Here is a 115,343-nt window from a genome sequence, read left to right on the forward strand (position 1 = left end):
TCCTTGTGGGAGCTGGCTTGCCAGCGATGGCCACACCTCGGTGTTTCAGAGACACCGCGGTGATGCCATCGCTGGCAAGCCAGCTCCCACAGGCCCGCTTTCTCTTCCAGAAGGACATGCACCATGCGTATCGTCGTTGCTTTGGGTGGTAACGCCCTGCTCCGCCGGGGTGAACCCATGACCGCGGACAACCAGCGCGCCAACATCCGGATCGCCGCTGAGCAGATCGCAAAGATCCACCCTGGCAACCAACTGATCATCGCCCACGGCAATGGTCCACAAGTGGGCCTGCTGTCACTGCAAGCGGCGGCCTACACCTCGGTGTCCCCTTACCCGTTGGACGTGCTTGGCGCCGAAACAGACGGCATGATCGGCTACATCATCGAGCAGGAACTGGGCAACCTGCTGGACTTCGAAGTGCCGTTTGCCACGCTGCTGACTCAGGTCGAAGTCGACGCCAACGACCCGGCGTTCCAGCACCCGAGCAAACCCATCGGCCCGGTCTACACCAAGGCCGAAGCGGAAAAACTCGCCGCCGATAAAGGCTGGGCCATTGCCCCGGACGGCGACAAATACCGCCGTGTGGTCGCCAGTCCGATACCGAAACGTATCTTCGAAATCCGCCCGATAAAATGGTTGCTGGAAAAAGGCAGCATCGTGATTTGTGCCGGCGGTGGCGGCATTCCGACGGTGTACGGCACCGATGGCAAACTCCAGGGTGTGGAAGCGGTGATCGACAAGGACCTGTGCTCGGCGCTGCTGGCCGAACAGCTGAACAGTGATCTGTTGGTGATCGCCACCGACGTCAACGCCGCTTTCATCGACTTCGGCAAACCCACCCAGAAAACTATCGCCCATGCTCATCCTGATGAACTGGAAAAACTCGCCTTCGCGGCCGGCTCCATGGGGCCAAAGGTGCAGGCAGCCTGCCAGTTCGCTCGCAACACCGGCAAAGTGGCAGCCATCGGGTCACTGGCCGACATTGAAGATATCGTCAACGGCGCAGCAGGCACTCAAATCAGTACAACCGAGGAAGGTATCCGCTTCCGTTGACATTGCTTTTGGGTACTGAAGGGCACCCGCTGATGAGGCTGCTCTCGTCAGCGTAATGACCTTCAAGGCTGATCAATTTGAGTTAGTTCGACGCTGTCGCGATACTCCGGCACCGAAACCGACCACCCCAATTCCAGGCTGATACGTCGACGCAGTACATCCGAAGCATTGGGCTCCCCGTGCACTACGTAGGTGTGTTTCGGCGACCGCTTGAATCCGCGCAGCCATTGCATGATTTCATCGGCGTCGGCGTGCGCGGACAGGGTTTCCATCGGTACCACCTCAGCCCTGATCGGCACATCCTTGCCGTGAATGCGCACCGAAGGAGCGCCCGCGACAATCTGTGCGCCCCGGGTGCCGCCGGCTTGAAAACCCGGAACGAGCAGCGTGTTGATCGGGTTAGGGGCCAGCGCTTTGAGGTGGTGGATCACACGCCCCCCCGTGGCCATGCCGCTGGCAGCGATAATTACCGCCGGGGTGCGCTGCTGATCCAGCTTGATCGAATCCGCAGTGGTGCGCACGAACTGTGCGACGTGACACATGCCTTCGCATTCTTCGGGGGACAAACGGTGCTCGCTGCGAAAACGCTGGTACAAACTCGTGACGTCGGTGGCCATCGGGCTGTTGAGATAGATAGGCACATCGGGAATCGCGTGTCGTTGTTTCAGCCGATATAGGTGGTACATCAATAGTTGGGCGCGCCCTACTGCGAACGACGGAACCAAGGTGATGCCATGACGCAGCGTGGTGCGGGTGATGACTTCGGCCAATTGCGCCTCCGGTGACTCGACCGGATGTTTGCGATCACCATAGGTCGATTCCACCAGCAGGTAATCTGCCTGCTCGACGGTTTCTGGAGCGAACATCAATGGATCATCTGGCCGCCCCAGATCCCCTGAACAGACAAGCGTGATGCCATCGGCGATCACCTCCACCGTAGCCGCGCCCAATATATGCCCCGCGCAACGAAGCTGGATGGTCATGCCCGCGACAATTTGGACCCTGTGATGCAACTCCACTGGTCGTAACAGTTTCAGTGCCCGCTCGGCATCTTGCTCGGTATAAAGAGGCAACGCCGGTTTGTGCCGGGAGAAACCATGCCGATTGGCGAACTCGGCGGCCTCTTCCTGTAAGCGACCGCTGTCCAATAGAAGGATCCTCACCAGCTCACAGGTGGCGGGTGTGGCATAAACCGGACCGCGATAGCCGCTACGCACCAATACGGGCAGGTAGCCGCTGTGATCCAAGTGGGCATGGGTAAGGACGATGGCGCTGAGGTTGCCAACCGGGAGCTGGAACGGGTCCCAGTTATGCAACCGCAGTTGTTTATAGCCCTGGAACAGACCGCAATCGATCAGTACGTGTTGGTCGCGATGTTCCAGCAGGTATTTGCTGCCGGTGACCGTGCCTGCTGCACCGAGAAATGTCATACGCATGACCGTCTCCTTGAACATTCATGGGAGCGCTATTGATCGCTCCTTTTGGCGCAAGAGCAGTTGATTTTTATCAACAGCGGGCGCGACCGGGTCATCGTTTCAGTCAAACCAAGGCAGTGAATTGACGATCGTCAAGCTGCACGGGGCCCTGTTGAGTACGCTCTCGGCAGTACTGCCGATTAACCTGTCGATCCCGTGGTGATAGACCGTGCCCAGCACCACCATGTCGAATGCATTCTGTTGGGCGAAAAGTCCGATCACCTTGTGGGGAATGCCGGTCCGTAGATGTTGGCATTTGTTGTCGATGCCATAGCGTTCAACAAGCACCTCAAAGGCCTCCTTCTGGGCATCGTTGACGGCGTCTCTCAAACTGTCATCCAGACTCAGTGTCGGCACACTCCTCGTAGCGTCGTCCATCACCGACCAATTATTGACATTCAACACGTGCAAGGCAGCGCCACAGGAGACCGCCAACGTTGAGGCCAGGTCGAGAATCCGGTCATTGAGCCCTTGGGTCAGCTCCTCAAGATGGGACAGATCGATGGTCGCAAGAATTTTCAACGGTTTGGGATTCTTAGCTTCAGTAACCAGATGCAAGGGGGCCGGACAGTCGCGCAGCAACAGCCAGTCCAGGGGCCGATGGAACGCGCGATCGAGTGCCGGTACATGCTGGGTGTCCTTGATCACCAGATCCGCATGGAAGTCATTGACGTACTCAAGCATATGCGCCGCGGTGGATTTGGCCCAGACCACCTCGGTGGTTACCTGCAACCCGGTGCATCGCTGAAACCGGGCTTGCTGCTCCAGCCAGTGTCGATGCACCTGCAAGTAGCCCTCCCGTGCCTGCGCCATCGCATCGTGATCAAACAGCCCGGCCACCGCCAGCGCTTGCACATAGTCGAACGCGACGATGTGCAACACGGCTCCGGTGGAACAGGCCAGTGCGTGCGCTCGGTCAAACGCCGGCGTGCGGGTCATTTCGCTGGGGGCAATCAATAGAATACGTTTAAGTTTCAGCATCATAGACCTCGTCCCTGGAACGCGTTACCTGCCTGACTGCAAACCGGCTTCCTGTCCGGGACTCCTGGCCGTTGCCTGCGCCTGTTCCGCCTTCATGTCGGCTTATTCATGACTTTTCCCTTTGGTTTATCTCAACCGGAAAAGCTACAGATCGTTGACCCAAGTATCTGACGTCATCGCCTGCACACTCTGATTTTTGTCAACTAATGGCCCGCTGGCGATTAGTGAGGAACTCACTGAAGCCATGTTGATTTAGCTCAATGTCTTGGCGCCACTCAGGCGTAAAAAAAGAACCGGGCGCTGTGTCCCGTCAATGGCGGATTACTGGCGCTACGCTACTGCACCGCCGGAGGTTCGCCATGCTGGCAGGCACGTTGATCAATACGCTGGTGGTCATCCTCGTCGTGGTGATCCACTACGAATGCCTGTTGCGCCTGAACGATTGGCTTCCGCGGCTCAAGCTTTGGAGTCGTTTCAGGATTGTCGTCGGGGTATTCGGCGCGCTGGTAGCTCATGCGCTCGAAGTCTGGTGCTTCGCACTGGTCTATTACCTAATGGTGCGTTCCGGCGAATGGGGCGGCCTGACGGGCAACTTCGATGGTTCGATGCTGGACTGTGTCTATTTTTCCTTCACTACCTATACGACGATCGGTTTCGGCGATATTTCACCCGTCGGTAAACTCAAGTACCTGACCGGCCTGCAGGCGTTGACCGGTCTGGTACTCATTTCCTGGACGGCCTCGTTTCTATTTCTCGAAATGCAGAAATACTGGAAGAGCAAATAACAAGCGCAGGTATACGCTTTGCCAGACCCTTCTGTCGGTCTGGCATAAACGGCCTGTGTCTCTTCAGGCTCAGACCGCCAGGACGCTGCAAGGCACTTGATACAAAATATGCTCGGTCGTACTGCCCAACAGCTTGTCCAGCCCATGGGATTGGACTCTACCCATCACGATCACATCCACTTGATGCTCGTTAGCGAACTCGCTCAGCGCCGTGACGGGGTGTCCTGGAATGAAGTGTCGACGATCAGAGGGCACCCCATACCGACCGGCCAACGTGAGGAAAGATTTTTCCAGGTCTCTGCGCAGCGCTTTGGTGAGGTCAGCCAGCGTCAGACCGCCCATGTCCGCCAGAAAGGCGGCGGAAATATTGCAGGCGTACAGCAAATGCAACTCGGCATCACACTGCATGGCGAGGCCGCTGGCTTGCTGGATGATCCGGTCATTGAGTTCGTCGTCGGGAGACTCGACGTCCGACACTTCGACCGCCGCCACAACCTTGCGCGGCGGCACGAAGCCGCTCCCGCCCACCAGGTAAACCGGTATCGAACAGTGACGCAGCAAATGCCAATCCAGAGGCGTGAAAAAGGCACGCTTGAGCGCTGATTCATGCTGAACTTCCTTGATCAACAGGTCGGGCTGCATTTCCGAGACGTGATCCAGGATGTCTTGCTTCATGTCATCGGCCCAGGCCACCTCGGTGGTCACATCGATCCCCCTGCCCCGCAGATTTTTTGCCTGGTCCTTTAGCCAGTCGTGATGGTCTTGCAGGTAAAGCTCCCGAGCCTTTTCCCGGTCGCCTTCTTCGAGCAGCGACAACATTTTCAACGAAGGAATCAAGGCGACAATATGCAAACTCGCGCTGCTCGCCTTGGCCAGCGCTGCAGCATGATTGATTGCCTGGGAATGGCGCGCGGCCGGGTTGATGATCACTAACAACCGTTGATACTGGCTCATGATCTGCCTCCAGTCAGGTGGGTATTCGATGTCGCGCGGCCCTGTCGGACCTCAGCGACCCGCCACTGGCGTCCATTGCCAGTTCAGTACCTCGGGCATGTCTTGCCCGTGTTCAATGAGGTAAAGCTTGTGTTTCTCCATGATCGACCAATAGCGCGACCGCGCGGTTTGTAACTGATCGTGCAGCCGGGGCACGCGCTCGATGACGTCCAGCGCCAATTGATAGCGATCCAGGTTGTTGATCACCGCCATGTCGAACGGTGTGGTGGTCGCGCCCTCCTCCTTGAAGCCACGAACGTGGAAATTCTCGTGATTGTTGCGTTTGTACAACAGTCGGTGGATCAGCGCAGGGTAGCCATGGAAGGCGAAGATCACTGGCTTGTCGACAGTAAACAATTCATCGAACGCACTGTCCGACAAGCCGTGGGGATGCTGGAACGACGGCTGCAGCACCATCAAGTCCACGACATTGACCACCCTCACCCGCAGATCCGGCACGTACTCGCGCAACAGGGTCACGGCGGCCAGGGTCTCCAGGGTCGGGACGTCACCGGCGCAGGCCATGACCACGTCCGGGTCTTGATCATCCCGGCACGCCCAGTCCCATCGGCCAATGCCGGTCTGGCAATGACTGATGGCGGCATCGATATCCAGCCACTGCCATTCCGGTTGCTTGCCGGCGACGATGACATTGATGTAGTTGCGGCTTCTCAGGCAGTGGTCAGCCACCGACAACAGGCAATTGGCATCGGGCGGCAGGTAAATTCGCGCCACGTCCGACTTTTTATTCGCCACCAGATCGATGAACCCCGGGTCCTGATGAGAGAAACCGTTATGGTCCTGACGCCAGACGTGGGACGTCAGCAAAAAATTGAGCGAAGCAACGGGTTTGCGCCACGGCACCTCGGCGGCGGTTTTCAGCCATTTCGCATGCTGATTGACCATCGAATCGACGATATGGATGAACGCCTCGTAACAGGACAACAAGCCATGGCGGCCCGTCAGCAGATAGCCTTCGAGCCAACCCTCGCATACCTGTTCGCTGAGGATTTCCATCACCCGGCCGTCGGCGGCCAGGTTGAGATCATCGGGCTCCAGCGGTTCCATCCATGCCTTGGCACTGACCTCGTAGACCGCATCCAGTCGGTTCGAAGCGGTTTCATCCGGGCCGAACAGACGAAAGTTGCTCGCGCCCAGACTGTTTTTCATCACGTCGCGCAGAAACGAGCCCATGACTCGTGTGGCCTCCGCGCGCAAGCTGCCAGGCACTTCGAACTTCACGGCATAGTCGCTAAAGCGCGGCAAATCCAGAGGTCGCAACTGCAGTCCACCGTTGGCATGGGGATTGGCGCTCATGCGCCGGTGCCCGGTGGGTGCCAGTGCAGCGATCTCCGGCAGCAAGGTGCCATTGGCATCAAACAGTTCACCGGGACGATAACTTTCGAGCCATTCCTCCAGTTGCCGCAGGTGAATCGGCTGCTGGAAATCGGCCAGCGGCACTTGATGCGCGCGCCAGGTGCCTTCAACGCGATGGTCATCGACGAATTTCGGCCCGGTCCAGCCTTTGGGCGTGCGCAATATCAGCATTGGCCAAAGCGGTCGCTCTGGTGGTCCGGATGGCCCAGGCCGACGCGCCGCAAGCTGGATTTCACGAATTTTCAGCACCATCGTGTCCAGCGTTTGAGCCATCGCCTGATGCACCTGCACCGGGTCATCACCTTCGACGAAATACGGGTCGTAACCATAGCCATACATCAGGGCTGACAGTTCCTCCTCACTGATTCTGGACAGCACCGTGGGGTTGGCGATTTTGTAGCCGTTGAGGTGCAGGATCGGCAACACAGCCCCGTCACGTGCCGGGTTGAGGAACTTGTTGGAGTGCCAACTGGCGGCCAGCGTCCCCGTTTCGGCCTCACCGTCACCGATCACGCAGGCGACGATCAGGTCAGGATTGTCAAACGCGGCGCCATAGGCATGGGCCAGGCTATAGCCCAGTTCGCCGCCTTCATGGATCGACCCCGGAATCTGCGCCGAGACATGGCTGGAGATTCCGTAAGGCCATGAAAACTGCCGAAACAGGCGAACCAGACCGTTAGTGTTGCGTTCCACCGAGGGATAAAACTCGGTATACGTCCCTTCCAGATAAGTCTGCGCGACAACCGCTGGCCCACCATGACCGGGGCCGGCAACGAAGAGCATGTTCAGGTCGTACTGATTGATCAACCGATTGAGGTGGGTGTAGATCAGGTTCAGCCCCGGTGTCGTGCCCCAGTGCCCCAACAAGCGCGGCTTGATGTGCGCCAGGGTCAGCGGTTGCGCCAGCAGCGGGTTGTCCTTGAGGTAGATCTGCCCGACGGCCAGATAATTGGAGGCCCGCCAATAGGCATCCAGTCCCTCCAGTTGCTTGTCACTCAGAAAATCGTTCATGTACTTCTCCGCCAACGGCTCGACCTGCCGATAGTCATTGGTGGATTCTGGGAGTCTGAAACGTCCAGGACTTGATTTACATCAAGTCTCGCCGTCGGTGATCACGTTGAATGGCGTGGGACTCTCTGAACATCGGCCCGTAAGACGCGAGTTTTCCCCGTTCGTCGATTACCCCGGTGAACGCCCGAATGAGCTGCGCGCCCAAAGACTCACCATCTATGCTTAGCACACCCCCTGATGGCGTCCCCCCATGCCTGAAACACGTCCCCTTCAAGTTCAATACCTCAAGGCCGCCTGTTCCAATTGCAGCGTGTTGGAGTTGTGCCTGCCGATTGGCTTGAGCGGCGCGGAAGTCGAGCGACTGGATACGCTGATCGTGCAACGCTTCAAGGTCAAAAAGGGTGCCGCGTTGTACCGCACGGGCGACCCGTTGCGTTCGCTTTACGCAGTCCGTATCGGCTCATTCAAGACCAGCATGTTGTCAGTCGATGGTCGTGAACAGGTCACGGGTTTTCACATACCCGGCGAGATGCTCGGTCTGGACGCCATCAGCGCCGATGAGCACGCCTGCAACGCGTTTGCCCTCGAGGACAGCGAAGTTTGCCCCATCCACTTCGCGCAACTGGAGAAACTCGCCCAAAACCTGCCGTCGCTGCAGCACAACCTTAACAGGCTCCTGAGCCGTGAAATCGTGCGTGATCACAGCATGTTGATGCTCATGGGCAATATGAACTCGGATGAGCGACTGGCGGCTTTTCTGCTGAACCTGTCGCAACGTTTCAGTATCCGCGGCTATTCATCCAGAGACTTCGTGCTGAAAATGCGTCGCGAAGAAATCGGCTCCTACCTGGGGCTGCGACTGGAAACCATCTGCCGGGGCATTGCGCACCTGCGGGATCAGGGACTGGTAGAAATATCGGGCCGAGACGTCAAAATCCAGAACATGGAAGGGCTCAAGCAGCTGGTCGCGGGCTGTCATCGCTCCCCACGCTGACATCCGCACGTCTGGAGGATTGTCATGCGTGCCATGTTGCACTGGGCGATGCTAATCAGGCTTTCGCGTGCTCAGGGCCGGGCAGTTCAAGGGAGCGATCGTGCTCACCCCCTGATGTTCGACTTGACGGCCAGAATGCTGCCCGGCACCGAGTACAACGCTCGCTCGGTATTACTGCCGATCAACCGGTCAATCCCCACTCGGTGCACCGTGCCCATCACCACCACATCGGCCAGGTATTGCTCGACAAATTCGCTAATCACCGGCACTGGCAGACCCATGACGAAATGCCGCCGCTCCGGCGGTACGCCGTAACGATCGGCCAGGGTGACAAACGCCAGGTGCAGGGATTCACGCAGTTCCTCAACGTAGTCCACGCTCCAGCCACCGCCGACCAGCGACGCATCGCTATTGAAGGCCGGCGACAAGTCATAGGCGTAAAGCAGGTGCAGCGGCGCGTCGCATTGCAAGGCCAGTGCGTTGGCGTTCTGAATGATGGTGTCGTTCAGGCCGCCGATTTGTGTCGACGGATCAAACGGGTCCACCGCGGCGACGACCCGATGCGGCAAACCGTAACGGGCGTGATTGACCAAGTGCACGGGGATCGGGCATTCGCGCAGCAAGTGACAATCAAGCGGCGTGATGAACACCCGCTTGAGCACGGGCTCCAAGGTGACATCCTTGATCAGCAAGTCAGGCTTGAGATCTTCGACCGCGTTCAATATATCCAGTAGCGGATGGGTCGTGAACACGACTTTGACGGTCACCTCCAGTCCCAGGCCGCTGAGCCGCTCGACCTCTTCGACCTCCCAGCGGCGATAGCGGCGCAGATAGCGCTGATACCCTGCGTCGTCGATTTTCTCTTCCCACACATGCACGATCGGTGCGGGCTCGACAAAGGCTCGCACATCCAGCACAGCCCTACTCGCCTTGGCCAACGCGACGGCACGCAGCAGAGCGGGAGACTGATGCAGGGTTTGGTCGGCGATCAGCAACAAACGTTGATATACACCCATCACACACCTCGACTCGACACCGGTCGTTAAACGCCGGAGGTTTCACCATGCGCTAGTTGCCCCCTCCCCCAGGTTGATTTACATCAAACACGCGTAAATGAAGGCTCACGTTACGTCTCTCTGATCCAGATCAGATTCTGGCGGTGCCGGCGGCGTAGAAAGGAATGAACCGCGGGGCCCATCACCACGCGCCAACTTTTCAAACCCATGGAGGATCACCCCATGCTCACCGTCAAAGACCACAATGATCGTGCCGCTGCCGCCTACGCCGCGATCACCGGACAACACTGGATCGAAGCGCTCAAGGATGGTCGTCACGTGCTGATACGGCCGCTGGCGGAAAAAGACCGCGAGCGTGAATACGCCTTTATCAAACGGCTGTCTCCCGAGTCCCGGCACATGCGTTTTCTTGCGCAGATCAACGAACCTGGCGCCGCCATGCTTAACCAGTTGATGGACACCGATAACAAACAGCGCACAGCCTACATCGCGCTGGTCCACGAAAACGGCCAATTGATTGAGATCGGCGTCAGCCGCTACGCCGCCACGGGCGAGCATGAATGTGAATGCGCCGTGACAGTCGCCGATGAATGGAAACACCTGGGGCTGGGTACGTTACTGATGGAGCATCTGATCAAGGCCGCCCGCAGAAACGGTTTTCGGCAGATGTATTCGGTGGATGCCTCCAGCAATGCGCCGATGCGCGACCTGGCCAAGGCACTGGGTTTCGAGACGCACAACGATCCCGATGACAGCCGTCAGGTCATCCATCGCCTTTACCTGTAAACAATCGCCCCGCGATGTGCCGGCCAACGGTGCATTGCGGGGCTGTCCACGTCTCAGGATTGCAACATCTCGCTTGGTTTGATCGCCAGTACACTGCAAGGCGCCCGGTGCAAGAGTTGTTCGGCCGTGGTCCCCAGCAGCTTGTTCAACCCCTTGTGCTGCACCGTTCCCATTACGATGACATCGGTGCGGTGGTCAGCGGCAAATTCACAAATACTGGACACCGGTGCGCCCTCGATAAAGTGCCGACATTCCGATGGCACGCCGTGACGCTCTGCCAGGGCCGCAAACGCCCCGTGCTGAGCCACGCCCAACGCTTCATAAATTCCGACGGCCAGCGGCAGCGCACCAAATCCCATGTCCTGCGCATACACGGTCGTCCAGTCAAAGACATACAGCAGCTCAAGCCGGGCGTCACATTGTTCAGCCAGCTTGGTCGCAGCGTCGATAATCTGGTCGTTGAACACGTGGTCCTGCTCTTCGCTGCGCAGCACATCGACGATGGCCAGCACGTTGCGGGGTCGTGGATTGAGGGCATTGGTCACCAGATGCACCGGCACCGGACAATCGCGCAGCAACTGCCAGTCCAGCGGCGTGAAAAACACCCGTCTCAACGCCGACTCTTCCTGGGCATCCTTGATGATCAGCACCAGTGGCATTTCGTTGACGAAGTGCAGGATCTCCTCGTAAGGATGCTGTACCCACACCACCTCACTGGTGACCTCGACGCCGTGTTGACTCAACAACGCGGCTTGCTCCGCGAGCCATTGTCGATGGGTTTGTAAATAACCGTCCCGTGCCAGGCTCATCTGCTCATGGGCGAACAGGCCAGCCACCGCGAGAGCCTGCAAATAGTCGAACGCCACGATGTGCAACGGTAATTGCATAACGAGTGCCAACGCGGCGGCACGGTCGAACGCCGGCGTGCGGGTCATGGCTGAGGGGGCTATTAACAGTAAACGCGGAGTCTGCGACATGGGACACCTCGGCACGCGGCCATCTGGATGGAGTGAGTAGAACTCCAGATTGAGCGTTACCGCCAGAGGCGACTTGATCTTTATCAGCAACGACGCTCGGTTTAACGTTACTGAAGACAGATAAAGTTGATCTTGATCAACCGATCGCCTCCCCGGCCAGCGGCAAGATGAGCCTGAGGCTTCACTACCCAGAAGCACCGTTGCGATTGCGCACAGGCGTCGCTGGATTACCCACGGGAGATTTGTCATGTCTGAGCAATCACGTTTGATGCTGGTCGTCTCGCCCCTGATGGAAAACAGCCCCGCGTTCGACCGGGCCGCAGCGTTGGCCAAGGCTTCGGGTGCGGCATTGCATATTGTGGCATTCGATTACCTGGAAGGTCTGGCGACAGCCGGGATGGTCAACGAACAAGCGCTGGAGCAGATGCGACTCGGGTATGTCGAGCGCCATCGCCAATGGCTGGAAGAGCAGGCCCGTCCCTTACGCAAAATCGGCGTGCACGTCACCACCGAAGTGGTCTGGGTGGAAAGACCCTTGCAGGAAATCCTCATTCATCTTAAAGAACAGCCGATGACCGCACTGATCAAGGCACTCGAATACGAGTCACTGCTGTCGCGCCTGATGTTCACGCCGCTCGATATCCATCTACTGCGCGAATGCCCTGTGCCTTTGCATTTTGTCAGTCACGTGCAGCACGCCCTGCCACGCAAGATTGTCGCCGCAGTTGATCCTTTCCATCGCGATGGCCAATACGAAGGTTTCAACGACAGGATTCTGCGCGAGGCCTCAAAACTGGCGAGCACCTGTAATGCGACGCTCGATGTGATCTATGCCCATGACCTGTCATCCATCAGCACCGACGAATTCGGCTTCGAAAACGCTTCTGCATTCTTTTCCTCGGGTACTGCCAAGACGCTGTTCGATGCACAGGGCGATGCCTTCCGCGAGCTGGCGGAGCGCAACGGGATTCCACCGGAGCGCCAGCACATGATCATGGGCAACCCGACCAAGGTTCTCTCCAGTTACGCGGATGCCTATGGCATCGACGTCATCGTCATGGGCCGGGTCGGCCATCGGGGCATAGGTCGATTGGTCGGCAGTACAGTGGAACATCTGCTGTACAAAATGCCCTGCAGCGTGTGGGTGGTTTCTCCAGAAGAACTGGCTGACTGAAAGACACCCACGAATCAGAGAGAGGGAGAATGGGGTGTCAGCGCACCGCTGAACAATGCCGCCAACCTAATGCCTGCGAGCAGTGGGATTGGGCGGCGGCATCAACAGGATCACCTGATCGCGGCACCGGTACTGGCGGTTTCCATCAGTGACCGGCGCTTTGACCTCCATCGACGTGCAGGATTTCCCCAGTGACGAAGTTGGCGCTGTCCAGGTACAGCACCGCCCCGACAATGTCTTGCACCTCGCCCATGTGGCCGACCGGATGCAGGCTGCCCAGAGCGGCGTGGCTTTCCTCACCATGCATCGGGGTCTTGATGATGCCCGGCGATACAGCGTTAACGCGGATGCCGCGCTTGGCGTACTCGATCGCCAGGGATTTGGTCGCGGCGTTCATGCCGCCTTTGGTCAGCGACGCCAGCACCGATGGCACGCCATCGATGGCGTGATCGACCAGCGTTGTGGTGATACTGACCACATGTCCACCCTCACCTTGTTTCTCCATCTGGGCAATCGCCTGCTGCGACATGTGGAAGAAGCTGCCCATGTTGGTGGCCACGGTGTTTACGTAATCTTCGCGGGTATAGGCCGTGAACGGCTTGGCCAGGAAGATCCCGGCGTTGTTCACCAGAGTGTCAATACGGCCGAAACGCGCTACGCCTTCGCGGATGATTTTCTCGGCAGTCGCCGGATCGGCAATGTCACCTGCGACGGTCAGGATGTCCGGATCGGATGACGGTTTGATAGAGCGCGAAGTCGCAACCACTTGATAGCCGAGTTTACGAAAACCTTCGACGATCCCTGCGCCAAGACCCTGGGATGCGCCAGTAACCACGACGACTTTTTTTGAATGGCTCATGATAATTCCTCGATAGATTATGAAAGTAGTTTCAATGGAACAGTCGGGCCATCAGGCTGCCGCGGACTCGCGCGCCATTTGCCTGAGGACCTGTTCGTATTCCGCGACTGACTGCGATCCGGACACTAGATAACCACCGTTCATCACCATGGCCGGGACCGAGTTGATGCCGCGTTGAAGGTAAAAACCTTCCAGCTCTCTGATTTCCGTGGCGAACTCGCCGGTGTCCAGTATCTGCCGGGCGCGAGCGGCGCAAAGTCCCGCTTCACCGGCCAGGCGCACCAGGGTTTCAGGGTCGCTGGGGTTCTGGCCGTCGGTGAAATACGCCTTTAGCAGGATGTTCTTCAGCGCGATCTGTCGACCGTCCTGCGCCGCCCAGAACAACAGCCTGTGAGCATCGAAGGTGTTGTAGAAATGGCTGCGTTTTGCCAGGTCAAACTCAAAACCGATGGCCTTGCCGCGGGCGATCACGCTGTCATTACGCGAGGCAACTTCCCCGGCGCTGCGACCATATTTGCGCATCATGTGACTGACTGCGTGTTCACCCTCGGCCGGCATATCCGGATTGAGTTCGAAGGGTTTAAACGTCAGCTCGACGACAACTTCGCCGGCAAGATTGGCGATGGCCTGTTGCAAGGCCGTGGCGCCAAGCGCACACCAGGGGCACACGACATCCGACACAAAATCAACTCTGACGGGCTTCATTACGTGGGCTCCGCCAGCGACTTGCGGTACTCGGTGGTGGTTATTCCAGCGTAGCCCCAGTTATCGGTATCCACTTCCTCGATCACGATATGCGTCAGGTGCGGATCCTTGTTGAGCACGGTCTCCATGGTTTTGGTGATCTCGGCGATGACCTGAGCTTTCTGTTCTTTGGTAACGCCGTCGCGGGTAATACGAACACTGATGAAAGGCATGGGAGTGTCTCCAGTTCGCTCCCCATCGGCATGATGAGGCGGCAAGTGGAATGAACTGTAGAAGGTTGCCTGGAATGGATAAATGCGAGGCTGGGTACATCATTTGTGACGCGATGTAATGAATCGAGCGTAGCCAACCTTTGCAGGGCCATGGCTCAACGTTATGCTTTCGCGCACCTCGCCGATTACTCAGTGTGATTAATATGAAGCGCCATTTTGATGACCTGCAGCTTGGAAGCATCGAGCTATTCTGCCTCGCCTCGGAAACGGGCAGTTTTACGGCAGCAGCGCAGGTAGCCGGTGTTACGCCTGCGGCAGTAAGCCGCTCGATTTTACGTCTTGAAGAGCGCTTGGGATCACGCCTGTTCGTGAGAACCACGCGCAGCATCCGGATGACTGAACCGGGACGGGTGTTCTACGAACAGTGCCGACAAGCCCTGACTCAACTGGTGGAAGCGCAACAAGAAGTCATGGGCGCTCAATCGAAGCCTTCAGGACAGCTGCGCATCAGTCTTCCTACCACGTACGGGCACCACCGGATCTTGCCGCTTCTGCCGAAATTTCGAGCGCTTTATCCAGACGTCACCGTTGATATCCACTTGGGTAACCGAAATATCGACTTTGTGGCGGAGGGCTATGATCTGGCGATTCGGGTCCGGGCTCAACCGGACTCTAACCTGATTGCCCGCTTGCTCGAAGACGCAAAACTGGTGGTGGTCGCGACACCTGAATACCTGGCCAAGGCAGGCACGCCAACGACGCTGGATGACCTTGTCGCTCACGAGTGCATTCAATTTGAACTGCCCAGCAGCGGTCGACGCATCTCATGGCTGTTCAACGTCGAGGGCAAACAACGTGAGGTCTTCGCGGAGGGCGGATATTGCTGTTCGGATGATGTGCTGGGCGGCGTTACCCTGGCCAAACACAGTGCCGGTCTCTTCCAGACTTACCAATTCATTGTCGAGCGAGAACTGGCCGATGGGACCCTCGTCGAGGTGCTCCAACCCTACAATGGCCGCTCCAGGCCCTACACCCTTCTCTACCCCCATGGCCGCTACGTTCCTCAGCGGGTAAGAGCATTCGTCGACTTTCTGTTGCAGTATCGGACCGACTGGGCGGCATAAGACCCAATCCGGCGGTGCGGTTGGCTATCCATTGATTAAACCTACTAGTTGGTAGACTATTAGATTTGTATCCGGCAGAACTGCCACCACCCCCAAGAGAGAGACCCATGGACCTGCGCAAACTACCCACTTCCCTGCCGCCAGTTCCTTCTGTCTTACCGAACGCTTCAGGCACCCCCAACAATCCGCGAGCAAAGCCTGCGGGGCCAGACTTTCAGTCCCGATTAAACAGTCAATCCAGACCCCATCTCTTGCCGCCCGATCCGGTAAGCACGCAGGCACTATCAGAATCGATCGCCAATCTCTCACGCCGCCCGGACGTGGAAGTGATGCTTCAATCACTGGCATGGCGCAAGAACGCCAGGAGTGCCTCCTGTGGGAATGATCTCATCGCGGACGTTCCTTGCTGGGGCGGTCTCAATGCTGCAGCAATTGCCGTGGCGCTGTCTGGAAGCACCCTCATCTGGGTACCGTTCGAGCCCATTCGAGCGCCACTGCAATCGCCGCACTTTCGTGTTTTGCGCCGGCGCAAGGCTGTTGCAGCCGAAGGTCTCCCGGCTGGACGTCCGCTCTCCTCTACGGAATTGCCCAATCAATAAGCCTTTTGCACAGACAGGCGTTTAATTAGATTTGCGAAAGGCCACCGTCGACCATCAGTTCCACGCCGTTGACGTAACAGGCGTCAGCCGATGCAAGGAACAGTGCGCACGACGCTATGTGTTCCGGTTGGGCCATGTAGCCCAGCGGCACGATTTGCTCTACGTGTTTTTTAAGTGCTTCGATCTGGCTCTCATCCATCTTCAGTCCGTTGTCCATCAACGGTGTTCTGGTAAAGCCGGGGCTGAGCACGTTCGCGCGAATTTTTCGGCCTTTGAGTTCATTGGCCCACGTGCGTGCAAATGAACGCACAGCAGCTTTTGAAGCGTTGTAAAGACTCAAACCTTCCATCCCGTTACTGGAACAAATGGAGGCGGTCAGAACGATTGACGAGCCTTCCTTCATCAACGGCAACAGCGTCTGAACAGTGAAAAACACACCCTTAACGTTGATATCGAACAGGTTGTAGTAAGCGGCCTCCGTCGTTTCGCCCACCGGGTTTTTTTCGCATATACCGGCATTGGCGAAGACTGCGTCGAGTTGACCGTCCTGTTCTTCGACCAGGGATTTGAGCGTATCGAGATCGGCCTGCCGAGCGACGTCAGACACCACCGCCACGGCTTTATCGCCCAATACGGTAACCGCAGCGTCCAGCGTTGCCGCCGAGCGTCCGGTGATATAAACGCGTTTAGCGCCCGCGGCTAACAGTGCTTGGGCAATCGCAAAGCCGATGCCGGTCGAGCCACCGGTGACGACCGCTACTTGATTGATAAATTTGCCAGACATGTTTTGACTCCTGAGTAACGCAGATAGGGTGAGTTGAAAATTTGGCTACTGCTCGGCGCTGGAGTCAGTCAAGGTTCGGGCTGACCGAAACGCCGAAAGGAGCAGTTGCTTTTGGTAAACGAGGCATCGAGGCATACACAGACAGCAGCGCTGAAACGACCAGGCAGGCAGCGATGCCCAGCAGACTTGCAATGAATCCGGTGGCTAGCGAGGAAGGGGTTTGCGCAGGAGTCGCCAGTGCGTAAAAAACGCCACCGAGTACTGCCACCCCCAGCGCGGCGCTGATCTGCAAGGCCGAATTGACTACGCCGGAGATCATTCCTGATCCGCCGGGTGGTGCACGATCTATCACGGTTCGAATAAGTGTTGGCAGCGCCCAACCCTGGCCAAACCCGAGTAACCCCACTGCGAGGATCACGAGCGCCAATTGAGGGCTCTCCCCTGCCGGCGCGATAGCGACCGCTACGCTCAGGATCAGACATCCCATTACCTCAAGCATCATTCCAATGGCGGGAACAAAACGGCCGAACAAGCGGATAGCAAAGGGAGTTGTCAAAGGGCCAATCAGAAAGCCCACGCCAAACGGGACGAACATCATCCCCGAGGTCAATGGCGTTGCCCCCAGCGCGTCCTGTAGGTAAATCGAAAACGTTAGAAAGAATGCCGATATCACGTAGAAAAACAGTACGCCCGTCAGCCCGGCGATCAGGCCGGGTGCTCGACTGAGTTGCGGACTGACCAGTGGTGTGCCGCCTCGACGCTCCAGCGCGATCTCGTGGCGCCAAAAGGCCGCAGCGACTGCCGGCGATCCAAGCAGCAACAGACAAAGCCACCATGGCCACCCTGCTTCCCGGCCTTCAACCAACGGTACAACCAGCAGCCCGACCGTCAGCGCACATAGCAGTACTCCAATGCGATCCAGTGGCGCCGGAGTCTGGCTCCGGGTATCGGGAAGCAGCCGTATTCCGCCAATGAAAACAGCGATGACGATGGGCAGGTTTATCAAGAAAACTGCACGCCATTGCAGGCCCCAGACATTCATCGATATCAGCAGGCCTCCAAGTGCCTGAGCGACAACCGCCGCGAAGCCAATCGTCGCGCCATACACCGCTAACGCACGCGAACGTTCATGCTCCGGAAACAGAGCATGAATGGACGCCAGGCCCTGAGGTGCCATTGCCGCCGCGCTCAAACCTTGCAACACACGTCCGCAGATCAATATCGTCGGCGAGTTGGCAAGGCCACAGATCAAGGAGGCAACGCCGAAGCCGGCCATACCCGCAACGAACACTCGGCGGCGGCCCAGCAGATCACCCAGGCGACCTCCCGTGATCAGAAAAACGGCATAGCTGGCGGCATAGCCCGAGATCACCCATTGAACTTGTGCGGGGGTAATAGCCAGGCCACTGCGGATTGAGGGCAATGCAACATTGACGATGAAAAAGTCCAGCGGCGGAAGAAACGCACCGATCAGAAGAACAGCGAACGCAAACCATCGGCGCGAGTCGGCTGCCGGGGCGCAATCCAGTTTGGATGTCATTGGGCAACTCCAGAGAAACACAGCTAGCTGGCGCAGGCAGACTTCATATTCATTCATGTCCGCTGCCTGGCAGATAAAACGGCAAGCCCCAGGGGTTGTTGCCGTGGTTGAGGGTCTATTGTCCGAGTCGACGAGCGTCAGCGGCACTGCCAGAGATGCACATTCCTCGTGCATTTTTGTAAGGCTGCCACCGATATTCATGTGAAACCCCTCTCGCTTGCCGCATGACGTGGATGGATTAATTGTGCGGTGGGCCGGGGTTGCCACGGGACTGCCATTGCTGCATCTTCGCCGTACATTTTCGTTAGAGGTGGACGATGGACTGGAACGACTTGCGCGTCTTCCTGGCGATAGTCCGCACCGGCTCGCTGGGCGCCGCCGCGAAGCAACTTGGCGTGAGTCACCCCACCGTGGGGCGGCGACTGCACGTTCTTGAGCAGCACAGCGGGCAGGTTTTTTTCCGCCGCACCGGGCAAGGCCTGGTACTGACGGACAGCGGTGAAAAAATTCTGGGGCTGGCCGAGGAAATGGAGCGAAGCGCGCTTTCAATTGAGCGGCACCTCGCCGGCGACAGCAGTCAACCTGAGGGGCTGTTGCGGATTTCATCGGCTGACTGGTTCGCCTGTTATGTGCTGGCACCCGTACTCAGCGAACTGTCTCGACGATACCCATTGATTGTTCCGGAAGTCATCGCCGGGCATCGCCTGTTCGACCTGACGCGTCGTGATGCGGATATCGCCTTTCGCATTGTGCCGTTCACCGAACCGGACATCGTTCAACGTCGACTCACGACACTCAACTACGGACTCTACGTTGCTGCGCACTTGCCCTTCTCACCCGCGCAAGATGGAGGAGGCCTCGGGTTGATCCTCATGAACACAGCACAAGCTCACTACCCTGACGTGCTGTGGCTACAGCAGATGTTTCCGCGCGCGAAAACCGTGTTCACCAGCAGCAGCCGTACCGTGCAAGCACAGATGTGCGGTCGCGGATTGGGCGTGGCGGTTTTGCCCCGTGTATTAGGCGATCAATTGACCGCCCTCAAATTGATAGACGTCGGCAGTGAGCCACCAGGGCGCGATATCTGGATGGGGTATCACCACGACATGCGACAGATGGACAGGCTCCGCGCCCTCGCAAATCTCGCAGGCGAAATGATCGGGACCTAATGGCCACGGCGCTCAGTGCGAGGAAACGTAGAGGGACGCCGTCGTCGGCGCAGGCAGCGCGTAGGTCGCCTTCATCCAGGCGATTTCCGCATGGGGCGTGCGGCCAAAGAATCGTTTGAATTCGCGGCTGAATTGCGAGGGGCTTTCATAGCCGACGCTGAATGCCGCCGATGAGGCTGACACGTTGTTGCGTAACATCAACAGGCGGGCTTGATGCAGGCGGGTGGATTTCAGGTATTGCATCGGTGATGAGTCGGTGACGGTCCGAAAATGCAGATGGAAGTTAGGCACACTCATCCCCGCCTCCTGCGCCAGGGTTTCCACGTCCAGCCGCTCCTCGTAGCAGCTGTGGATCTTGCGAATGGCGCGCGTCACCTTTGCGAAGTGTCCCTGTGCGCCGAGCGCTGCACGCATTGATCCGCCCTGCTCGCCGGCGATGATGCGGTAATAGATTTCTCGCACCAGCGACGGACCGAGTATCCGCGCGTCGACCGGATGGCTCATGGCTTCGATAAAGCGCAGTGTCGACTGGCTGAGCCTTTCGTCCATTGGCGAGGCGTACATGCCTCTGGGCTCGGCATGGGTCGGGCCGATCGTTTCGTCGATCTCCAGGATCAGTTCGCCGGCGAGCTTGAAATCCAGTCGAATGTAGACAGCCAGCATCGGCTCTTCCTCGCTGGCGTCAGTCTCCATCGTGAACGGCACCGGCACTGAAACCACCAGGTAATGCCGAGCGTCGTAAACGTAGACATCTTCTCCCAGGTAACCGCGCTTGCGCCCTTGACACAGGATGACGATACCCGGCTCATACAGTACCGGCGTTCGGGTCAGTGGACGGTTGGAACGCAAAAAACGGATGTCATCCAGCGGGCTCAGGTTATAGCCCTCCAGCGGTGCCAGCTGTTTCATCAGCTCGATCATGCGCCGAGCACGCGCGGTACTGTGGTCCATAGGCAGCCCTTTTTCGACGTTCAACTGTCTGTTGATCGGGTCAGTGATTCCCATTGATCGATCTCTTTTAAAGACTGTGTGAGCTTGTCGCGAACGAGCGCGAGCGCATCGCTACCGAGCAGTAGATGAGCCGGCGGCTTGTCGCTCTGGATCAACTGCAACAGTGCCTGCGCGGCCTTTTGTGGATCTCCGAGCTGCTTGCCGCTCTTCTCTTCACGCGCCTGGCGAATCGGGTCGAAGCTGGCATCGTAGTCCGCAATGCTGCGAGGCGTGCGCTGCATCGAGCGGCCCGCCCAATCGGTGCGAAAGGAGCCTGGCGCCACTGCCGTAACGAAGATATTGAACGGGCTGAGTTCCTTGCTCAGGGTGTCGGAGAGTCCTTCCAGCGCGAACTTGCTGGCGCAATAGTAGGAAATGCCCGGCAACGTAATGGTGCCGCCCATGGACGTGATGTTGATGATGTGGCCGCGGCGACGCTCGCGCAAGTACGGTACGAAGGCCTTTGTGATCGCGACAGCACCGAATACGTTGACGTCGAACTGCCGGCGCATGTCTTCCAGTGGCGACTCTTCGAAAATCCCTTCGTGACCGTAGCCCGCGTTATTCACCACAACATCCACGGGGCCGTAGCGCGTGTGGATTTCAGCAACGACGCTGTCGATTCGCGCAAAGTCGGTGACGTCGAGAATCACTGCATGGGCCTCGGGCGATAAAGCCTCGAAGGCCTCCACCGCACCCTGATTGCGGACCGTACCGATTACCCGGTGCCCGACAGCGAGCGCCGCGCTGGCCAGGGCCTTGCCGAAGCCACTGCTGATCCCGGTGATAAACAAGGTTTTGTGAGCACTCATCAGACATTCCTCTCGGTTCAATGAGGCTCATGGTAGTGACGCTACTGCGACAGACCTATGCCGGAAAATCCGTGAGTCTTGCCTGTTCCTATCAAGACCGAAATGCTCGGCGAATTTAAGTCCGAACCAGTACCCGATTCTGCACATACACACGCCGGCACTGCGCAGTAAATCCCACGACGAACAGGCAGAAAAGGACCAGCAAGGTGATCTTCACCACGCTTGCGGTAGGACCTGCGGCCAGAGGCTGGGAAACTGGCAGCCGAGTGAGCGTTTCGTTGACCGCGGGCACCAGCGACAGGAAGAAACTGAACGACAGGCCAAAATCAGACAGATACGGACGTAGCCTCCCCAACAAGGTGAATTGCTGCACCAGCACACCCCCGAAAGCGGCAAGCAGAACCACGATGCCAAACGCATGTCCTGCGTTTAACCCCCCGGTGCTGGACACGCCAAAAGACGTGATCACCGCTAACACAAGTCCCGCCAGATAAATTTTCCCGGAGCGTGTCGTTTTATCGATCCTGCTGTAGCGAGCAAAGCTGTGGATCCCCGCGATGACGGGAACCAGGCTGATCACCGTGTGGATGATGCCTACAAACGACATGGGATGCGTCATGAATACCTCTCAGGAAAATAAGATCGGCGCCACAGGTGCGGCGATGACGGGTCAGGCACCGATGAGTGTCGATGCCGTGCTGAACTGATCGATACCGACAACTCGATGTGTAGAGAGGGTTGCAAGCATGGCCCGCGCAAGCGCCGATTTGGTTTTGTTGCCGGGACCGAACAAATCCAAATCTACTAGTAGGTAGGCTCGACTGTCAAGCTTGCCCGGTCCTGAGCGTTCGCATCTGAGTCATCTCACCACCGGCGCATGCTCGGCCATCAATTCCATGACCCAGTCGATAAATACCCGCACCTTGGCGCTGACGTGGCGATTCGGCGGGAATGCCAGGTACATCGGCATGGGCGCCATGTGCCAGTCCTCGAACAGCGGCAACAGCTCGCCGCTGGTCAGGTGCGGTTTGGCCATGTACTCCGGTAACCACAGCATGCCCAGACCCGCCAGGCCGGCGGCGAGGTACGCGTTGCCGTCGTCGACCGTGAGTTGCGGGCGGCCCTGAGCCTCGATGCGTTCCTCTCCCCGCTGCATCGCGTAGGGCAAGGATTTGCCGGTACGAAACCAGAGGAAGCCAACAGTACTGTGCCTGCCTTCCTCCAGCTCACGGGGGTGCTCCGGCGTACCAAAGCGCTGCAGATAGCCGGGTGCGGCATAGATGCCGAGTTTCAGATCGCCGACATGCCTCGCCATCAGGGACTGATCAGTGATCTCGCCGCCGCGCACTACGCAGTCGACGTTTTCACCAATGATGTCGACCATGCGATCGCTCACGCCCAAGGTCAGCTGGATTTCCGGATAGCGTGCAAAGAACCCCGGCAAGGCGGGTATCAGCAGCATTCGCGCCAGCGGACTGGGAACATCCACCCGCAGCCGCCCACGCGGGGTCATCGACGCGCTGGACAGGCTGGTCTCGGCGTCGTCCATATCGACCAGTAGCCGGATGACGCGCTCGTAGTAGGCCGCGCCATCGGCGGTGACGTTGACCTTGCGTGTGGTGCGGTTGAGCAGGCGCACCCGCAGCCGCGCTTCCAGTTGCTGAACGAGCTGCGTCACGGTGGTCTTGCTCATGTGCAGGGTGGCTGCCGCCTTGGTGAAGCTGCCGGTTTCCACCACTCGGGCGAAGGCCTGCATTGCATCGAACCGGTCCATTTCATGCCTCGCTCGGGTCTGGATAGTTTGGATTCTACAAACAGTCATGACCAGCGTTGCCTGTTTATTCCGGTGGGCCATCTTTCTACAGTGGCTCCATCATAAACAGCGGGCCGCGATGGCCCCGAAGGAAGTCTGCAATGACCAGCAAACGTGACGTCGTTTTCCCGCCTGACCGGCATGCACTGTATGAGCTCCATCGCTACTCGCCGGCCATTCGCGCCAATGGTTTTCTGTTCGTATCCGGTCAGGTCGGCAGCCGCAAGGACGGCTCGGCCGAACCGGACCTCGCAGCACAGGTTCGCCTGGCCTTCGAAAACCTCAACGCGATCCTGGCCGAGGCCGGCGGGAGTTTCGAGGATGTGGTCGACACGACCATCTTCATGGTCGACCCCGGCTCGGCATTCGAAACGATCTGGGCAGTAGCGGCCGATTACTGGGGTGAAGCGCCCTACCCGACGGTGACCGCTATCGGCGTGACCTGGTTGTCCGGCTTCGACTTCGAGATCAAGGTGATCGCCAAGCTCCCTCAATAGACAAAGCAGTGTCGTGGCAGGCGTCAGATAACCGGAGAAAGCCCCCCGTCGACGCGTAAATTGACGCCGGTGATGTACCCGGCCACCGGACTTGCCAGAAACGCGACCGCCGCCGCGATCTCGTCGAGACGACCGACTCTGCCGAGCGGGACCTGTGCAAACATCGGCAGGACCGCGCGCTCGATTTCTGCCCACGGCGCGTCTTCACTCGCCAGACCACGCTCCTCGGCGACCTCACGAAACCGGGCTTCTAGGGTGGCACTGTGTATCGTGCCGGGCGAGACGGCGTTGACCGTTATGCCCTCGGCGGCCACCGCTTTTGCCATGGAAGCGGTCATTGCGTTCATAGCGGCTTTGGCCGCTGAATAGTCAGGCGCCGTGGGTGGCGGCATCGTTGCAGCCAGACTGGAAATGTTGATGACTCGCCCCCATCGCGCTTCCTGCATCCTGGGCAGGAGGCGCGTGGTAACCCGCAAGGCTGCGAGCACATTTCGATCGAAGGCAGCCGCCCAGGTCTCAGGCTGTGTAAGACTCCAACTGTCTTTCGTCCCCCCTGAGCCGCCGGCATTATTGACCAGAATATCGATAGGCCCCGCAAGCGCTTCAGCGGTGTCGACAAGTTGCCTGACCTGGTCATCGTCGGTCAGATCACCCACCACCGCAAAGGCACTGCCGCCCAGCCTGATAATGTCTTTGGCGACCCGTTCTGCCTGAGCTCTATCGCGCCCGTGAACAATGACCACTGCATCCTCAAGGGCCAGTTTTCTGGCGATCGCTTCGCCAATGCCCTTGCTACTGCCGGTGATCAGTGCCTTCTTACCGCTTAATTGCAAATCCATGCACACAACCCCTATTCACGTAGTGTCGATTTCGCAAGGTAAATAGAGATGATGGATGAAACCAGTACGCACTTTTATGTGCCTATCAGTCAGGAACAACGCGAGGTGTGCCTGGGGCCTGAGGGTTCGGCCTGGCACGTGGCCCGGGTGATCAAAATGATTCAGAGTCGATGGAAACTGCCGATTCTGTTCAGGCTCTACGCCGACCCATCGATTCGCACACTGCAACTGAAGCGAGATCTGCCAGGCGTCTCGCAGAAGATGCTGACGGCTCATTTGCGCGAACTGGCACGAGATGGCTTGATTGAACGAGTGGACTTCGGGGAAAAGCCACTGCGAGTCGAGTATCAATTGGCAGAAATGGGGCGCCAGCTTCTTCCTGTTCTTATTGCGGCGCGCAGATTTTCAGAAAGCCATTTTCCCGAGGCTGACGATTTGCCAACGGACCTTTGAACAGGTCCGGAAAGAATGTCTGTGGTGCACCGCCACCCGCGTCCATCTCGACGTGGCTTCTTTGCGTGCTGCGCAATGATTAAGTTGAAAGCTATTGCTTGATCAACAACCTATCAATGAGCGGGAGCGTAATCACGCCAAACATCTCGGGATCGCCATATGCACGAGCCGAGAGCATCGCCCCATGAACAGTCGCCATAAACGCCTCAGCTTCGGAGCGAGCATCGCCGGATAGGATGAAACAGCCTTGCTGTGATCCTCGCTCAAGGACGGAAGTCAGCCAGGCGGAGAGCGCTTGAAAGTGAGTCCGCACTTCAATCACGACCTCTTGCGGTAAGACCGGAATCTGGGTCGCCAGTAATGCGCACACGCAGTAGGCCTTTGTTGCGTCGCCTATACAGGATTGCCAATAACCCATATAGGCGCGAAGTTGATCTTCGGGGGCTGGACAGTGGCGTTCTATTTCGCCCATGCCTGCTTCTGCTTCCTCTCGGTACTGCAGGACAAGCGTGCGGACAAGGTCGACCTTGGTCGGAAAGTGGTGGTGAATACTGGCTTTGCGAATACCCACGAACTCGGCGATATCCGCATAGCTGAAACCGTTGTACCCGCCCGCGATAATGAGCGTGCGGGCACAGTTGAGAATTTCGTAATAGGTGTTTGAGTGATTAGTCATGGCCCGGACGCTACCTTCTAGTAGGCTGAGCGTCAAGCATGTGAAACTCGCTCAATGGGCGGCAATCTGCGCACCGCCTCCTTGGGCAATCCTTCACAAAGCCGTCCCATTGCGACACCCAGCTTCATCCAGGTCGTGAAATACCGTGGTGGCGCAGTTTGCGATAGAGCGTATTGCGGCTGATCCCCAGGCGCGCGGCAACACGGGCGATATGCCAGTGTTCCGCCTCAATCAGGGTCAGCAGGGTCTGACGCTCGGAAACGCCCAGTGGATTTTCGGCCGCCGCAACTGCCTCTGTTGGCAACAACTCCGCCACATCGTCCAGCGTGATACGCCCCTCCACTGCCAGCGCGACCAGGGTGCGCAGACACGTACGCAGCTGCCGGACGTTTCCCGGCCAAGGCAGCGTCAGCAGGCGTTCTCTGACACCCGCATCCAGCCGAACCCGGGCACCCGCCGCCTCTTCGCGCAGCAGCAGGTCGAGCAAACTGCCTTTGTCCGAACGATCCCGCAGCGCTGGAAGCTCCACGGCAAATCCGGCAACCCGATAGAACAGATCCTCGCGAAAACGCTTATCCGCGACACACGCCTGCAGATCCTGGTGGCTGGCACTGATGAGGCGTACGTCGAGGGGTTTTGCCGTCGCACCTCCCAGCGGCACGACCTGGCGTTCCTCCAGCACGCGCAGCAAGCGGGTCTGTAATGCCAGCGGCATATCGGCGATCTCATCCAGGAACAGAATGCCGCCATGGGCCTGCTCCAGCTTCCCGATCATCCCGTCCTTGCGGGCGCCAGTGAAGCTCCCGCCGCGATAACCGAACAGCTCGCTTTCGATCAGCGATTCGGGAATGGCCGCGCAATTGATCGCCACAAAAGGCTGGTTCGCGCGAGTGCTGGCGCGATGCAGTGCCGCTGCAAAGGCTTCTTTGCCGGTGCCGGTCTCCCCTTTCAGGAACACCGGAACGTCACGCTCCAGAACCCTGAGCGCACGCGCAAAACCGCGTTGCAAGCGCGGGTCTTCCAGGCAGACGCGCACGTCGTCGATTTTGGGGATAGCAGGAATAACTGAAGGCGCTTGGCGCAAGGGTTCACGCAACTGTCCATAAAATAAGCGCCCGTCCACCAGGCGCACAGGCCAGCAGACACTCGGCTGTGCGCTGGCCTGACTCAGCACCTGTTCGATAGGCGTTTCCAGAAGCGTTGTCAGCGATTGCCCGAGCAAGTGATCGCGGCTGAGTCCCAACAGGTCCAGCGCCGCCTGATTGACTGAACAGATACGGGCACTCTCGTCGAAACTGAGCAGGCCTTCACCCAACAGCCCAACGAAGCCGGCCTCAGGGTGGAAACGCAGCAAGTAGCGCTGAGGATCATGCCCCAGGAAAAAACAACTCTCGATCAACTTGGCGGACAGGTTGGTCAGCGCCATGGCCTGGAAGTGTTTCTGAAGACTGTGCTCCTCTCGCACCGAAGAGAGGTTCAGCACCGCGAGCAACTCGCCGCTCGCATCGAATATCGGGCTGGCTGAACAGGTCAAGCCGACGTGCTTGCCACGAAAATGTTCGTCACGCCGGATGGTGACGTGCTGCCTCTCGACCAGGCAGGTGCCAACACCATTGGTGCCTTCGTAATCCTCGCTCCAGACGGAGCCCAGCCACAATCCGGAACGCTGCACCTCGGTGCGCTCGGACTCGTTGAACACACTGTCGATCGCCACGCCGCGAGCATCGGTGAGCAGCACCACATGGCCGTCACGCCCGAGCTGCTGGTGCAAACTGCTCATCTGCCAATGCGCCTCGGCAATGATGTGTTCCAGCGGCGCACGGTGATCCTGCAAACGGGGTTGTTCGACCACGTTAGGCGCGCGGCGGCTGGCGGGATCGAGCTGGTACTGATCCAGGCAACGGCGCCAGGATCGTGTGATCGCCAGGTCAGCAGCAGCGCTGTGGCTGGCAATACTGCCCTGCACGGCTTGGAGCACTTGTTGTGCATGGGCGTTGATCAAGGCCGGCTTCATTGTTCTTGTTCTCCGCTACGGTGAGGACACGGGGGCTGATCGAAGCTTATATGAAAAGCCCGCCACGAGTGCTCATTGCGCCGAGTGACACTCTGTCATCCCCCGTTCCCGAATCCGTGACAGTGTTTCGAGCCAATCCCTCGATCAAACGTCGGCAGCCGCTCTGCAATGGGGCTTTCGCGAAGATGGCCCGGGACTTGCCATGGTGTCAGTCGTTACAAAAACAACAAGAACGGGAGAGCTCATGAACATTGCTATCGAATCACCTGTGCAAACGCCAACTGAACAGCTCGCGGCGTGGGTCGAAAAGCTCGGCCAGCGCCTCGCCCAACGTGATGTGGACGGCGCACTCGAACTGTTTGCCGACGAGTGTTACTGGCGCGACCTGCTGCTGTTCAGCTGGAACCTGGTGACCCTGGAAGGCAAGCCTGCGCTGCGCGACATGCTTGAAACACGCCTCGACCAGACTCGCCCTCAAGGGTGGAAAGTGGAAGGTGAGGCGACGCTGAAAGACGGCGTGCTCGAAGGCTGGATCAGCCTGGAGACCGACGCGGCGCGAGGCAAAGGTTATGTGCGTCTGAAAGAAGGCCTGTGCTGGACGCTGCTGACCACCATGCGCGAGCTCAAAGGCTTTGAAGAAACCAGCGGCCGCCGTCGTCCGATGGGGGCCAATCATGGTCACGCCCATGCCGACAAGCGCAACTGGCTGGAGCGCCGACGGGATGAAGAAGCGTCGCTGGGCATCACCACCCAACCCTATTGCCTGATCGTCGGCGGTGGCCAAGGCGGGCTGGGCCTCGCTGCGCGGCTCAAGCGAATGGGCGTGCCCACCCTGATCGTCGATAAGGCTGAGCGTCCCGGCGATCAGTGGCGCGGTCGCTACAAGTCGCTGTGCCTGCACGACCCGGTCTGGTATGACCACATGCCTTACCTGCCCTTCCCCGATCACTGGCCCGTCTTCACACCGAAAGACCAGATCGGCGACTGGCTGGAGATGTACACCAAAGTCATGGAGCTCAATTTTTGGCCGCGTACGGAATGCGTAAGCGCCAGCTTTGATAACCACAGCGGCACCTGGAAAGTTGAAGTGCTGCGCGATGGCGAGCCCGTCACCTTGCAGCCGACCCAGTTGATCCTCGCCACCGGCATGTCCGGCGTGCCCAACATCCCTGCGTATCCGGGTGCCGAGGTTTTCGAGGGTCAGCAACATCACTCCAGTCGCCATCCTGGTGGAGACGCCTGGCGTGGCAAGCGCGCGGTGGTCATCGGTGCGAACAATTCGGCTCACGACATCTGTGCCGACCTGGTGGAGAACGGCGCCGAGGTGACCATGGTGCAACGTTCGAGCACCCACATCGTGCGCTCCGACAGTCTGATGGACCTCGTCTTCGGCGGGCTCTACTCAGAAGATGCCTTGGAGACGGGGTTGACCACGGACAAGGCCGATATGCTGTTCGCATCGATCCCGTACAAGGTCATGCCGAGCTTTCATCAGCCGGTCTTTGACGCCATCAAGGAGCGCGACAAGGTGTTCTACGAGCGTCTGGCCAAGGCCGGGTTCATGCTCGACTTCGGTGACGACGATTCGGGGCTTTTCATGAAGTACGTACGCCGCGGATCGGGTTATTACATCGACGTCGGCGCTTCAGAACTGATCGCTAACGGCACAATCAAGCTCAAGAGCGCGCGAGGCCTGGGTGTCGAACGCATCGAAAAAGACGCCGTCCTGCTCAACGATGGCAGCCGACTGCCGGCTGATCTGATCGTTTACGCAACGGGCTATGGTTCCATGAATGGTTGGGCGGCGAAGCTGATTTCCCAGGAAGTCGCTGACAAGGTTGGTCGCTGCTGGGGCCTGGGTTCCGGGACCACGAATGATCCTGGTCCGTACGAGGGCGAATTGCGCAACATGTGGAAGCCGACACAGCAGGCAAACCTCTGGTTCCACGGTGGCAACCTGCATCAGTCACGGCATTACTCGCTGTACCTGGCGCTGCAGCTGAAAGCGCGCTTCGAAGGCATCGACACCGCCGTCTACGGGCTGGCGGAGAGTCACCACAAGGGCTGAGCCCAATGGCGCCCAGCCGTGTGGTTGGGCGCCCCAAGACCTTCTCCACCGGGCCCTAACCGTTAAAGATCGTGCCCATACCGCTAAGCGAAGCTTCACTGTGTTCGGGGCCATTTGGCGCCAGTCGCAGGGTGTTACGCCCCAACCCCTTAGCCTCGTACAACGCCTCATCCGCCCGGGCAATCAGGCTGGCTGTCGTATCGTCTTCGTCTGGAATGACACAGCACACACCGATACTGATGCGCAGCGGGATGCTTGAATCACCATACTGCGCCGGTGCCTCCGCCAGAGAAGCGCGCAGCTCATCGAGAACGGTCATGGCGCCTTCAGGGCTGGTGTCAGGCAGCAAAAGCAGAAACTCTTCGCCACCATAGCGCCCCATGCTGTCGGAATGACGCAGGCGCTGACTGAGATGGTTAACGCAGTGGCAAATCACTTCATCACCGGCCAGGTGACCGTGCACATCATTAATCTGTTTGAAGTGATCGATATCGATCATGGCCACGGCCAGGTAAGCATTGTCGCGGCGTGAGCGTTCCAGCTCTGTGGAGAATTGCTCAAGGATGGCACGACGATTGAGAATGCCTGTCAACACATCCCGCAGTGCCAGATGCTTAAGCAAGGACTCACTGCGTTCTTTGGACAGCAGCACCAGCCCGAGAGAAATCATCATCGCGGTAAAAGTGCCGATGCTGACCGAGATGGTCTGCTTGAGGTTGCTGACGTCATAGCGCATCTCGGCAGCACCTCCGCCGAACACCGCCACCACCCGCATGCCCAAGCCAATCAGGCTGATACTCGCCCCGATGATCAACAGCACACGTGCACGTCCCTGGGCCGGGATGTAGCGGCGAGTCCAGTAGATGATCAATGCACACTGCACCATCAACACAATCGTGGCAGCAAGCATTCGCGGTTCCAGGGTATCGATCAGACTGACCATCAACACCAGCATCAAGGCCGCCGGAGCGAATACCCGCCACCAGGAGACTGGCAACTCGACAATCCGGAACACGCTGGCCCCATAAAACGCCAGCGCCACCGCCAGCAGTGTGTTGGCAGCGCCATAGGTAAACCATAACGGCGCATGACCGTAGAAGGTGTAGCCCACATAGGCCAAGGCATGCGCCAATAAACCGAAGCCAATGGTGAGCAAACCATCACGCTGGTTGAACTGTCCGACCAGAATCAGACAAAACGCCATGATCGTCGCCACTAATGCGACACAGGCAAACAGCGTGGGGGTATGGGCGATCATGACGTCTCACAGGGCGCAGGTGGAAGTAGCGCTGATCGCAAGTCTAGCTGAGCTGGCCGAAAGCCAGTATTGATAAATCGGCATGCACTCTAAAAAACAACCTTCCCCGCCTCTCGCATGAAAGAGACAGCGACCCGCACAATCAAGGCACGAGCAACGCTTCATGGACCTCGATTGAAGGAATGAACCCGTCAATACGCTGGCTAGCCAGCCAGCTTCTGGTTTTACTCACGTCGAAAATCTGTCCCTGCTCCATCAGCGTCAAGATGAGCTCATCCGAAACCCGGTAGCGCCCGCAGTCCGGACAGTCTCTTTCCTCCCATGGGCCTGCGCATTGAATGCGCTGAGCGACACCTACACAGATAAGACAATTCATCGTCATCACCTTTTTTATTAGGGTATCCGACACTTCGTGTGTCGCTTGCAACAGCCCACGAACGGACACCTGTCGGTTGCTCTGATGAAGCTCGTGTTTGATCGACTAAAAACAACGGATGAAGTTCGTTGCGCTGACGCTTTCAGTACAAACAGGTCGTATCCATGCGGCATCGGCATGATTGTGCGGTGAACTCGATGCCTACGTCCCAGGGTGATAGTCCTCCCCCGCCACCGCTCGCAAATAAGCTTGATCGGCCTCCCGTCGCAAGTCCCGCCACTCCTGCCAGCTAATCATGCGCTGCCTATCCATTTCGTCCGCCAAACGAAGTAATTCTTCATGGTAGGCGTCAGGACATTCCATGCGAAGGGCGCAGTTTTCCAGCGCGCGATGCCACGAACCCAGGGTGCGAAATTTTTGCTCCTGATGCGGTGTGAGCATGTTTTTAAACGAGTTCATGGCGTCGGGATTCCGCGGATATTTCTAGATGGAGACCAGGACCCCGGATTAGGTTCACAGGGGATGACCAGAGGTGCAAATCCTGCACAAAGAAGACGTTTGCTGATGACAAAAAAACAGGAAAGGCCAAAAAACTCAGGCGCCTGCGATTACCCCGAAAACGTTTTGAATTTTTTTTGACGTACTCACTCTTTTGTCCATGAGCATAAGGAGGACCTCATGAACACTGATCTTTTCGTCATTGAATACAAGCTCCACGGCGAGCCGAAGTCCTTCATCATCCGGACGAAGACGATGCGCAATGTGGACGCCTGGCATTGGGCGAGTTGTGATGCAGGGTTAGCGCCCATACCCAAACCGGGACGACCGCCGCTGAAGGTCGTGTCTAAACCCATGGCTGAAAAATATGGGGTGACTGACGTCAGGTGGCGCGCATCCGCGACGCTGGACTGGACGGAGGTTTCAACGTCATGAGTGCGTACATTGCAAACGACATTGGCGGCCTGGACGGCAGCACTGGGGCAGTTCATTAGACTGCGCGTTACGTTGAGGCGAATCGACGGGATGCGTTCGCCTCAACCCAATGCCGTGTCCAGAAACATCATGACCCCGAACCCCAACATCAGGCCCAGCGTCGCATAGGTTTCGTGCCCGTTACGGTGCGTCTCGGGAATCACTTCATGGGAGACCACAAAGATCATTGCCCCCGCGGCGAGCCCTAACGCAACGGGATAACCCAGCGCAAAACCTGAAGAAATGCCAAGGCCGACGACTGCACCAAGCGGCTCCATCAATCCTGACCCGATAGCGATTAACGCGGCGCGCAGTGCGGAGATGCCGGTCACTCGCAACGCCAACGCAACAGCAAGGCCTTCCGGAATGTCCTGAATGGCAATCGCCGTGGTCAACGGCAAGCCCACCTTCATATCCCCATTGGCGAAACTGACCCCGATGGCCATGCCCTCGGGCAGGTTATGCAGCGTGATGGCCAGGACGAAAAGCCATACGCGATTGAAGCGCTGAGCGTCCGGGCCTTTGCGTCCGCTCTCCAGATGCTCGTGGGGGACAAACCGCTCCAGTCCAATCATCAGTGCGACACCCAACCCCAATCCGGCCACTACGACACACGCGGCTAACAGCTTGTTATCGCAAATAGCCCGGGCCGCTTCGATACCTGGAAGGATGAGTGAGAAGGAGCTCGCAGCCAGCATCATGCCGGCCGCAAAGCCCAGCATGGTGTCTTGAGTCCGTGCGGTGATATCACGCAGGACCACCGCTACCACGGCACCGAGTGCCGTTGCGCCAAAACCGGACAAGCCCCCCAGAACGGCGTAGTGCAGGTTGACCCGATTTGCCCCGGTAAAGGCGCTGTATCCGCTGATCAGCAATAGCACGCTGACGCCGACCAGCGTTGACCAGAAAACGATACCCATCCACCCGCCGCTTTTTTCCAGGTCAAACCCGGAGTTCCACGATGCTTTGTCAGGCGTTGATGGTTCAGACATGTGGCCTCCTACTTGCCATTGAAACGCTTGCGAGAACTGCTCGATGTCGCCGTCAGGATTTGCTTCGACAGGCGCTTTGCTTCCCTCTCAAACGACATTGCCGTGCTGCTGAACAGCATGGCAAAACCCTCTGCCGAATCCGAAGAAACGCCCTTGGAATGCCCATTCATTTTCATTCACCTCGTTGTTTGAAAAACGCAAACACCGCACGCCATAGTGGCGTGCGGTGCACCTCATCACGCGTCTTCACGCCCTTGGGCACCTGCACCCAGATCGGCCCCGGTGATGGGATTGCTTTCAGGATCAGACATCGTTCGAGCTTTCATCGCCATCAGCAGTTCTTCATCTTCTGCGCTCAACTCGACACTGGCAGTGCCATCCCCACCGTCGACTGCGGGGGCTGGCTCTTCCACATAATCCCAGTCGTCACCTTCGTTCCATGGCCCACGCATGCTTTCAGCGCCTTGGGACATGTTGAAATAGACGTTGGTGAATTCAGGCATGCCTGGCAGCTTGCCTTGGGGGAAGTTGGGCTGAATGGAGTGCAGGGCTTTTTCGAAGGACAGTTGGTGCGCGATTTCTCTGGTCATCAGAAACCCGAGCGCCTCTTTTACGCCTGGATCATCGGTGACGTTCATCAGCCGCTCGTACACAATCTTGGCCCGTGCTTCGGCGGCAATATTGGAGCGCATATCGGCGGTAGGTTCACCAATGGTGTCAACGTAGGCGGCAGACCATGGCACGCCGGCGGAGTTGGTGAGCGGCGCACCGGCGCCGTACAAAAGGCTGGTGATGTGCGAGTCGTTACCCGCACCGTTGATTGCACGGTACAGTTCGCCTTCTTCTTCAACGCCTTCGGCTAATCGACCCTTGGCGCCCTTGTTGAGCATCACGATGATCGACCCGACGATCTCAAGATGACTGAGCTCTTCGGTCGCGATGTCCATCAGCAGATCCTTTCTGCCTGGATCATCCTCAGCCAACGCTTGGGTGAAGTACCTCGACGCAGCCGCCAGTTCACCCTGGGCCCCGCCAAATTGCTCAAGTAAAAGATTGGCCAACCCCGGGTTGGGTTGGGCCACGCGCACGGTGTATTGAAGTCGTTTGTTATGTAGGAACATGACGAATCTCCTCAGGCCTGAAAGGCGTCGATACTCATTCGGTGATTCACCGAATGCGGCGCCCACAGTCATCTGAAGCTGCTGCCCTTTCTAAAATTTTATAAAGATCGGTAACTCGCGACAGACGGCGTTTGCTACTGCCGCTCGGACTGATTGATCCCCAGTCGTCGGCTAATCAACCCCTGACTGAAAACTTTTACGGGCTCGTTTATCTCAACCGCTGTCTCGCCAAAATCCTTACGGGAAACCGGCCAGCTGAGCGGCATTTTTTACGATAGGCAGACGCTTTCGCGCTGCGTGGAAATCGTCCGATGGCAGCGCAATCGTCGAGAAGCCCTACCTGCCCCTTGCGGCATCGCTGGACGACAATCTGACTTTTTTGACCTCCGTTAAATTCCTCAGTTCGAACGTTACACACTCGGGTAATGAACTGCCAAACTCGAACTAAGAAGTCGCGCATGATGATTGAACGTCGTATCGCTATCTATTTAGTACATTTTTAAATTGCAAACTATGCAGAGCGCTAGTTAAGAACTACTTGCATTGTAGAACAATTATTTTTCCGAGATTTTTTGAACCTTTTAAACAGCGTTTTGCCTGATCGTGCACAAGGGGCAACAGCACCTTTTAATCCAGAACTTAAACCAATACGAACAGACAAGATGAAAAAATTAGTGACTGCTGCACTGCTACTTTCCTGTGTGACATTGGGCGTACAGGCCGCTGAATTGTCAGGTGCCATTGGCGCTACCAGTCAAGGCGGCATGACGGCCAGAGCGGGCCTGGGTTTCGATTGGGATAAATCCTGGATGCAAAGTTCTACTGGCAAGTTAACCGGTTACTGGGACTTGGGTTACACCTACTGGGAATCGGGAGAGGAAGCTGGCGGCCGTCATTCCTTGTCTTTCGCGCCGGTGTTTGTATACGAGTTCGGCCAGGGCAATATCAAGCCGTTTATTGAAGCCGGTATAGGTGTCGCCCTGTTCTCCGGAACGAGTGCGGGTGATCAGCAGTTTGGATCTTCCTTCAACTTTGAAGATCGGCTCGGCGCAGGTTTGAAGATTGGCGATACACAGCGCGTCGGTGTAAGAGCCATTCACTATTCCAATGCCGGCATTAAACAACCAAACGATGGTATTGAATCCTACTCGTTGTTTTACAGCCATTCGATTTAAGTGACTCGTGGCGAGGGGACTCATCCCCGTCCGGCTGCGCAGCAGTCGTTGAACCATCACACGCGGTGTACCTGATACACCTCAGTTGCAGGTTTTACGACTGCTTCGCAGCCGAACGGGGATGAATCCCCTCGCCACAGTGTTTGCTCACTCAATGCGTAAGCGCATAACGACGTCAATGCTCAAGACGAATTGCAACCCATGGATCGATAAGCCCGAAGGTCGCGATCCAGGAAGATGCCGCGTCGAGTACGCAGCACAAGCCCTGAAAATATCCTGAACTGTTACGCACCCCGAGCTTCTATGGATAGACCGCGTTGGTCATTCATCCAACCTAATTCTTCTTCGGAGTGCTTGATCATGTCTGATCAAACAGCGAGCGACAGTGCATCAAGCCAGGAACGTCCCGCCAGCCGCGTCAGCGAGGGCCTGCCCTATCCGCTCGGCGCGACGTGGGACGGGTCAGGTGTCAACTTTGCCATTTTTTCCGCCAATGCCACGAAGGTCGAACTGTGCCTGTTCGACGCGGACGGCCAGGAAGAAATCGAGCGCATCGTGCTGCCTGAATTCACCAACGAAATCTGGCATGGGTACCTGCCTGACGCCCGCCCAGGGACGCTGTATGGCTATAGAGTGCATGGCCCCTACGAGCCGGCCAACGGTCATCGTTTCAACCACAACAAACTGTTGATCGACCCGTACGCTAAGCAGATCTCCGGTGAGCTGAAATGGGACGATGCCTTGTTCGGCTATACCGTCGGCCATGAGGACGGCGATTTGTCATTTGATGAACGTGACAGCGCACCGTTCATGCCCCGCTGCAGAGTCATCGACCCTGCGTTCACCTGGGGCAATACGGCAAAGCCGAACGTGCCATGGGAAAACACGGTTTTTTATGAAACCCATGTCCGCGGCTTCACCATGCGCCACCCCTCGGTGCCGGAATCTGAACGCGGCACCTTTGCGGCCTTCCATCAAAATGATGTCGTTGAATACATCCGTTCTTTGGGTGTGACATCGGTGGAATTGATGCCCGTGCACTATTTCCTCGATGACAATCATCTGCTGGAAAAAGGCCTGCGCAACTTCTGGGGCTACAACACGCTGGGCTTCTTTGCTCCCCATGCTCGCTACATGGCAGGCCAGTCCATCGGCGAATTCAAAGTCATGGTGTCGCGTTTCCACAAGGCCGGGTTGGAGGTGATTCTGGATGTGGTCTACAACCACACCGCCGAGGGCAACGAGATGGGCCCGACCCTGTCACTCAAGGGCATCGACAATGCCAGCTACTACCGATTGATGCCCGACGACGCCCGCTATTACATCAATGACACCGGTACCGGCAACACGCTCAACATGAGCCACCCTTGCGTCTTGCAGATGGTCACCGACTCCTTGCGGTATTGGAGCTCGGAGATGGGCGTGGACGGGTTTCGATTCGACCTGGCCACTATTCTGGCTCGGGAACCAGACGGGTTCAGCGAAGGTGGCGGGTTCCTTGATGCCTGTCGCCAGGACCCGGTGCTCGCCAAGGTGAAGCTGATCGCCGAACCCTGGGACTGTGGTCCCGGGGGTTACCAGGTCGGCAATTTCCCGCCGGGCTGGATGGAGTGGAACGACAAGTTCAGGGACATTTCCCGTGCGTTCTGGAAAGGCGACGACGAAATGCTCGGTGACTTTGCCAAGATATTTTTGGGCTCGGGTGATCAGTTCAATCGACGCGGCCGCAAGCCCGCCTCCTCCGTAAATTTCATTACGGCCCACGATGGCTTCACGCTGAATGACCTGGTTTCGTACAACGAGAAACACAACGAGGCCAATGGCGAAGACAACCGTGACGGGCACTCCGATAACAGGTCGTGGAACTGTGGTGTCGAGGGCCCGACTGAAGACCCTGCGATCATCGAGCTGCGTTATCGGCAGATGCGCAATCTCCTGGCCACGCTGTTCCTTTCCCAAGGCACCCCCATGCTCCTGGCCGGCGACGAATTTGCCCGCACCCAAGGTGGCAGCAACAACGCCTATTGCCAGGACAGTGAGATCGGCTGGGTCGATTGGAACGTGAGTGAGAAAAGCAGCGAGCTCCAGGAGTTTGTCAGGTACTTGATCGATCTGCGCAATCGCTATCCCCTGCTGCGTCGCAATCGCTTTTTCACCGGAGAGTATGACGAAGGCCTGGGTGTGAAAGACGTGAGCTGGATTCAGCCGAACGGTGAAGAAATGGGCATGGAGCAGTGGCAGGACGGCAACAACCGCTGCATGGGCATCCTGCTGGACGGTCGCACTCAAACCAGCGGCATTCGCCGTGAAGGCGTCGATCATTCGCTGCTGATCATCGTAAACGCGCACCACGATGTGGTGAGTTTCAAGCTCCCGGAAGTCCCCCAAGGCAAACAATGGGTGCTTGAGCTTGATACCAACCAAGCAGATCTCGACCCCGGCGAATTGTTTTCTTTTGGCGATGAGTATCAGGTGACCGGGCGTTCAGTGCTGATGTTCGAACTGAAAAAACCGGCGACGAAAAGAAGGAAGTAGGCACTCGGTTAAGGACACAATCCCCTGTAGCCGCTGGGACCTGCGGTGAGGGGATGAATCCTCTGTAGCCGCTGGCAACCTTGTGGCAAGGGGACTATCCCCTATAGCCGCTGGCTACCTTATGGTAAGGGGATTATCCCCTATAGCAGCTGGCTACCTTGTGGCGAGGGGATTTATCCCCGTTGGGTCGCGCAGCGGCCCCAAAATCTTTACGACTGCTACGCAGCCGAACGGGGATAAATCCCCTCGCCACAGGCGCCAGCGGCTACATGGGCTGCAAAGCCCGAAGGACGCCATGAATCTCGGAAACCACCTGCGCCGTTGCTTCTTCGATCGTTCCTTCATTGCGACATAACACCCAACCCTGATCCGCAACCGCTCGCTCGAACGCCTGGGTACAAGCGACCTGCTCTTCCAGTTTGTGAATCACCGTACTGCCCAATCCACGGGTTCGTGCCGCGGCCCTCGCCCATGAAATTTCGGGGTCAGTGACCACGCCGACATGCAGGTCGGGCACTTGCACGTGTCGATCAAGGTTCAACTGCAGAATGTCTGTAAATGGGACGTAAGGGGACTATCCCCTATAGCCGCTGGCTACCTTGTGGCGAGGGGATTTATCCCCGTTGGGTCGCGCAGCGGCCCCAAGGTCTTTACGACTGCTACGCAGCCGAACGGGGATAAATCCCCTCGCCACAGGCGCCAGCGGCTACATGGGCTGCAAAGTCCGAAGGACGTCATGAATCTCGGAAACCACCTGCGCCGTTGCCTCTTCGATCGTCCCTTCATTACGACATAACACCCAACCCTGATCCGCAACCGCTCGCTCGAACGCCTGGGTACAAGCGACCTGCTCTTGCAGGTTATGGATCACCGTACTGCCCAATCCACGGGTTCGTGCCGCGGCCCTCGCCCATGAAATTTCGGGGTCAGTGACCACGCCGACATGCAGGTCAGGTACTTGCACGTTTCGATCAAGGTTCAACTGCAGAATGTCTGCAAATGGGACGAGCCGGCGAAACGCGGCGTCAGACGGGTACCAGCGATCGATCAGGATGATGCTGTCAGCTGGCTGTTCAGGCAGCACGTGGCGGGAAATCCAGGCACGGCTTTCAGCGAAGCGCTCACAAACCGCCCACTCCAGATCCCGACCGGGATGTCTGACGAGCCTGTTAACGAGGGCCATGGTCTCACCCCGGTAGGGATCGCTCTTTTTCTCGCACAGCCGAATCACCTTTTTGTTGTCTGCCCTCAATGCTTTCGTCACGGCTTCCAGCAGTGTGGTTTTGCCGGTGCCCTTGGGCCCATCGAGGGAAACAAACAGCGATCGATTCATGCGTCAAATAACGGTTGAAGGCGGGTTTTTCCAACGTTTGAATCGTGCGATTGCATCTTGCTTCCTTAACGACATCAACTAACTTAGGTGTACGGAGAAAACCGAAGCCCAACGGAGAGCGCTATTTTCCGCTGCACTGCGCTTGAGCAAAGTTTTAAAGTGGCGGGGACAGTACATTAGCCGACCCCATCTGAACACTCAGCGAAGCCAGGTACTCGCCAAATCCCCCGCGACATTTGAAATCCTTGCGTGCACTGGTCACCACCGGGTTGGTCGCTGTCCACACAATATTCGCGCTGATTTTTTCAAGATCCGCCACCAGATTAACGTCTTCATGGGCCGCCAGATGCTGGAAACCTCCGGCCTCGCGATACGCGGTGGCGCTCAGGCCCAGATTGGCACCGTGGATGTGCCGGTGGTTCTCGACGAACTGATAGCACTCCATGTAATGCGAGCGAACGGTCTCCCCATGCTCGGCCCAACTGTCCACTTCCACCGTGCCGCACACGGCGTCAGCCATGAAGTCGAGTTGCCGGGCAATCCAGTCGGGTGGCACCACGGTGTCGGCATCGGTAAACGCCAGCCATTGCGCGCCAGCGCGGAGCAGCTCTTCGGCCCCGGTCGCTCGGGCTTTGCCGACGTTCTGAAAAGAGACATTGACCGCGCTGACGTCCATCCCGCAGATCAGGCTGGCCGTGTCGTCCGAGCAGTCGTCCAGAACGACCACCACCCTGACCTCCCGCCCCAAAAGTCCCGGATGCCTGGCGGCAGTCAGGATGGACGACAGGCAGGCGGTGATGTGTCTTTCTTCGTTATGGGCAGGTATCACAACGCCGATCATAGACGTTCCCTCTTTCCGGCAAAGTGTGTGGTCTCCAGTTATCGACACTGTGCTTTATCAGAAGGTTTAAAGAATGTGAGGCGGTCAGCCACTCCAGACCAACGCGCCTGTCTACGGTTAAATCGTGCCTGCGTCCTCCGGACGATCCTGCACCCACTGCCAGAACAACTGATACCCCACCGCCAGCACCACCGGCCCGATGAACAGCCCGATAATCCCGCTGGTGACCATGCCGCCCAACGCGCCAATCAGTATCACCGGCATCGGTACATCAACGCCGCGCCCCAACAGCAAGGGTTTGAGCACGTTATCGACGAGGCCTGCAACGAACACGTAAATGGAGAAGGTAATGGTCCCGGTGGTGGCACCTTCAGTGGCAATGACGAAAGCAATCACAGGGATCGTGATCAAGCTCACTGGTAATTGCATGATACCGAGCAGCAACACGGCCAATGCGAGCAGGCCGGCACCGGGGACACCTTTGAACACGAAGCCGAGGCCGACCAGCAGCATCTGGATAAAGGCGATGCCGACCACCCCGAGTGCGACCGCGCGAATGGTTGCGGTGCACAGTTCGGCGATTTTCGGGCCCTTGACCGGACCGCTCAGGCGCGAAGCGATCTGCACCGCACTGCGGCTGCCGCTTTCACCGTAGGCCATGAAGATGCCCGCGATGATCAACGCAACGATGAACATCAGAAAACCCATGCCGACACCGGCGAGCTTGCTCAGCAGGCCCAGGGAGACGTGCTTGATTTGCGGAATGTATTTGGCGGTCAGGTCGGGAAGATTGGTCGACGCCTGCAACCACAGGTCAGAGAGCGGCTTGCCGACTAACGGCCAGTCGGCCACTGATGGCGCGGGTGGCGGCACATGGAAACCGCCCTCCTTGACGATCACCATGGCGTGCTCGACCGAGTCGGCAATCGAAGTCCCCATCAGGTAAATCGGCACCAACAAAATCAGAATGGCGATCAGAACGATCAGCGTCGCCACAAATCCGGGCTTTTTCCCTCGTCGTCCCATCAGCCAGGTCTGCAGCGGATAAAGCGTGATCGCCAGGATCAACGACCACAGCATCAGGTCGCGGAACGGGCTGAAGATCTCGAAGCAGAACAGCACCAGAACCGTGATCAGCCCTGCACGAATCAGCACATCAAGCAGGGTGCGGGAGAACGCCTTTTCGTTTACCGGTGAGGGCACCATAGAAGCAAACCTCCATGCTGGTCGGGACAACGCTCGGTGAAGCGATTAGCCCAGCATAGACGTTGGTTTGAAAAAGCGAGGTGTCAGCGCAATTTCAGCGGATCAATCAGCTCGGCGGCGATGGCCATGCCCACCAGGTCCGGCAAGGTCGTGGCCTGCATGCGTTTCATCACCCGTGAGCGATAGAGATCGACGGTTTTGGCGCTCACGCCCAGTTGCTCGGCAATTTCACGAGTGGTGTAACCCTGCACCAGCGGCAACAGCACATCGCGCTCCCGGGGGGTCAACGTCAACAAGCGGGCTTGCAGGGCGTCATGACCGGGACTGCCCGAGCGCTTGGCTGCGCAGTTGCTGAGCGCCTGTTGCACACTGTCCAGCAGCAACTGTTCGTTGTAGGGTTTTTCGATGAAGTCATGGGCGCCGGCCTTGAAAGCGCGGACCACGATCGGCACGTCGGCATGCCCGCTGACAAAGATGATCGGCAGGTCCAGCGCGCGCAGGCGCATTTCCTCCTGCACGTTCAGGCCGCCCATGCCGGGCATGCGCACATCGAGCAATACGCAGGCATCAAGACTGGCATCGCAGGCATCGAGAAACTCGACGCCACTGGTAAACGCCAGTGCCTTGAGACCGACGGACTCCAGGAGCCAGACCGTTGAATCGAGCATGCCCTGGTCATCGTCGACCACATACACCACGTGCTCCGTCGCACCTGCCATTGCATTATTCCTGTTGTTGTTTTGTTGGGCCGGCAAGCGGCAAACGGCACATCATCAGCAAGCCGCCAGGTTGGCGCTGCGCCTGGAGCGCGCCCCCGAAGCCTTCGATGATGCTGCGGCTCATGGACAGTCCCAGACCGAGGCCATCAGGCTTGCTGGTATAGAACGGGGTAAAAATCTGCTCCAGTTCGGACTCGCTGACACCCGGTCCCTGGTCTTGCACACTGATTTCCACGGTGGCGCTGCTGCCCTGCCCCGCAGCCAGCACGATCGATGACGGCTGGCCGGGATGCTGCTCGCGATTGGCATCAATGGCGTTGCGCACGACGTTGAGCAGGACCTGTTCCAGCAACACCCGGTCGGCATAAATCGGCGGCAGATTATCCGGCAGTCGATCCTCGATTGTCACTTGGCAATTGCTCGCCTCCCAGGCACACAAACGCACGGCTTCACGGGCGACGTCGGCAATGTCCAGCGCCTGCATGCGCCGCTGTCCCTTACGCAGAAACCCGCGCAATCGCCGGATGACTTCGGACGCATGGGTGGCGTGATGGGTGATGCGCTCAAGGCCCTGGGCCACGCGTTCGCCCGCCTGGGGATTGGAGTCCAGGGATTGCAAATACCGCTGGCTGGCATTGGCATAGTTCACCACGGCGGCCAGCGGCTGGTTGATCTCGTGGGCAATGCCCGAGGCCAGTTCACCCAGCGTGACCAGCCGCGCGGTATGCGCCAGTTCGTCCTGGTGGCGACGCTGCTGGGTTTCTCGCAACTCGCGTTCGGTCATGTCCCGCGCCACCAGGGAGTAGTAGCGCTCACCACCGGCGGATCGATGGGCCAGCAACACCAGCGACACCGGCACCGAGCTACCGCCACCCCGCGGTTGCAAACGCGCATCCGTGCTCCACACGCCATGACGCTCGGCACCACTCCAGCCATCGCGTTGCAGGCGTATCAGGTCTGCGCTGGCAAACACCTCGGCCACTGTCGGCATCGGTTGTTGCTCGTCGATCCCGAGGATGCGCCGCGCCGCCGGATTGAGGTAGGTGATGTGCCCTTCAGGGTCGATGAACAGTACCGGGTCGGTATTGGCCTCAACCACTTCGGCCAGCCGACGTTTGTTCTCTTCGGCCTGGACCCGGCCCGTGATGTCCCGCGAGACGCTGACCACCTCCACCACGGCGCCGGTGTAGGTTTCGCGAATGGCCCGGCTCGCGGTTTCAAACCAAAGGTAATGCCCGTCACGATGACGAATGCGGTACGTCATCGTGTGGTAACCGTCCTGCTCCAGTGCATCCCGCGCGCGCTGCATGAGGCTGGCCAGGTCCTGACCATGGAACAGGCCCTGGGCCATTTTCCCCCGCAGTTCTTCGGGCCAATAGCCAAGCAACGTCCAGGAAGCAGGCGAGGCATCCAGAAAGCAGCCGTCCGGCGTGTGCCGGGAAATCAGGTCGGTGGTGTTTTCGATAATCAGCCGGTAAAGCCGCCGCGCAGTAGCCGCTTCACGTTCGGCCAGCACTTGGGTCGTGGCGTCGCGACAGCGGGCAAGCACCCGGTTGTCCTGGGGATCGGGGATAAAAGTCCAGATCAGAATCTGCGCCTCGAATTGGGCTTCGACACCTTCAATGGCGCGCTGCTGGTCCAGGCACGCGCGGACCAGTACCCGGTGATTGACCGGTAAAAAACCCAGCACATCGGTCAACGGTTTTTCAGCCAGCAACGCCATCAGCGCGGCATTGAATTCCAACGGACGGCCCTGTGCATCGAGAAGCAACCCCGGTTGCGGATCGTGCCCCAACAGCGGCGAACCACGCAGCATGCCGTTGACGCTGCTGAGCAGGGTCGTCAACAAATCGCGGACCCAGCCGAGCCAGTCAAAACTCACCCCTTCACACACCTCTACCAACAACAGACCCGCGTGCCCCGGCTGCAACGCCAGGTCGAATACTTGGCCATGGCTGATCGCGGCTCGACGCAAACGCCCGGCCAGCCAGCAGTCGAGTTGACGCACCTGCGCCAAGTCCAGGCGCCCCGCGTCTACCAACGCTTCAAATAACAGTTGGTCGCTGGCCAGCGCCGGATCACCCTGCCCCGGAGGAAAATGCTGGGCGGCACCTTCGTGGCTGTAGATACCCGCCTGGGGTTGCCAGCTGAGGTAGACCGCCCGCCGGACTTCGGGACAATCCTGCAATGCCCGGCACAGGGCGTCGGCGCGGGCGGCCATGGGCACGCCCTCGCGCTGCAGTCGCAGCCAGCTGTGCAATCGAACGGGAGTCAGGCTCATCACGGGTCCGCTTCATCAGGGAGTGCAAGGATATACCGGCCTCGGAGGCACGATGGCACTCATTTAGAGCGATATAGTAGATGTACTATACGCTATAGGTTGTACTTCCATATCCATGGCTGAATGTTATATAAAGCACACCGGACATAAAAGAGGCTGTCGGCGGCGACGCTGCCAAGCCATCTATAGAGCTAACAATCAGCCACCGAGTACCCGCACATGTCGATCTATGAACAAGGGCTCAGCCCTGCGGCTGTCAATCACATTGCCTTGTCTCCGCTCAGCTTCATCGAGCGTACCGCCAGCGTTTACCCGCACTACCCTGCCGTGATCCACGGTTCAATTCGCCGGACCTGGGCGCAGACCTACACCCGTTGCCGACGCCTCGCCTCGGCGCTGGCCGGTCGCGGCATCGGTAAAGACGACACGGTCGCGGTGATGCTGCCGAACATTCCAGAGATGCTCGAAGTGCATTTCGGCGTGCCCATGATCGGAGCCGTGCTCAACCCGCTCAACGTCCGCCTGGATGCCGAAGCCATTGCGTTCATGCTGCAGCATGGCGAGGCCAAGGTGCTGATCACCGACCGCGAGTTTCACAGCGTGATTCACGCCGCGATCGGCATGCTCGACCACCCGCCACTGGTGATCGACGTCAACGACCCCGAGTACGGTGAAGGCGAAGCGGTCAGCGAACTGGATTATGAGGCGTTGCTGGCCGAAGGCGACCCGGCGTTTGACTGGAAATGGCCGGCGAACGAATGGCAAGCCATCTCCCTGAATTACACCTCGGGCACCACCGGCAATCCAAAAGGCGTGGTTTACCACCATCGCGGCGCCTACCTGAATGCCCTGGGCAATCAGATGACCTGGGCTATGGGCAATCACCCGGTGTACCTCTGGACCCTGCCGATGTTCCATTGCAACGGCTGGTGCTACCCATGGACCATCACCGCGCTGGCCGGTGTTCATGTGTTCCTGCGCCGGGTCGATCCACAAAAAATCCTCACGCTGATTCGCGAACATCAGGTCACTCACCTGTGTGGTGCGCCTATCGTGCTCAACGCACTGGTGAACATGCCGGAATCGGCCAAGGCGGCCATCGACCACCCGGTCAACGCCATGGTCGCGGGCGCTGCGCCGCCAGCCAAAGTGATCGGTGCCGTGGAAGAAATGGGCATCAAGGTCACCCACGTCTATGGCCTGACCGAAACCTACGGCCCGGTGACGTTGTGCGCCTGGCACGAAGAATGGGACGAGCTGCCGCTGGAAGAACGGGCGCAGATCAAATCCCGCCAGGGCGTGCGCTACCCGACGCTTGAAGGGGTGATGGTCGGCGATTCGAAAACGCTTGAACCGACACCGCGGGATGGCCAGACCATCGGCGAGGTCTTCATGCGCGGCAATACCGTGATGAAGGGCTACCTGAAAAACCCGACCGCCACGGCCGAGGCGTTCGAAGGTGGCTGGTTTCACACCGGCGACCTGGCGGTCTGTCATCCCGATGGTTATGTCGAGATCAAGGACCGGCTTAAGGACATCATCATTTCCGGTGGCGAAAACATTTCCACCATCGAACTCGAAGGCGTGCTGTATCGCCATCCGGGTGTCATGGAAGCGGCCGTCGTGGCGCGACCGGACGAAAAATGGGGCGAAACGCCTTGCGCGTTCATCACGCTGAAGGCCGATCACCAGAACGTTCGCGAGGCCGACATCATCAGTTTCTGTCGCGAACACCTGGCCGGCTTCAAAGTCCCGCGCACGGTGGTTTTCACCCTGCTGCCGAAGACGTCGACCGGCAAAGTCCAGAAGTACGTACTGCGCGACAGAGCTAAAGCGCTCTAACCCGAACGAAGCAAAACCCGCCAGGCGGCAGGCTGTTTTCCTGCCGCTTCGGGTTCGTGCGGGCCGAATTCGGCCCTGCGCCTCGCACCGATAACAACAACAAGGTGGAGCTACCCATGATCGACATCCATTCAACCGATACCCAACGCTGCGAACGTATTCGGTCCAACCCGAAATTCCTTCAACTGGTCAGCAGTCGCTCGCGCCTGGCCTGGTCGCTGAGTGCTGCGGTCCTGGGCACCTATTACGCCTTCATGCTGGTGGTGGCGTTCGCCCCGCAATGGCTGCACGCACCGCTCGGCGAGCATCGGATGTTGACCCTGGGCATGCCGGTCGGCGCCGCGATCATCGTGTTTTCCTGGTTGCTGACGGGCTGGTACGTGTACCGCGCCAACACCCGTTTCGATGCCTTGGGCGCCGCCATTCTTGAGGAGAGCAAATAATGAACCTGCTCCGTAAACTCCTGCTCACCCTCAGCGGCCTGTTGCCGGCGACCCTGGTGATGGCTGCTCCGCTGACCGGCGCAGCGGAAAAACAACCGCTTAACCTGCATGCGATCGGCATGTTCTTTGTGTTCGTCCTCGGCACACTGGCGATTACCTGGTGGGCCGCCCGCCAAACCAAATCCACGTCCGACTTCTATACCGCTGGCGGTGGCATCACCGGTTTTCAGAACGGGCTGGCGATTGCCGGCGACTACATGTCTGCCGCTACGCTGCTGGGGCTGTCCAGCCTGGTGTTCGCCAAAGGTTATGACGGCTTCATCTACACCATCGGCTTTTTCGTCGGCTGGCCGATCATCACTTTCCTGATGGCTGAGCGGCTGCGCAATTTGGGGCGCTACACCTTCGCCGACATCGTGTCCTACCGTCTCGATCAGAACAAAGTGCGGATCTTCGCCGCCTTCGGTTCGCTGACCGTGGTGTGCTGCTACCTGATCGTGCAGATGGTTGGCGCGGGTCAATTGATCAAGCTGTTGTTCGGTCTCGAATACCCGGTGGCCGTGGTGATCGTCGGCGCCTTGATGCTGGTGTACGTGATCTTCGGCGGCATGATTGCCACCACCTGGGTGCAGATCATCAAGGCCGTGTTGCTGCTGGCCGGTGGCACCACCCTGGCGGTCATGGCCATGTCGCAGTTCGGTTTCAGCTATGAAACCCTGGCCGACAAAGCCGTTCAGGCCCATGCCAGCGGCTGGAACATCATGGGGCCGGGCTCCATGCTCGCCGACCCGATCAACACCGCATCGATGTCGCTGGGCCTGGTCTTCGGGATTGCCGGCCTGCCGCACATCCTGATGCGCTTCTTCACCGTGCCTAACGCCAAGGAAGCGCGTAAATCGGTGTTCTACGCCACCGGTTTCATCGGCTTCTTTTTCCTCGTGGTCTGCACCCTGGGCTTTGCCGCGATGGTGATCATCGGCACCGATCCGCAGTACTACGTCAATGGCGAAGTGGGCGGTACGCTATTGGGTGGCGGCAACATGGTTGCCATGCACCTGGCCAAAGCGGTCGGCGGCAATCTGTTCTTCGGTTTCCTCTCGGCAGTCGCGTTCGCCACCATCCTCGCGGTGGTCTCCGGGCTGGCCCTGGCCGGCGCCTCGGCGATTTCCCACGACCTCTACGCCACCGTGTTCAAGAAAGGCAAAGCCACCGAGAAACAGGAAATGCGCGTGACCCGCATGGCCACCGTAGGCCTGGGCATCATCGCAATCCTGCTGGGCATTCTGTTCGAGAAGATGAACGTCGCGTTCCTCGTGGGCCTGACCTTCGGCATCGCGGCGTCGACCAACTTCCCGGTGTTGATCATGGCCATGTACTGGAAAGGCCTGACCACCAAAGGCGCAATCATCGGCGGTTTTGCCGGACTGATCTGCGCGCTGGTGCTGGTGATCCTGTCGCCGGCCGTTTGGGTCACCGTGCTCGGTCATGCCCACGCGATCTTCCCTTACGACCACCCAGCCCTGTTCTCCATGCCCTTGGCGTTCCTGGTGATCGTGGTGGTTTCGCGCCTCGACAGCAGTGTTCGCGCCGACAAGGAGCGTGGTGCCTACGCCGATCAGTTCGTTCGCGCCCAGACCGGCCTCGGTGCCGCCAGCGCTTCCAGCCATTAATCGATCCGGCACGACCCGCTTGCGGCGTCGTGCCCTTCGCACAAACCGTCCTGACGAGGTTCACGCTATGCCCGAATTCAACGCCCCGCTGCGCGACATGCGCTTTGTGCTGCATGAAGTGTTTGACGCCCCGGCCCTGTGGGCGCGCCTGCCAGCCCTGGCCGACACGGTCGATGCTGCCACGGCTGACGCGATACTCGAAGAGGCCGCCAAGGTCACCTCACACCTCATCGCGCCGTTGAATCGCAGCGGCGACGAAGAAGGCACCCAGTGGCTCGACGGCAACGTCAGCACGCCGATTGGCTTCAAACAGGCTTACGCCACCTACATCGAAGGCGGCTGGGTGGGCCTGTCGGGCAACACCGATTTCGGCGGCATGGGCATGCCGAAGATGCTGGCCGTGCAGTTTGAAGAAATGCTCTACGGCGCCAACTCCAGTTTCGCGCTGTATTCGGCCCTCAGCTCCGGCGCCTGCCTGGCGCTGGACGCACACGCCAGCGACACCCTGAAAAATCTTTACCTGCCACCCATGTATGAAGGCCGCTGGGCCGGTTCCATGTGTTTGACCGAAGCCCACGCCGGCACCGACCTGGGGCTCATCCGCACCCGCGCCGAGCCCCAGGCCGACGGCAGCTTCCTCATCACTGGCAGCAAGATTTTCATCACCGGCGGCGATCAGGACCTGACTGAAAACATTGTTCATCTGGTACTGGCCAAACTGCCGGATGCGCCAGCGGGACCGAAAGGCATCTCGCTGTTTGTGGTGCCCAAAGTGCGGGTCAATGCAGACGGCTCCCTGGGTGAAGCCAACGCTGTCAGCTGCGGCTCGATCGAACACAAGATGGGCATCAAGGCCTCGGCCACCTGCGTGATCAATTTCGACGGTGCCAGCGGCTGGCTGGTCGGGGAAGCCAACAAGGGCCTGGCGGCGATGTTCACGATGATGAACTACGAACGCCTGTCCATCGGTATTCAAGGCATCGGTTGCGCGCAAGCGTCTTACCAGAGCGCTGTGGCGTATGCCCGTGAACGGGTGCAGAGCCGCGCACCGACCGGTGCCATGGCTCCGGAAAAACTGGCCGACCCGATCATCGTCCACCCCGATGTACGACGCATGTTGCTCGGTATGAAAGCGATGACCGAAGGTGGCCGCGCCTTTGCCAGTTATGTCGGGCAACAACTGGACCTGGCGAAGTTTTCCGATGACGCCCTCGAGCGCGACAACGCGCAGAACCTGGTCGCGCTGCTGACACCTGTTGCCAAGGCCTTTTTCACCGATACGGGGCTGGAAAGCTGCATCAACGGCCAGCAAGTCTTCGGCGGCCATGGCTATATCCGTGAATGGGGTCAGGAGCAACTGGTGCGTGACGTGCGCATCGCGCAAATCTACGAAGGCACCAACGGCATTCAGGCCCTGGACCTGCTGGGGCGCAAAGTGGTGGGCAACCAGGGCGTCGCGCTGCGCCAGTTCACTGCCGAGATCCGCCGTTTCGCCGACTTGCCGGACGCCCCTTATGCGTCGCAATTGCTCGACGCGGTGCAACGCCTGGAAAACCTCAGTGACTGGGTGCAAGACCGATCCGCAACCAACCGCAACGAAATCGGCGCCGCATCGGTTGAGTACCTGCACCTGTTCGGTTACGTCGCCTACGCCTGGCTATGGGCGCGCATGGCGCATGTCGCGGGGAAAAACCGCAGCACCGACGAAGTTTTTTACGGTGCGAAGATCGCCACCGCCGACTTCTACATCCATCGCCTGCTGCCACGCATCTTGAGCCTGGAGCAATCCATTCGCGCGGGCAGCGCCTCCCTGTACGGCCTGAGCGCTGAACAGTTCTAACGATTGAACCGCACGCGGCGCCTTGCTCCTCTCATTTTGGGCGTTCGCGTTTTTTATCGAGAAGCCCTCGCCCGTCCGGCGAGGGCTGCAGTACCCGTTATTTCATAATAAAAACAAAGGGGCTTCACCATGGACCGTCACACCCGCAAGATCGCGAGCCGACTGCTTCTGGCCGGCGGCGTCATCAGCCTCTCGGCGACCGCCTCTGCTGAATTCATCAAAGACAGCAAAGCCAGCGTTGAACTGCGCAACTTCTACTTCAATCGTGATTTTCGCCAGGACAACGCTGCGCAATCCAAACAAGAGGAATGGGCTCAGGGCTTTCTGATGCGCTTCGAATCGGGCTTTACCGAAGGCACCATTGGCGTCGGCTTCGATGCCATCGGCCTGCTGGGCGTCAAGCTCGATTCCAGCCCTGATCGTGCCGGTTCCGGCTTGCTCAAGCGTCACAGCGACACCCGCAAAGGGGCTCAGGATGAATACGGCGAAGTGGGCCTGACCGCGAAAGCTAGAGCGGCCAAAAGCGTGCTGAAACTCGGCACCCTGTTGCCCAAGTTACCGACGGTCCTGGCCAACGATTCACGGTTGTTGCCACAAACCTTCGAGGGCGGTCAGTTGACGTCGCTGGACATCGAAGGCCTCACCGCGGACGCCGGTCGCCTGACCCAGGTCAATCAGCGCGACTCCTCGAACTATGAGGACATGGGCATCACCCGAACCGGTGCCAAGGGCATCATCAGCCGTCACCTGGCCAGCGACAGCTTCGATTTCGCCAGCCTCAACTACAAATGGACACCCAACCTCGCCACTGGCTACGCCTACGGTCATCTGGATAATTTCTACAGCCAGCACATGGTCAACCTGACTCACGTTTTGCCGATCACCACCGGGCAATCGTTCAAGAGCGATCTGCGCTTCGCCCGCTCCACGGATGAGGGCGGCAGCAACGTCGACAACAAGGCCCTGGGCGCCATGTTCACCTACAGCCTCGGCGGCAATGCCTTCGGCCTGGGTTATCAGGGCATGAGCGGCGACACCGGTTTTGCTTACATCAATGGCACCGACGCGTTTTTGGTGAACTTCGTGCAGATCGGCGACTTCGCCAGCAAGGACGAACAATCGTGGCAGGCTCGCTACGACTACAACTTCGCGGCCATGGGCGTACCGGGCCTGACGTTCATGACCCGCTACCTGAGCGGCTCGAACATCGACCTGGGCAACAACCGTCCTGAAGGCAAGGAATGGGAACGTGATACGGACATTGGTTATGTCGTGCAGAGCGGACCGTTGAAAAATGTCGGGGTGAAATGGCGTAACGCGACAGTGCGTTCGACCCACTTTGGCAGTGATCTGGATGAGAACCGGTTCATCGTCAGCTATACCTTGCCGATCTGGTGACACCTTCGATGTTTCAAAGGGGGAATTCGCCTTGTGCGGTTCCCTTGTTAATGCGTTCAAGCAGTACGCAGACATTTGTGGTGAGGGGATTTATCCCCGCCGAGGTGTTTCAGGCACATCGCGTACTATGGTTTTGGGGCTGCTTCGCAGCCCAACGGGGATAAATCCCCTCGCCACAGGATTTTGCTCCCACAGGATTCTGTTCCTACAGGGTTCTGCTGCTACAGGGTTCTGCTCCCCCAGGGGGCTGTTATGTCTGGTCAGGCCTCCCTCCCGACTCCATCCCGCGGCAATGGCGATAGTAGGATAAGATGCCCTGCAAACCAGGCTCGCCACGGGACGCCCCGCATGACAGATAACAGTCGGAACACTCCCCGCCTGATCAAGAAATACCCCAATCGCCGGCTGTACGACACCCACACCAGCAGTCACCTGACGCTGGCGGACATACGTCAATTGGTCGTCGATAAAGTTGCGTTTCAGGTGGTCGATGCCAAGAGCGGCGAGGACCTGACGCGCAGCATCTTGCTGCAGGTAATTCTGGAAGCTGAAAGTGGCGGAGAACCTATCTTCACCAGCGAAATGCTGATGGGGATCATCCAGTTCTACGGTCCTTATCAGGGCGTTCTCGGCAGCTACCTGGACAAGAGCATCCAGACCGTCATCGACATTCAGTCCCAGACCGGCGCGCAATCGTCCGAGGCCTGGAGCACGTTCATGCACCAGCAAGCGCCTGTGATGCAGGACTTGATGCGCCAGTATGTCGACCAATCCAAGGCGTTGTACCTCAATACCCAGAACATGTTTGGCATGTTTGGCGGCAAGCCAGGCGCCGATAACGGGACGAAAAAAAATGGCGACGGGGAATAACCCGTCGCCATCGGTGCCGCTGGCCTGATTTGACTTACTTGTTACCGCTGGAGGCCTTGGCGCTTGGCTCCGGCGCCGCTTTTTCGGCCGCACCAGTCGCTGCGTCGAAACCGCTCTGAGCCACATCGGACGCCTGTTTCACGGCTTTTTGTGCGCTTTCAAAGACGGTACCGGCATTGGCCAGGCCCGATTTGAATGCGGCCACGACGGGCTCGGAGCCGGCCGGTGCATTCTTGCTGATCGTTTCAACAAACTCGTGAACCTGCTGGGTACCGGCTTCGACCTGACTTGACGCCAGTGTCGCGATGTCCGACTGCGTGCCCACGATCAGCGCTTGAACCTGACGATTGAACTCGGCCAGACGTTCGGTCTGCTTGCTCGGCTGGGTGAAAGAAGCCTGAAGCTCGGCGAAACCTTGTGGGTCACGCACGGCCAGTAACTTGCGAACACCCTCAAAGTGCTCCTCGGTGGAATCGCGCAGTGCCTTGAACTGCAACTGGCTGAGCTGTTCGACGCTGGCGAAGACTTTGCCGCTGATTTGCTGCAAAAGATCGAGGTTGGCTTTCTGAGCGGTTTGCAGTTTTTCCGAATTGAAAAAAGACATGCTTGAATCTCCTGGTACTGGAAGGCCTGAAGGGGCCTGAGGACGCGATAGCGATCCGGCCAGTCATCGCGCTGGATTTTATATTGCAGCGCACAAAAGAATTTGGCAATGAGTATTTTGTGCAGCGCACAATAAAACGTGTCCGCTGGACAGGTATTAGCGCTAGACTCCTGAAAATCGAGCGTTTCGCCCCTACCGGCTTATCTACAGCGTCAGGGCGGAATGCTTTCCATGCAGGTCGTCAGGAGATCACGATGGGTCAGGAAGAAAATATTGCGGTGCACGATGAAGCGCATTGCACAGCGTCCGGTGTGTTCGAACACCTCAACCATCTGCAACGTCTCAACACCCGCAACGTCCTTGACGCCGTGCACAAGCGCCAGGCCGAAACCTTCGCGCCCTCGCGTCTACAGCAACTCAGGCAACCCACGGCGGCCGACTGGCAGGAATACCTGACCGACCTCGGCGAGCGCAGCGTGTTGTTCATGGACACCTTGCGCCAACGGGGTGACAACACACTCGCTCACGAGCGCGCCGGGTATCCCCTGCTGCTTAAATTCGATCATGAAACCCTGGTCAACGGCGAAGACTTGCCACGCCCGGTCAATTACTCGCTGTTAAGGATTCTTGAGGGATCCGGGCAAGTGATCGACAGTAAAAAACAGCCGGTCATCATCATCGATCCACGGGGCGGCCATGGCTCGGGCATCGGCGGGTTCAAACAGGATTCGGTTATCGGTGAAAGTCTGCGGGCCGGGCACCCCACCTACTTCATCTCGTTCAGTCACGCACCAAGTCCAGGACAAACCCTCGCCGACATTGTCCAGGCGCAGGCGCATTTCATCGAAGTCGTCAGCGCCCGGCATCCCGACAGCGCGAAACCGGTTGTGATCGGCAACTGCCAGGCAGGCTGGGCGTTGATGGGGCTGGCCGCGTCCAGGCCGGAGTTGCCCGGGCTGATCATCGTCAATGGCGCCCCCCTGTCCTACTGGGCCGGAACCAACGGCCGCAACCCGATGCGTTACACCGGCGGTTTGCTGGGTGGCGGCTGGATGGCCCGGTTGGGCAGCGACCTGGGCAATGACCGATTCGACGGCACCTGGCTGGTGAGCAATTTCGAAAGCCTGGACCCGGCCAATAGCTGGTGGGGCAAGTACTACCACTTGTTCAGCGAAGTCGACAGCGAGGCCCCGCGCTTTCTGGACTTTGAACGCTGGTGGGGCAGCCCGACGCTGCTCAATGGCGAAGAAATCGAAATGATCGTCGACGACCTGTTCATCGGCAATCAGTTGTCCGGCGGCCTCGGACGCAAGAGCAATGGCCTGGACCTCAAACGTATCGAAGTACCGGTGGTGGTGTTTTGCTCCTACGGCGACAACATCACCCCGCCGCAACAGGCACTGGACTGGATCAGCGACGTTTACCCCAGCGACCTGGCGCTGCAAACCAGCGGACGCACCATCGTTTATCTGCGCCACGCGAGCATCGGACACCTGGGCATCTTTGTGTCCGGCGAAGTCGCCCGACGCGAACACCGTGAACTGCTGGGCGCGGTCGCCACGATCAATGCGTTGCCGGCCGGGTTGTATGAAATGCTCATCGAGGACCAACCTGAAGACCCGGAAACGCCCTATGCCGTGCGTTTCGAGCCTCGCCGAATCGCCGATATTCATGGCGAAGAGCAACCCGCTCGTGATGACGATGGCGAGTTCGCGCTGGTCGAACGTGCATCGGCCGTCAATAACAGTCTTTACGACGGTTTTGTCCGTCCATGGTTACGCCAGTGGATCAACGAACCGACTGCTGAAATCATCCGCAGATCGCACCCTTTCCATCAGCAACAACTGCTATGGAGCAGTTTGAACCCGGCTCAGTGGTGGCTGAACGCAGGCGCCGCCCGGGTCAGCCATGATCGCCACCCCGTCAGCCAGGACAACCCGTTGCTGGCGTGGCAAGGATTGTTCTCCAGCCAGGTCCAGGATGCCTTGAACGGTTATCGAGACCTGCGCGACGCCACCCAGGAGCTGTGTTTCTACGGAGTGTATGGCGTGTTGAATAGCTTCAGCGGCCCTGCGCCCAAGCAAAACCTGCAAGCGCCTGCCGAGCAGCACGACGCGCTTGTGATTGAACGCCTGCAAAATGTGCTGCCGCCGTGTGGCCCGTTAGATGCGTTGGTCCCGGTGGTGTTGCCGGAGAAAAGCCCGATTCAACCGATAGTCGAGCCTGATGTCCCTGTCCCGCCGGACGTCGCCCCGGTAGTGCCGGAGCCGATCCAACAAGAACTCCCCGTCGCGGGTGCGGCCGTAGTTACTACTGCAGTCAGCCCGGCACGCAAACCGAACAGGGGTGGAAAAGGGCCGAAAAAACCCCACACGAAATAACCCGGCAACCATGACCGCGTCAGACCGGCGCGGTCTCTTCGATTTCAAACGATTCATCGGAGCGGTACTGGCCAGGCGTCATGCCAAACCAGCGGCTGCAGGCTTTATTGAAGCTGCTGTGGTCGTGAAATCCCAAGAGATACGCCACATGCTTCATGTTGAAACGAGAGTGGCGCAGGTAGAAATCGGCCAGTTCACGACGCACCGCATTCTGGACATCCTTGAATTGGGTGCCGTCCTTTTCCAGGGCACGTTGCAGCGTCCGCTTGCTGATGCTCAGCGCCGCAGCGATGGACTCCATGTCGCAAAGCCCCCGGCCCTGACTCAAACGTTCGGTGATCAGCGCACGAATCCTGCCAACGATGGAGAAGCCAAACAGCAGATCCAGTTGCGCCTCGGCAAAGCTGTCATGCAATACCGCCAGCGCTTCGTTCGCCATGCTCAAGGGACGCAACAGTTCCTGGCCATCAAACAGGATGCTGTCGTAGGCCGAACCAAAATGCAGATCACAGCCAAACAGGCGCCGATGTTCAGAGGTGTCTGGCGGTTGCGGATAACTGAATTCCACACTCAGGGGTTGCGGTAACTTGCCGTCCCCCAGCCAGCGGCAGAAGCCCAGCAAGGACGCCAGGCCCGCGTCGGCGTATTGGCGAGGCTTGATCGAGCCGGACTGTTGATGGTCAAGGGAGGCCAATCGGAAGTGGGCTTGCTCGGGCACAAAAAAAAGGCTGAATCCGGTACCGATCAACGGGCTGAATCGCACCAGTCGTTCCAGTGCGCGCTTGAGATTGAGGCTGGACATCATGGTGTAGCCGACGATCTGAAAACTCCCCGGATGGAAATGCCCGTAGGCTTTCAAGCCGATGTCCGGATCAGCGCTGGCTTGGGCACCCAGTTGCCACAAACGATATATCACCCTGCGCTCGCACCACGCTCCCGGGGTATTCGCGATCGCCATGTCCAGTCCGGCTTCCTGGCACAGGCTGGCAGCATCCAGCCCCTGCGCCGAGAGCGTAGTGACCAGCACATTGGCATAGCCTGAGCTCATTCTGTACATGGCGTCCTCGTTGACCTGGGACCCGGACACCCTGTCCGGAGCCATGACTGATTTGGGTGAATTGAATAGTAAGTGCGTACCTGATCCGGGGCGTTGATCTGAGTATAGGTACTCACCGGTTGGCCGTACCTTCCATCCCCCATGCACCACAAAACCTGTAGCAGCTGCCGAGCCCGCGAGGCTGCGTTGGGTCCTGCGAGGACTTCGTCCTCGAACGCAGCCTCGCAGGCTCGGCAGCTGCTACAGGTGATCGCTGTGATTTCGGAGGTTTCAGGCAGACTTGGCACCGTTGGACACCAGACAGTCACCTCCCAACACTTCCGCACCGCCTGGCAATCAGAAACACTCCCTCATCTTGCAGCGCAAAACAAAAAAAAGAACGGAGTGTATGAAGTCGCTTGGTCGTATTGCGCAGATCACCGCCTGTATGGGTGGGATTTGAGCAGCGTCCGGGCCGACTTTCCGGCCAGGACGGCGTTGATAAGCAGTCAAAGAACCGCGTTTGTTTTCACAACCTATACGGCGCCGAAGCCCGGCGTTGCGGTTTTTTCTGCCCGGATTACACCTCAGGGCAAGGAGTGACATGGACAACAACACGCATACGTTTAATAGCTACTGGTCGGGCCAGGTGCCGTTCATTGCCTCCTTTGCAGTGCAACAATTGCGCCTATGGGTCAGCACCAATCCGTGGTTTACCGGCCAGGACTACAACGCCTGGTTCGAACTGCCACGCGGCACCCTGGATGCCCTTCAATCCGAATACCAGCAGCAATGGGGCGAACTCGGCCAGCAGTTGCTGAGCGGTCAGCCGTTCAGTTTTGAAGATCGACGTTTCGCCAGCGGAAACTGGAGCCAGCCGCTGTTTGGCTCACTGGCAGCCTTCTACCTGCTGAACGCCGGCTTTCTCCTGAAACTGCTCGACAGGTTGCCGATTGAAGAAAAGAAGCCACGCAAACGCCTGCTCTATCTGGTGGAGCAAGCCATCGCCGCTGGCGCCCCGAGCAACTTCCTGGCGAGTAATCCCGATGCGCTGCAACGTGTCGTCGATACCCAAGGCAGCAGTCTGCTGACGGGTTTGTTGCACCTGGCCAGTGACCTGCAGGAAGGCAAGATGCGCCAGTGCGACAGCGACGCTTTTGAAGTGGGCGTCGACCTGGCGAACACCCCCGGCGAAGTGGTGTTCGAGAACGCGCTGTTCCAGCTGATCCAGTACTACCCGCAGAGCGACACCCAGTACCAGCGACCGGTATTCATCGTCCCGCCGTCGATCAACAAGTACTACATTCTTGACCTGCGCCCGGACAACTCGATGGTTCGCCATCTGTTGCAACAGGGCCATCCGGTGTTCCTGATGTCGTGGCGCAACTTCGATCAGGCACACGCCGCTACTACCTGGGATGACCTGATCGAAACCGGCATCATTACCGGGCTGAACGTCACCCGCGAGATCAGTGGCGAGGGTCGCCCGAACTGCATTGGTTTTTGTATCGGCGGGACCCTTTTGAGTACGGCGCTGGCCGTCCTGGCGGCGCGTGGCGACCGGGAAATTGCCAGCGTCAGCCTGCTGACCACCTTCCTCGATTACCTCGACACCGGTCCGATCGACATCTTCGTCGACGAGCAACTGGTGGCGTACCGCGAGCGGACCATCGGTGGCATCGACGGCCCCATCGGTCTGTTCAAGGGCGAGGACATGGGCAACACCTTCTCGCTGCTGCGCCCTAATGATTTGTGGTGGAACTACAACGTCGACAAGTACCTCAAGGGCCAGAAACCCAACGCCCTCGACCTGCTGTTCTGGAACAACGACAGCACCAATCTGCCCGGCCCGATGTACTGCTGGTACCTGCGCCATACGTACCTGCAAAACGACCTGAAATCCGGCGAGCTGGATTGCTGCGGGGTCAAACTGGACCTGCACGCCATTGAAGCGCCCGCCTACATACTCGCCACCCACGACGACCACATCGTCCCGTGGCGCAGTGCATACGCCAGCACCGCGCTGCTGGGCGGCACCACGCGTTTCGTGCTGGGCGCGTCGGGGCACATCGCCGGAGTCATCAACCCACCGGCCCGCGAAAAACGCCATTACTGGACCAATGACCGGGTCACCGAGGATCCGGAGCTTTGGTTCAAGGATGCCCGGCAACTGAGCGGCAGCTGGTGGAATGACTGGTTTGTCTGGCTGGCTGAACACGCCGGCGAACGCCAGCCATCAACCACGCCAATCGGAAGTGCACACTACCCGGCACTGGAACCGGCACCCGGGCGATACGTGAAGCAATAACCTTCACTTCCCGAGGGAGCGGCGGCGAACACAAAATCCGCATCCAACACACACCCCTTGTAGGAGTGAGCCTGCTCGCGATAGCGGAGTATCAATCGACATCATCGTTGCCTGACACACCGTCATCGCGAGCAGGCTCACTCCCACAGTTTGATCCGGGTACATCAGGGAGTTATGGGTTGCCTGCGCGAGCAAGCTTGGCTCCCACAGGTTAAGCAAGTACCGGAATGAACACCGCCCTTCAAAACTGGATTGGCAATCAAGCCCCCTGTCCCAAGCCGCTCGCTCCTGATAGCTCAGGCGATTATCATGGCCATCATCCTCAATCCAGCCTTCGATGAGACTGTGCATGACCTTCGATTTTGATCAGGTGTTCGATCGCCACAACACTGGCAGTACCAAATGGAGCCGCTACCCGGCAGACGTGCTGCCGATGTGGGTGGCGGACATGGATTTCGCTGCGCCACCGGTCATTGTTCAGGCGCTGCAAAAACGTCTTGAGCACCCACTGCTCGGTTATAGCGTGTCCCAGGATGATCTGCGCGAGGCCATCGTTGCCGACTTATGGAACAAATATGCCTGGCGTGTTGATCCGCAGGCGCTGATCTTTCTGCCGGGGGTCGAGTCGGGGTTCAACATGGCGCTGAATGCGTTGATCGAGCCGCAGCAGAATGTCGTGGTTCAGGTGCCGAACTACCCACCGTTGCGCCATGCACCTGGTCATTGGGGGCTGAACAAGGTGGAGCTGGAGTTCGTCGCCCAGGCAGACGGCACGTATTCCACTCCCCTCGAAACGTTGCGCCAGTCGCTGCAAGGTGGCGGCGCCTTGCTCTTGAGCAATCCGCACAATCCACTGGGCAAGGCATTCCCTCGCGAAGAGCTGCTAGCGGTGGCGCAAGTTTGCCTGGCGCAGGACGCGTGGATCATCTCCGACGAGATCCATGCCGAGCTGTGCTTCGACGGTCGCGTGCACATTCCGACGGCCTCCCTGAGCCCGGAAATCGCCCGCCGCACCATCACGCTGATGTCCGCCAGCAAGGCCTACAACATTGCCGGGCTGAAGACCTCGTTCATGATCATTGAAGACCCGGCATTGCGCGCGCGGGTCAACCATGCCCGTTGCGGCATGGTCGACAGCGTCAACCCGCTGGGCATGGAAGCGACACGTGTGGCCTACAGCGAAGCCGCGCCGTGGCTGGCGGAGCTCAAGACGTACCTGCAAGCCAACCGCGATTACCTGGTCGACGCCGTTCGCACCCGGTTGCCCGGCATTACCATGAATGTGCCGCAAAGCACGTATCTGGCGTGGCTCGACTGTTCGGCCCTGGGCCTGGACAATCCGCAGCAGTTTTTCCTGGAGCAGGCAAAAGTCGGTTTGAGCGCAGGCCTGGACTTCGGTGATCAACACCAACAGTTCGTACGCCTCAACTTCGGCTGCCCGCGTTCATTGCTTGAAGAAGGAATTGCGCGGATGGAGCGCAGTCTGCGCCACCTGAAGGCCTGACAGCTGCCGCATTACCCGGCGAAAACACCCACCCCTGTAGCAGCTGGCGAAGCCTGCGTCCGACTGCGCAGCAGTCGTAAACCTGGCAATCGCAGTCTTCCTGACTCACCGCGTTTGCTGATTTTACGACTGCTTCGCAGCCGGACGCAGGCTTCGCCAGCTGCTACAGGGGGCTGGGTCGCCAAGCAAACCACAGGGTTATTGGGTACTATGTCGCCCCTCTTTTGCAGCCCCGTTCTGCGCCCTGCCGAATAAGCCGATTCCATGCCCTTTGAACTCAGCGTTGACCTCACTACTTTGGCCATTCTGGCCTTCGTTGCCTTTATAGCCGGATTCATCGACGCCATTGCCGGTGGCGGTGGTCTGTTGACGACGCCCGCGTTGCTGACCGCCGGCCTGCCCCCGCATCTGGTGTTGGGCACCAACAAACTCAGTTCGACCTTCGGTTCAGCCACCGCCAGTTTCACTTTCTACCGGCGCAAGCTGTTTCATCCGAGGCAGTGGGTGCACGCCATTGTCGGCACCCTGATCGGCGGGCTGGCGGGCGCGGTGGTTGCGCACTACCTCCCGGCAGAATGGCTGAACAAAATGCTCCCGGTGATCGTTTTCGCCTGCGGCCTGTACCTGTTGTTCGGCGGCACGCCGAAGGCTCCCCAGGACAGCGACGCACCGATAAAGAAGAAGTGGCAGTCGACTCAGGGCTTCACCCTCGGTTTCTACGACGGCATTGCCGGCCCTGGCACGGGCGCGTTCTGGACTGTCAGCAGTATGCTCATGTACCCCATCGACCTGGTGAAGGCCAGCGGCGTGGCGCGCAGCATGAACTTCGTCAGCAACATTGCGGCGCTGTCGGTGTTCGTGTTTTCCGGGCAGGTGGACTGGATCATCGGCCTGAGCATGGGCCTGTCAGTGATGGTTGGCGCGTTCTTCGGGGCTCGCACCGCCATCAGCGGCGGCGCGAAGTTCATTCGCCCGGTGTTCATCACTGTGGTGCTGGGCTTGACCGTGCGGTTAGCCTGGCAACACTGGTTCAGCGTGGCCTAAGCGCCGCGCCACGTAGACGTCGATCAGGTAACGGGCAATCGAGCGTGACGCCGGCAACGGCGGCAAGTCGTGAACGTTGAACCACTGGGCGTCTTCGATCTCGTCTTCCTGACACACGATTTCGCCACCGGCGTACTCGGCGTGAAACCCCAGCATCATCGAATGGGGAAACGGCCAGCACTGGCTGCCCAGGTACTGGATGTTCCTGACCTCGATCTGCACCTCTTCGCGCACCTCGCGAATCAGGCACTCCTCGGCTGATTCGCCCGGCTCGGCAAACCCCGCCAGCGTGCTGTACACCCCGGTGACGAAACGCGGGGAGCGCGCCAGGAGGACTTCATCGCCTCGGGTGATCAGCACGATCATGCTCGGCGAAATCCGCGGGTAGCTGCGCAGATTGCAGGGCGCGCAAAACATCGCTCGCTCACGGGGAACTTGCACCATCGCCTGACCGCAGTTGCCGCAGAAGCGATGCTCACGCGCCCAGGTGCCAATTTGCGCGGCATACCCCAGCACCTTGTACAGCGTGTGGTCGCCCTCAAGCATGAACGCCCGCAAGCCTTTCCAGTTGCAGCCCGGCACTTCGCTGTGGCTATGCAGCTCCAGCAGGTAAACCGGCTCGCCATCCAGATGACCGATGCCATGCTCGGCCAGAATCGACAGGTCCTGGCGCTTGAGCCACTCCCGTGGAAACAGCGCGCCGTTGTCATCGAACAGAAAGCCTTCAGGGCTGCGCGCAACGCACCAGCCGCCGGGTTGATCGGTATCCAGTACTGCAGTGGTCCAGCGTGAAGTCATGTTTTATCAATCCAGAAATTCGGGTTTCTGTTTGCTCATATGGGCGGCCATGGCCACGCGCAAGTCAGTGGATTGCAGCATGGCGGCGTTCCAGGTGGCGACGTATTCGAGGCCGTCGTCGATGCGATGATCGCGCATGTAACTGATCATCTCCTTGGTGCCGGTGATGGCGATCGGCGACTTGCTGGCGATCTCGCGGGCAATGCCCATCACGCCGTCCAGCAGGCTGTCCTTGTCGCTGTAGACGCGGTTGACCAGGCCCATGCCGCGTGCTTCCTCGGCACCAAACGAGCGACCAGTGTAAGCCAGTTCACGCAGCATGCCGTCACCGATGATGCGCGGCAAGCGTTGCAGGGTGCCGACGTCGGCGGCCATGCCGATGTCGATTTCCTTGATCGAAAACTGTGCATCTTCGGCGGCGTAACGCATGTCGCACGCTGAAATCAGGTCGATGGCACCGCCCAGGCAATAGCCCTGAATCGCCGCGAGCACCGGTTTGCGGCAATTGTCGACCGCATTGAAGGACGCTTGCAGGGCGAGGATCTTGCGCCGTAACAGGCGCGCATTGCGCCCAACGTCCTTGCCCAGTTCATTGGCCACGCCGGCCAGCATCATCAGGTCGATACCGGAGGAGAAATGTTTGCCGTTGCCGCTGATCACCACCGCGCGCACTTCATCGGTGTCATCGATCCAGTGAAAGATCTCGATGATCTCGGTCCAGAACGCCGCATTCATCGAGTTGATCTTTTCTGGCCGATTGATCTGCACATGGGCGACTTTATCAACCAGTTCGACGGTGAACGCAGTGTACTGAGACATGGCAGTGATCCTTTACCGGGTAAAAAATTGAGGCCGGAACTATACCAAGGCCGCCTGCCGGGCAGTAAGGCAGTGGTTCGGCCAAATGCGGGACTCGGGTGATCGCACCACAACAGTGCAAACAAACTGTCACACATCGCCCATTATTGTGACTCGCCAGTCACTTTATGAGGCGATACGAAAAATAAAACTGCCCTTCGTCGGTGCAATCTCCCTGCGAAGGGCTACGTTCGTTACCCTCTAAATACGATTGTCGAACAATTTACCCAGCTGGGCTGGCCCGCTCTAGGTTCTGGCCTAGACTCAGTTTCGCCGGTCGAAACCGGTCGGTGACGGTTGGGGAAAATAGAAGAAACTTTTGTGACACGCGGCAGGTCAGCTTAAAGACGGGGGCGTTGCGACTGGTTCGATCCTTGCACTACCTCCTCCAGCCATTCTGCTTTAACGCATTGGCAGCGTTTGCTCACCGATGCGTAGCGCGTTTGCGCCCGGCCACAGGGACAGGCCACCGAACACCGTTGGTGCCAGACCTAGAATTAGATCAACAACACGGGAGATTCATATGATCAGTGCGGCTTTAGATATTCAGGGAGAACGTGCTCATCAGCAGGTCGGCGATACGAGCGCCGTGAGTGCACCCGCTGCGCAATCGGTCATTGTGCCCAGCGCCCGACCGCTGACACCGGTCACCAGCCAGAATCCGAACAAGAAACGCGTGCTGTTCGTCACCTCGGAAATCGCCGACCTGGTGAAGACCGGTGGTTTGGGTGACGTGTCTGCCGCCCTGCCCCGCGCCATGGCGCATTTGCATGATGTGCGAGTGTTGATCCCTGGCTATCCGCAGGTGCTGAACAGTGAAAACCCGATTCACATCATTGGCGAACTGGGCGGCCACGCTGCCCTGCCGCCCTGCAAGATCGGGCGCATGGACATGCCCGACGGTCTGGTCATCTACGTCTTGATTTGCCCCGAGCTCTACGAGCGCGAGGGTTCGCCTTACGGCGCCAACAACGGTCGCGACTGGCCGGACAACCACATTCGTTTCGCCCGCCTGGGTCTGGCCGCTGCCGATATCGCCGCCAACCTCGCGCAAATCCACTGGTGCCCGGACCTGGTCCACGCCCATGACTGGCCTGCCGGCCTGGCGCCTGCCTATATGCACTGGCGCGGACAGCGGACCCCGACGCTGTTCACCATTCACAACCTCGCCTATCAGGGCGTGACCAGTCTGGGCTCCTGCCCTGAGCTGGGCATTCCCAACCACGCCTTGCAGCAGGAAGGCATGGAGTTCTACGGCAAGATGTCGTTCCTCAAGGCCGGCATGGCTTACTCCAGCCACATCACTACGGTCAGCGCGACCTACGCCCAGGAAATCACCACGCCGGACTTCGGCTGTGGCCTCGACGGTTTTCTCGCCGCCAAGACCCAGCAAGGCCTGCTCAGTGGTATTCCCAACGGCATCGACGAAAGCTGGGATGCCGCCACCGACCCGCACCTGTTCTGCCCTTTCAGCATTGGCGATTGGGAAGGCAAGGCGGTCAACGCGGCCCATGTCCGCGAACTGTTCGGCCTTGCCGATTCGCAGGGCCCGCTGTTTGCCGTGGTCTCGCGTCTGGTCTACCAGAAAGGCCTGGACCTGACGGAGGCGGTGTCCGAATACATCGTCAAATCCGGCGGTCAAATTGCGATTATCGGTCGTGGCGAGCCCGAAGAAGAGCAAGCCATGCGTGAACTCGCGCTGCGCTTCCCGGGCCAGATTGGCGTACGTATCGGTTTCAACGAAACCGACGCCCGGCGCATGTTCGCCGGCAGCGACTTCCTGCTGATGCCTTCGCGTTACGAGCCTTGCGGCTTGAGTCAGATGTATGCCCAGCGCTTCGGCTCGTTGCCAGTGGCACGCAATACCGGCGGCCTGGCCGACACCATTGAAAACGGCGTAACCGGTTTCCTCTTCGACGAATCAACGGCCGAGAGTTATCAGGAAGCCCTGAGCCGCGCATTCAAGGTCTTTGCCTACCCCGATCTGCTCAACGCCATGCGTTGCCGTGCCATGGCCGCACCGTTCAACTGGTGCAAGGCGGTCGAACCCTACGCCGAACTTTACGAACAGCTAGTCGCCAAGGCGCTAGGAAAGTCGCACAAACAGTAAGAGGTTTTCATAGATGCCGTTACGGACCCTTGAAACCTGGCCCCACGGCGCAATGATGCTGGACGCAGAGCACACGCGCTTTGCCTTGTGGGCGCCAGACGCACGTGAAGTCAGTGTCGAACTGGAAGATGGACAATCCTTGCCGCTACTGCCTCAGGCCAATGGCTGGTTCGTGATCGAAACGCGTTGCCCCGCTGGCACGCGTTACCGCTATAACATTGATGGTGAACTGCAAGTGCCTGACCCGGCTTCCCGGGCACAGGCTGGCGACCTCCACGAGCACAGCGTGGTGGTCGACCCCCTCGGCTACCCATGGCAACACACCGCCTGGCAAGGGCGCCCCTGGAACGAGGCGGTCATATACGAATTGCACGTTGGTGCGCTTGGCGGCTTCAGTGGCGTCGAACAGCACCTGGCGCGTCTCGTCGATTTGGGCATCACCGCTATCGAACTGATGCCCTTGGCGCAGTTTCCCGGCGACCGCAATTGGGGTTACGACGGGGTCCTGCCCTATGCGCCCCAGTCCTCCTATGGCACGCCGGAACAACTCAAACACCTGATCGACACCGCCCACGGTCACGGTCTGGCGGTGATTCTCGACGTCGTCTACAACCACTTCGGCCCGGACGGCAACTACCTGCATCGCTACGCCAAGGGTTTCTTCAACGAAGACAAGCACACCCCCTGGGGCGCGGCCATCGACTTCCAGCGACGCGAAGTACGCGACTTCTTCATCGACAACGCGCTGATGTGGCTGATGGAGTACCGCTTCGACGGGTTGCGCTTCGACGCGGTACACGCCATCGAAAGCCCGGATTTCCTGCAGGAAATGGCGGAGCGCATCCGCCAGCAGACAGATCCGGCGCGGCATGTGTGGCTGACGGTCGAGAACGAGCACAACCAGGCCAGCCTGCTGCAGGAAGGCTTCGATGCACAGTGGAACGACGACGGCCATAACGCCTTGCACGTGCTGCTGACCGGTGAGACCGACGCCTATTACGCCGAGTTCGCCGACAACCCCACGGAAAAACTGGCGCGTTGCCTGAGCCAGGGTTTCGTGTTCCAGGGCCACACCAATCGCGACGGTGAAGCGCGCGGCGAGCCCAGCGGGCATTTGCCGACCAGTGCGTTCGTGTTGTTTTTGCAAAACCATGACCAGATCGGCAATCGCGCCTTTGGCGAGCGGCTGCACCAACTGACCCATCCCGAGGCGTTAAAAGCGGCGACTGTGTTGTTGCTGTTGTCGCCGATGATCCCGTTGATGTTCATGGGCGACGAGGTGGCCGCCGAGGAGCCATTCCTGTTCTTCACCAGCCACCACGGTGAACTGGCAGCGCTGGTTCGCGAAGGCCGCCGCAACGAGTTTTCCGCTTTCGACGCCTTCGCCGACCTGGAAAAACGTGAACGAATTCCCGACCCGAACGCACAGCAGACCTTCGAAGCCTCCCGTCCGAACCTGACGGCAAATCGGCAATCCGCCATCTACGAGCTGTATCGACAGCTGTTGAAGATTCGCCATCAGCACATCATGGCCCACCTGGCGGGGACCCATCCGCTGGGTGCCGATGTGCTGGCGAAAGGCGCGGTGTCGGCGCGCTGGCAACTGGGCGACGGCAGTGAGCTGCGCATTGACCTGAACCTCAGCGACAAGCCGGTGGTCCACACTCCACAGGCCGGCGGCAGGCTGTTGTTCGAACACCCTGCGCAATCCGCCAGCCTGTTGGACCAGGGCCAACTCGCCCCGTATTGCGCGCTAGTCAATCTCAAGGCCGCAGCCCCTTTGCTACCCCCGGATGGAGAGCGCCAATGAGTGATGCGCAACTTGAAATACTGGCCAGCCGCGCCGGCCTGGCCGTCGACTGGATCGACGCCAACGGCCGCCCGCAGAAAGTCGCCCCCTCGGTATTACGCAATGTCCTGACCGGCCTCGGCCACCCGGCGGGCAGCGCGCAGGAAATCGATGAAAGCCTGCTTCAGTTGCAGGCAGTGCAACTGACCCGCCACCTGCCACCGATGCTCACCGTGGATTTCGGTGCCGCGCTCGACCTGGCGCATTACTTCGAGCCAGAGACACCCTGTGAAATCCACCTCGAAGACGGATCGCGGCTCCATCTGAAACTCGACTCAAAAGCGATGTTGCCCGGCCTGGTGCCCGTGGGTTACCAGCACGTCAGCATCGACGGACAACAATTCACCCTGGCCGTGGCGCCCGCTCGTTGCTACAGCGTCGGCGATGCCGTGGATAGCCCGATTCCCCGGGCCTGGGGGCTGAGCGTGCAGCTCTATTCCCTGCGCCGTCCGGGCGATGGTGGTTTCGGCGATACACAGGCGCTGGAAGATCTGGCTCGTGTCGCCGGTGAACGAGGCGCCGAGGCGCTGGCGATCAGCCCGCTGCATGCGATGTTCAGTAGCGACACCCAGCGCTACAGCCCGTATTCGCCGTCCAGCCGTTTGTTTCTCAACAGTCTGTATGCGGCGCCCGGCGCTATTCTCGGCGAACGTGCGATGCGTACTGCCATTGACTCCACCGGCCTCGCAGCCGAGCTCAAGCACCTGGAAGAACTGCCGCTGATCGACTGGCCGGTTGCTGCTGAGGTCAAACACCGCCTGCTGCAGGCGTTGTATGAAGGCTTCATCCAGGGCGAGCACCCGCTGCATGCCGACTTCAGCAGCTTCCGGCATGCCGGCGGTGAGGCGCTGGAAAACCATTGTCGCTTCGAAGCCATTCAAGAGGCTCGTGCCGCCAAGGGCGAACAGCTCGACTGGCGCGAGTGGCCCGAGCAATGGCGCGATCCGCGCAGCGCCGCACTTGCCGATTTCGCCGAAGAAAACGCGGGACGCATCGGGTTCTTCGCCTTCTGTCAGTGGCTGATCAGCCGATGCCTGGAGCGTGCGCAAACCGCCGCCCGCAGCAGCGGCATGAGCATTGGCCTGATCGCCGATCTGGCGGTCGGTGCTGACGGGGGTGGCAGCCAGGCCTGGAGTCGCCAGGATGAACTGCTCGCGTCCCTGACCGTGGGTGCGCCTCCGGACATTCTTAATCGCAGTGGCCAGGGCTGGGGGATTTCCGCTTTCTCGCCTGAGGGACTGGTGCGCAACGGCTTCCGCGCATTCATCGAAATGCTCCGCGCCAATTTCGCCCACGCGGGCGGTTTGCGCATCGATCACGTCATGGGCCTGCAGCGGCTGTGGGTGATCCCTAACGGTGCATCGCCTGCCGATGGCGCCTACCTTTATTACCCGGTGGACGACCTGCTGCGGTTGCTCACACTCGAATCCCACCGTCACCAGGCCATCGTTCTCGGCGAGGACCTCGGCACGGTGCCGGACGGGCTTCAGGAAAAACTCATCGCGCGCTCGATCCTCGGCATGCGAGTGCTGTTGTTCGAGCAAGACAACGCGCACTTCAAATCGATCCTGGACTGGCCGGACAACGCCCTGGCGACCACCAGCACCCATGATCTGCCGACGTTGAATGGCTGGTGGCACGGACGGGACATCGACTGGAACGCCCGACTCGGCCTGACCGACGCCAACGGTGAAATCGAATGGCGCCAGCACCGTGAACGCGAGCGCGAAGGCTTGCGTCGTGTGTTCCAGGAGGACCCGCAGAACTTCCGTGAAGAGTCCCATGAAACCGATCAGGTGCTCGACGCCAGTGTGCGTTTCCTCGGCCATACCCGTGCGCCGCTGGTGTTGCTGCCGCTGGAAGATGCCCTGGGCGTCGAACAGCAAGCCAACCTGCCCGGCACCACCAACACACACCCCAACTGGTGCCGGCGTTTTCCCGGCGACAGCGAAGCGCTATTGGATGACCCGGACGCCGCGCGGCGTCTGGAATTGCTCGCCTGCGCGCGACTTCAGGCTGGTGAGCGTGACCAATGACTCAACTAACTATCCAACCGCTGCGCGCGACGCTGCGACTGCAATTTCATAAAGGCTTCACCCTGGATCAAGCGGTGCCCCTGGTGCCGTACTTCGCTCGACTGGGCATAAGCCACGTCTACGCCTCGCCATTGCTCGCGGCCCGTGCCGGCTCCATGCACGGATATGACGTGGTCGATCCGACGGCGGTCAATCCGGAACTGGGCGGCGAACCCGCATTACGCCGGCTGGTAGCGGCCTTGCGTGAACAGAACATGGGGCTGATCCTCGACATCGTTTCCAACCACATGGCCGTTGGCGGGAGCGATAACCCCTGGTGGCTGGACTTGCTGGAATGGGGACGTCTCAGCCCTTATGGCGAATTTTTCGACATCCAGTGGCATTCCCCCGACCCGTTGATGGAAGGCCAGTTGCTGCTGCCTTTTCTCGGCAGCGACTACGGCGTCGCGTTGCAGGACGGCACCCTGCCCTTGCGCTTCAATGCGCAGCGCGGTTCGTTCCATGTCGAGCATTACGACCACCACTTCCCGATCTGCCCGTCCAGTTACGGCGAATTGCTCAAGACCGATGATGACTCGCTCAAAACACTGGCCGACCGTTTCACCACGCTGAGCTATCAGACGGACGCCCACAGCCTGGCGATTCCATTGAAGGCTGAGCTGAGCGAGTTGGCGAGCGATCCGGCTGTCCTCCAGCGCATTGAACAGAACCTCAACGCCTACGACTCGCTCACACCGGAAGGTTTCCAGCGCTTGCACCAACTGCTGGAGCGCCAGAGTTATCGCCTCGCCAGCTGGCGCACCGCCGGGGACGACATCAACTGGCGGCGGTTTTTCGATGTCAACGAACTGGGTGGCTTGCGTGTCGAGCGTCCAGCGGTGTTCGAGGAAACCCACGCGAAAATATTCGAGTTGGTGGCCGAGGGTTTGATCGACGGACTGCGCATCGATCACATCGACGGACTCGCCGACCCTCGGGGCTATTGCCGCAAATTGCGTCGCCGTGTCGACAGCCTGTCGCCAGACCGGCACCTGCCGATCTACGTCGAGAAAATCCTGGGCGAAGGGGAAACCCTGCACCGCGACTGGTCGGTGGATGGCACCACCGGCTATGAATTCATGAATCAGTTGTCGCTGCTGCAACACGATCCCGCTGGCGCTCAGACCTTGGGTGATCTGTGGAACCGTTACAGCGAACGCCCTGCCGACTTCGGTCAGGAAGCAAAGCTTGCGCGGGCGCAGATCCTCAACGGCTCGTTGGCCGGCGACTTCGAAAGCGTCGCCCAGGCCTTGCTGCAAGTCGCCCGGGACGACTTGATGACCCGCGACCTGACCCTGGGCGCGATTCGTCGAGCGTTGCAGGAATTGATCGTGCATTTCCCGGTGTACCGCACCTACATCAGCCCCCGTGGACGCTCCAGCGAAGACGATGTGTTTTTCCAGCAGGCCATGGACGGTGCTCGACAAACCCTGGGCGAAGCCGATTGGCCAGTGCTCGACTGCCTGGCGGGATGGCTGGGTGGCAAGCCGTGGCGTGAACGTCCGATCGGTCGCTCGCGCAAGATCCTCAAGCATGCCTGTGTGCGTTTCCAGCAACTGACCTCGCCCGCCGCCGCCAAGGCTGTGGAAGACACCGCGTTCTACCGCTCGGCCGTGTTGCTGTCGCGTAACGATGTGGGGTTCAGCACCGAACAGTTCAGCGCACCGATCGCTGACTTCCACCAGGTCTGCGTCGATCGCCTCGAAGCCTTCCCGGATAACTTGCTGGCCACCGCCACCCACGACCACAAACGCGGTGAAGACACCCGCGCGCGCCTGGCCGTGCTCAGTGAACGCAGCGCCTGGTACGCCGAACAGGTACCACTCTGGCAAGCCCTCGCTCGCCCGCTGCGCAACGACGATCAGATGCCTTCCACCGGTGACGAACTGATCCTCTATCAAGCCATCCTCGGCAGCTGGCCGCTGGACTTGCGCAGCGATGATGGCCCGGCCCTCGAGGAATACGCCAAACGCCTGTGGCAGTGGCAACAGAAGGCGTTGCGTGAAGCCAAGTTGCAAAGCAGCTGGAGCGCGCCCAACGACGCGTATGAAAGCGCGACCCAGGCATTCATCGAACGCCTGCTGTTAAGTCCTGACGGTGAGCTGCTGCGTTCTGCCCTGGGTAAAGCGGTTCAGACCATTGCTGCGCCCGGTGCACTCAACAGTTTGGCGCAAACCTTGCTGCGCATGACCGTGCCGGGTGTGCCGGACCTGTACCAGGGCAACGACTATTGGGACTTCACCCTGGTGGACCCGGACAACCGCCGGCCCTTGGATTACCTCAGCCGGCAACAGTCGCTGGAACAGCCGCTGGACCTGACTGACCTGCTGGCGAACTGGCGGGACGGGCGGGTCAAGCAGGCGCTGATCACGAACACGCTGAACCTGCGGGCCGAGCACGCCGAACTGTTTGCCCGGGGTACTTATCAGGCGCTCGAAGTGGTCGGGAGCGAGGCCCACCGGGTACTCGCATTCGCTCGCGAGCTGGCGGGTAAACGAGCCATCGTGATCGTGCCGATTCGCTGCGCGCCATTGCTGAAAAACGGTGCCGAACCGCGCATTGATGCGCCGCAGTGGGGCGACACGCGGGTCAAGTTACCGTTCGAGTCATCCGACGAACATCTGAAGGGACTTTTTTCCAGCACCGCAGTCACAAAAAACAGGGAGCTGAACATCAGCGCCGCGCTGGGGGATTTCCCGGTCAATCTCTTTATCCATTTTTCTACCCAAGCTTGAGTTCAGTTCAGGAGCATAGCGATGAGTACCGACGATAAACGCGTTCGAGAATTTGCCTATCAGATCTGGGAGTCGGAAGGAAAACCCGAGGGCCAGGAAGCCCGTCACTGGGAGATGGCTCGCAAGCTCGCCGAGGCGGAAGCCCTGGCCCCGAGCAAGTCGCCCAAAGCCGCCGGTAGCAAGGGTGCCGCCAGCAAGACAGCTAAACCCAATGGCAAGCTAGACGAAAAGCTCGACATCAAGCCGGCGGCGAAGCCCAAGGCAGCAGCGAAGGCAAAGCCAGCTGCGGCGTCTTCGGTGATTCCGCCAGGCGAAAAAGCCGTCGAGAAAAAGCCGAAAACCACGAAAAAGCCAGCGGTCTGACGCCCGACATCTCTGACCTGAATGAACCTGTGGCGAGCTCGCTCGCCACACAGGGTTCGTTTTCCCTGAGAAAAACATCGCTAACACCGCATTCCTCTGTGCGAGCAAGCCCCGTGGCGAGGGGATTTATCCCCGTTGGACTGCGCAGCAGGCCTGAATTTTTTGAGCAGGATTGAGTTTTTTGGGGCGGCTTCGCCACCCAACGGGGCGGTGCGACGTTTCGATAAATCCCCTCGCCACAAGGCCCATCCCCACAAGGTCCACGATCCATCCCCATTTTGCAGGAGCAAATATGACCAGTCCGAAAAAACCCGCGACAGAACCTCATGCCGAGGCCTCGCGAATCCGTGAAGGCCTGCCCTTCCCGCTCGGTGCGACCTGGGATGGCCTGGGGGTCAACTTTGCCTTGTTTTCAGCGAATGCCACCAAAGTCGAACTGTGCATTTTCGATGACTCAGGTGAAGTCGAACTCGAGCGTATCGAGTTGCCCGAGTACACCGACGAGATCTACCACGGCTACCTGCCCGACGCCCACCCAGGGTTGATTTACGGCTACCGCGTGTACGGTCCGTACGACCCGGCCAACGGTCATCGTTTCAACCACAACAAACTGCTGATCGACCCGTATGCCAAGCAACTGGTCGGCCAGTTGAAATGGTCCGAAGCCTTGTTCGGCTACACCATCGGCCACCCCGACGCCGACCTCAGCTTCGACGAGCGCGACAGCGCACCGTTTGTGCCCAAGTGCAAAGTCATCGACCCGGCTCACACCTGGGGCCACGACCACCGAGTCAGCGTGCCGTGGGACAAGACCATCATTTATGAGACCCACGTCCGCGGCATCAGCATGCGTCACCCCTCCGTCCCCGAAAACGTACGCGGTACGTTTGCCGGGTTGATGGTTGATGACGTCCTTGAACACATCCGCAAACTGGGCGTGTCGTCCGTTGAGTTGCTGCCAATCCATGCGTTCGTCAACGACCAGCATTTGCTGCACAAAGGCATGACCAACTACTGGGGCTACAACAGCATCGCGTTTTTCGCCCCGGACCCGCGTTACCTGGCCAGTGGCAAGATCGCGGAATTCAAGGAGATGGTTGCGCACCTGCACGAAGCCAACCTGGAAGTGATCCTGGACGTGGTTTACAACCACACCGCCGAGGGCAATGAACAGGGCCCGACCCTGTCCATGCGCGGCATCGACAACGCCTCGTACTACCGCTTGATGCCAGAAGACAAACGCTACTACATCAACGATTCGGGCACCGGCAACACCCTCGACCTGAGCCACCCCTGCGTCCTGCAAATGGTCACCGACTCCCTGCGTTACTGGGCCACGGAAATGCACGTGGATGGTTTCCGCTTTGACCTCGCGACGATTCTGGGACGCTATCACGACGGTTTCGACGAGCGTCACAGCTTCCTGGTGGCCTGCCGCCAGGACCCGGTGCTGCGCCAGGTGAAAATGATCGCCGAGCCTTGGGATTGCGGTCCCGGTGGGTATCAGGTCGGTGGCTTTCCACCGGGCTGGGTCGAATGGAACGACAAATTCCGCGACACCGTGCGTGCCTTCTGGAAAGGCGACGACGGTCAGTTAGCCGATTTCGCCAGCCGCATGACGGCCTCCGGCGAAATGTTCAACCAGCGGGGTCGACGCCCGTATGCGTCGGTGAACTTCATCACCGCCCACGACGGCTTCACGCTCAATGACCTGGTGTCGTACAACGACAAGCACAACGAAGCCAACGACGAGAACAATCAGGACGGCAGCAACAACAACCTGTCCTGGAACCACGGCGTCGAAGGCCCGACCGACGATCCGGAAATCAACGAGCTGCGTCAGCGGCAGATGCGCAACTTCTTCGCCACGCTGCTGCTGTCCCAGGGCACGCCGATGCTGGTCGCCGGTGATGAGTTCGCCCGCACCCAGGACGGTAATAACAACGCCTACTGCCAGGACAGCGAAATCGGTTGGGTCAACTGGGATCTCAGCGAAGACGGCAAAGCGTTGCTCAAATTCGTCAAACGCCTGATCAAGCTGCGCCTGGCTTACCCGATTCTGCGTCGCGGACGTTTCCTGGTGGGCAATTACAACGAGGACATTGGCGTCAAGGACGTGACCTGGCTCGCGCCCGATGGCAATGAAATGACCATCGAGCAGTGGGAAGAAGCCCACGGTCGCTGCCTCGGCATGCTGCTCGACGGCCGCGCCCAGGAAACCGGGATTCGCCGCAAGGGTGCGGACGCCACGCTGTTGCTGGTGGTCAATGCGCACCACGACGTGGTCAATTTCACCTTGCCGGAAGTGCCGGATGGCGGTTTCTGGACCTGCATGATCGACACCAACCAGCCCTCGATCCGAGGTCAGGAGCGCTTCGAGTTCGGCCATGAGTATTCAGTCACCGGCCGCTCGTTGTTGCTGTTCGAATTGCAGCGTGAGGAAGAAGAGTGAAATGGACCTCAAGACGTTTCTTGATCGGCAGGCAACGGATCATGCCAACGCGCAAGCACTAGGACAGTGCCTGCGCGAGCTGGTTGAAGCCGGGCTTGATCAGCTTCCATTACCCGGTAGCGGCCAGACGCTGGAGCGTTTTCAGCGTCTGGCCGAAGTTGGCGGGCATGATTTGGGGCTGTGCAAGTTGTTCGAGGGGCACACCGACGCACTGGCGATCCTTGCTCAACTCGGTGCATCTGCCCCACCTTCCAGCACCTGGGGCATGTGGGCGGCCGAACCGCCCAACGCGCGGGTAAGTGTGGCGGTGCGAGGTTCATCGGCAGTGCTCAGCGGTCGCAAGGCCTGGTGTTCGGGCGCGGCGGTGTTGAGCCACGCGTTGCTGACCGCTTGGGACGAGCAGGATCGCCAGCAATTGGTCGCGGTCGCACTGGATCAACCCGGCGTGACGGTCACGGATCAAGGCTGGCAGGCGGTGGGTATGGCGGCGACCGGGAGTGTCGAAGTGCTGTTCGATGGCGCGCAGGCGCAAGCCATCGGCAACCCTGGGGACTACCTGCAACGCCCCGGTTTCTGGCAAGGCGGCATTGGTATCGCGGCGTGTTGGTATGGCGCCGCTTGCAGCCTCGCCGAACGCTTGCGCACCCATTGCGCTCGCCGCGAAGAACCCCATGCCCTCGCCCACCTGGGTGCCGTCGACAGCGCGTTGTACAGCGCGGCTTCAGTACTGCGGCTCAGCGCATCGACCATCGACGCCGCTCCCCACGACAATGCCGAGCTGTTGGCCCGGCGCGCTCGCGCCGTCGTGGAAAACGCTGCCGAGCAGATCATCCATCACGTGGGCCGCGCGTTGGGTGCCGCCCCGTATTGCAAGGACCCTCAATTTGCCCGCCTAAGCGCCGATCTGCCGGTATTCCTGCGGCAAAGCCATGCCGAGCGCGATCTGGCGGCGCTAGGGCAAACAATCATCCAAGGGACCTGGACGTTATGAAGACCAATCCAATCGTCGGCCAGGGCACGCCACTGCACCTGTGGCAGACCTCTCGCCACCTGGCACAACTGGCCACCGTCGATATTCTGGAACTCGTCCCTGAAGGCGCTCGGGCGGTCATCATTGCGCCGCACCCGGACGACGAAATACTCGGCTGCGGCGGCTTTCTGCAACTGCTGGCGCAGGCGGGTCGGGCGTTGCAGCTGATCTCGGTCACCGACGGCAGCGCCAGCCATCCAGGTTCCGAGCGTTGGTCGGTGGAACGACTCAGCACGGTGCGCCCACAGGAATCCGTCGAGGCTCTGCGCCGGCTGGGTCTGCCATTGCACAGTTTGAGATGGCTGCGCGGCGGGTTTGCCGACAGCCAGGTGGCGGCTCGGGAGACGGAACTGGTCGAGTTCATCCAACGCCATCTGCGCGCCAACGATGTGGTGTTTACCACATGGCGCGAGGATGGCCATTGCGACCACGAAGCCGTAGGCCGCGCCAGTGCCGAAGCAGCGCAACGGGTCGGGGCTACGCTGCACGAACTGCCGGTGTGGACCTGGCATTGGGCGACGCCCGAAGACAGCGGCGTGCCGTGGCATCGGGCGCGAAAAATCCTGCTGGACCCGCCGCTGGTAGCGCGCAAACGTCACGCCATCCATGCATTCGCCAGCCAGCTGGAAGGTGATCCCCAGGTCGGCTTGCCGCCGGTGCTGGCGCCGTTTGTACTGGACCGGTTGCTGCAACCTTTTGAGGTGGTGTTTTTATGAGCGTAGAGGATCGCTATTTCGACGGGCTGTTTGCCGGCAACGATGACCCCTGGGCGTTCCGCGACCGCTGGTATGAACAACGCAAACGCGCAATCACCCTGGCGGCACTACCCCGCCCCCGGTACCGCGCCATTTTCGAGCCTGGCTGTGCCAATGGTGAATTGAGCGCCGATCTTGCGACGCGCTGCGACCGCCTGTTGTGTTGCGACACGGCCAGCGCGGCGGTCACGCTGGCGCGTACACGTCTGAGTTTGTTTGACCATGCCGAAGTGCGTCAGGGCCGCTTGCCCAATGACTGGCCGGAAGAACAGTTTGACCTGATCGTGCTGAGCGAGGTGGGCTATTACCTCGACGCCGAAGACCTCAAGCAGCTGATCGAAAAGGCCGGGCGGTCCCTGACTGCCGATGGCCAGCTCCTCGCCTGCCATTGGCGTCCGCCCATCGATGGCTGCCCGTTGAACGCGCGGCAGGTGCATGACTTGCTGCACGAACAGTTGCATTTGCCGCGGCTGGTGCTGCATCAGGAGGCGGATTTTCTGCTGGAAGTCTGGAGCCGCGAACCCCGTTCCGTGGCGGCGCTGGAGGGACTGCGTTGAGACAGCGCGAAATAAAACGTACCGGATAGAACATCGGGGCGACGAATCGCCAGACATGAGCAATACTCTTCCCGCGGCAATCCAGGGTACGGAGCGCCGACATTGTTCATACACCTACAACAAGGATGTCATTGCGATGAAATCTGCCTCCACCAGCGAAAACAGCCCGCCTGCACAGATCTGGAACAGCGCCCCGCAACTGGACAACATTCCCGTCATCAATACCGAAACCCTCGTCCCACCGGGCGCGCGAGCAGTGGTCATCTCGACCCACCCCGGCGATGAAGTGATGATGTGCGGTGGCCTGTTGCAACTGCTCAGTGCCTTGAGTCATCCCTTGCAATTGATCTCGATTTCCGACGGCAGCAGCAGCCAGCCGGGGTCGCAACAGTGGTCGGAGAAGCGCCTGAGTGTGTTTCGCTCCCAGGAAAGCGTCGAAGCGCTGCGCCGGCTCGGTTTGCCCATGCACAGCCTGAAATGGGTGCGCGGCGGGTTCACCGACAACGCCCTGGCCGAGCAGGAAGCTCAATTGACCGAATTTATTGCGCGTTACCTGCGCCCCGGAGACGTGGTTTTCAGCACCTGGAGCGAGGACAGTAACCGCGACCACGACACGGTCAGCCGTGCCAGTGCCAAGGCGGCAAAAATGGTGGGCGCGACGTTCAACGAAGTACCGATCCAGGCGTGGCATCGGCCCCTGCGGGATCGCGAACAAATCCCCTGGCACCGTGCGCGCAAAGTCCGCCTCGACAGCTGGACCGTCGCGCGCAAAAGCCACGCCACTCACGCCTATGCGAGCCAACTCAACGGTGAACCCGCCATCGGCCTCGCCCCCCTGTTGCCCAGGGTGCTGCTGCAACGCATGCGATTGCCGTACGAGATTGTGTTTGTCTGAACGCATCGCTAACGGCCAATTTCGTACAAATCCTGTAGCAACTCATCAGGTTCACGCAAATCCCCTGTAGCAGCTGCCGAAGGCTGCGTCCGACTGCGAAGCGGTCGCTTTCCGGGCGACGAGTTGTCCACTTGAAAATCGGGGGCCGCTTCGCGCCCCAACGCAGGCTTCGCCAGCTGCTACAGGGCGCGGGGTGTACGTGGGCTCCGTGTTAATTTGAAATTCATGACATGCGCTGAACTGCTCGGCCCTGCATCAGTCGCATACATATGAAGCCCGACTCAGAGGTATGAACGTGACGAGTGATCCAACGCGGCAGGCGATCGATTCGGTGCCGTTGAACACCCCGCAGGCCGTTCATCGGCTACGCGTATTGACGGTCAATACCCACAAAGGATTCACCGCACTCAATCGACGTTTCATTCTTCCCGAGCTCCGTGAAGCCGTGCGCAGCACCTCGGCGGATCTGGTGTTTTTGCAGGAAGTGGTCGGCGAACACGAGCGCCATTCCTCCCGGTTCAATAACTGGCCACAAACGTCGCAATACGAATTCCTCGCCGACAGCATGTGGAGCGATTTTGCCTACGGTCGCAACGCTGTTTATCCCGATGGTCACCACGGCAACGCATTACTCTCCAAATACCCCATTCGCGAGTACCGCAACCTCGACGTCTCGATCACAGGCCCCGAGCGTCGCGGCTTGCTGCATTGTGTGCTGGACGTACCGGGACACGCCGAAGTCCACGCCATCTGCGTGCACCTGAGCCTGTTGGAAAGCCATCGCCAGCTGCAACTGCAACTCCTCTGCCAGTTGCTCGAATCACTGCCTGACGACGCTCCGGTGATCATCGCAGGCGACTTCAACGACTGGCAGTTGCAAGGCAATGCGGCCCTCGCCCGTCGCGACTATCTGCATGAAGCGTTCGAACGCCACCACGGTCGTCCCGCAAAAACCTACCCGGCGCGGTTTCCTCTACTACGCCTGGATCGGGTTTACCTGCGTAACGCCAGCAGTCATGAGCCGCGGATACTGGGGCACAAACCCTGGACGCACTTGTCGGATCACCTACCGTTGGCAGTAGAAGTACATCTCTGATTGCGGAAATTAATCAGCACGACCTGTCAATTGTGTCAGTAGTTTCCTGTTGGAACTCTTGATAGGTTGTTGTAAATGCTGATGACCACGTGGAGACGAGAATGGATTTTTCGACAGCACGGCCCAAGTACCGCTTTAGCGTTTGTGCTGTTCCCCTCTGTTTTTGCATCGGCTGGTCGGTGAATGCCCAAGCCGCTTGCACACTCACTCCCTCTGCCGGCAATGACAATTACGTCTGTGACAGCGCCACCAGCGGACCGCTGACCGACCTGCTCGGCAACAACACCCTGACCTTTCCTGCCAACGGTACCGGCCGCATCAATGGCAATGTCGCCTTCGGTGCCGGCAGCGACACCGTGGAAATGAACTCCGGCACCCTCGCCGGCACGCTCGACCTGGGCGATGGCGTTGATCGGCTGCTGATCACCGCCGGGCAAATCACCGGCGCCGTCAGCCAGGGCAATGGCATTGATGACTTCGTCATGAGTGGCGGGAGCATTCAGTCCCTGGCACAAGGCGATGGCCGTGACACCTTCCTGATGACCGGCGGCACCATCGTCGGCGCGTTCGAGGACGGCGACGTGGCGAAAATGACCGCGGGCAGCATCGGGCGCGTCGACATGAAGCTCGACAACAATATTTTTGACCTGTCGGGCGGGCAGATTCTCGGCAACCTGGTGACGGCCTTCGGCACCGATACCATCATCGTCTCCGGTGGCAGAATCGGTGGCAACGTCAGTGTCAGTGGCGGCAACGACAGCATCACTGTGACCGGTGGCGAAATTGCCGGCGAGATCCGCGCCAGTGTCGGCGATGACGTGCTGAACTGGAACGGTGGCGGGATTATCCGTTCGGCGATCCTGATGGGCGAAGGCAATGATCGTGCGACCCTGGGCAATCTAACCGAAAGCACCCTCGCCCTGACCCCGAGCATGGATGGCGGTCCGGGCAACGATCTGCTGGCCTTTGACCAGACCACGACGGCCGGCGCCGCCCGGTACATCAATTGGGAAACGGTCAACCTGAACAACAACTCACGACTGGACCTCGATAGCAGCAGCTTTGCGCTGGGCGACAGCACCAGCGGTACCGGAGTGTTCAACATTGACGGCAGCAGCACGCTGACGTCGACCCAAGGCAGCATCACAGCTTTCACGGCAGGCCAGCTCGCCACGTTGAACAACGCCGGCACCCTCGACCTCACCCGTGCCAACACCCGCACTAACGACACATTGACCGTGCAAGGCAATTACGCTGGCAACGGCGGCAAACTGTTGCTGCAAAGCGTGCTTGGCGATGACAGCTCGGCCAGCGACAAACTGGTGGTGAATAACGGGACTTTGACCGGCAATACCTTGATCACCGTCACTAACCTGGGCGGCGCGGGCGGATTGACGCAGCAAAACGGTATTCAGCTTGTGGAAGCCCAAGGCACGGCGGTCAGCAGCAACGGCGCTTTCGCACTGAACGGCGGCCTGATCTCCGCCGGTGCGTTCGATTACCGCCTGTTCAAGGGTGGTGTCACGGCAGGCACGGAAAACAGTTGGTACCTGCGTTCGGCCGTCGTTGCGCCACAAGTCACGACTGTTCCAAATCCCGACCCGGAACTGCCGCCCATTGTTGTTCCCGTGGTCGCGGTGCCGGTCGCGGCGCTGGCGCCTGAAGGCAATCCCGAACTCCCACCCTTGCCTGCCGCCGTGCCGGGCGCCGAACCCATCGCTTTGTATCGTCCTGAAGTCCCCAACTGGTCAGTGTTGCCGCCGGCGGCTGCGCAACTGACCCTGATGGCGCTGGGCACGTTCCATGATCGCCAGGGCGATCAGCGACTGCTGACCGAAACCGGTGCGTTTGGCGCTGGCTGGGGTCGGGTGTATGGCAAGAATCTCGACCAGACCTGGGCGGGCACCGTGTCGCCTCGCTTCGACGGTTCGATCAGCGGCTTCCAGGTCGGCAATGACCTGTACAGCTCACAGTGGTCCAGCGGGCAGACGCAACGCACCGGGTTCTTTGTCGGGCATACCCAGATGAAGGGCAATGTCGATGGATTCAACGAAGGCTTCAAAGGCAAGCGCGCCGGCAAGATCGACCTTGAGGGCGACAGCTATGGCCTGTACTGGACGCTGACCGACCCCAAAGGCTGGTACATCGACACAGTGTTGATGGGCACTCGACTGGATGGCGACAATCATTCCGAACGCGGCCTGAAAATCGACAATCGTGGCCATGCGCTCACAGTTTCCGCCGAAGCGGGCTACCCCATCGCCGTGGCTGGCAACTGGGTGGTGGAACCCCAAGCGCAAGTCATCCACCAGAAAATCTCCCTCGACAGCCAGGATGACGGCGTGTCTCGCGTTTCGTTCGATTCCGATGGTGCCTGGACCGGTCGCTTGGGCGCTCGGCTCAAGGGCCGTTACGACGTCGGGGGACGTCCGCTGGAACCCTATCTGCGCGCTAACCTGTGGCACACCTTTTCAGGCAGCGACACCGTGACCTTCGACGACGTCGATCAGGTCACTACCGAACAGAAGTCCTCCTCCGCCGATGTCGGCCTGGGCGTCATCCTGAGCCTGGCTTCGACCGTGAGTGTTTACGCCGGCGCAGACTACAGCAGCAATATTGACAGCCAGGACCTGCGTGGTTTGTCGGGAAACGTGGGGCTCAGGGTTAGCTGGTAACCATCATTTAAACGCTCTGGCGCGGGTTTTTTTGACGATGTCATGTACAAACAAGTACTTAGATCAGTGCCGTAAATCAGTCACTTGACAGCGTTAAATTAACCCTACCATTTATCGGCCATTTTCTTGACGCAACGTCAGGGGTCTTCTTAGCTACACGGTACTACCCCCGGAAATACCATCAGGTTCAAGCCTCCAGACACCCGCATACACGGGAGGTCAGAGGCTTGCCCTACTCCATTCGGTCGCCCCTCATTCGGGGTAGGAGAGACGCCAAAGCGAGATAGCGCATGCGATTGCAAGGTAGACCACCATGAGAACTTCACTCACCCCTCAAGAGATCAAAGTCACGTTTTGCACCGTTTCAAGCTCAATCCTGCTGTGTTCATCCATGGAGGTGAAGGCAGGCTCTGCCGAAGATGAAACGCTGCCCTGGTATCGCCAGGACATACCGGTGCTGTCACTACCCGCTATTTCCATCACCGCCCCCTACCCAGGCCACTTCAGCCCCGCTGACGATGTGCGAAGTTCACGCCTGACGATTGAAGACGCAGCACCCTCCGCCTGGGATCAACTCTACGGCCAACCTTCGCGCCAGGCTCAAACCGACTTTATGGCCCAAGGCTCGTCCCTCTCTGGCGGTACCGAATTCAAAGGCCCGGCGATCCTGACGCTGCAAAGTAGCAGCGGACATACCCAGCGAGTCGGGCTGATCGGCGGCACCACCCAGTTCCAGGGCAACAGCAACGGGTTGTTGACCAGTCGCGCCCTGACGGATCCCGCCACCGACACCCTCAACCTGCAAGGCCAGAGCCTCGGCGCGTACTGGAGCCTGACCGGCCCACAAGGCTGGCACGTGGATTTGTCTGCCAGTGGTGGCCGGGTCAACGGTTTCAGCCGCAATGAACAGGGCGCCCGGCAGATGACCGAAGGCAGTGCAGTGACGTTTTCGGTTGAGGGCGGCTTTCCGATCGGCGTGAGTGAGAACTGGGTGGTCGAACCCCAGGCCCAGTTGATCAACCAGCGCATTACCCTGGATACGCCCTATGGCGGATCGGGCAACGCATCATCCAGCGACCTGACGTCGTGGAGCGGCCGGGTCGGTGCGCGATTGAAAGGGAGCTACGACATCAATGGCCTGGGCGTGGAACCTTATGTTCGGACCAACCTGTGGCACACGGTGTATACCGGCAACACGGTGACCCTCGATCAGGTCGACAAGATCAGCAGCAGCCGCAAATCATCGACGGTGGAGTTGGGGTTGGGTCTGGTGGCGAAGGTGACACCGGTGGTGAGCCTGTACGTCAGCGCCGATTACAGCAGTGATGTGGATGAGAACGATTTGAACGGGTTGATCGGCAGCCTGGGCGTGCGGATGCGCTGGTGAGCGGTTGGCATTAAGAAAGATCGCAGCCTGCGGCAGCTCCTACATTGACCGTGTGTTAACCCGATACTGTAGGAGCTGCCGAAGGTTCGGGCCGCGTTCGGACGATCTTTTGATTTACAGTTCCGGCCGCAGGATCAACACCGCCAACGGCGGCAAATTCAAGTCCAGCGACAGCGGCTGCCCATGGCTCGGCTCTTCTTCGGTAAACGCCCCGCCACCGTTGCCGTAGTTGGAACCGGCGTACATCGCCGCATCACTGTTGATGACCTCGGTCCAGCGACCGGCAAACGGTACGCCCACGCGATAACCCTGACGTGGCACCGGGGTGAAGTTGGCCACCACCAATACCGGACGCCCGTCCTTGCTCCAGCGCAGGAACGCATAGACGCTGTTGATCGCATCGTCGCCGATCAACCACTGGAACCCTTGCGGCGCGTCGTCCTGATCGTGCATCGCCGGTTCTTCGCGATACAACCGGTTCAGGTCACCCACCAGCTTCTGCACGCCTTTGTGCTCGGAGTACTGCAGCAAGTACCAGTCCAGTTGCTGATCGTGATTCCACTCGCGCCACTGGCCGAATTCGCAGCCCATGAACAACAATTTCTTGCCCGGGTGCGACCACATGAAACTCAGGTACGCGCGCAGGTTGGCAAACTTCTGCCAGCGATCACCCGGCATCTTGTCAATCAGCGAATGCTTGCCGTGCACCACTTCGTCGTGGGAGATCGGGAGGATGAAACGCTCGGACCACGCATACACCAGGCCGAAACTCAGCTCGTTGTGGTGATGCCCGCGGTACACCGGGTCCTGTTGGATGTAATGCAGTGAGTCGTGCATCCAACCCATGTTCCATTTGTAATCGAAACCCAGACCGCCCTGTTGCGTGCTCTGGCTCACACCCGGCCAAGCAGTGGATTCTTCGGCGATCACCAGCGCACCCGGCGCTTCGAGGTTGACCACGTCATTAAGGTGGCGCAGGAAGTCGATGGCTTCGAGGTTCTCGCGACCGCCATGCCGGTTCGGTACCCACTCGCCAGCCTTGCGCGAGTAATCGCGATACAGCATCGACGCTACTGCATCGACACGCAGGCCATCGACGTGGAAATGCTTGAGCCAGTGCAACCCCGACGCCAGCATATAGCCGTGCACTTCGGTGCGGCCGAGGTTGTAGATCAGCGTGTCCCAATCCTGATGAAAGCCTTCCTGTGGGTTGCCGTACTCGTACAGCGCAGTGCCGTCGAACTGGGCCAGGCCGTGGGTATCGGTCGGAAAATGCGCCGGAACCCAGTCAAGGATCACGCCGATATCCGCCAGGTGGCAGGCATTGACGAAGGCGGCGAAATCATCCGGCGAACCGTAGCGGGCACTCGGGGCGAACTGCGAGAGCAGTTGATAGCCCCACGAACCACCAAACGGGTGTTCCATGATCGGCATCAATTCGATGTGGGTGAAGCCCAGTTCCTTGACGTAAGGAATCAGCCGTTCACCCAACTCATGCCAGGTGTACTGACGGGCGACTTCACCCAGATCGTCCAGTTCACACTGCCAGGAACCGGCGTGCAATTCGTAGATCGACAACGGTGCGCTCGGCTTTTGACGCTCGCCCCGCGCCTGCATCCACTCGTGGTCCTGCCAGTCAATGTTCAGCGGTGAGGCGACTTTCGACGCGGTGTCCGGTGGCAGCGAGGTTGCCAGCGCCATCGGATCGGCCTTGAGCGGCAGAATGCCTTGGGCTCCGAGGATCTCGTATTTGTAGGCCTCACCGGCCTGCATGCGCGGGATGAACAACTCCCAGACACCGGTAGGATGACGCAGGCGCATCGGATGACGACGGCCGTCCCAATTGTTGAAATCGCCGACCACCGACACCCGCTTGGCATTCGGTGCCCAGACGGCAAAGCGCACGCCATCGATGCCATCAACTGTCTTCAGCTGCGCACCGAGGCAACTGCTCAGGTCGCGGTGATTGCCCTCGGCAAACAGGTACAAATCCATCTCGCCCAGCAACGGGCCGAAGCTGTAAGGGTCTTCCGACACCTGCTCGCCTCCAGCCCAACGGGTGCGCAGCACATAGGGCTGAGCGCGGTCGAAATGGCCAACAAACAATCCAGGGGTCTGGGTCGCTTCAAGGTTGCCGAGTTCTTCCCCGGAGTCCTTGGCGATGACCTGCACGCTCAAGGCGTCCGGCAGATAAGCCCGAATGTATTGCCCGCCGGCGCCATCGCCGTGGGGGCCCAGAATTGCAAAAGGGTCGTGATGCTCGGCGCGTACCAGCGCGTCGATGTCCCGCGATCCGGGCAGCAGCGCTTCTTTAGCGTGACCCTGTTCCTTGTTCGAGAAACTCATGACTACTCTCCACCAAGATCGGAAAAGGGTTTAAGCCCACTCAATAATCCATATAAACCATGCAACGGCACGGGCAGCCAGGTCGGGCGATTCTCCGCCTCATAGGCCACCTCGTACGCGGCCTTTTCCAGACCGAACAACGCCAGCGCAGCATCCTCGCCTTCAGGATCTTGCCACGCATGAGCAAGACTAGCTGCCGCTCGCCGATAGGCGTCGATAAATGCGATTTTTGCCTCACTCAAATAACGCTCGGCAACCCGCGTGCGCGCAGCTTGCGCAGTTTCGGTGTTGTCGACGTTGTGCACATTGATCGTCATCGCCGCTGCGTAATCGAAGGAACGCAACACGCCGCTGACGTCTTTATACGGACTGTGCTTGCCCCGTCGTTCATGCAATGGCCGCGCCGGTTCGCCTTCAAAGTCGATCAGGTACGCATCGCCCTTGATCACCAACACCTGACCCAAATGCAAATCGCCGTGTACGCGGATGCGCAAACCACCGGCCGACTTTTTACCCAGGTCCTGGACATGGCTAAGGATCGCCTTTTTGTTGTCCAGTAAACGACTGACCAACGCTTGGTCTTCGGGGTTCAGTTCGTTTTGATGCTCCTTGAGCAACTTCAACGAGTGCTCAACTTGAGCCGCGACATCCTTGGCCGATGCGAGGGCCTCTTTCTGCGTGGTGATGTGCGGCGCGAAGTCCGGGTCGTCGGTGGGCGCGGCCAGCACCTGGTGCATTTCGCCCAATCGCTGACCCAGCATGCCGGCGAAATCTTTCAGCTCCCCAAGCGCGTTGTAATGTTGTTCCTGCTCGGAGATGGCTTGCGCCAGTTCGTCGCGCAACGCCCGTTCGAGATTGTTCTGGGTCCATTCCCAGGCGTCGCCCTGATTGCTAAGAAAGCCCTGGGCGATCATCAGCAGCGTGTCTTCACCCTGAGCATCACGGCGAATCACCGAACCCAGCAGCGGCGAAATATTGCTGAAGCCGGCATTGGTCAGGTAAGCGCTCATCTCCAGTTCCGGGTGCACGCCGGAGGCGATTTTACGAATCAGCTTGAGCACCAGGCTCTTGCCGACCACGACCGAACTGTTGGATTGCTCGGCAGACAGGTAACGCACCTCGGACTCTGCATTGAGCCCCAGTTTGGCCAGTTCGGCAGTCGGTTCGAAACGGATCTCCCCGGCTTCCGAGGGCAAAACCGAATTGCTCTGCATGCCTTGCAGGACCGCACGAATGAAGTTTTCCAGGGCGAACGCATCCGTGATGACGCCGACCTGACGGCCACGCCGTACTCGAGACAGCGCCAACTGTTGCGGCAATGCCGGCCCGACCTGATCTTCGGCGATAAAGCCGAACGGCAGTTGGTAGCGGCTGGTCTGGCCATTGCTGGTGACATCGATTTCACTGAGCAATACCGGGTGCTGCGCATCGCCAAAGCGCACGCCGTAGGCCAGTTTGACCTGCTCGATGGCGGCATCCTTGCCGGCAAACCAGCGACGGTTCTGCAGCCAGCTCGGCAGAATGCCTTGTTCCAGGGTGTCCCGGGCCGGCGCGTCGAGCAGCTCTTCCATGCGGTGTTTGAGCACCAGCGTAGTGAAGTCCGGCAGGCTTTGCGCCGGTTCGACGTGCCAGCTGGGCATCTGATTCTCCGCGGCCAGGCCAAACCAATAGAAGCCGTACGGGGCCAGGGTCAGCAGGAAATTCAGCTGGCCAATTGGCGGGAAGGCATTACCGCCAAGCATTTCCACCGGCACCATGCCGACGTAGGCCGACAGGTCCAGCTCCGCCGCTTGTGCACTGCGCGAAACGTTGGCCACGCAGAGGATGATTTCGTGCTTGCCATCCTCCCCAGTGAATTCACGGGTGTAAGCCAGGATCCGCCGGTTGCTCGGCGAGAGCATTTTCAACGTACCGCGACCAAATGCCTTGGACTGCTTGCGCACAGCGAGCATGCGGCGGGTCCAGTTCAGCAGCGAATGCGGGTCGCCGGCCTGGGTTTCGACGTTGACCGACAGATACCCGTATTGCGGGTCCATGATCGGCGGCAGCACCAGGCTCGCCGGATCGGCGCGGGAGAAGCCGCCGTTGCGGTCAATCGACCATTGCATGGGCGTACGCACGCCGTCGCGGTCGCCAAGGTAGATGTTATCGCCCATGCCGATTTCATCGCCGTAGTACAAGGTCGGCGTGCCGGGCATCGACAACAGCAGACTGTTCAGCAGCTCCACGCGACGGCGGTCGCGTTCCATCAGCGGCGCCAGTCGTCGGCGGATACCCAGGTTGATCCGCGCCCGACGGTCGGCGGCGTAGTAATTCCACAGGTAGTCACGCTCTTTGTCGGTGACCATCTCCAGCGTCAGTTCATCGTGGTTACGCAGGAAAATCGCCCACTGGCAGTTGGCCGGGATCTCCGGGGTCTGGCGCAGGATATCGGTAATCGGGAAACGGTCTTCCTGGGCCAGCGCCATGTACATGCGCGGCATCAACGGGAAGTGGAACGCCATATGGCATTCATCGCCATTCTGGCCTTCAGCGTCGGTGTCACCGAAGTACAACTGCGTGTCTTCCGGCCATTGATTGGCCTCGGCCAGCAACATGCGGTCCGGGTAGTTGGCGTCGATTTCGGCGCGGATCTGCTTGAGGACGTCGTGGGTCTCGGGCAGGTTCTCGTTGTTGGTGCCGTCGCGCTCGATCAGGTAAGGAATGGCATCCAGGCGCAGGCCATCGATGCCCATGTCCAGCCAGTAACGCATCACCGACAGCACGGCTTTCATGACTTGCGGATTGTCGAAATTCAGGTCCGGCTGGTGGGAGTAAAAACGGTGCCAGAAATACTGGCCAGCCACGGGGTCCCAGGTCCAGTTGGACTTCTCGGTGTCGAGAAAGATGATGCGGGTTTCGTCGTACTTCTGATCATCATCCGACCACACATAGAAGTCCCGGGCCGCCGAGCCTTTCTTGGCTTTGCGGGCGCGCTGGAACCAGGCGTGCTGGTCGGAGGTGTGGTTGATGACCAGTTCGGTGATCACCCGCAGGCCGCGTTCATGGGCCTCGGAAATGAACCGCCTCGCGTCGGCCATGGTGCCGTAATCGGGGTGTACGCCCCGGTACTCGGCGATGTCATAGCCATCGTCGCGCCGAGGGGACGGGTAGAACGGCAGAAGCCAGATGGTGTTGACGCCGAGATCGGCAATGTAATCGAGTTTGGCGATAAGACCGGGAAAATCGCCGATCCCGTCATTGTTGGAGTCGAAAAAAGACTTAACGTGTACCTGGTAGATCACCGCATCCTTGTACCAGAGCGGGTCCTTGATAAAAGTGGCTGCCTTGGGTTTCTTCGCCATTTGAAACTCCTGTTGAATTCAATAAAGCCACTGCAGCGCAGCGCTCGCAATACACCGGCGTACCCTGTAGGAGCTGCCGAAGGCTGCGATCTTTTGACTTTGACTTTAAAGGTCAAAAGATCGCAGCCTCGTTGCACTCGACAGCTCCTACAGGGGGTGCGGCGGTGTAGTTACGACGTGGAAATCCGCCAAATCCCGAACGGCTGGTGCGCCGGGTCGATGCGCATGAACTGATACTTGCCGTACCAGGTCCAGCGATGGCCACTCATCAAGTCCTCGCCCTGGGTATGGGCGTCGTCAGGCAGGCCCATCTCCCACAGTGGCAACTCGAAGTTCGCTTCCTGCACGTTATGCGGATCAAGGCTCACCGCCACCAGAATGAAATTGCTGCCGTCAGCGCTGCGTTTGCCGAAATACAGAATGTTGTCGTTCCAGGCGTTGTAGATCTTCAAGCCCAGGTGCGTCTGCAGTGCGGGGTTCTGCCGGCGAATCCGGTTGAGCTGGGCAATTTCGGCAATGATGTTGCCCGGGGCATTGAAATCCCGCGGACGGATTTCGTACTTCTCGGAGTTGAGGTACTCCTCTTTGCCTGGCACCGGTGCCGATTCACACAGCTCAAAGCCCGAATACATGCCCCACAGACCGGAGCCCATGGTCGCCAGCGCTGCGCGGATGAGGAAACCGGCGCGACCGGATTCGTGCAGGAACGCCGGATTGATGTCTGGCGTGTTGACGAAAAAGTTCGGCCGGTAGCACTCGCGCCACGGCGACTCGTTGAGCTCGGTCAGATAAGTCGACAGCTCGTACTTGGTGTTGCGCCAGGTGAAATAGGTGTAGCTCTGTGAGTAACCGACCTTGCCCAGCCGCGCCATCATCGCCGGGGTGGTGAAGGCTTCTGCGAGGAAAATCACTTCCGGGTACAACGCTCTCACGTCTGCAATCAACCATTGCCAGAACGGCAGCGGTTTGGTGTGCGGGTTATCGACACGGAAGATCTTCACGCCCTCCTCGACCCAACCCACCACGATGTCTCGCAGTTCGACCCACAGGCTCGGGATCGCGTCAGCGGCGTAGAAATCGACGTTGACGATGTCCTGGTATTTTTTCGGCGGGTTCTCGGCGTATTTGATCGTGCCGTCCGGACGCCAGTTGAACCAGCCCGGATGCTGCTGGAGCCACGGGTGATCCTGGGAGCACTGGATCGCGAAATCGAGGGCAATCTCCAGCCCGTGATCCGCCGCCGCGGCGACCAGCCGACGGAAGTCTTCGCGGGTGCCCAGCTCCGAATGAATGGCCTCATGACCCCCTTCAGCACTGCCGATGGCGTAAGGGCTGCCCGGATCGTTGGGACCGGCGGTCAGGGAGTTGTTCGGACCTTTGCGGTGACTGCGGCCGATGGGGTGGATCGGCGGGAAGTACAGCACGTCGAACCCCATGTCCTGGATCATCGGCAGCCGCGAATGCACGTCATTAAAGGTGCCGTGGCGTGCCGGATCGTCGGTGATCGAACGGGGGAACAATTCATACCAACTGGCGAATTGTGCCAACTCGCGTTCAACGTCCAGCGGGTATTCCGGGCTGAGGCTGACGAAGGCACGGTGATCGGCCTGGGCCATCAAGTCAGCGCTACGCTGGTGCAGAAACAGCGCGACCTGCTCGGTTTCGAGCAGACCGGACAGTTCATGATGCAGGGCCGCCAGCGCTTCGCTCAGTTGTCCTTCCGAACGTTCGGCTGCCTGTTGAACGTGCGTGCGTCCTTCCTGCAGCTCAAGGCTGACCGGCACCCGTGCGGTGTGCTTTTTTTCCAGCTCGTAACAGAAGCTGGCGAACTGGTCGATCCAGGCTTCGATGCAATAGACATAACGGCCCTGGCGTTCCACGCGGAACTGGCCCTGCCAACCGTTATTGCCGAGCTCGCCCATGACTGCGGACTGCCACTGCTCGTCGCCTTCGGCGCGCCAACGCACCCGTACAGCCATCTTGTCGTGACCGTCGGCAAATACCTTGCTGGTCACCACCACGTCCTGCCCGACCACGGCCTTGACCGCGAACTGGCCGCCATCAAGGGTCGGCATGGTGTCTTCAATGGCAATACGCGGCAGCAATAAAGCCTGCGACAGCGGAATGTGCGGGTTGTAGCTCAACTCATTAGGTTTTTCGATCGTCATCGAGCATCTCTCCTTTACGCCCCATGGACGCTCTTGTGCTGGGTCGACGTTCGCGCAAAGCGCTCAGCCCTGGAATGAACTCACTAAGGTTCCGAGCGACCTGCGCCGCTAAAGTTCACGCTGATTCGCTTGGCTGATTACGGGAATCAATTCATTTGTCCGGTGGTCAACAGACTTAAGCACGACTCACGCCATGTGCCACTGGAGCTTGAACGATGAATATTCCAATCCCTGCTGAAACGCCCGATCCGAATATCGACAATCCGACGATCCCCCCGACCGAGCCTGAGCCGGTTCCCGAACAGGAACCGCCTGGAACCACCCCGCCACCTCGGGAAGATCCGCCGGAGACTATGCCGCCTGTGATTGTGTAATCGTGTAGGTGCTGTCGATGAGTCCTACGGCTCATCACGTTCCTTATCCTCATCCTTATCCAGCAGCTTCACGATCCTCGGCATCACGCTGAAGATCGCCAACGCCAATAACGTACTGAGCACCGCTGTCGATTCACGCCCCAGCCCCGCGGCTACTCCAATCGCAGCGGTCATCCACAACCCGGCGGCGGTGGTCAGGCCCTTGACGTGGCCTTCATCGCCTTCGGTGTTTTTCAGGATGGTGCCAGCGCCCAGAAAACCGATCCCGGCAATCACCCCCTGCACCACCCGGCTCATCGCGTCAGCCTGAGACCCGGACATCTGCGGCACCAAAACAAACAGTGCCGCGCCCAAGGCCACCAGCATGTGGGTACGAACCCCGGCGGCCTTGCCCTTGTGCTCGCGTTCAAACCCGAGAATGCCGCCCAACAGCGCAGCAATCACCAGTCTCACGGTAATTCGTGTCAATTGTGCGGCGTCGCCGATGTCGGCGAATTCCGCTTGCAGGGTCACCCATACTTCATGCCACCACGCGTTCATGCGGCTGTCCTTGTGAATTGGTCTAGACGATGGACCGCGCCGACCATTAATCGGTTGCACCGAACGATGCCGACGACTGACGCCCTAATGCAGAGAACCCCCGCAGAAAAAAGGACATCACCATGACCGTGCGCATCGAAAACCAGACTTGCTTCTTCACCCTCGAGAACGGCGAGGAAATTCGCCTGTGCCCCGACGTCACCGTGATCACCGATTCCGAAAAAGCCATGTCGGCGGTGGAGCTCAATGGCCAGCGCGTTTACATCACCGAAGCAGAAGCCGACGCATTGACCGTAGCAGGCGCAGTGGATGGTCGTAAGCATTTGAAGGCGACCGACAGTGATTCGGTGATTTAGCTGACGCTGATCAACAACGCCCGCAGACGGCTGATATAGGCGTTGATGTCCCGCTGTGGCGGATGCTTCAACTTGTCGCAGGGAGCGGATCAGGGCTCATCTGATCCGCTTTTTATTGCGATACCTGAGTCTGTTATGCAAACAGATCGACGCTCATAGTGCTCCGGCCTGATGGAGGCTGATGAGCGAAAGACCATGAGCGAAAGAATTCCCGTCCGAACCGTAGAAAGTATCGCGCCTGTACAGACCTATGAGCCCTCGCGTCCAAAGATGAAGGCCAGGTCCAGCGACAACCTGATCCACACCCGCAGCTTCACCGGACTGTTTCGCAACCTGCGATTGACCGGTGCCGGCTTCCTGTTCTTGCTGTTCTTCGGCACGGTGTGGTTGAACTGGGGTGGCCGCCAGGCGGTGCTGTGGGACCTGTCCGAAAGCAAATTCCACATCTTTGGCGCGACCTTCTGGCCGCAGGATTTCATCCTGCTGTCGGCGCTGCTGATCATTGCGGCGTTCGGCCTGTTCGCAATTACGGTATTTGCTGGCCGGGTGTGGTGCGGCTACACCTGCCCGCAAAGCTCCTGGACCTGGATCTTCATGTGGTGCGAGAAGATCACCGAAGGCGAACGCAACCAGCGGATCAAACTGCAGGCCGCGCCCTGGACGCTGAACAAACTCATGCGCCGCTCGGCCAAGCACACGCTGTGGCTGGCGATCAGCCTGCTCACGGGCCTGACATTTGTCGGCTATTTCACCCCGATCCGGCTACTGGCCGAAGAGCTCCTGACGCTGCAAATGGCCGGTGTCAGCCTGTTCTGGGTGCTGTTCTTCACCGGTGCCACCTACATCAACGCCGGCTGGTTGCGTGAAGCCGTGTGCATGCACATGTGCCCGTATGCGCGGTTCCAGAGCGTGATGTTCGACAAGGACACCCTGACCATTTCCTACGACGTCGCTCGCGGTGAAAACCGTGGCCCGCGCAAACGCGAGGTCAAGCCTGCCGACGTCGGCCTGGGCGATTGCATCGACTGCCAGGTGTGCGTGCAGGTCTGCCCGACCGGCATCGACATCCGCGATGGCTTGCAGATGGAGTGCATCGGCTGCGCGGCGTGCATCGACGCCTGTGATTCGATCATGGACAAAATGGGTTATGCCCGTGGACTGATCAGCTATACCTCCGAGCACGAGTTGCAAGGCGGCAAGACGCACTTGTTGCGCCCCAGATTGATCGGTTACACGGCGGTGCTGCTGGTGATGATCGGCGCCCTCGCCCTCGCGCTGGTCGAGCGGCCCATGGTATCGCTGGATGTGAGCAAAGACCGGGGCCTGTTCCGTGAAAACAGCCAGGGCCAGATCGAAAACATCTACAGCCTGAAGGTGATCAACAAGACCCAGCAGCGTCAGGATTACCGGCTGACCCTGGTCGATGGCGATGGTTTTCAGCTCCAGGGCAAGACCGAACTGAGCCTGGCGCCCGGCGAGATCGTTGATGTGCCGGTGTCGGTGGCGATGACGACAGAACGCCCGAGCAGCAGTTCTCAGAGCATCAGCTTCAAGATCGTCGACAGCGATGAGCCGCAGATTTATAGCGTGGCGAAAAGCCGGTTTGTAGCGCCGATGAATCGGTGATCCCTTAACATGCAGACGCACGATCCCCTGTGGCGACGATTCGACAGGCTCCCTCGCCACAAAGGACCGCGTCATATGAACAATTTCAATTCGGGCATTCGATGAAACGCTACGAAAAATTCGCCGACGACATCGCTGAACTGATCCGCTCCGGCGTTCTCGGCCCCGGCCAACGGGTGCCTTCAGTGCGCTACGCCAGCCAGACCCATGGTGTCAGCCCTTCGACGGTGTTCCAGGCGTACTACCTGCTGGAGCGCCGCGGCCTGATCCGCGCCCGGCCGCGCTCTGGCTACTTCGTCAACGCCCATGCACCAAGCCCGTTTTCCGAGCCGGTGATCAGCAGTCAGGTCAACGAATCCACCGAAGTCGACGTCAGCGAACTGGTGTTCTCGGTGCTCGACTCGATCAAAGACCCGAACACCGTGCCCTTTGGCTCGGCATTCCCCAGCCCGGCGCTGTTTCCGCTGCAACGGTTATCACGCTCCCTGTCCAGTGCCGCGCGGGAAATGGACCCGCGCATGGTGGTCACCGACATGTCGCCAGGCAATCCGCACCTGCGCCGTCAGATTGCGTTGCGCTACATGGTCGGCGGCCTGATGCTGCCCATGGAAGAACTGCTGATCACCAATGGCGCCCTGGAAGCGTTGAACCTGTGCCTGCAAGCCGTCACCGAGCCCGGCGACCTGGTGGCCATCGAAGCGCCGGCGTTCTACGCGTGCCTGCAGATCCTTGAACGCCTGAAACTCAAAGCCGTGGAAATTCCCGTGCACCCGCGCGACGGCATCGACCTCGGCGTCCTTGCGCAGACCCTGGAACGGCATCCGATCAAGGTGTGCTGGTGCATGACCAGTTTCCAGAACCCCATGGGCGCGACCATGCCCGAGGCGAAGAAACAGGAACTGGTGGAGTTGCTGCGTCGTCATCAGGTGCCGTTGATCGAGGACGATGTCTACGCCGAACTGTATTACGGCCAACACGCGCCGAAGCCGGCCAAGGCGTTTGATACCGAGGGCCTGGTGATGCACTGCGGCTCCTTCGCCAAAAGCCTCGCGCCTGGTTACCGCATCGGCTGGGTCGCGGCCGGGCGTTACGCGCAGAAAATCGAACGGCTGAAACTCATGACGTCGCTGTGTGCGTCGATGCCCGCTCAGGCGGCGATTGCCGATTACCTGCAACACGGTGGTTACGACCGGCATCTGCGCAAACTGCGCTATGCGCTGGAGGAGCAACAAAGCGCGATGCTCGCCGCCATTGCCCGTTATTTCCCGGCGCAGACACGGGTCAGCCAGCCTGCAGGCGGGTACTTTCTCTGGCTGGAATTACCGGCACAAATGGATTCTTTGAAGTTGTTTCAGATGGCGCTGGCGCAAGGCATCAGCATTGCGCCGGGGCCGATATTTTCGCCGACCCAGCGCTTCAGGAATTGCATCAGGCTGAACTATGGCAGCCCTTGGGATGAAGCGGCCGAGAAGGCGATGGAGACGTTGGGACGGATCGTGCGGTCGTTCTGATGTATTGATGTATTGATGTCGACTGACCTGCCGCCATCGCGGGTAAACCCGCTCCCACAGGTATTGAGGTGTTCACAATTTCTGTGTTCCACCACTCCACTGTGGGAGCGGGCTTGCCCGCGATGGGGCCAGTTCAGACGACAACTTACTCAGGGTCTAGCGCCCACCGCCCAGATCGACAAACGTCCCCGTCGCATACGAAGCCTTGTCCGACAGCAGCCACACAATCGCCTCCGCAACCTCATCCGGGCGCCCGCCCCGGGCCATCGGAATGCCTGACTCCAGCTTGCTGACCCGATCCGGATCGCCACTCAACGCATGGAAGTCGGTATAGATATACCCCGGCCGTACGGCATTCACGCGAATGCCCTCACCCGCGACTTCCTTGGACAGGCCGATGGTAAAACTGTCCAGCGCGCCTTTGGAGGCGGCGTAATCAACGTATTCGTTAGGCGAGCCCAGGCGCGAGGCCACCGAAGAGACGTTAACGATACTGCCGCCCTGCCCGCCATGCTTGGGCGACATGCGCAGGATCGCGTGCTTGGCGCAGAGGATCGGCGCCAGCACGTTCGTCTTGAGAATTTTGAGAATGCGAAATTCGGACATTTCGTCGACCCGGGATTTGTGCCCGACAGTACCGGCGTTGTTCACCAGTGCGGTGACCCGGCCCAGCTCGTTGTCCACTCGCTGAAACAGGCCGATCACTTCATCTTCGTTGCTGACGTCGGCACGTACTGCGATGGCTTGAGCGCCGAGGGCGCGCACCTGTTCGAGCACGTTATGCGCGGCTTCTTCGTCAGCCTGATAGTTGATGCAGATCCGGTAGCCCTGTTTGGCGGCCAGTAGCGCTGTCGCGGCGCCGATGCCTCGGCTCCCACCGGTGATGACGATGACTTTGTCCATGCTGTCTTTCCCCATTTGCAAGCTTAAGCAGTCGGGGCCAAGAATAACCGGCATTCGCAGGATTTGCATAAACCTTGTAGCAGCTGTCGAGCCTTCGAGGCTGCGTTCGGCGACGCAGTCGTCGTCAATCAAGCTCATGCTCCTGAACCATCGCGCAGCCTGATCTCACGACGACTGCGTCGCAGTCTCGACAGCTGCTACAGGATTAAGTGTTAACCGCTGCCAGCTGCTCTCCACGCACAATGTCCATCATGAACCGCTCAGCCGGCAGCGGATGTCCGAGCAGGTAGCCCTGTAACGAATCACACCCCAACTGCGTCAGGAAATCCTGCTGCATGTCGGTTTCCACCCCTTCGGCAACGATGCGCAAACCCAAAGCCTGGCCCAAGGCGACGATGGCCGACACGATCGCCGCATCATCGCTGTCGCGTTCCAGATCGCGGACAAACCCACGGTCGATCTTCAGCTCATTGGCCGGCAGGCGTTTGAGGTACATCAGGCTTGAATAGCCAGTACCAAAGTCATCGATGGACAGGTCGACGCCCATCTCCGACAACGCCTGCAGCACGGTCATACTCGCGTCGGCGTCGCTCATCGCCGTGGTCTCGGTGATTTCCAGGGTCAGGCTGTTGGGCGGCAAATGGTGGGTGGCCAGGGCCTTGGCAACGCTCTGGACCAGACCGACGTGGCAGAACTGCAGCGCAGAAAGGTTCACCGCAATGCGCCAGTCGGTGTAACCGAGCACGTACCATTCGCGCATTTGCCGGCAGGCTTCGTTCAATACCCACTCGCCAATCGGAATGATCAGGCCGGTCCGTTCCGCGAGCTCAATGAACTTGTCCGGCAACAGCATGCCCTGAGTCGGGTGTACCCAGCGCAGCAGCGCCTCGGCGCCAACCGGCCGGCCATTGGCGGCGTCGAACTTGGGTTGGTAATACAGGCTGAACTGCTGCTGTTCCACGGCAGCACGCAGGTCTTGCAGCAATTGCAGCTGTTTGCGGGCGTTACTGTTCATGGACGCGTCGAAGAAGCTGTAGCCGTTTTTGCCGGCGCCTTTGGCGTGATACATAGCGGCATCGGCGTTCATCAGCAACTCCTGAGCCGTTTCACCGTTACCCGGATAGATCGCGATGCCGACGCTGGCGGAGATCTGCAAATCGTGTTCAGCAACACGGAACGAACGCCCGATCAACCCGACCTGCCGTGCTGCCAGATTCAACGCGTCATTCTGTTCGGCCAGTTGCACCAGCAGGAGAAATTCGTCGCCACCAATCCGTGCCAGGGTGTCGTGGCTACGCAGGTCCTCGCGCAGGCGAGCCGCGACTTCGCGCAACAACTGGTCGCCCATATGGTGGCCGAACGCATCGTTGACCGGTTTGAAACCGTCCAGATCGATAAACATCAGCGCAAAACAACCGCCTTGTTCGCGGACCATCAGCATCGCCTGGTCGATCCGGTCGGCGAGCAAGACCCGATTCGGCAGGCCGGTCAGGGGATCATGCAGGGCCAATTGAGTCAGTTCGCGGTTGGCTTCGGTCAGCGAACGGGCAAGACTCGCGGTGCGTGCTTCCATCCGCGCATCCAGAATCGAGGTCAGCAAGGCAATGCTCAACACTGCCAGCGTGGTGATCAGCACCAGGTTGTCGAGGCCCTTGCTGTTCAGGCCGTTGACCGCCGCACCGCAGAAACTGCCGTCCGGAAAACGCGCCGCAGCCATGCCGGTGTAGTGCATGCCGACGATGGCGATGCCCATGATGATGGCCGCGCCACAGCGGATCAGAGCGACGTAAGGGGTGTGCTGGCGCAGTCGGAAGGCGATCCACAACGCCGCTCCCGATGCGCCGACGGCGATCAGCAGCGAGGCCGTGAAGAGTGTGGGGTCGTAATCGATACCCGGCTGCATGTGCATCGCCGCCATGCCGGTGTAATGCATGGCGCTGATCCCGCCCCCCATGATCAACGCGCCGAACAGCAGTTGCCACGCGGGCAGTCGGGGTTGACTGACCAGCCACAGGGCAAAGCCGCAGGAGAGGATTGCAATGAGCAACGACAGCGACGTGAGGGTGACGTCGTAACCCAGGTCAATGGGCAGCTTGAACGCGAGCATGCCGATGAAATGCATCGACCACACCCCGACCCCCATCGCCAGCGCGCCACCCGCCGTCCATAAATGCACGGCTCGGCCCTTGGCCGTGGCAATACGTTCGGTGAGGTCGAGCGCGGTGTAAGAGGCGAGAATCGCTACAAAAAGCGAAATGACGACCAGCGTGGGCGAATAGCTTCCGATGAGCATGTGGCTTCTCTGAATCCCCTCCGTACCGCTTCCCTTCTCGGAGGCTGAAAAGTGGCGATTGTACGGATTCCAAATGAGAACGCACTCACAAAATGAGCAAAATGCCAGCAGTCCGATGAAACGCTTGTTTGATTTCATTGGAGTGTCGCAATTGCCGAGCTTTAGAGGCTACGGGAATCAGGAATTACGGTTGCGATCTTGAGAATCGGGGGGCGCTTCGCACCCCAACGCAGGCTTCGCCAGCTGCTACATGAGGCGTGGTGCGGCTCTGTAGCAGCTGTCGAGCCTGCGAGGCTGCGTTCGGCTCGGGCCGCGATCGGACGCAGCAGCCGCGCTCCTGAATCGGCCTCACCTACATTGGTTCGGTGTGCCCGTCCCACCCGCCGCCCAGCGCTGCGATCAGTTGCACACTGGCGATCAGACGACTCTGCAGCAGATCGAGCATGCTGCGTTCGTTGTTCAGGGCCGTGGCTTGAATCACCACCACGTCGAGGTAGGCAATCAAACCGGCCTTGTACTGGTTCTGGGTCAGGCGCAGGGACTCGCGGGCTGCGTCCAGCGCTTGCTGGCGCACTGCGGATTCGTTTTCCAGCACCTTGAGCTGGACCAGGTAATTTTCCACTTCACGAAAGCCATCGAGCACGGTCTGGCGGTACTTGGCCACCGTCTCGTCGTAGGCGGCTTCGCTGCGGTCGACTTCCGCCGAGCGCTGGCCGCCGTCGAACAGGGTCATGGCCAGTTGCGGGCCGACCGACCAGAAGCGGTTCGGTACGCTGATCCAGTTGGAGGAAGTGCTGCTGCTGTAACCGCCATTGAGGCTCAGCGTCAGGTCCGGGTAATAGGCCGCCTTGGCCACGCCGATGTTGGCGTTGGCCGCCATCACTGAACGTTCGGCGGAAGCAATGTCCGGTCGCCGTTCCAGCAATTGCGATGGCAAGGTCAGCGGCACCTCTGGCAACACCGGAATGTTCCGGGATTCTGCCAGGCTGAAGTCAGCCGGAGGCAGCCCGATCAGTACGGCAATGGCGTTTTCGAACTGTGCCCGCTGCCAGATCAGGTCGATCATGTCAGCCTGGGTGCTCTTGAGCTGAGTCTGGGCCTGCGCCACCGCATCCTTGCCGGAGACGCCTGCACGGTACTGGTTCTGAGTCATTTTCAGCGAGCGCTCATAGGCCTCGACCGTGGCTTCCAGCAGGCGTTTTTGCTGATCGATGACTCGCAGTTGCAGGTAGTTCTGCACCAGCTCCGACTGTTGGCTCAAACGCATCGCCGCCAGATCGGCAAAACTCGCCTGGGCGTTGGCGGTGTCAGCTTCGAGCCCGCGACGCAGCTTGCCCCAGACATCCGCCTCCCAACTCACACCGGCCTGCGCCGTGTAGGTGTCGCGAATACCGCTGGAAGAACTGCTCAGGCTCGAACTGCTGCTCCCCGTGCCTTGGCTGGAACGGTTCTTGCCAACGGTCAAGTCCACGGTCGGAAAAAACGCACCGCGCGCGCTGCGCACCAAGGCCTGGGCCTGACGGTACTGTGCTTCGGATTGAGCCACGGTCTGGTTGGCGCTGTTGAGTTTCTCGATCAGTGCGTTGAGCTGCTGGTCGCCGTACAACTCCCACCAGGCACCCCGCGCCAGGGAATCACTGGGATTGGCTTGCCGCCATCCGGCGGCTTCCTTGTATTGCACCGGTGCCGCTGCTGGCGGGCGCTGATAGTCCGGGCCGATGGCACAGGCACTGAGCATGCCCACGCACAGCGCCAGGCTCAACAATCGCGAGCCTCGGGCCGTGATCACGGGTGCAGCCAGGGAGAAAAGCGAACGGTCAGTCATAGCGGAGTTTCCAGAGCAGCATCGGTACGCACCCCACGCCAGTGGTTGAAGCGATGGCGCAGTTTGTCGAGATAGAGGTAAACCACCGGGGTGGTGTAAAGGGTCAGCACCTGGCTGAAGATCAGCCCGCCGATAATCGTCAGGCCCAATGGCTGACGCATTTCCGCCCCTTCGGCGCGGCCGAGCAGCAAGGGCAAGGCGCCAAGGATCGCCGCCAGCGTGGTCATCAGGATCGGCCGCAGACGCTGCAGGCAAGCGCTGCGAATGGATTCCAGAGGCGTCATGCCTTGATGTCGCTCAAGCTGCAACGCGAGGTCGATCATCAGAATGGCGTTTTTCTTCACCACGCCGATCAGCAGGAACAGCCCCAGCAACGAGATCAGGCTGAATTCCCCCCCGAGCGCGTAGATCGACAGCAGCGCCCCCACCCCGGCGGACGGCAAGGTCGACAGAATGGTCAGCGGATGAATGTAGCTTTCATAGAGCACGCCAAGCACCAGGTACACGGCGACCAACGCGCCGAGAATCATCCAGGGCTGACTTTTCTGGGTGGCGGCAAAGGCATCGGCAGTACCGGCCATTTTGACGATCACGTCTTCCGGCATACCCAGTCGGGCGATTGCGCGCTCAATGGCGGCCGTGCCCTGCTCAACCGTGGTCCCTTCAGCCATGTCAAAAGAAATGCTCTCGGAGGCGAACTGACCTTCGTGGCTGACACGATCGTCTTCCAGGCTGGCTTCATAATGGGCAATGGTCGACAGCGGAATCCGCGCACCGTCGGCGGTGATCACCTGCACCTGCTTGAGGGTGATCGGGTCCTGGGCGTATTTCGGATTGACCTCCATCACCACCTGATACTGGTTGAGGCTGTCGTAAATCGTCGAGATCTGCCGCTGGCTATACGCGTTATTGAGCACCGAGGTGACCATGTCCATGTCGACACCCAGGCGCTTGGCCTGGTCGCGATCAACGATCAGCGTCACTTGCTGGGCGCCACGGCCTTCGCGGGCGTCGATCGCCGTCAGTTCCGGCAGGGCCTTGAGCGCTGTGACGACTTTCGGGTACCACTCGCGCAACTCGCCCAGGTCGGCACTTTGCAGGATGTACGAATACTGCGACGTAGTCTGTTCACGGCCACCGCCGAACTGCAGGTCCTGATCGGCCATGAGCATCAGCTGCGCACCTGCGACTTTGGGCATCTCCTTGCGCAGCCGTTCGATGACCTTCTGCGCGGAGAGGTTGCGTTCCTTGATTGGCTTCAATCGCACCAGCATGAACGCGTTGTTGGTTCCGTTACTGCCCCCGATGAAGCCCGCCACGCTTTCCACCGCCTCATCTTTCAACACGGCGCGCCGGAATGTTTCCATCTTCGGCTGCATCACGCTGAAGGACAAACCGTCGTCGCCCCGAACGAAACCAATCAGCTGCCCGGTATCCTGCTGCGGCATAAATGTTTTAGGAACAACGATATACAGCGCAATGTTAACGCCAACTGTCACGAATAAACTGAGCAGTGTCAGGCGTCGATGACGCAGTACCCAGTCGAGGCTGGTCGCGTATTTGCCAACCATCCATTCGTTGGTACGCCGGCTCCAGCGTTGCAGGCGGTTTTCCTGACCCGGCGTGTGCGGCTTGAGCCAGCGGGCGCAGAGCATCGGTGTCAACGTCAGCGAAACCACCAGCGACACCACGATGGACGCAGCCAGGGTGATGGAAAACTCGCGGAACAGACTTTCGATGATCCCGCCCATGAACAGGATCGACAGGAAGACCGCCACCAGCGAGACGTTCATCGACAGCAAGGTGAAACCGACCTCCTGCGCCCCGAGGTACGCGGCTTTCATCGGCGGGACGCCGTCGTCGATGTGGCGAGAAATGTTCTCCAGCACCACGATCGCATCGTCCACCACCAGGCCGGTGGCAAGAATCAACGCCATCAGCGACAGGTTATTCAACGAGAATCCGTAGAGGTACATCACCGCGAACGTGCCCACCAGCGACACCGGTACCGCCAGCGTCGGAATCAGAGAAGCGCGGAAATTACCCAGAAACAGGAACACCACCAGAATCACCAGCGCCACGGCGATCAGCAGGGTCATTTCCGCCTCGTGCAGCGTGGCCTTGATGACGGGCGAGCGATCCATCGCCAGGTTCAGTTTGACGCTGGCCGGCAATACGGCCTGCAGCGCCGGCAACTGCGCCTTGATCTCGTTGACCGTCTCAATGATGTTGGCGCCAGCCTGACGGTTGATCACCAGCAATACAGCGGCGTCATTGTTGAAGAAACCGCTGTTGTAACGGTCTTCGACGCCGTCGCTGACCTTGGCCACGTCCTTCAGGCGCAAGGCTGCACCGTCCGCGTAGTGAATGATCAGCGACTCGTAATCCTTGGCTTTTTCCAGCTGGTCATTGGCCTGGACCTGCCACAACCGCTGGCCGTCCTCGACCGAACCCTTCGGGCGACGGACGTTGGCATTGGCGATGGTGTTGCGCACGTCATCCAGCGCCACGCCGTATTGGTTGAGCGCCTGGGGTTCGAGTTCGATACGCACCGCAGGCAGTGAGCTGCCGCCAATCTGCACTTCACCGACGCCCTGCACCTGGGACAGGCTTTGGGAAAGAATGGTCGAGGCCAGGTCGTAGAGCTGGCCCTTTTCCAGAACATCGGAGGTCAACGACAGCACCATGATCGGTGCCTGGGACGGGTTGACCTTTTTGTAGGTCGGCATGCTGCGCATACCGCTAGGCAGCAAGTTGCGCGAGGCGTTGATCGCCGCCTGCACTTCACGGGCCGCGCCGTTGATATCGCGATCAAGGTCAAATTGCAGGATCACCCGGGTCGAACCCTGGCTGGAGCGACTGCTCATGGTGTTCACACCGGCAATTGCACCAAAGGAACGTTCGAGCGGTGTGGCCACGGTCGACGCCATCACCTCCGGACTCGCCCCGGGCAGGCTGGCCTGGACCACGATCACCGGGAAGTCCATTTGCGGAAGCGGTGAGACCGGCAACAGGCCGAAGCTAACGCCCCCCAGCAGCATGATCGCCAGGCTCAGGAGCATGGTCGCGACCGGCCGCTTGATGAAAGGTCCTGACAGGTTCATGGCTGCTCTACCGCTTCCACAGGCTCGGACTTGTGGCCCCAGCGACGGCCCAGACGGTCGAAATACAGGTAGATGACCGGGGTAGTGAACAGGGTCAGCACCTGACTCACCAGCAAACCGCCCACCATCACCAGACCCAGAGGCTGACGCAGTTCCGCACCGGAACCGGTGGCGAGCATCAAGGGTACGGCGCCGAACAACGCCGCCAGTGTGGTCATCAGGATCGGCCGGAAACGCAATAGCGCGGCTTGATAGATCGCGGTCTCAGGGTCCAGGCCCTGATTGCGTTCAGCGTCGAGCGCGAAGTCGATCATCATGATCGCGTTCTTCTTCACGATGCCGATGAGCAAAATGATACCGATGATCGCGATCATCCCCAGGTCATTGCCACTCAAAAGCAACGCCAGCAAGGCGCCGACAGCGGCCGATGGCAAGGTCGAGAGGATGGTGATCGGGTGGATGTAGCTCTCGTAAAGCACGCCCAGCACGATGTACATCGTCACCACCGCCGCCAGGATCAGCAGCAAGGTGCTCGACAGCGACGCCTGGAAGGCCTCGGCGGCACCCTGGAACTGCGTCTGCACGCCCAGTGGCATGCCGATGTCCTTCTGCACCTGCTCGATGATCTCCACCGCATGACCCAGCGCCACGCCAGGGGCCAGGTTGAAGGACATCATCACCGCCGGGAACTGGCCGATGTGCGTGATGGCCAACTGCGCTTGACGCTCTTCGATATGCGCCAGGCTCGACAGGCGCACCTGGCCGCCATCGGTGGTCTTGACGTGTATCTGGTTCAGCGCGTCCGGGCCGATTTTCTCGCCGGACTGCGATTGCAGGACCACACGGTACTGGCTGGCCTGGGTGTAGATGGTGGAAATCTGTCGCTGTCCAAATGCGTCGTACAAGGCATCGGTGATGTTGGCAACCGAAACACCGACGCGCGACGCGGCATCGCGGTCGATCACCAGGTAAACCTGCAAACCCTTGTCCTGCAGATCGCTGGCAACGTCGGTCAGTTCTGGTTGTTGCGCCAGGGCTTCGACCAGACGGTTGCTCCACAGGCTCAGCAACTCCGAATCCGGCGACGACATGCTGAACTGATACTGGGTGCGGCTGACCCTGTCTTCGATGGTCAGGTCCTGTACCGGCTGCATGAACAGCCTGATGCCGATCAGCTTGTCTACTTCCGGCTGCAGGCGAGCGATGATTTCGGTCGCGCTCAGGTCCCGCGCGCTGTGAGGCTTGAGGTTGATCAGCAAGCGGCCGCTGTTGAGCGTGGCGTTGTCACCGTCGACGCCGATGTAGGACGACAGGCTTTGCACCGCCGGGTCCGCGAGAATGATTTTGGCAAGGTCCTGTTGACGCTCGCTCATGGCCGCAAAGGAGATCGACTGCGGCGCCTCGGAAATCCCCTGGATCACCCCGGTGTCCTGCACAGGAAAGAAGCCTTTCGGCACGATCAGGTAGAGGAACACGGTCAACGCCAGCGTGCCAATGGCCACCAGCAACGTCAGCGGTTGATGCTTGAGCACCCACTGTAATTTGCGCCCGTATGCCGCGATCATCCAGTCGATGGCCGCACCACTGGCCCGATAGAAACGGCCCTGTTCTTCTTCCTTGGGTTCACGCTTGAGCAACCGCGCGCACATCATCGGCGTGAGGGTCAGGGACACGACCAGGGAAATCAGGATCGCTACCGCCAGGGTGATGGCGAATTCGCGGAACAGGCGCCCTACTACGTCCGCCATGAACAGCAGCGGAATCAGTACGGCGATCAACGAGAGCGTCAGGGAAATCAGGGTGAAACCGATCTGTTTGGCGCCCTTGAGCGCCGCATTCAGCGGTGTTTCGCCCTCTTCGATGTAGCGGGAAATGTTCTCCAGCATGACGATCGCATCGTCCACCACGAAACCGGTGGCGATGGTCAGGGCCATCAAGGTCAGGTTATTGACCGAGAACCCTGCGAGGTACATCACGCCGAACGTACCGATCAGCGACAGCGGCACGGCGACCGACGGAATGATCGTGGCACTGGCTCGGCGCAGAAACAGGAACGTCACCATCACCACCAGCGCGATGGCGATCAGCAACTCATGCTGTACGTCTGTTACCGAGGCGCGGATGGTTTGCGTGCGGTCGGTCAGGACCGTGACCTCGAGGCCCGCTGGCAGGTTGTCGGTGATGCTCGGCAGTAGCGCCTTGATCCGGTCGACCACTTCGATGACGTTGGCGCCGGGTTGGCGCTGGATGTTCAGCAATACCGCCTGGTTTTCGTTAGCCCACGCAGCCAGTCGTTCGTTCTCGGCGCCATCGACGATTTCCGCCACATCCTTGAGCCGCAACGGTGCGCCGTTGGCGTACGCGAGGATCAGGTTGGCGTAGTCCTTGGGTGATGTCAGCTGGTCGTTGGCGTCGAGCATCGACACCCGGGTCGGGCCGTCGAAGTTGCCCTTGGGCTGGTTGACGTTGGAGGCGCCGATCAGGGTGCGCACATCGGAGAGGTTCAAGCCATTGGCCGCGAGCGCCTCCGGGTTGACCTTGATCCGCACCGCCTGGCGCTGGCCACCGGCAATGCTGACCATGCCGACGCCGCTGATCTGGGCGATTTTCTGCGCCATGCGCGTGTCGACCAGGTCATTGAGCTTGGGCAACAGCATGGTCTTCGAGGTGATGGCCAGGGTCAGTACCGGTGTATCCGCCGGGTTGACCTTGTTGTAGACCGGCGGTGCTGGCAAGTCCTTGGGCAGCAGGTTGGTGGCGGCGTTGATCGCGGCTTGTACCTGTTGCTCGGCGACATCCATGTTGATGTCGAGGCTGAAACGCAGGGTCAGCACCGAAGCGCCGCCGGAACTGGTCGACGCCATTTGTGTCAGGCCGGGCATCTGGCCGAACTGACGTTCCAGCGGCGCCGTCACAGCACTGGTCATCACATCGGGGCTCGCGCCGGGATAGAGCGTCATCACCCGGATGGTCGGGTAGTCGACCTGGGGCAATGCCGACACGGGCAACAACCGGTAAGCAATGATGCCGGCCAGGATAATGGCCAGCATGCTCAGCGTGGTGGCTACCGGGCGGAGGATAAACAGCCGCGAGATGTTCATGCGCCGCCCTTTTTCGCCTTGTCGACTGTCGCGTCAGGCGCACTGGCCGCGGACTTGCCTTGCAGGTGTTCGGTCGGCGTAGCCGGTACGTCCTTGCTGTCGTTGACTACTTCCACTTCGCTGCCTTCCTTCAAGCGGTCGGTGCCTTCCAGGACCACGCGATCTCCGGCGGCAAGGCCTTCGGTGATCACCGTGTTGTCACCGTCGCTGACACCCACTTTCAACTGGCGGATCGTGACTTTCTTGTCGCCATCCAGTGCGTAGACAAAGGTGCCGGTGGTGCCGAACTGAATCGCTGCCGACGGTGCAAGCACGACGCCTTTGAGGGTGTCGGCCAGCAAGTGGACGTTGACGAACTGGTTGGGGAACAACGCTTGATCGCGATTATCGTAGCGGGCCTTGAATTTCAGGGTGCCGGTGGTGACGTCGATCTGGTTATCGAGGCTCTGCAGCACGCCGGTGGCCTGCAACTTGGTGTCGCCACGGTCCCAGGCTTCGGCAGGCAATTTGGCGCCTGAGCGATAACGCTCCAGCACCACGCTCAAATTGTTTTCGGGCAAGGTGAAGGCAACGCTGATGGGTTGAGTTTGCGTGATGATCGCCAAGGCGGTGGTGTCATTGGCCGCCACCAGATTACCCACGTCCAGCTGACGCAGGCCGACACGGCCGGCGATTGGCGCACGAATCCTGGTGAATTCGAGATTGAGCTTGGCGTCGTTGACGGCCGCCTGATTGGTCTTGACCGTACCCTGATACTGGCCGACCAGTGCTTCAGCGGTATCCAGAGTCTGTTTGGCGATACTGTCTTCGCGGAACAGGCCACGGTAGCGTTCAACATCGACCTGGGCGTTTTTCAACTGCGCCTGGTTTTGCAGCAAGGTGCCTTCAGCCTGCAACAAGGCATTCTGGTACGGCCGTGGATCAATTTCGGCCAGCAGATCGCCGGCCTTGACCATCTGCCCTTCCTCGAAGGAAATCTTGATCAGTTCGCCGCCGACACGACTGCGTACATTGATCGTGTTGAGCGCGGTGACCGTGCCCAATGCCTTGTAGTACAGCGGGAAATCGCCCTTGACCGCTGGCGCCACGCGCACAGGAATCGGTCCTGTCGCCCCGCCGAAACCGGGACGCATTCCGCCTGACTTGCCCGTTTCCCCGGCGGCGGCCTTCTGCTCTGCGGCCACCCTTTGGTCACTGCCTGCCGGCCAGAATTTCCAGCACACGCCTGCGACAATCAACAGGACAAGCAGGCCGAACAGCCAGCGACGGGGACTACGGGAAGAGGATTGCATTGAATGATCAACCATTGGGCGCGTGGGCTTCTTTTACGGGAGGCTGAACGATAAGCACTGGCGGGTATTAAGCAAAGCGGCTTTACCGGCAATTTACCTTCGGCTTACGTAACAGGATGTTTGGACAAGACACTGAATCACAAATGAAAACGGCCTGGGCAGGGCCAGGCCGTTAACAATTGTAAGCGCGAACTTATTTCAGAACAGCAAGTGCAGCTTCGTAGTTCGGTTCGTCAGCAATTTCCTTGACCAGTTCGCTGTACAGAACGTTGTCGTTTTCATCCAGTACAACCACGGCACGTGCGGTCAGGCCTTTGAGTGGGCCATCAGCGATTGCCACACCGTAGTTCTCGATGAATTCAGCACCGCGCAGGGTCGACAGGTTCTGGACGTTTTCCAGACCTTCGGCGCCGCAGAAACGTGCTTGGGCGAACGGCAGGTCAGCGGAGATGCACAGCACGACAGTGTTGGCGACATCATTGGTCTGGGCGTTGAACTTGCGCACCGAGGTCGCGCAGGTCGGAGTGTCTACGCTTGGGAAAATGTTCAGCACTTTGCGCTTGCCGGCCAGGCTGGCCAGGGTCACGTCGGACAGATTACCGGCCACCAGGGAGAAGGCTGGCGCCTTGGAACCGGCTTGTGGCAGTTGACCGTTGACTTGAACCGGGGAGCCTTTGAGGGTGACTTGAGCCATGAACTGAGTCCTTCTGAACGTTGATAGAGAGAATTCGACGAGGCAGAAGTTAACCATGAAATGGGCCGGCGACCTATGCCCAGATACAAATTGTGAAGTTCTGTCGAATGAATTGGATACAACTTCTGCCGCCGGACATTTTCGTGGCTCACCCTGTCGATTTGGATGGCCGCCATTCGACTACTCGTGAATCCAACCAACCCTGCGGAGAAAAGCCATGCGATTCATGATCATTGTAAAAGCCAGCACCGACTCAGAGGCGGGAGTACTGCCCAGCGAAGAACTGATGACCGCCATGGGCAACTACAACGAGGAACTGGCCAAGGCCGGCATCCTCATCGATTGCGACGGCCTGCAACCCAGCAGCAAAGGTGCCCGCGTGCGTTTCTCGGGTGAACAGCGCACGGTGATCGACGGCCCGTTCGCCGAAACCAAGGAGCTGATCGCCGGTTACTGGATCTGGGAAGTGAAGTCGAAGCAGGAAGCCATCGACTGGGTCAAGCGCTGCCCTAACCCGATGCCAGGCACCGACGCCGAGATCGAGATTCGTCCGGTGTACTCGGCGGAAGATTTCGGTGAGGAGTTCACTCCTGAATTGCGTGAGCAGGAAGAAAGAGTGCGGGCTCAGGTCAAGAAGTCCTGAAGCGGGACTCTGGAAATCGCCCACGCGACCCTCAGCACCATGACCACCCCTGTGGCTCGGCGGCTTGCTCCCGCCACGTCGCGAAGCGTCCTCAATAAGTACGCATGCAATGCAACAGAGAAATCCGGTTAGCTAAATGCTTCGCGACTGCAAGGCAGTCGAGCGGAGTGATGTCGCGCACGTGATACCGCCATCGCGAGCAAGCCCGCTCCCACCAGGTCCGTGTACACCAGAGATCAAATGTGGGAACGAGCCTGCTCGTGATGAGGCCATCAGCCCCGATACATTACTTGGACTTGAGCTTCAGGTAAGACTGATGCAGATCCGCAGCCCAACCATCGAGAACGCCTTTGACGTCATCGGCTTTCATGACCTGGGAATCGTTTTCCAGCGGTTTACCGGTGCCTTTGCGCACCACCTGGGCGATTACGTGGTTGTCGCTGCCATCAAGAAACACCGCTTCAGTGGCCAGGTCGGTTTCTTGATCACGAATACCGCTGGCCGTGCTGACCGCTGCGGCGACCAGTGCGATCGGGATCACTTCATACGGCTTGAGGCCTTCGGTGGAGCTGCTGACGGCAGTGATGGCGGCACGCACCACGATCACACCAGGACCTGGGCCTGCGGCCAATGGCAAGGATTTGCCGATTTCACGCTTGAGGGCTTGATCGTAATAGCTGGTAATACCGTTGAGGGTTGCCTGAGGAATTTTCACGGTTGGCTGAGGCTTTGGATAAAGCTGGGTCGGTTCGATGTAAACGCTGTTGTACTTGTTGACGTCCAGCTTGGGATCTATCCAGCGCATCACCGTAGCACCTGACGGTGACTCGGTTTCCTTGAGTTGGCTGTAATCTTTGAGAAAGCCCGAGTACTGGTCGGGTTCAACAACTTTGCTGGCACAGCCCACAACTCCGATCGAGGCAATGCACAGCGTGCTCATCATTAACGCTAGCTTCATGCGGTAACTCCTGTAAGTAAGCGCACAACATTACGGGTAAGAGTGTTACAGGTATAGACACAGCAACAGATGTTGTACGAAAAATCACCCTGGCTGTTTAACGGCGTACGTACGCCTACAACCGTTATTTGACGGTCGCCGGTCATCCGGCAAAGCTGCACTGAGCTTGAACGCGCGTCTGACGGCAAACGCGCATGGACTGCAGAAGTCGGGCCCAGCCGCAACCGGTCGCAGGCGCCAGCGAAGATGGTCGATGAGCAGCAGTGTCAGGGCTGTGACAGCGAGCAGGTCAAGGACTGGCCAGGAACGAGCGCCGTTGTTAACGCCGTGGTTGAGTGATCCGGTGAAAGCGGTACGCATTGCCACCGCACGGGATCTGCTCAGTGCTTCTCGGATGGATTGGGCAGCGCGCAGGTCAGTTGGGGGCACCTTCGTCTCAAGACTGAAAAACCATATCAGCGAGCGGCAAAACGCCGCAGATGTGCCTGCTAATCTGATCCGTATAAATGACGTTTTTCTGAGTCTGTTTTGTTTCGGGCAGGGTTTCTACAGTGCAGGACCTGTCAGGCCGGGTGGCCTGGCACTACTTTGCAACCGTGGAAGCAATGACCATGAGCACAGCAACAACCGGCCAGGCCTATAACTACAAGGTCGTGCGCCAATTCATCGTGGCAACCATCGTCTGGGGTGTCGTGGGGATGGCGATGGGGGTGTGGATCGCCTCGCAACTGGTGTGGCCCGAGATGAACCTCGACCTGCCATGGACCACCTTCGGCCGCCTGCGACCGCTGCACACCAGCCTGGTGATTTTCGGTTTCGCCGGCAGCGCACAATTCGCCGCCAGTTATTACGCCGTGCAGCGCACCTGCCAGGTACGCCTGTTTTCAGACAAGCTGGCAGCGTTCACATTCTGGGGCTGGCAATCGGTGATCGTGGTCATGCTGGTCAGCCTTCCCCTGGGCTACACCACCACCAAGGAATACGCCGAAATCGAATTCACCGGCGCGGTATGGATGACCGTAGTCTGGGTCGCGTACGCCATTGTGTTCTTCACCACTGTGGTCCAGCGCAAGACCAAACACATCTACGTAGGTAACTGGTTCTTCGGCGCCTTCATCGTGGTAATTGCCATGTTGCACGTGGTCAATCACCTGTCGATTCCGGTGGACTGGTTCAAGTCCTATCCGGTGTATGCCGGGGCCACCGACGCCATGGTCCAGTGGTGGTACGGGCATAACGCGGTGGGCTTTTTCCTGACCACTGGATTCCTCGGGATGATGTATTACTTCGTACCCAAGCAAGTGAATCGTCCGGTGTACTCCTATCGGTTATCGATCGTGCACTTCTGGGCGCTGATCACCTTGTACATCTGGGCCGGTCCGCACCATCTGCATTACACCGCACTGCCGGACTGGGCGCAGTCGCTGGGCATGGCGATGTCGCTGATCCTGCTGGCACCAAGCTGGGGCGGGATGATCAACGGAATGATGACGCTGTCAGGCGCCTGGCATAAGTTGCGCACCGACCCGATCCTGCGTTTTCTGGTGCTGTCCCTGGCCTTCTACGGCATGTCGACCTTTGAAGGGCCGATGATGGCGATCAAGACCGTCAACGCCCTCTCCCACTACACCGACTGGACCATCGGCCACGTGCACGCCGGCGCACTGGGCTGGGTCGCAATGATCACCTTTGGCGCGGTTTATCACATGGTCCCGAAGGTCTTCGGGCGCGAGCAGATGCACAGCACGCCGCTGATCAACACGCACTTCTGGCTCGCGACCATCGGCACGGTGTTGTACATCGCTTCGATGTGGGTCAACGGCATCACCCAAGGGTTGATGTGGCGCGCGATCAATGACGACGGCACGTTGACCTACTCGTTCGTCGAAGCGCTGCAGGCCAGTCATCCGGGGTTCGTCGTGCGGTTTGTCGGTGGCGTGTTTTTCCTGAGCGGCATGCTGCTGATGGCTTACAACGTGTGGCGCACGGTGCGGGTCGCCGATGTGGCGATGGCTGAACGCGAAGCGCAGATTGCCTGAAGGGAGCAACCGCAATGTTCGAGCTGATGATGAATGGCGTGGCGGTGATCGCGCTCTGGCTGGCGGTCGAGTATTGCTTCAAGCGCCAGACCGCGCAAAGCCTGGAGGATGCGAGCCTGATTCCGTTTGCCGATGACCCGGAGGTGGCGCGGCGGGTGGAAATGGCGACCGGGTTGAAAGTGAAAGCGGTCGCGCCGGAAGAGGCGAAACCAGGCTGGATCAACCTCGATATCTAATCCACCCACAACCCCTGTAGGAGTGAGCCTGCTCGCGATGGCGGTGTATCAATCAATTTGGTAACTGACACAACGCCAATCGCGAGCAGGCTCACTCCTACAGAGGGAGGTGCCATGTTTCCGGTTATCAGCCACGTTCGCGAGGAATCAGGCTCTGCAGCTGCTGCGCCAAAAAGTCAGCATCGAAAGCGAACGTATCCGGGTCTTTCAAGCCATTGGTCTTGCGCCATTGCCAGCTAGCGGACGGTGGCAGGCAGACCAGCGAAATGCTGCCGTAGCGCGCGGCCGTCAGGCCCATGACCGCCAAAGAAATCTGACCGCCCGTGCCCATGACGTCCGGGACGAATTCCACAGGCTTGCCGGCGATGACAATGCTGAGTTTTTCAGTCTTGAAAATCGACGTTTCGACCGGAACGCTCGGCCCGAAGGCGACATATGCCTCGCGTTTGACTTCCAGCAAGTTCGGCGTCTGAACCGGTTCCAGCCATTGCTGGATCTGATCGAACACTTCACCAATGCGCGTTGCCCACACAGCCGATTGCGACTCAAACAGTTGTTTCTTGTGCGCTTCGCTTTCTGCGTATTGGCGAAGCATCTCACCCAGTTGCTTTACGTCGTCCATTGCGGTGTTCCTTTGGTTGAAGCAGTGCTGCGGACTTTGAGCATGGCAGATGCGCGCTACCGATGTTTGACTAAAAGCCTGAACGGCATTTTGCGGTGGATCTGAATGCCGATCCACGGCACTCTGCTTTTCTTCAAACCCACAGGAATACACCATGCACACCATCGGCCTTATCGGCGGTATGAGCTGGGAATCCAGCGCCGAGTATTACCGTCTGATCAACCAAGAGGTTCGCGACCGGCTGGGGCCATTGCGTTCGGCAAAACTGCTCATGCACAGCGTCGATTTCGGCCCGGTCGAGCAGGCCCAGCATGCGGGGCGCTGGGACGATGCGGCGGCGATTCTGGTGGACGCGGCGCAACGGCTGCAAGCGGGTGGCGCTGAGTGCGTGGTGCTGTGTACCAACACCATGCACAAAGTCGCAGGGCAGATTCAGGACGCTATCAGTATTCCGTTCCTGCACATTGCCGACCCGGCTGGCCAGGCTGCCGTCAACATGGGCGCACTGAAGGTTGGCTTGCTGGGCACGGCGTTCACCATGGAACAGGACTTCCTCAAGGATCGCCTGATTGCGCAAGGGCTGAGTGTGCTGGTGCCCGAGACGGATGAGCGCCAGGCCGTGCACCGGATCATCTATGACGAGTTGTGCGTCGGCGTGATCAGCGAGGCCTCACGCAAGGTCTATCAACAAGTCATTGAATCCCTCACCCGACGTGGGGCGCAGGCCATCATCCTTGGCTGTACCGAAATCGGCCTGCTGATCAAACCCGAACACAGCACCCTGCCCTTGCTCGACACCACCGAACTGCATGCACAGGCGGCGGTGGCGTTTGCATTGGGTGACTGAATCAATGGGTGCCAGGCATGTGACGCAGGCGCGCCATGCTCAAGGCATCCACATAGACGCCGTCACGCACGGCATAGTCGCGCAACGAGCCTTCGGTCTCGAAGCCGAACTTGCGATACAAGCCGATGGCCGCTTCGTTATCGCTGTAGACCGAAAGCTCGACCCGTCGCAGGTTCATCCAGTTGTCGGCGATATCCAGCGCGGCAGTCAGCAGTTTTGTGCCGATGCCTTTGCCTTGCCACGCCGACGCGACACCCATGCCGAGGCTGCCCGCATGGCTGCGCCGAATCCGCGAGTACTGTTCAAGGCCGAGATTGCCGATGACCGTGCCCTGATGCAGCGCAACCAGCTGCACCACGCGCTCATTGTCCGACGCCAGGCGCTTGCGCCAGACGTCGACGGTCTGAAACGGCATCTGCAGCACCTGGCGCGTGACCACCGGGTCGTTGTAGAGGGCGGTAATGCCGTCGAGGTGCGTTTCGTTGAAGCGTTCGAGGGTGATGACGAAGTCGGAAAGCGACATGGGTGATTCATCCTTGATGCAGACATGGCTGCTTACTCTATAACGCCATCGTCGACTGTGGCGAGATCCAATGTGGGAGCTAGCCTGCTGGCGATTAGCGGTGTGTCAGGCAACATGGATATCGACTGGCAGACCGTAATCGCTAGCAGACTAGCTCCCACAGTGGTGTTGTGTTCAGGCTTGGAACCATTCACGTCGTTCGTTGAAGGTGTTCTCGATCAGCTCGACGAGCATCTGCACATCAGGCTGTCCTTGCGACTCGGTATTGACCGCCATCCACACCTGGCGCTCCATCGGTTGTTCGAACAACCCGGGCAATGCGACCAGCCCTCGGTCAAGCTGACTCATGTAGTGCGGCACGAGCCCGATGCAGGCGCTGGAGCGGATCATCTCCAGCATCAGCTCGTAGGCGTGCACGCGCACCACTGCAGCCAGGCGTTGATCCACCAGGCTGTTCCAGGGATTGAACGCATCGAGCTGGCGGTCATGCTGCCATTGCACCAATAAAAAATCGGCCAGGTCATCATGACTTTCCGGCCTCGCCGCGACCCGCGAATAGCGCTTGGAGATGTGCGGCACGTAGCCCAGCCGCGCCAGACGCTGCGGCTCACCGACGTTAAAACTGGGCCCGGGCAGCGGCGAGTCGGTGCCCGCCAGCCACACCACCACATCGGCACTGATCGCTTGCAGTGACAGCTCGCTATCCAGAGTGACGATATCCAGTCGAACGCTGGCGTTACGTCTTACCAGCGAGATCAGGTCACGGCCGAGGATGTCATGCAGGATCGGTTCGGCCACGGCCAGACGTATCAGGGGCTGCTCGATCACCGGTAAGTCG

92 protein-coding genes and 1 pseudogene (1 of these 93 running past the window's edge) are annotated in these 115,343 nt (G+C 59.4%); 46 read left to right on the forward strand and 47 right to left on the reverse strand.

The features are described from left to right. The first annotated feature begins 123 nt into the window (after positions 1–123). Positions 124–1,053, forward strand: a complete 930-nt coding sequence (gene arcC / locus H7698_RS25385; protein WP_194693154.1) for a carbamate kinase — start codon at positions 124–126, stop codon at positions 1,051–1,053. A gap of 62 nt (positions 1,054–1,115) precedes the next feature. Here arcC and H7698_RS25390 read toward each other — a convergent pair whose 3' ends face one another. After that, positions 1,116–2,489 carry an MBL fold metallo-hydrolase RNA specificity domain-containing protein gene (locus tag H7698_RS25390; protein WP_235992952.1) on the reverse strand — a complete coding sequence of 458 codons (1,374 nt, stop codon included), beginning with the start codon at positions 2,487–2,489 and terminating at the stop codon, positions 1,116–1,118. A gap of 99 nt (positions 2,490–2,588) precedes the next feature. Further along, a complete protein-coding gene (locus H7698_RS25395) occupies positions 2,589–3,509 on the reverse strand; it encodes a universal stress protein (RefSeq protein WP_194693383.1) in 921 nt (306 codons plus the stop codon). Positions 3,510–3,868: 359 nt separating this feature from the next. On the opposite strand from H7698_RS25395, the gene H7698_RS25400 reads away from it, so the two are divergent. Continuing rightward, on the forward strand, positions 3,869–4,294 hold the full coding sequence (locus H7698_RS25400) for a potassium channel family protein (protein WP_194693156.1): 426 nt from the start codon (positions 3,869–3,871) through the stop codon (positions 4,292–4,294). Between the two features lie 69 nt (positions 4,295–4,363). Here H7698_RS25400 and H7698_RS25405 read toward each other — a convergent pair whose 3' ends face one another. Both H7698_RS25405 and H7698_RS25410 read right to left on the reverse strand, forming a co-directional pair. After that, positions 4,364–5,248 carry a universal stress protein gene (locus tag H7698_RS25405; protein WP_194693157.1) on the reverse strand — a complete coding sequence of 295 codons (885 nt, stop codon included), beginning with the start codon at positions 5,246–5,248 and terminating at the stop codon, positions 4,364–4,366. Positions 5,249–5,299: 51 nt separating this feature from the next. Beyond that, positions 5,300–7,675, reverse strand: coding sequence for a phosphoketolase family protein (locus H7698_RS25410; protein WP_194693158.1), 2,376 nt, complete (start codon positions 7,673–7,675; stop codon positions 5,300–5,302). 250 nt (positions 7,676–7,925) lie between these two features. Here H7698_RS25410 and fnr point away from each other — a divergent pair, with 250 nt between their 5' ends. After that, a complete protein-coding gene (fnr, locus tag H7698_RS25415) occupies positions 7,926–8,669 on the forward strand; it encodes a fumarate/nitrate reduction transcriptional regulator Fnr (RefSeq protein WP_194693159.1) in 744 nt (247 codons plus the stop codon). Positions 8,670–8,773: 104 nt separating this feature from the next. Here the strand turns inward: fnr and H7698_RS25420 are convergent, their stop codons facing one another. Further along, positions 8,774–9,685: a universal stress protein gene (locus H7698_RS25420; RefSeq protein WP_194693160.1), complete on the reverse strand. Its 912-nt coding sequence runs from the start codon at positions 9,683–9,685 to the stop codon at positions 8,774–8,776. Positions 9,686–9,907: 222 nt separating this feature from the next. On the opposite strand from H7698_RS25420, the gene H7698_RS25425 reads away from it, so the two are divergent. Further along, positions 9,908–10,471 (forward strand): GNAT family N-acetyltransferase, encoded by a 564-nt coding sequence (locus H7698_RS25425; protein WP_194693161.1) that lies wholly within the window; start codon positions 9,908–9,910, stop codon positions 10,469–10,471. 53 nt (positions 10,472–10,524) lie between these two features. Here H7698_RS25425 and H7698_RS25430 read toward each other — a convergent pair whose 3' ends face one another. Beyond that, entirely contained in the window at positions 10,525–11,448 is a 924-nt protein-coding gene (locus H7698_RS25430; RefSeq protein WP_194693162.1) for a universal stress protein, read from the reverse strand. A gap of 247 nt (positions 11,449–11,695) precedes the next feature. Here H7698_RS25430 and H7698_RS25435 point away from each other — a divergent pair, with 247 nt between their 5' ends. Next, the gene (locus H7698_RS25435) at positions 11,696–12,622 is read left to right on the forward strand and encodes a universal stress protein (protein ID WP_194693163.1); all 927 of its coding nucleotides are present in this window, start codon (positions 11,696–11,698) and stop codon (positions 12,620–12,622) included. Between the two features lie 145 nt (positions 12,623–12,767). Here the strand turns inward: H7698_RS25435 and H7698_RS25440 are convergent, their stop codons facing one another. From H7698_RS25440 to H7698_RS25450, 3 genes are read right to left on the reverse strand one after another with little or no spacing between them, the layout of a single operon-like run. Continuing rightward, positions 12,768–13,481: an SDR family NAD(P)-dependent oxidoreductase gene (locus H7698_RS25440; RefSeq protein ID WP_162438039.1), complete on the reverse strand. Its 714-nt coding sequence runs from the start codon at positions 13,479–13,481 to the stop codon at positions 12,768–12,770. 51 nt (positions 13,482–13,532) lie between these two features. Next, positions 13,533–14,186 carry a DsbA family oxidoreductase gene (locus H7698_RS25445; RefSeq protein WP_194693164.1) on the reverse strand — a complete coding sequence of 218 codons (654 nt, stop codon included), beginning with the start codon at positions 14,184–14,186 and terminating at the stop codon, positions 13,533–13,535. Continuing rightward, entirely contained in the window at positions 14,186–14,398 is a 213-nt protein-coding gene (locus H7698_RS25450; protein ID WP_194693165.1) for a tautomerase family protein, read from the reverse strand. The genes H7698_RS25445 and H7698_RS25450 overlap by 1 nt, the downstream gene beginning before the upstream one ends. 203 nt (positions 14,399–14,601) lie before the next feature. Here H7698_RS25450 and H7698_RS25455 point away from each other — a divergent pair, with 203 nt between their 5' ends. Further along, complete coding sequence (locus tag H7698_RS25455; RefSeq protein ID WP_194693166.1) at positions 14,602–15,522, forward strand: LysR family transcriptional regulator; 921 nt, start codon at positions 14,602–14,604, stop codon at positions 15,520–15,522. A 107-nt stretch (positions 15,523–15,629) separates the two neighbouring features. After that, positions 15,630–16,121 (forward strand): hypothetical protein, encoded by a 492-nt coding sequence (locus H7698_RS25460; protein ID WP_194693167.1) that lies wholly within the window; start codon positions 15,630–15,632, stop codon positions 16,119–16,121. 25 nt (positions 16,122–16,146) lie between these two features. Here the strand turns inward: H7698_RS25460 and H7698_RS25465 are convergent, their stop codons facing one another. Next, positions 16,147–16,905: an SDR family NAD(P)-dependent oxidoreductase gene (locus H7698_RS25465; protein WP_194693168.1), complete on the reverse strand. Its 759-nt coding sequence runs from the start codon at positions 16,903–16,905 to the stop codon at positions 16,147–16,149. Positions 16,906–16,969: 64 nt separating this feature from the next. Further along, positions 16,970–18,646: an MFS transporter gene (locus tag H7698_RS25470; protein ID WP_235992954.1), complete on the reverse strand. Its 1,677-nt coding sequence runs from the start codon at positions 18,644–18,646 to the stop codon at positions 16,970–16,972. A gap of 116 nt (positions 18,647–18,762) precedes the next feature. Between H7698_RS25470 and H7698_RS25475 the strand changes: the two genes are divergently transcribed. After that, positions 18,763–19,614 (forward strand): LysR family transcriptional regulator, encoded by an 852-nt coding sequence (locus H7698_RS25475; protein ID WP_194693169.1) that lies wholly within the window; start codon positions 18,763–18,765, stop codon positions 19,612–19,614. Positions 19,615–19,626: 12 nt separating this feature from the next. On the opposite strand, the gene H7698_RS25480 is transcribed toward H7698_RS25475, so the two are convergent. From H7698_RS25480 to H7698_RS25495, 4 genes are all read right to left on the reverse strand, one after another. Then, positions 19,627–20,565 (reverse strand): AraC family transcriptional regulator, encoded by a 939-nt coding sequence (locus H7698_RS25480; protein WP_194693385.1) that lies wholly within the window; start codon positions 20,563–20,565, stop codon positions 19,627–19,629. Between the two features lie 20 nt (positions 20,566–20,585). Next, positions 20,586–21,416 (reverse strand): oxidoreductase, encoded by an 831-nt coding sequence (locus H7698_RS25485; protein ID WP_194693170.1) that lies wholly within the window; start codon positions 21,414–21,416, stop codon positions 20,586–20,588. 115 nt (positions 21,417–21,531) lie between these two features. Beyond that, on the reverse strand, positions 21,532–22,035 hold the full coding sequence (locus H7698_RS25490; RefSeq protein WP_194693171.1) for a hypothetical protein: 504 nt from the start codon (positions 22,033–22,035) through the stop codon (positions 21,532–21,534). A gap of 240 nt (positions 22,036–22,275) precedes the next feature. Beyond that, on the reverse strand, positions 22,276–23,190 hold the full coding sequence (locus H7698_RS25495; RefSeq protein WP_194693172.1) for a LysR family transcriptional regulator: 915 nt from the start codon (positions 23,188–23,190) through the stop codon (positions 22,276–22,278). A 140-nt stretch (positions 23,191–23,330) separates the two neighbouring features. Between H7698_RS25495 and H7698_RS25500 the strand changes: the two genes are divergently transcribed. Continuing rightward, entirely contained in the window at positions 23,331–23,726 is a 396-nt protein-coding gene (locus H7698_RS25500) for a RidA family protein (protein WP_194693173.1), read from the forward strand. 23 nt (positions 23,727–23,749) lie between these two features. On the opposite strand, the gene H7698_RS25505 is transcribed toward H7698_RS25500, so the two are convergent. After that, entirely contained in the window at positions 23,750–24,565 is an 816-nt protein-coding gene (locus tag H7698_RS25505; protein ID WP_194693174.1) for an SDR family NAD(P)-dependent oxidoreductase, read from the reverse strand. A 48-nt stretch (positions 24,566–24,613) separates the two neighbouring features. Here H7698_RS25505 and H7698_RS25510 point away from each other — a divergent pair, with 48 nt between their 5' ends. Then, positions 24,614–25,018 carry a winged helix-turn-helix transcriptional regulator gene (locus H7698_RS25510; protein ID WP_208525866.1) on the forward strand — a complete coding sequence of 135 codons (405 nt, stop codon included), beginning with the start codon at positions 24,614–24,616 and terminating at the stop codon, positions 25,016–25,018. Between the two features lie 91 nt (positions 25,019–25,109). On the opposite strand, the gene H7698_RS25515 is transcribed toward H7698_RS25510, so the two are convergent. Both H7698_RS25515 and H7698_RS25520 read right to left on the reverse strand, forming a co-directional pair. Further along, the gene (locus H7698_RS25515; RefSeq protein WP_194693175.1) at positions 25,110–25,694 is read right to left on the reverse strand and encodes a TetR/AcrR family transcriptional regulator; all 585 of its coding nucleotides are present in this window, start codon (positions 25,692–25,694) and stop codon (positions 25,110–25,112) included. Between the two features lie 124 nt (positions 25,695–25,818). After that, entirely contained in the window at positions 25,819–27,708 is a 1,890-nt protein-coding gene (locus tag H7698_RS25520; RefSeq protein ID WP_194693176.1) for a sigma-54-dependent Fis family transcriptional regulator, read from the reverse strand. A gap of 244 nt (positions 27,709–27,952) precedes the next feature. Between H7698_RS25520 and H7698_RS25525 the strand changes: the two genes are divergently transcribed. Beyond that, positions 27,953–29,776, forward strand: a complete 1,824-nt coding sequence (locus H7698_RS25525) for an NAD(P)/FAD-dependent oxidoreductase (protein WP_194693177.1) — start codon at positions 27,953–27,955, stop codon at positions 29,774–29,776. Between the two features lie 55 nt (positions 29,777–29,831). On the opposite strand, the gene H7698_RS25530 is transcribed toward H7698_RS25525, so the two are convergent. Next, positions 29,832–31,034, reverse strand: a complete 1,203-nt coding sequence (locus tag H7698_RS25530; protein WP_194693178.1) for a GGDEF domain-containing protein — start codon at positions 31,032–31,034, stop codon at positions 29,832–29,834. A gap of 577 nt (positions 31,035–31,611) precedes the next feature. Next, positions 31,612–31,869, reverse strand: coding sequence for a hypothetical protein (locus H7698_RS25535; protein WP_194693179.1), 258 nt, complete (start codon positions 31,867–31,869; stop codon positions 31,612–31,614). A gap of 219 nt (positions 31,870–32,088) precedes the next feature. On the opposite strand from H7698_RS25535, the gene H7698_RS25540 reads away from it, so the two are divergent. Continuing rightward, complete coding sequence (locus H7698_RS25540; protein ID WP_162438049.1) at positions 32,089–32,343, forward strand: DUF6555 family protein; 255 nt, start codon at positions 32,089–32,091, stop codon at positions 32,341–32,343. A 101-nt stretch (positions 32,344–32,444) separates the two neighbouring features. Here the strand turns inward: H7698_RS25540 and H7698_RS25545 are convergent, their stop codons facing one another. Then, a complete protein-coding gene (locus tag H7698_RS25545) occupies positions 32,445–33,302 on the reverse strand; it encodes a ZIP family metal transporter (RefSeq protein ID WP_328803774.1) in 858 nt (285 codons plus the stop codon). 72 nt (positions 33,303–33,374) lie between these two features. Between H7698_RS25545 and H7698_RS25550 the strand changes: the two genes are divergently transcribed. Further along, on the forward strand, positions 33,375–33,566 hold the full coding sequence (locus tag H7698_RS25550) for a hypothetical protein (RefSeq protein ID WP_194693181.1): 192 nt from the start codon (positions 33,375–33,377) through the stop codon (positions 33,564–33,566). A 44-nt stretch (positions 33,567–33,610) separates the two neighbouring features. Here the strand turns inward: H7698_RS25550 and H7698_RS25555 are convergent, their stop codons facing one another. Continuing rightward, positions 33,611–34,495, reverse strand: a complete 885-nt coding sequence (locus H7698_RS25555) for a manganese catalase family protein (RefSeq protein ID WP_194693182.1) — start codon at positions 34,493–34,495, stop codon at positions 33,611–33,613. Positions 34,496–35,157: 662 nt separating this feature from the next. Between H7698_RS25555 and H7698_RS25560 the strand changes: the two genes are divergently transcribed. Continuing rightward, positions 35,158–35,670, forward strand: a complete 513-nt coding sequence (locus tag H7698_RS25560) for an acyloxyacyl hydrolase (RefSeq protein ID WP_194693387.1) — start codon at positions 35,158–35,160, stop codon at positions 35,668–35,670. 360 nt (positions 35,671–36,030) lie between these two features. After that, the gene (gene glgX, locus H7698_RS25565) at positions 36,031–38,205 is read left to right on the forward strand and encodes a glycogen debranching protein GlgX (protein WP_162438054.1); all 2,175 of its coding nucleotides are present in this window, start codon (positions 36,031–36,033) and stop codon (positions 38,203–38,205) included. 265 nt (positions 38,206–38,470) lie between these two features. Here glgX (H7698_RS25565) and H7698_RS25570 read toward each other — a convergent pair. The 6 genes and pseudogenes from H7698_RS25570 to H7698_RS25595 form a co-directional block, all read right to left on the reverse strand. After that, positions 38,471–38,770: pseudogene (locus H7698_RS25570) on the reverse strand (thymidylate kinase); the annotation flags it as partial. 141 nt (positions 38,771–38,911) lie between these two features. Continuing rightward, positions 38,912–39,538: a dTMP kinase gene (locus H7698_RS25575; RefSeq protein ID WP_194693183.1), complete on the reverse strand. Its 627-nt coding sequence runs from the start codon at positions 39,536–39,538 to the stop codon at positions 38,912–38,914. Between the two features lie 154 nt (positions 39,539–39,692). Next, positions 39,693–40,379, reverse strand: coding sequence for a glycosyltransferase (locus tag H7698_RS25580; RefSeq protein ID WP_194693184.1), 687 nt, complete (start codon positions 40,377–40,379; stop codon positions 39,693–39,695). 117 nt (positions 40,380–40,496) lie between these two features. Then, positions 40,497–41,585 (reverse strand): AI-2E family transporter, encoded by a 1,089-nt coding sequence (locus H7698_RS25585; RefSeq protein WP_194693185.1) that lies wholly within the window; start codon positions 41,583–41,585, stop codon positions 40,497–40,499. A gap of 83 nt (positions 41,586–41,668) precedes the next feature. Continuing rightward, a complete protein-coding gene (locus H7698_RS25590; RefSeq protein ID WP_162438058.1) occupies positions 41,669–42,304 on the reverse strand; it encodes a response regulator transcription factor in 636 nt (211 codons plus the stop codon). 4 nt (positions 42,305–42,308) lie between these two features. Then, positions 42,309–44,585: a PAS domain-containing sensor histidine kinase gene (locus H7698_RS25595; protein ID WP_194693186.1), complete on the reverse strand. Its 2,277-nt coding sequence runs from the start codon at positions 44,583–44,585 to the stop codon at positions 42,309–42,311. A 219-nt stretch (positions 44,586–44,804) separates the two neighbouring features. Between H7698_RS25595 and H7698_RS25600 the strand changes: the two genes are divergently transcribed. The 6 genes from H7698_RS25600 to phaR all read left to right on the forward strand — a co-directional run bounded on the left by H7698_RS25600 (position 44,805) and on the right by phaR (position 52,648). Next, positions 44,805–46,427, forward strand: coding sequence for an acyl-CoA synthetase (locus H7698_RS25600; protein WP_162438060.1), 1,623 nt, complete (start codon positions 44,805–44,807; stop codon positions 46,425–46,427). Positions 46,428–46,543: 116 nt separating this feature from the next. Continuing rightward, positions 46,544–46,870: a DUF485 domain-containing protein gene (locus H7698_RS25605; RefSeq protein ID WP_194693187.1), complete on the forward strand. Its 327-nt coding sequence runs from the start codon at positions 46,544–46,546 to the stop codon at positions 46,868–46,870. Further along, on the forward strand, positions 46,870–48,540 hold the full coding sequence (locus H7698_RS25610; RefSeq protein ID WP_194693188.1) for a cation acetate symporter: 1,671 nt from the start codon (positions 46,870–46,872) through the stop codon (positions 48,538–48,540). Before H7698_RS25605 ends, H7698_RS25610 begins: the two co-directional genes overlap by 1 nt. Before the next feature lie 67 nt (positions 48,541–48,607). Further along, a complete protein-coding gene (locus H7698_RS25615; protein WP_194693189.1) occupies positions 48,608–50,380 on the forward strand; it encodes an acyl-CoA dehydrogenase C-terminal domain-containing protein in 1,773 nt (590 codons plus the stop codon). A 129-nt stretch (positions 50,381–50,509) separates the two neighbouring features. Beyond that, positions 50,510–51,778 (forward strand): OprD family porin, encoded by a 1,269-nt coding sequence (locus tag H7698_RS25620; RefSeq protein ID WP_194693190.1) that lies wholly within the window; start codon positions 50,510–50,512, stop codon positions 51,776–51,778. Between the two features lie 348 nt (positions 51,779–52,126). Beyond that, complete coding sequence (gene phaR, locus H7698_RS25625; RefSeq protein WP_162438065.1) at positions 52,127–52,648, forward strand: polyhydroxyalkanoate synthesis repressor PhaR; 522 nt, start codon at positions 52,127–52,129, stop codon at positions 52,646–52,648. Between the two features lie 34 nt (positions 52,649–52,682). Here phaR and phaP read toward each other — a convergent pair whose 3' ends face one another. Next, positions 52,683–53,252 (reverse strand): TIGR01841 family phasin, encoded by a 570-nt coding sequence (gene phaP, locus H7698_RS25630; protein WP_162438066.1) that lies wholly within the window; start codon positions 53,250–53,252, stop codon positions 52,683–52,685. A 254-nt stretch (positions 53,253–53,506) separates the two neighbouring features. On the opposite strand from phaP, the gene H7698_RS25635 reads away from it, so the two are divergent. Beyond that, positions 53,507–55,633, forward strand: coding sequence for a DUF3141 domain-containing protein (locus H7698_RS25635; protein WP_194693191.1), 2,127 nt, complete (start codon positions 53,507–53,509; stop codon positions 55,631–55,633). 19 nt (positions 55,634–55,652) lie between these two features. Here the strand turns inward: H7698_RS25635 and H7698_RS25640 are convergent, their stop codons facing one another. Next, positions 55,653–56,690, reverse strand: a complete 1,038-nt coding sequence (locus H7698_RS25640) for an AraC family transcriptional regulator (RefSeq protein ID WP_194693192.1) — start codon at positions 56,688–56,690, stop codon at positions 55,653–55,655. Positions 56,691–57,273: 583 nt separating this feature from the next. Between H7698_RS25640 and phaC the strand changes: the two genes are divergently transcribed. From phaC to H7698_RS25655, 3 genes are all read left to right on the forward strand, one after another. After that, positions 57,274–58,977 (forward strand): class I poly(R)-hydroxyalkanoic acid synthase, encoded by a 1,704-nt coding sequence (gene phaC, locus H7698_RS25645; protein ID WP_194693193.1) that lies wholly within the window; start codon positions 57,274–57,276, stop codon positions 58,975–58,977. A 349-nt stretch (positions 58,978–59,326) separates the two neighbouring features. Next, entirely contained in the window at positions 59,327–60,481 is a 1,155-nt protein-coding gene (locus H7698_RS25650; protein ID WP_194693194.1) for a MalY/PatB family protein, read from the forward strand. A gap of 264 nt (positions 60,482–60,745) precedes the next feature. Continuing rightward, complete coding sequence (locus H7698_RS25655; protein WP_162438071.1) at positions 60,746–61,525, forward strand: TSUP family transporter; 780 nt, start codon at positions 60,746–60,748, stop codon at positions 61,523–61,525. On the opposite strand, the gene nudC is transcribed toward H7698_RS25655, so the two are convergent. Together nudC and H7698_RS25665 are read right to left on the reverse strand one after the other, a co-directional pair. Further along, the gene (gene nudC / locus H7698_RS25660) at positions 61,493–62,323 is read right to left on the reverse strand and encodes an NAD(+) diphosphatase (protein ID WP_162438072.1); all 831 of its coding nucleotides are present in this window, start codon (positions 62,321–62,323) and stop codon (positions 61,493–61,495) included. The two genes, H7698_RS25655 and nudC, sit on opposite strands and share 33 nt — an antisense overlap. Before the next feature lie 6 nt (positions 62,324–62,329). After that, complete coding sequence (locus tag H7698_RS25665) at positions 62,330–63,142, reverse strand: crotonase/enoyl-CoA hydratase family protein (protein WP_162438073.1); 813 nt, start codon at positions 63,140–63,142, stop codon at positions 62,330–62,332. Positions 63,143–63,704: 562 nt separating this feature from the next. On the opposite strand from H7698_RS25665, the gene glgA reads away from it, so the two are divergent. The 13 genes from glgA (at position 63,705) to H7698_RS25730 (ending at position 83,160) form a co-directional block, all read left to right on the forward strand. Further along, positions 63,705–65,291, forward strand: a complete 1,587-nt coding sequence (glgA, locus tag H7698_RS25670) for a glycogen synthase GlgA (protein ID WP_194693195.1) — start codon at positions 63,705–63,707, stop codon at positions 65,289–65,291. A gap of 13 nt (positions 65,292–65,304) precedes the next feature. After that, positions 65,305–67,101: a malto-oligosyltrehalose trehalohydrolase gene (treZ, locus tag H7698_RS25675; protein WP_194693196.1), complete on the forward strand. Its 1,797-nt coding sequence runs from the start codon at positions 65,305–65,307 to the stop codon at positions 67,099–67,101. Continuing rightward, the gene (malQ, locus tag H7698_RS25680) at positions 67,098–69,176 is read left to right on the forward strand and encodes a 4-alpha-glucanotransferase (RefSeq protein ID WP_194693197.1); all 2,079 of its coding nucleotides are present in this window, start codon (positions 67,098–67,100) and stop codon (positions 69,174–69,176) included. Before treZ ends, malQ begins: the two co-directional genes overlap by 4 nt. Beyond that, positions 69,173–71,950 carry a malto-oligosyltrehalose synthase gene (locus tag H7698_RS25685; RefSeq protein WP_194693198.1) on the forward strand — a complete coding sequence of 926 codons (2,778 nt, stop codon included), beginning with the start codon at positions 69,173–69,175 and terminating at the stop codon, positions 71,948–71,950. The genes malQ and H7698_RS25685 overlap by 4 nt, the downstream gene beginning before the upstream one ends. 21 nt (positions 71,951–71,971) lie before the next feature. Then, on the forward strand, positions 71,972–72,313 hold the full coding sequence (locus H7698_RS25690; RefSeq protein ID WP_194693199.1) for a DUF2934 domain-containing protein: 342 nt from the start codon (positions 71,972–71,974) through the stop codon (positions 72,311–72,313). Between the two features lie 292 nt (positions 72,314–72,605). Next, complete coding sequence (gene glgX / locus H7698_RS25695) at positions 72,606–74,765, forward strand: glycogen debranching protein GlgX (RefSeq protein ID WP_194693200.1); 2,160 nt, start codon at positions 72,606–72,608, stop codon at positions 74,763–74,765. Position 74,766: 1 nt separating this feature from the next. After that, positions 74,767–75,756, forward strand: coding sequence for an acyl-CoA dehydrogenase family protein (locus H7698_RS25700; protein WP_194693201.1), 990 nt, complete (start codon positions 74,767–74,769; stop codon positions 75,754–75,756). Continuing rightward, positions 75,753–76,511 (forward strand): PIG-L deacetylase family protein, encoded by a 759-nt coding sequence (locus tag H7698_RS25705; RefSeq protein WP_162436707.1) that lies wholly within the window; start codon positions 75,753–75,755, stop codon positions 76,509–76,511. The genes H7698_RS25700 and H7698_RS25705 overlap by 4 nt, the downstream gene beginning before the upstream one ends. Continuing rightward, positions 76,508–77,107: an SAM-dependent methyltransferase gene (locus H7698_RS25710; protein ID WP_194693202.1), complete on the forward strand. Its 600-nt coding sequence runs from the start codon at positions 76,508–76,510 to the stop codon at positions 77,105–77,107. Before H7698_RS25705 ends, H7698_RS25710 begins: the two co-directional genes overlap by 4 nt. Positions 77,108–77,243: 136 nt before the next feature. Continuing rightward, positions 77,244–78,002 (forward strand): PIG-L deacetylase family protein, encoded by a 759-nt coding sequence (locus H7698_RS25715; protein WP_162436709.1) that lies wholly within the window; start codon positions 77,244–77,246, stop codon positions 78,000–78,002. Positions 78,003–78,297: 295 nt separating this feature from the next. After that, a complete protein-coding gene (locus tag H7698_RS25720; RefSeq protein WP_194693388.1) occupies positions 78,298–79,098 on the forward strand; it encodes an endonuclease/exonuclease/phosphatase family protein in 801 nt (266 codons plus the stop codon). A 101-nt stretch (positions 79,099–79,199) separates the two neighbouring features. Continuing rightward, entirely contained in the window at positions 79,200–81,773 is a 2,574-nt protein-coding gene (locus tag H7698_RS25725; protein ID WP_194693203.1) for an autotransporter family protein, read from the forward strand. A gap of 313 nt (positions 81,774–82,086) precedes the next feature. Then, the gene (locus H7698_RS25730; protein WP_194693204.1) at positions 82,087–83,160 is read left to right on the forward strand and encodes an autotransporter domain-containing protein; all 1,074 of its coding nucleotides are present in this window, start codon (positions 82,087–82,089) and stop codon (positions 83,158–83,160) included. 114 nt (positions 83,161–83,274) lie between these two features. Here the strand turns inward: H7698_RS25730 and glgB are convergent, their stop codons facing one another. The 3 genes from glgB to H7698_RS25745 all read right to left on the reverse strand — a co-directional run bounded on the left by glgB (position 83,275) and on the right by H7698_RS25745 (position 91,018). Further along, complete coding sequence (glgB, locus tag H7698_RS25735) at positions 83,275–85,506, reverse strand: 1,4-alpha-glucan branching protein GlgB (RefSeq protein WP_194693205.1); 2,232 nt, start codon at positions 85,504–85,506, stop codon at positions 83,275–83,277. Positions 85,507–85,508: 2 nt separating this feature from the next. Beyond that, complete coding sequence (treS, locus tag H7698_RS25740) at positions 85,509–88,850, reverse strand: maltose alpha-D-glucosyltransferase (protein WP_194693206.1); 3,342 nt, start codon at positions 88,848–88,850, stop codon at positions 85,509–85,511. A 170-nt stretch (positions 88,851–89,020) separates the two neighbouring features. Continuing rightward, on the reverse strand, positions 89,021–91,018 hold the full coding sequence (locus H7698_RS25745) for an alpha-1,4-glucan--maltose-1-phosphate maltosyltransferase (protein WP_194693207.1): 1,998 nt from the start codon (positions 91,016–91,018) through the stop codon (positions 89,021–89,023). Positions 91,019–91,233: 215 nt separating this feature from the next. Between H7698_RS25745 and H7698_RS25750 the strand changes: the two genes are divergently transcribed. After that, on the forward strand, positions 91,234–91,392 hold the full coding sequence (locus H7698_RS25750; protein WP_194693208.1) for a hypothetical protein: 159 nt from the start codon (positions 91,234–91,236) through the stop codon (positions 91,390–91,392). A 24-nt stretch (positions 91,393–91,416) separates the two neighbouring features. On the opposite strand, the gene H7698_RS25755 is transcribed toward H7698_RS25750, so the two are convergent. Next, positions 91,417–91,932, reverse strand: coding sequence for an MgtC/SapB family protein (locus tag H7698_RS25755; RefSeq protein ID WP_194693209.1), 516 nt, complete (start codon positions 91,930–91,932; stop codon positions 91,417–91,419). Between the two features lie 122 nt (positions 91,933–92,054). Here H7698_RS25755 and H7698_RS25760 point away from each other — a divergent pair, with 122 nt between their 5' ends. The 3 genes from H7698_RS25760 to mapR all read left to right on the forward strand — a co-directional run bounded on the left by H7698_RS25760 (position 92,055) and on the right by mapR (position 95,425). Next, positions 92,055–92,288, forward strand: coding sequence for a DUF3203 family protein (locus H7698_RS25760; RefSeq protein WP_162436716.1), 234 nt, complete (start codon positions 92,055–92,057; stop codon positions 92,286–92,288). Positions 92,289–92,483: 195 nt separating this feature from the next. Next, positions 92,484–93,914, forward strand: a complete 1,431-nt coding sequence (gene ccoG, locus H7698_RS25765) for a cytochrome c oxidase accessory protein CcoG (protein ID WP_194693210.1) — start codon at positions 92,484–92,486, stop codon at positions 93,912–93,914. 101 nt (positions 93,915–94,015) lie between these two features. Further along, positions 94,016–95,425 (forward strand): GntR family transcriptional regulator MpaR, encoded by a 1,410-nt coding sequence (mapR, locus tag H7698_RS25770; RefSeq protein WP_194693211.1) that lies wholly within the window; start codon positions 94,016–94,018, stop codon positions 95,423–95,425. A gap of 156 nt (positions 95,426–95,581) precedes the next feature. Here the strand turns inward: mapR and H7698_RS25775 are convergent, their stop codons facing one another. From H7698_RS25775 to tpx, 7 genes are all read right to left on the reverse strand, one after another. Further along, the gene (locus tag H7698_RS25775; RefSeq protein ID WP_194693212.1) at positions 95,582–96,328 is read right to left on the reverse strand and encodes an SDR family oxidoreductase; all 747 of its coding nucleotides are present in this window, start codon (positions 96,326–96,328) and stop codon (positions 95,582–95,584) included. A gap of 205 nt (positions 96,329–96,533) precedes the next feature. Next, complete coding sequence (locus tag H7698_RS25780) at positions 96,534–98,621, reverse strand: putative bifunctional diguanylate cyclase/phosphodiesterase (protein WP_194693213.1); 2,088 nt, start codon at positions 98,619–98,621, stop codon at positions 96,534–96,536. A gap of 352 nt (positions 98,622–98,973) precedes the next feature. Then, positions 98,974–100,446, reverse strand: coding sequence for an efflux transporter outer membrane subunit (locus H7698_RS25785; protein WP_162436721.1), 1,473 nt, complete (start codon positions 100,444–100,446; stop codon positions 98,974–98,976). Next, positions 100,443–103,550 carry an efflux RND transporter permease subunit gene (locus tag H7698_RS25790; RefSeq protein WP_194693214.1) on the reverse strand — a complete coding sequence of 1,036 codons (3,108 nt, stop codon included), beginning with the start codon at positions 103,548–103,550 and terminating at the stop codon, positions 100,443–100,445. Before H7698_RS25790 ends, H7698_RS25785 begins: the two co-directional genes overlap by 4 nt. Beyond that, entirely contained in the window at positions 103,547–106,651 is a 3,105-nt protein-coding gene (locus H7698_RS25795) for an MdtB/MuxB family multidrug efflux RND transporter permease subunit (protein ID WP_194693215.1), read from the reverse strand. The genes H7698_RS25790 and H7698_RS25795 overlap by 4 nt, the downstream gene beginning before the upstream one ends. Continuing rightward, positions 106,648–107,958 (reverse strand): MdtA/MuxA family multidrug efflux RND transporter periplasmic adaptor subunit, encoded by a 1,311-nt coding sequence (locus H7698_RS25800; protein ID WP_194693216.1) that lies wholly within the window; start codon positions 107,956–107,958, stop codon positions 106,648–106,650. The genes H7698_RS25795 and H7698_RS25800 overlap by 4 nt, the downstream gene beginning before the upstream one ends. A 178-nt stretch (positions 107,959–108,136) precedes the next feature. Continuing rightward, entirely contained in the window at positions 108,137–108,637 is a 501-nt protein-coding gene (gene tpx / locus H7698_RS25805) for a thiol peroxidase (RefSeq protein WP_194693217.1), read from the reverse strand. Between the two features lie 217 nt (positions 108,638–108,854). On the opposite strand from tpx, the gene H7698_RS25810 reads away from it, so the two are divergent. Then, positions 108,855–109,280, forward strand: coding sequence for a YciI family protein (locus H7698_RS25810; protein WP_194693218.1), 426 nt, complete (start codon positions 108,855–108,857; stop codon positions 109,278–109,280). 286 nt (positions 109,281–109,566) lie between these two features. Here H7698_RS25810 and H7698_RS25815 read toward each other — a convergent pair whose 3' ends face one another. Further along, positions 109,567–110,238 (reverse strand): DUF3313 domain-containing protein, encoded by a 672-nt coding sequence (locus H7698_RS25815; protein ID WP_194693219.1) that lies wholly within the window; start codon positions 110,236–110,238, stop codon positions 109,567–109,569. A gap of 611 nt (positions 110,239–110,849) precedes the next feature. Between H7698_RS25815 and ccoN the strand changes: the two genes are divergently transcribed. Both ccoN and H7698_RS25825 read left to right on the forward strand, forming a co-directional pair. After that, on the forward strand, positions 110,850–112,277 hold the full coding sequence (ccoN, locus tag H7698_RS25820; RefSeq protein ID WP_162436728.1) for a cytochrome-c oxidase, cbb3-type subunit I: 1,428 nt from the start codon (positions 110,850–110,852) through the stop codon (positions 112,275–112,277). 14 nt (positions 112,278–112,291) lie between these two features. Then, positions 112,292–112,513 (forward strand): cbb3-type cytochrome c oxidase subunit 3, encoded by a 222-nt coding sequence (locus H7698_RS25825; RefSeq protein ID WP_194693220.1) that lies wholly within the window; start codon positions 112,292–112,294, stop codon positions 112,511–112,513. A 127-nt stretch (positions 112,514–112,640) separates the two neighbouring features. Here the strand turns inward: H7698_RS25825 and H7698_RS25830 are convergent, their stop codons facing one another. Further along, on the reverse strand, positions 112,641–113,135 hold the full coding sequence (locus H7698_RS25830; RefSeq protein WP_194693221.1) for a hypothetical protein: 495 nt from the start codon (positions 113,133–113,135) through the stop codon (positions 112,641–112,643). A 154-nt stretch (positions 113,136–113,289) separates the two neighbouring features. Between H7698_RS25830 and H7698_RS25835 the strand changes: the two genes are divergently transcribed. Next, positions 113,290–113,982, forward strand: a complete 693-nt coding sequence (locus H7698_RS25835) for an aspartate/glutamate racemase family protein (protein WP_194693222.1) — start codon at positions 113,290–113,292, stop codon at positions 113,980–113,982. 1 nt (position 113,983) lies between these two features. On the opposite strand, the gene H7698_RS25840 is transcribed toward H7698_RS25835, so the two are convergent. Together H7698_RS25840 and H7698_RS25845 are read right to left on the reverse strand one after the other, a co-directional pair. Continuing rightward, complete coding sequence (locus H7698_RS25840) at positions 113,984–114,505, reverse strand: GNAT family N-acetyltransferase (RefSeq protein ID WP_194693223.1); 522 nt, start codon at positions 114,503–114,505, stop codon at positions 113,984–113,986. A 174-nt stretch (positions 114,506–114,679) separates the two neighbouring features. Continuing rightward, a protein-coding gene (locus H7698_RS25845; protein ID WP_194693224.1) for a LysR family transcriptional regulator crosses the window boundary here: on the reverse strand, positions 114,680–115,343 show its 3' portion. 257 nt of this gene lie beyond the right edge of the window; only the last 664 of its 921 coding nucleotides appear in the window; its start codon lies beyond the right edge, outside the window; the stop codon is at positions 114,680–114,682.

The sequence above is a fragment of the Pseudomonas sp. p50(2008) genome (genome assembly GCF_015351605.1).
GTDB lineage: Bacteria > Pseudomonadota > Gammaproteobacteria > Pseudomonadales > Pseudomonadaceae > Aquipseudomonas.

Excerpts from the sequence above, each read along its gene's own strand:
- H7698_RS25395 (WP_194693383.1), bottom strand. The coding sequence starts at position 3,509 with ATGCTGAAACTTAAACGTATTCTATTGATTGCCCCCAGCGAAATGACC.
- H7698_RS25440 (WP_162438039.1), bottom strand. The coding sequence starts at position 13,481 with ATGAGCCATTCAAAAAAAGTCGTCGTGGTTACTGGCGCATCCCAGGGT.
- H7698_RS25840 (WP_194693223.1), bottom strand. The coding sequence starts at position 114,505 with ATGTCGCTTTCCGACTTCGTCATCACCCTCGAACGCTTCAACGAAACG.
- H7698_RS25775 (WP_194693212.1), bottom strand. The coding sequence starts at position 96,328 with ATGGACAAAGTCATCGTCATCACCGGTGGGAGCCGAGGCATCGGCGCC.
- glgX (WP_194693200.1), top strand. The coding sequence starts at position 72,606 with ATGACCAGTCCGAAAAAACCCGCGACAGAACCTCATGCCGAGGCCTCG.
- H7698_RS25590 (WP_162438058.1), bottom strand. The coding sequence starts at position 42,304 with ATGGCAGGTGCGACGGAGCACGTGGTGTATGTGGTCGACGATGACCAG.
- H7698_RS25825 (WP_194693220.1), top strand. The coding sequence starts at position 112,292 with ATGTTCGAGCTGATGATGAATGGCGTGGCGGTGATCGCGCTCTGGCTG.
- H7698_RS25815 (WP_194693219.1), bottom strand. The coding sequence starts at position 110,238 with ATGAAGCTAGCGTTAATGATGAGCACGCTGTGCATTGCCTCGATCGGA.
- H7698_RS25580 (WP_194693184.1), bottom strand. The coding sequence starts at position 40,379 with ATGATCGGCGTTGTGATACCTGCCCATAACGAAGAAAGACACATCACC.
- H7698_RS25470 (WP_235992954.1), bottom strand. The coding sequence starts at position 18,646 with ATGAATATCGGTGGCAGCCTTACAAAAATGCACGAGGAATGTGCATCT.
- fnr (WP_194693159.1), top strand. The coding sequence starts at position 7,926 with ATGCCTGAAACACGTCCCCTTCAAGTTCAATACCTCAAGGCCGCCTGT.
- H7698_RS25600 (WP_162438060.1), top strand. The coding sequence starts at position 44,805 with ATGTCGATCTATGAACAAGGGCTCAGCCCTGCGGCTGTCAATCACATT.
- H7698_RS25435 (WP_194693163.1), top strand. The coding sequence starts at position 11,696 with ATGTCTGAGCAATCACGTTTGATGCTGGTCGTCTCGCCCCTGATGGAA.
- H7698_RS25650 (WP_194693194.1), top strand. The coding sequence starts at position 59,327 with ATGACCTTCGATTTTGATCAGGTGTTCGATCGCCACAACACTGGCAGT.
- glgB (WP_194693205.1), bottom strand. The coding sequence starts at position 85,506 with ATGAGTTTCTCGAACAAGGAACAGGGTCACGCTAAAGAAGCGCTGCTG.
- tpx (WP_194693217.1), bottom strand. The coding sequence starts at position 108,637 with ATGGCTCAAGTCACCCTCAAAGGCTCCCCGGTTCAAGTCAACGGTCAA.
- H7698_RS25410 (WP_194693158.1), bottom strand. The coding sequence starts at position 7,675 with ATGAACGATTTTCTGAGTGACAAGCAACTGGAGGGACTGGATGCCTAT.
- H7698_RS25420 (WP_194693160.1), bottom strand. The coding sequence starts at position 9,685 with ATGGGTGTATATCAACGTTTGTTGCTGATCGCCGACCAAACCCTGCAT.
- H7698_RS25515 (WP_194693175.1), bottom strand. The coding sequence starts at position 25,694 with ATGACTAATCACTCAAACACCTATTACGAAATTCTCAACTGTGCCCGC.
- H7698_RS25750 (WP_194693208.1), top strand. The coding sequence starts at position 91,234 with ATGAATATTCCAATCCCTGCTGAAACGCCCGATCCGAATATCGACAAT.
- H7698_RS25450 (WP_194693165.1), bottom strand. The coding sequence starts at position 14,398 with ATGCCTTTCATCAGTGTTCGTATTACCCGCGACGGCGTTACCAAAGAA.
- glgA (WP_194693195.1), top strand. The coding sequence starts at position 63,705 with ATGATCAGTGCGGCTTTAGATATTCAGGGAGAACGTGCTCATCAGCAG.
- H7698_RS25725 (WP_194693203.1), top strand. The coding sequence starts at position 79,200 with ATGGATTTTTCGACAGCACGGCCCAAGTACCGCTTTAGCGTTTGTGCT.
- H7698_RS25460 (WP_194693167.1), top strand. The coding sequence starts at position 15,630 with ATGGACCTGCGCAAACTACCCACTTCCCTGCCGCCAGTTCCTTCTGTC.
- H7698_RS25700 (WP_194693201.1), top strand. The coding sequence starts at position 74,767 with ATGGACCTCAAGACGTTTCTTGATCGGCAGGCAACGGATCATGCCAAC.
- H7698_RS25635 (WP_194693191.1), top strand. The coding sequence starts at position 53,507 with ATGGGTCAGGAAGAAAATATTGCGGTGCACGATGAAGCGCATTGCACA.
- nudC (WP_162438072.1), bottom strand. The coding sequence starts at position 62,323 with ATGACTTCACGCTGGACCACTGCAGTACTGGATACCGATCAACCCGGC.
- H7698_RS25530 (WP_194693178.1), bottom strand. The coding sequence starts at position 31,034 with ATGATCGCCCATACCCCCACGCTGTTTGCCTGTGTCGCATTAGTGGCG.
- H7698_RS25760 (WP_162436716.1), top strand. The coding sequence starts at position 92,055 with ATGACCGTGCGCATCGAAAACCAGACTTGCTTCTTCACCCTCGAGAAC.
- H7698_RS25610 (WP_194693188.1), top strand. The coding sequence starts at position 46,870 with ATGAACCTGCTCCGTAAACTCCTGCTCACCCTCAGCGGCCTGTTGCCG.
- H7698_RS25405 (WP_194693157.1), bottom strand. The coding sequence starts at position 5,248 with ATGAGCCAGTATCAACGGTTGTTAGTGATCATCAACCCGGCCGCGCGC.
- H7698_RS25685 (WP_194693198.1), top strand. The coding sequence starts at position 69,173 with ATGACTCAACTAACTATCCAACCGCTGCGCGCGACGCTGCGACTGCAA.
- mapR (WP_194693211.1), top strand. The coding sequence starts at position 94,016 with ATGAAACGCTACGAAAAATTCGCCGACGACATCGCTGAACTGATCCGC.
- H7698_RS25800 (WP_194693216.1), bottom strand. The coding sequence starts at position 107,958 with ATGGTTGATCATTCAATGCAATCCTCTTCCCGTAGTCCCCGTCGCTGG.
- H7698_RS25560 (WP_194693387.1), top strand. The coding sequence starts at position 35,158 with ATGAAAAAATTAGTGACTGCTGCACTGCTACTTTCCTGTGTGACATTG.
- H7698_RS25475 (WP_194693169.1), top strand. The coding sequence starts at position 18,763 with ATGGACTGGAACGACTTGCGCGTCTTCCTGGCGATAGTCCGCACCGGC.
- H7698_RS25540 (WP_162438049.1), top strand. The coding sequence starts at position 32,089 with ATGAACACTGATCTTTTCGTCATTGAATACAAGCTCCACGGCGAGCCG.
- H7698_RS25835 (WP_194693222.1), top strand. The coding sequence starts at position 113,290 with ATGCACACCATCGGCCTTATCGGCGGTATGAGCTGGGAATCCAGCGCC.
- H7698_RS25445 (WP_194693164.1), bottom strand. The coding sequence starts at position 14,186 with ATGAAGCCCGTCAGAGTTGATTTTGTGTCGGATGTCGTGTGCCCCTGG.
- H7698_RS25485 (WP_194693170.1), bottom strand. The coding sequence starts at position 21,416 with ATGAGTGCTCACAAAACCTTGTTTATCACCGGGATCAGCAGTGGCTTC.
- H7698_RS25790 (WP_194693214.1), bottom strand. The coding sequence starts at position 103,550 with ATGAACCTGTCAGGACCTTTCATCAAGCGGCCGGTCGCGACCATGCTC.
- H7698_RS25595 (WP_194693186.1), bottom strand. The coding sequence starts at position 44,585 with ATGAGCCTGACTCCCGTTCGATTGCACAGCTGGCTGCGACTGCAGCGC.
- H7698_RS25705 (WP_162436707.1), top strand. The coding sequence starts at position 75,753 with ATGAAGACCAATCCAATCGTCGGCCAGGGCACGCCACTGCACCTGTGG.
- H7698_RS25545 (WP_328803774.1), bottom strand. The coding sequence starts at position 33,302 with ATGGGTATCGTTTTCTGGTCAACGCTGGTCGGCGTCAGCGTGCTATTG.
- H7698_RS25390 (WP_235992952.1), bottom strand. The coding sequence starts at position 2,489 with ATGCGTATGACATTTCTCGGTGCAGCAGGCACGGTCACCGGCAGCAAA.
- H7698_RS25830 (WP_194693221.1), bottom strand. The coding sequence starts at position 113,135 with ATGGACGACGTAAAGCAACTGGGTGAGATGCTTCGCCAATACGCAGAA.
- H7698_RS25605 (WP_194693187.1), top strand. The coding sequence starts at position 46,544 with ATGATCGACATCCATTCAACCGATACCCAACGCTGCGAACGTATTCGG.
- arcC (WP_194693154.1), top strand. The coding sequence starts at position 124 with ATGCGTATCGTCGTTGCTTTGGGTGGTAACGCCCTGCTCCGCCGGGGT.
- H7698_RS25730 (WP_194693204.1), top strand. The coding sequence starts at position 82,087 with ATGAGAACTTCACTCACCCCTCAAGAGATCAAAGTCACGTTTTGCACC.
- H7698_RS25510 (WP_208525866.1), top strand. The coding sequence starts at position 24,614 with ATGATGGATGAAACCAGTACGCACTTTTATGTGCCTATCAGTCAGGAA.
- H7698_RS25810 (WP_194693218.1), top strand. The coding sequence starts at position 108,855 with ATGCGATTCATGATCATTGTAAAAGCCAGCACCGACTCAGAGGCGGGA.
- ccoN (WP_162436728.1), top strand. The coding sequence starts at position 110,850 with ATGAGCACAGCAACAACCGGCCAGGCCTATAACTACAAGGTCGTGCGC.
- H7698_RS25620 (WP_194693190.1), top strand. The coding sequence starts at position 50,510 with ATGGACCGTCACACCCGCAAGATCGCGAGCCGACTGCTTCTGGCCGGC.
- H7698_RS25640 (WP_194693192.1), bottom strand. The coding sequence starts at position 56,690 with ATGTACAGAATGAGCTCAGGCTATGCCAATGTGCTGGTCACTACGCTC.
- ccoG (WP_194693210.1), top strand. The coding sequence starts at position 92,484 with ATGAGCGAAAGAATTCCCGTCCGAACCGTAGAAAGTATCGCGCCTGTA.
- H7698_RS25455 (WP_194693166.1), top strand. The coding sequence starts at position 14,602 with ATGAAGCGCCATTTTGATGACCTGCAGCTTGGAAGCATCGAGCTATTC.
- H7698_RS25745 (WP_194693207.1), bottom strand. The coding sequence starts at position 91,018 with ATGACGATCGAAAAACCTAATGAGTTGAGCTACAACCCGCACATTCCG.
- H7698_RS25495 (WP_194693172.1), bottom strand. The coding sequence starts at position 23,190 with ATGGACCGGTTCGATGCAATGCAGGCCTTCGCCCGAGTGGTGGAAACC.
- H7698_RS25480 (WP_194693385.1), bottom strand. The coding sequence starts at position 20,565 with ATGGACCACAGTACCGCGCGTGCTCGGCGCATGATCGAGCTGATGAAA.
- treS (WP_194693206.1), bottom strand. The coding sequence starts at position 88,850 with ATGGCGAAGAAACCCAAGGCAGCCACTTTTATCAAGGACCCGCTCTGG.
- H7698_RS25500 (WP_194693173.1), top strand. The coding sequence starts at position 23,331 with ATGACCAGCAAACGTGACGTCGTTTTCCCGCCTGACCGGCATGCACTG.
- H7698_RS25785 (WP_162436721.1), bottom strand. The coding sequence starts at position 100,446 with ATGACTGACCGTTCGCTTTTCTCCCTGGCTGCACCCGTGATCACGGCC.
- H7698_RS25525 (WP_194693177.1), top strand. The coding sequence starts at position 27,953 with ATGAACATTGCTATCGAATCACCTGTGCAAACGCCAACTGAACAGCTC.
- H7698_RS25780 (WP_194693213.1), bottom strand. The coding sequence starts at position 98,621 with ATGCTCATCGGAAGCTATTCGCCCACGCTGGTCGTCATTTCGCTTTTT.
- H7698_RS25575 (WP_194693183.1), bottom strand. The coding sequence starts at position 39,538 with ATGAATCGATCGCTGTTTGTTTCCCTCGATGGGCCCAAGGGCACCGGC.
- H7698_RS25465 (WP_194693168.1), bottom strand. The coding sequence starts at position 16,905 with ATGTCTGGCAAATTTATCAATCAAGTAGCGGTCGTCACCGGTGGCTCG.
- H7698_RS25795 (WP_194693215.1), bottom strand. The coding sequence starts at position 106,651 with ATGAACATCTCGCGGCTGTTTATCCTCCGCCCGGTAGCCACCACGCTG.
- H7698_RS25710 (WP_194693202.1), top strand. The coding sequence starts at position 76,508 with ATGAGCGTAGAGGATCGCTATTTCGACGGGCTGTTTGCCGGCAACGAT.
- H7698_RS25615 (WP_194693189.1), top strand. The coding sequence starts at position 48,608 with ATGCCCGAATTCAACGCCCCGCTGCGCGACATGCGCTTTGTGCTGCAT.
- H7698_RS25585 (WP_194693185.1), bottom strand. The coding sequence starts at position 41,585 with ATGGTGCCCTCACCGGTAAACGAAAAGGCGTTCTCCCGCACCCTGCTT.
- treZ (WP_194693196.1), top strand. The coding sequence starts at position 65,305 with ATGCCGTTACGGACCCTTGAAACCTGGCCCCACGGCGCAATGATGCTG.
- H7698_RS25430 (WP_194693162.1), bottom strand. The coding sequence starts at position 11,448 with ATGTCGCAGACTCCGCGTTTACTGTTAATAGCCCCCTCAGCCATGACC.
- phaR (WP_162438065.1), top strand. The coding sequence starts at position 52,127 with ATGACAGATAACAGTCGGAACACTCCCCGCCTGATCAAGAAATACCCC.
- phaC (WP_194693193.1), top strand. The coding sequence starts at position 57,274 with ATGGACAACAACACGCATACGTTTAATAGCTACTGGTCGGGCCAGGTG.
- malQ (WP_194693197.1), top strand. The coding sequence starts at position 67,098 with ATGAGTGATGCGCAACTTGAAATACTGGCCAGCCGCGCCGGCCTGGCC.
- H7698_RS25715 (WP_162436709.1), top strand. The coding sequence starts at position 77,244 with ATGAAATCTGCCTCCACCAGCGAAAACAGCCCGCCTGCACAGATCTGG.
- H7698_RS25555 (WP_194693182.1), bottom strand. The coding sequence starts at position 34,495 with ATGTTCCTACATAACAAACGACTTCAATACACCGTGCGCGTGGCCCAA.
- H7698_RS25655 (WP_162438071.1), top strand. The coding sequence starts at position 60,746 with ATGCCCTTTGAACTCAGCGTTGACCTCACTACTTTGGCCATTCTGGCC.
- glgX (WP_162438054.1), top strand. The coding sequence starts at position 36,031 with ATGTCTGATCAAACAGCGAGCGACAGTGCATCAAGCCAGGAACGTCCC.
- H7698_RS25665 (WP_162438073.1), bottom strand. The coding sequence starts at position 63,142 with ATGTCTCAGTACACTGCGTTCACCGTCGAACTGGTTGATAAAGTCGCC.
- H7698_RS25755 (WP_194693209.1), bottom strand. The coding sequence starts at position 91,932 with ATGAACGCGTGGTGGCATGAAGTATGGGTGACCCTGCAAGCGGAATTC.
- H7698_RS25520 (WP_194693176.1), bottom strand. The coding sequence starts at position 27,708 with ATGAAGCCGGCCTTGATCAACGCCCATGCACAACAAGTGCTCCAAGCC.
- H7698_RS25490 (WP_194693171.1), bottom strand. The coding sequence starts at position 22,035 with ATGACGCATCCCATGTCGTTTGTAGGCATCATCCACACGGTGATCAGC.
- phaP (WP_162438066.1), bottom strand. The coding sequence starts at position 53,252 with ATGTCTTTTTTCAATTCGGAAAAACTGCAAACCGCTCAGAAAGCCAAC.
- H7698_RS25535 (WP_194693179.1), bottom strand. The coding sequence starts at position 31,869 with ATGAACTCGTTTAAAAACATGCTCACACCGCATCAGGAGCAAAAATTT.
- H7698_RS25505 (WP_194693174.1), bottom strand. The coding sequence starts at position 24,565 with ATGGATTTGCAATTAAGCGGTAAGAAGGCACTGATCACCGGCAGTAGC.
- H7698_RS25400 (WP_194693156.1), top strand. The coding sequence starts at position 3,869 with ATGCTGGCAGGCACGTTGATCAATACGCTGGTGGTCATCCTCGTCGTG.
- H7698_RS25425 (WP_194693161.1), top strand. The coding sequence starts at position 9,908 with ATGCTCACCGTCAAAGACCACAATGATCGTGCCGCTGCCGCCTACGCC.
- H7698_RS25690 (WP_194693199.1), top strand. The coding sequence starts at position 71,972 with ATGAGTACCGACGATAAACGCGTTCGAGAATTTGCCTATCAGATCTGG.